Here is a 110,791-nt window from a genome sequence, read left to right as displayed (position 1 = left end):
TGGATTTCCTGATCGCCGCGCAGCCGCATGAGCAGCTGCCGCCGCATCACGACAAGCTGGTGGCGAACGTGTTGGCGCAGTCCGAGGCGCTGATGCTGGGCAAGACCAAGGACGAGGTGGTGGCGGAACTCAGCGCGCAGGGCCTCGACAAGGCGCGGATCAAGGAACTGACCCCGCACAAGATGTTCCCGGGCAACCGGCCGTCGAACACGCTGATGTACCCCAAGTTGACGCCGGAGCGGCTCGGCAGCCTGATCGCGCTCTACGAGCACAAGGTGTTCGTGCAGGGCACCATCTGGGGCGTCAACTCCTACGACCAGTGGGGCGTCGAGCTGGGCAAGCAGCTCGCCAAGGCGCTGCTGCCCAAGGTGCAGGGCGCGGAGAAGGCAACGGCCCATGACAGCTCCACGCGGGGCCTCGTTGACGCGTACTTGAAGCTGAAATGAGTGAAGCCATTGGACCGAGACTTCGGTTGTGGTCGACGTGGCCCGAAGAGCTCATGCTCGTCGAACTCGGTGACGCAGCGCCGATGGTGCTGACAGGGGGAAGGGATGGCAGAGGAACTGAGGTATACCAACCCGCCGCAGCGGGTCTACAAGTCTGCGCCGGTAGCGCTCGAGTTGGGTCAGCTCGCGGCTGCGCTGGCAGAACTGGGGCTCGGTGTGCCCGTCACGGTGACCGAACTGCCGGGCGGTGGAGCGCGCTCGTTCCGCGTTGACCGCGTCGGCGACGAGCCGCTGGTCCTGAAGGTCTACAACGACTCGTTACCGTACTCGACCGAGAAGGAAACCTACGCCGGAGCCCTGTTGGGCCTCCTCGACGTGCCTCGGACGCGTTTTCTCGCTGCCGACGAAAGTCGCGCGCTGCTGCCGTTCCGCTTCACCATCGCCAACTATCTACCCGGCGAGCGCGTTGCGCTGTTCCGGGATGCGCCTGATGTCGTCGACGTATACCGGCAGATGGGCGCGATGCTGCGAAAGCTCCATAGCGTCTCGGTGCCCAGCTACGGCGACTTTGGCGAGGGTGGCCTGGTTAATGCCGTTTCGACCAACACCGCGTACGTGGACCGGTTCTTCGCCTACGGCTTCGACCGATTCCGCCACTATGGCGGCGACGAAGTGCTGGCGCAGCGGCTGGAGGCGATCGTCGCGGCGCATGCCGAGGTGATCGCGCACAGCCGGGGCGCCGTGTTTGCGCATGACGACTTCCACCCCAACAATGTGCTGGCCGAGCGGGATGCCGAAGGGCGGCTGCAACTCACCGGGCTGCTCGACTTCGGCAATGCCCGGGCGTCGGACCCGATCTGCGACCTGGCCAAGGCGCTGTTTTGCAGCGAGCATCAGGCAGCCGGCAGTGCTGCGCCGATCCGCGAAGGCTACGGTCCGATCGACCACCCCGATCCGGATTTGGCGATCTGGATCTACTTGCTGCTGCACCGAGTGGTCATGTGGTGGTGGTTGCGCCACGTCGACGTCATCCATGCCGGCGAACACCATCCCCTGATGGACGATCTAGCGAGAATGGCGGAAGAGGGCGGGGCACGGTGACGATCACGACTGAAGCCGAACTCGAAAAGCTCAAGACCATCGGCCGCATCTGTGCGGTAGCGCGTGATGCGATGGCGGCGGCACTGGCGCCGGGGATCACCACGCAGGAGCTGGACGATATCGGCCGGCGCATTCTCGATGCTGCCGGGGCGCGTTCGGCGCCCGAGATCACCTATGACTTTCCCGGCGCCACCTGTATTTCGGTGAACGAGGAGATCGCCCACGGCATCCCGGGGGCGCGCGTCATCCAGGCGGGCGATCTGGTGAATATCGACGTGTCGGCGGAGCTCGACGGCGTGTTCGCCGATACCGGTGCGTCGTTCCTCGTGCCGGAGGCAGATCCACGTCTCGTGACGCTCTGCCGAGACGGAAAGCGGGCGATGTGGGAGGGCATCCGTGCGGTGAAGACCGGGGCGCCGTTGAACGGCATCGGCCTCGCCATCGGCGCCTTCGCCAAGAAGCACCGCTACACCTTGATCGAGAATCTCGCGAGCCACGGTGTCGGCGACAGCCTGCATGACGAGCCCGGCGAGATCGCGACCTGGCCCGACAAGTCCGATCGCCGGGTGATCACCGAGGGGCTGGTATTCACGGTGGAGCCGTTCCTGTCGCTGGGCGGCCGCATGGCCGAACAACGCGACGAGGACGATGAATGGACGCTGGTGGCCGATCCGCCGGCCCCTTGCGTGCAGTACGAGCACACCATCGTCGCGACGCGGCGTGGCGCGATTGTGGTGACCGCGGCATAAGTGCGGCGCTGCGCTGAATGGTTTCTGAAGGGGTGGTTCCAAACGCGTTCAAAATCAGTGCGCTAGGGTGAATTCAACGCTGCAGATGCAGCACTGACCCAAACCAAGGACTACCGAAATGACCGTTCTCAACACCCTTCGGCAAACCGGCCGCGCCGCGGTTCTTGCCGTCGTCCTCGCCGGCACCGCCCTGAGTGCGGTCCCCGTCCAGGCAGCCCCCAACATGGGTGGCTTCTCGCTCGACGTGAAGCCGCAGGGCGGCGACCAGAAGCAGCTGCAGCAGTTCAAGAAGAAGAACTTCGGCCCGAACGATTTCTTCAACTGGTGCCTGACCGACAAGCAGATCCGCAAAGGCCTCAAGGCCTACGGCTTCTTCGATGTCGAGATCGTCGATTACCTGAGCAAGAACCGCGTCCGCGTCCAGGCCGGCTATGACGACTGGTACTACTCGATGCGCATCAACCGCTGCTCGGGGATGGTCGACCGGATCAAAAAGCTCTACCCGGTCGATGACGAAGACGACTGGGGCGATGACGACGACTGGTACCCGTCGCCGTACTGATCGAGTTCAGGGCAGGGGCCGGAAACGGCCCCTGTTCTTTTGCGGCCGTACGCTTGCGGAAGGGATGCTTTGGGGGCACCGGCTCTCCCCACCTCCGGTGTCATCCCAGCGAAAGCTGGGAGCCAACCATCCTCCAGCATGGGCAGAGAAATGGGCCCAGCTTTCGCTGGGGTGACACCGATCCCCCGCGGGCTCAGAGATCGATGCGGCGGAACAGCCACCACGGCATTTCGCGCACGAGGTGCATGATCAGCCGCCAGCGGCGCGGGGCGTATTGCACCGGTCCGCCGTGATCGGCGGCCCGCCGCACCAGCCGCGCTACCTCTTCGGCCGAAGCCAGCCGGCGGCCCGGTGGGCTGTTTGCTGTCATCGCCGTGGCCGTAGGCCCCGGCTTCACTACCACGGCGCGCGGACCTTTGCCGGCGAAGCGGTGGGCGATGCCTTCGACCAGCGTCTCGATGCCGGCTTTGGTCGAGGCGTAGATGAAGTTCTTGCGCCGGCCGCGGTCGCCGGCAACAGAGCCGAGCACCACCAGCGAGCCGTGGCCCTGGGCTTCCAGCAGGTTGGCGGCGGCGAGCGACCACAGCGCAGTCGACGTGTAGTTGGTGGTCATCATCGCAGCGGCGGTTCCGAGGTCAGTTGCAGCGACAGACTGCTCCGGCATGATCGCGTAGGCGATGTGCAGATGGTCGACGCCGCCGAGGCGGGCGGCGAGCAGCGGCAGTTCGGTTGCCGGATCGGTTGCGACCAGATCGAGCAGGGTGGTCTCACAGCGGCTGGCGCCGAGCTTTCGCAACTCGTCGGCCAGGGCCTCGAGTCGGGCGGCATGGCGGCCGACCAGCAGCAGCGCCGCGCCTTCAGTGGCGTAGAGCCGCGCGGTAGCTTCGGCGATACCCGAATTGGCACCGAGGAGCAGCACGTGCAGCGGCCCGGCGCCCGGGCTTTTCGATTCGAGTTGGGCCATGTTCCATGGCTTAGCAGCCATAATGAAACATGGCGTTACGGCGACCTCAGTCACAATTGGAACCGCGAGGTGACGCCGCGGATGGAACAGAGGCTCGTCTGCCGTTTCGTTGGCCAAGGCGGGAAACCGGAAAAACCGCAATGTTCCCCGTGCCCATCGCGTCCGGTTGACACGCGGCGCCACCAACAAATCAACGCGTGCGCCGGGTACCGGTTGCGGGGATGGCTGCAAATTTAGCGACCGTGTTTCCGCCCCATTGCGGTCCCGTCACGGACACACTGAACCCCTAGCGTTTGCAGGTATCCGCAGCAGATCGGGGGGCAATCCGATGACTGCCTTGACCATCCGTCCACCCTCGCTGGACGACGATATCGTCAGCGCCTTCGAGCGCGAGAAGAGCCAGTTCATGGCGCGTAACCGGGAGCGGTGCAGCCACCTGCTGGTCCGGTTCGGGCCCGACGCGGCCGACGAGAACTTCGCCATTTCGGCGGCGTTCACGCTCGACGAGGCGCGCAACTGGCATCAGGTGGAAGTCGCGGTGCCGTTCAAGGAACTGCGCCGCGAGGATGGGCCGGACCGTGGGCTCATCTCAGCCTTTGGCGAACTCGATGAGGGAATCAGCGCGGCGCGCATCGCCCGGCTGTTTGCCCCGCTTTCGATAGCCCAGCGCATGGCGGGCGGGCGTCGCGACTAGAGCATTCGATCTGTCGCGCTTTCGAACGGGAAGGGCCAGCAGCTCTTTCTGAAGGCGCATAGCTGCAACCGATGGTGGCCGTTGCCGCGGCCGGGGAGCATCAATGAAAACCTGCTGGTTCATCGTCATCGAGAGCATGGGCTCGTGGTGGGTCGACTGCGAGGGCAAGGCCTATGGGCCGTTCGAAAGCCGAGACGAGGCTCAAAGCCAGGCGCGGCGTATCGCCATCACCTATGGCGATGAAGGCCGCCGCTCCGAGGTGTTCGCCCCCACCGACCAGGGATCGCATCGGCTGATCTGGAAGGGCCCGGTACCGACGGCTTCCTGAAAGCGCTCTAGTGCTGATCGTTGTAGGGTTCCTTGACGGTGCCGACGCGGCGCGCCAGTGCCGAGAATGACAGGGCGCCGTCATCCGAGACGGTGGCATTGGCCATGCGCAGCAGGCGTGCCGGAAAGGCAAGGGCATCGCGTTCCGCCGGACGGAGGTTCTCGATCGAGCGATGGTCGTTGATGGCGGTCTGCTCGGCGGCCCGCATGGCGTCGTCGACATCCTGCCGAGACACCAGGCCCTTGGCGATCATCGTCTCGTGCATGGCGGCGATTGCGAGGTAGAGGCCCTCAAGCTGCAGGTTGGCGCTATTCATCACACGCGTCCTTTTCTCACACGGAAGAGGCGGGCCGTAGCCCGCCTCCATGCTGCGCTCATCGTCAGCGGATGAACAGCAGGATGATGATGATCAGCCAGATGGGCACGCCCAGCAGCCAGAGCCCAAGTCCTCTCAGCATTAGCCTTCTCCTCTAGCGTGCGCGCCGGAACACGGTGCGGAACACCGTGCCGTTGTCGCGATGGTTGCCACCCATCTGAGCCGCCCAGTAAGCGCCGGCCGCACTGACCAGCAGGGACGCTGCAGTCAGGAAGGCGGCAAGCACGGCGGTCTTGCGGGCGGTTTCAGCAGCTGCGGCCGCGTCGGCCTTAGCCTTGTCGACAGCCGCCAGCACCTCGGTCACGCGGGCATTGGCTTCGTCCGCGCTGAGGCCGGTGTTGGTGGCGACGAGCTGGGCCAGATAGGCCTTGTCGGGATCGCTCACGCCATCGCCGAGCGCACCCTCAGCCAGGATCCGGCCGGTTTCGGCGCGCACCGCGGTGGTATCGGCCACCGGTGCCGTCGTCGCAGTGGGCGAGGGGCGAAACAACTGATCGACGAAATAGACATTCGGATCGATCGCGCTGCCGGCATCGTCGGCGACGGTCGCCGCGGCGTTGGTGATGGTCGAGGCTGCGGCGCCGACCGCGTTCGCCGCGGCACCGATGCCGCCGACGGCGATCAAACCGCCGATCACCAAGGCGCCAGCCCAGACGAGCAGTCCGTGTGCACCGTCGCGCACGTCTGCTTCATCTTCGGTAGCGTCATGATGGCGGCGGCGCATCCGACCGGTGACATAGGCGCCCGCCATGAAGCTCGAGACTTCCACCCACAGCAGCCAGATCCCGGCCGCAATGGCGATCCAGATTACCGGAACATCCGGGCCGGCGTGGAAGTTGACGAAGCTCAGTCCGATCGCAGAGCCGAAGCTCAGCAGGACCAGCGAGATCGCTGAGGCGATCACAATACCGGCGATGATCGCCGGCCAGTCGACATAGGAACTGTTGTCCGTCGCGGCCGGGGTTGAGGCAACGACGACGTCTACTTCGGAGGGAATGGTCATGGTGTGGTCCTTACCTCAGGCCGAAGAAGGACAGGACGGCGAGGATTACGACCACCAGGCCGACGAGGTAGATGATCCCGTTCATTTTTCTTGTTCTCCTATGACGCGGTTCGTCACAGAAAAGTGCGGAAACCAACGATTGGTTGCCTTGATCGGCAAATAATCCTAGCGGGCGTCGGTGTTGCGGCCGTCCGTTTCTTCCTCGTTTTCAACGCGCTCGGCGATCATCTTGCGGAGTCTGTGGAGTCGTGTCCGGTGAGTTCCTCGGCGCCGATGAGCCGGTTATCGGCACGGCGCAGCGCCAGGATCAGATCGTCGAGCTTGGCCTGCACCGCCTCGCCGTCGCGATTTTGGGTATGCTGCACCACGAACACCATCAGAAAGGTGTGGTGGTGGCTGTGTTGATCACCAACTGCCAGGTCTCTGAGAACCCGAACAGCGGTCCACTCACCGCCCATAGCACGATCAGCCCGCACGCTGCGGCGAAGGTCGCCGGCTTGCCGGCGTCGAGTGACACGAGGTTGGAGAATTGGTGGAAGAAACCTGCGGCCATGATGACACCTGCTGTGCAAAGTGTCGGATTCAATCGCGCAAGCGGCGGCGGGTTCCCGGTGCGGCGCCTTCAGACAAGCAGCAGCCCTGAAACGGTGAAGCGCCCTAAAGCCAGAAGCCGAGCGCGGTGGCTACCGTCACCGCGGCGACGAGGAGCAGGAAAGCGGCGAGCCAGCTCAGCAAACCGGGGGCTCGTCGGGGTGAGGTCGTTGGTGACATCGGGGCAACCCACAATGGAGGAGATTGCGTGCTCAACGCCCGGTTGCAGCGTCCCAAATGTCGCCCGCGGGGCGGCGGCTCAACCGGTCTGAGGGGGAGACTAGACCCTTGTCGGGCAGGGCCATACTCACAAAGACACGTGTCGGCGAAAAAGGGGAGTTGGTACGCCCGGATGGATTCGAACCATCGACCATCCGATTAAAAGTCGGATGCTCTACCACTGAGCTACGGGCGCTCCTGCCGCTCACGCGGATCGGCGCGGAACATAGGCATTGTGCCCCTGCTGTCAATCGCTAACGGCGAATGGCCCTCAGTTGAGTAGCGGTACCGGCTGGCCGGCATAGCTCGTGGGCTCGCACGGGACGCCCGCACGGTCGAGCCGGGCACACAGTTCGATTGCCGAGGCGCGATCGACCATCGGGCCGGCAACGATGATCTTGCCGTCGGTGCCGTCCTGCTCGGCGAGCACCGGGGTGAGGCCCACCAGCATGGTGCCGACCTGCGCCAGCAGCTCCTGCCACTGCGCTTCGGCAGTATCGGCACGCACCGGGAAGCCGAGCGCGATGCCGGGGGCGGAACCATCGGGAATAGCCAGCGGCATGGTGTTGGCGGAGAGCGGCACGGCCTTGAGCTTCACTTCGTTGGAGCCTGGCAGCAGCGGGCGCTGCCGCACGGCGACCGTGCCGCCTTCGGTCTCGAAGGTCAGGGTCTTGCCTGAGGTGATCGAACCGGTAGTGGTGGTGTCGATGGCCGCGGCAGCGGTGCGGGCCTTGGTCTGCACCTCCTCGAGGATCTTGGGCACGCTGACCTCGAGGGCGCCGACACGCCTGGTCACGGCGCCGGCGGCTTCCTCGTTCATGGCGAAGCGCTGCAGCAGCTGGGTGTTCTCGCGCTGCATGCGCGTCGATTCCTCTTCGAGCGTCGCGACCTGGGTGCGCAACTGGTTGATGGTGGAGCCTTCGAGGCGCGAGGCATGGAGCGCGCCATAGACGCTGGGCGGGATCAGGCCCGAGAGGTTGGCGCCAAGAATGGCCACGGCCCAGATGCCGAGCGCCGTGATGCCCCACATCGTCACATCCGCCGGACGAAACTGGTCTGCTGCCTTCGCCAAAGGTCCTGTCTCCCGAGAGCCCTACGAATCAGGCCGATTTTCGAGTTTACCACTCCGTAACCGCGTTATCGGATTCCCAACAACTTGCTGCCATAAACACGGGGGAAACGATGACCCCTGACGAGGGCCTCCCATGACTGAATTGCTGTCGATCATCCTGGCCGCGGGCGAAGGCACCCGCATGCGCTCGGCCACGCCGAAAGTGCTGCATCAGGTGGGCGGGTTGCCGCTGGTCGGGCACGTGGTGCGGACGGTCGCGGCCAGCTCTTCGGCTATCTCGGTGGTGATCGGGCCGGGGCACGACGCGGTCCAGGCAATGGTCGCGGGGCTGGCCCCGGCGGCAACATTCTCGACGCAGGCCGACCGCAGGGGCACTGCCCACGCAGTGAAACAGGCCGAAGCCGCCTACAGCAGCGCCAAGGGGAACGTGATCGTGCTTTATGCCGACACGCCGCTCGTGTCGGCGGAAACGTTGGCGGGCATCACCACGCGGCTCGATGGTGGCGCCGACATCGTGGTGGTGGGCTTCCGGCCCGAGGATACCACCGGTTACGGCCGGTTGATCACTGACAACGGACAGTTGCTGGCAATCCGCGAGCACAAGGATGCGACCGAGACCGAGCGGGCGATCGGGCTGTGCAACTCCGGTATCATGGGGTTTCGCGCCGACACGCTGCGTTCGGTGATCGACCGGATCGGCAACGCCAATGCCAAGGGCGAATTCTACCTCACCGACGCGGTGGAACTGGCGAGCGGCGACGGACGACGGATCGAGGTGGTAGAGGCCGATGCGAACGAGGTGATCGGAGTCGACGACCGGCGGAAGCTGTCGCAGGCCGAGGCACAGTTCCAGGAGCTGCGTCGCGACGACTTCATGCGCGCCGGGGTGACGTTGAAAGACCCGTCGACGGTGTATTTCTCCTATGACACCGAGATCGGCCGCGACGTGACGATCTTCCCCAACGTGGTGTTCGGGCCCGGGGTGAAGATCGCCGATGGGGTCGAGATCCGGGCGTTCTGCGATATCGAGGATGTGACGATCGGCGAGGGCTCCAGCATCGGGCCGTTCGCCCGCATCCGCGGCGGCGCCGAGTTGGGCAAGGACGTACACCTGGGCAACTTCGTCGAGGTGAAGAAGTCGGTGATCCATGATGGCGTGAAGGCCGGGCACCTGAGCTACCTCGGCGACAGCGAAGTGGGCGCCAGGACCAACATCGGGGCAGGGACCATCACCTGCAACTACGATGGCGTGAACAAATCCAAGACCACCATCGGCGCGAATGCTTTCATCGGCTCGAACTCGTCGCTGGTGGCGCCGGTGACTATCGGCGACGGGGCGTATATCGCTTCGGGCAGCGTTGTCACCAAGGACGTCGAAGCGGATGCGCTGGCCATTGGCCGCGCCCGGCAGGAGAACAAGCTCGGTTACGCGCCCAAGCTGAAGGCGCGGGCCGAAGCCATCAAACGCGCCAGATCTGGCAAGTAGGGGACCCACACCATGTGCGGTATCGTCGGGATTATCGGGACTGAACCGGTCGCGCCTCGGCTGGTCGATGCGCTGAAGCGGCTGGAGTATCGCGGCTATGACAGCGCCGGGGTCGCGACGCTGGAGGGTGGGCAGATCGGCCGCCGCCGCGCCGAGGGCAAGCTGGGTAATCTTGCCGCCAAGCTGAGCTTCGAGCCGCTCAGCGGCAATATCGGCATTGGTCACACCCGCTGGGCGACGCATGGCGCGCCGACCGAGGGCAACGCCCACCCACATGCCACCGACAAGGTGGCGGTGGTCCATAACGGCATCATCGAGAATTTCCGCGAGCTGCTCGCCGACCTCGCCAAGGACGGCTACCTGCCCAGGACGCAGACCGATACGGAATCGGTGGCGCTGTGGGTGACCCGCGAGATCGATCGCGGGCTCGACCCCGAGATGGCGGTGGCGCGGACGTTGAAAGAGCTGCGCGGTGCTTTCGCGCTGGCCTTCATGTTCAAGGGCGAGGATGCCTTGCTGATCGCCGCCCGCTCCGGCGCGCCGCTGGCTATCGGCTATGGCGCCGCCGAGATGTATCTGGGCTCCGACGCTATGGCGCTGGCGCCGTTCACTTCGCGCCTGAGCTACCTGCTCGATGGCGACTGGGCGGTGCTGACCAAGAACGGCGTCACCATCCGCGACGGCTCCGACGCCATCGTGCAGCGTGAGATGCTGGTGTCGGCCGCCTCGGCGCTGCTGGTCGACAAGGGCAACCACCGCCATTTCATGGCCAAGGAAATCTACGAGCAGCCAGAGACGGTATCGCACACGCTCAGCCACTATGTGGATATGAGCAGCGACCGGGTGGCGCTGCGCGAGGCGCTGCCGTTCGATTTCGCCACGCTCAAGCGGCTGACCATCTCAGCCTGCGGCACCGCGTCCTATGCCGGCATCGTCGCTAAATACTGGTTCGAACGCTATGCGCGGCTGCCGGTGGATGTCGATGTCGCCTCGGAGTTCCGCTATCGCGAGCCACCGCTGGAGCAGGGCGGCCTCAGCCTCTTCATCTCGCAATCCGGTGAGACCGCCGACACCCTCGCGGCCCTGCGCTATTGCGCCGGGCAGGGCCAGCATATCGCCTCGCTGCTGAACTCGCCGGAATCGACGATGGCGCGCGAGAGCCAGGTGGTGTTCCCGACGCTGTGCGGGCCGGAAATCGGCGTCGCCTCGACCAAGGCGTTCACCGCGCAGCTGACCGCACTGGCGAGCCTTGCCGTCGCGGCGGGCGTCGCCCGCGGCACGATCTCGGCGGCGCAGGAAGCCGAGCTGGTGCACAGCCTCACGACGCTGCCGACCGCCATCTCCGCGGCGCTGGCGCTCGAGGGGCAGGTCGAGGATATCGCCAAGCGGTTGAGCAAGGCCAAGGACGTGCTCTATCTCGGTCGCGGCCAGATGTACCCGATCGCCATGGAAGGCGCGCTGAAACTCAAGGAACTGAGCTACATCCACGCCGAGGCCTATCCGGCCGGCGAGCTGAAGCACGGGCCGATCGCGCTGGTGGACGAGCTGATGCCGGTGATCGTGGTGGCCCCGTCGGATGAGCTGATGAGCAAGACCCTCTCCAACATGCAGGAAGTGGCGGCGCGCGGCGGCAAGATCATCCTGATCACCGACGAGGTGGGCAAGGAGGCGGTGGGCGAAGGGGTGGCGGAAGTGCTGGTGCTGCCCAAGGTCGCGAGCTTCGTGGCGCCGATCCTCGCGACCATCCCGGTGCAGCTCTTGGCCTATCACACCGCCTCGTTCATGGGCACCGACGTCGACCAGCCGCGCAACCTCGCCAAGAGCGTGACGGTCGAGTAGCTCGTGCTCTCGGCCAGCCTGCCGGATGAACTGACGACCGCGATCCGCGAGCGCTATGAGCCAGCCGGACTGGTGCTGACCGAACGGCCGCGGCGCGAGGCGGAAAGCGCTGACTACGGCGCCTGCCGGTTCGGCCTCGACGGCCACCAGGTGGCGTTCCGCGTGGCGCGGACCACTCCGACCAAGATCGGGCAATTCGTCACCATCTGGAAGCGCGAGGCTCCCGACGCGGAGATCGCGCCGCTCGATGCCGCCGACGGCGTCGATCTGGTGATCGTCAGCGTCGCCGATGCCGGACATCGCGGCCAATTCGTCTTCGATCGTCAGGCGCTGATCGAGCACGGCGTGTTTTCGGTGGATGGCAAGGGTGGCAAACGCGCTCTGCGGGTCTACCCGCCCTGGAGCAAACCCATTGCCAAAGACGCTATGCGCACGCAGCAATGGCAGCTGCGGTACTTCTTGCCGTTCGATGCGCGCGATTGCAGCGCGGAGCTACGACGGCTGATGGCGGTGACCAAGTGAACAAGCCCTTCTTCGAGCAGGAACCGGAGCTCAACGTCCTCGGTGAGAAGCTGGTGCTGTGTTCGATGCACCCGCTGACCGGGTTCTTTCGCAACGGCAACTGCATCACCGGCCCGCTCGACGAGGGCCGGCACACGGTGTGCGCCGAGATGACCGATGCGTTCCTGGCGTTCTCGAAATCACGTGGCAACGACCTTTCGACCCCGATGCCGGAATATGCGTTCCCGGGCCTCAAGGCGGGCGACCGCTGGTGCCTCGTGGCGCTGCGCTGGGTTGAGGCGCTGGAGGCCGGCATGGCGCCGCGCGTGGTGCTTAGGGCGACGCACCAGTCGGTGCTGAACTATGTCGAGATCGACGTGCTCAGGAAGTACGCGGTGGAGTGAGGGCTGCGCGGGGACCCGGCGCGGGGTAGTACGGTTACCATTGGTGGCCCCCCAAACTCGGCGTCACCCCAGCGAAAGCTGGGGCCCATTTCTCGTTCTCGGCCAGCGCCAGAGGATGGTTGGGTCTCAGCTTTCGCTGGGATGACAGCCGGTGGGTGGGCAAGATGCTCTGGCTAACTTCCAACCGCCGACTGCCTAGTCCTCGATCAGCCGCTTCCCCAGACTCAGAGAGTCATGTCGCTCGTAACCTTGCGCGTCGTAGAACCTCAGCACGCCGTCGTTTTCACCGCGCACCAGCAGGTTGATCTTCGGGCAGCCCATCGCCGTGAGGCGGTGTTCGAGTTCGGCCAGCAGCGCAGCGCCATAGCCTTTGCCGGCGTGCTCCTCGGCAGCCGCGAGGTAGTAGACCGAGCCGCGGTGGCCGTCGTAGCCGCCCATGCGGTGGCGATGACCTCGCCGTCGCGCTCGCCAACGAGGAACAGTTCGGGCTGCACCGCGAGCTTGCGCTCGATGTCCTTCAGCGGATCGTTCCATGGCCGGGTCAGGCCACGGGCTTGCCAGAGGGCAACGACCGCGTCGGTGTCGCGGCGTTCGAAGGGGCGGATATGCATGGAGGTCAGCCGGCTCGGAGCAGGGGAATGGCGAGGTCTTTGCGGAACAGATAGAGCAGCGTGCGCAGGGCGTCGCCGTCACGTCCGGTCAGGCCGGGGTTACGGGTTAGTGCGTCCTTGGCGTCCTCATGCGCCCACTCAAGCAGGTGCCGGTGCACATCGGGGACGGCGAGATGGTAGCCGGGCATGCCGGATTGCCGGGTGCCGAGCACATCGCCCTGGCCGCGCAGTTCCAGGTCCTTCTCGGCGATGACGAAGCCATCCTCGGTGCCCTTGATGGTCTCGAGCCGGGCCTTGGCGGTTTCGCTCAGCGGTTCCTTGTAAAGCAGCAGGCAGGCGGAGCGCTGGCTGCCGCGACCGACGCGACCGCGGAGCTGGTGGAGCTGCGCCAGGCCGAAACGCTCGGCATGCTCGATGATCATGATGGTGGCGTTGGGCACGTCGACGCCGACCTCGATGACGGTGGTGGCGACCAGAATCTTGGCCTCGTTGCGCTGGAAGCGCTCCATCGCCTCGGCCTTGGCGGCAGCGCTCATGCGGCCATGGATCAGGACCACTTGCTCACCGAACACCTTCTTCAGCTCGGCGAACCGATCTTCGGCGGCAACCACTTCGAGATGCTCGCTTTCCTCGACCAGCGGGCAGACCCAGAAGGCCTGCGCCCCCTCGGCGATGCGGCTCTCCAGGCGCTGGATGACGCGGGCGTATTCGCCGATGGAGAGCACGGCGGTATCGATCGGCTGTCGACCGCGCGGCTTTTCGCGCAGGATGCTGACCGCCATGTCGCCGAAATGGGTGAGCACCAGGGTGCGCGGGATCGGCGTGGCCGTCATCACCAGCAGGTCGGCATGCAGGCCTTTCTCGCTGAGCGCCAGGCGCTGGTGGACGCCGAAGCGGTGCTGCTCGTCGACCACGGTGAGGCCGAGATTGTGAAAGTCGACGCCGGTCTGGAACAGTGCGTGGGTCCCGACGACGATATCGGTCGAGCCGTCGGCGATGCCTGACAGCACGGCGCGGCGCTCGGCGGCAGTCATCTTGCCGGTGAGCAGCACAATGCCGAGGCCGACCTGGTCGCAGAGCGGTTTCAGCGTCTTGTAGTGCTGGCTGGCGAGGATTTCGGTCGGCGTCATCAGCGCCGACTGCGCGCCGCTCTCGGCCATCGCCGCCATCGCCATCAGCGCGACGACGGTCTTGCCGGCGCCGACATCGCCCTGCAGCAGGCGCGACATGCGCTCGGGTGCAGCGAGGTCGCGGCGGATATCCTCGACGGCGAGCCGCTGGCCCTCGGTGAGAGTGTAGGGCAGGGCGGCCTCGACCCTGGCGGAGATCTCGCCGGTGAAGCTGCGGGCAATGCCGCGCGGGGCGATGAGCTGCGAGCGGACGATCAGCAGGGCGAGCTGGCCGGCCAGATACTCGTCATAGGCGAGCCGCATGCGGTTCTTCGACCAGAGCTGCGCCTCGTCAGGGGTTTCGGGGGCGTGCGAGGCCTGCATCGCGGCGCGAAAGCTGGGCCAGCCGAACTCGGCGATGCGCTCGGCCGGCATCCATTCCGGCAGGTCGGGCAGCGTCTCCAGCACCTGCCGGGTGAGCTTGATCAGGGCGCGGGAGCTGAGGCCGTGAGTGAGCGGATAGACCGGCTCGACCAGCGGCATATCCTCGAACTTGTCGGCTTCGACGACATAGTCCGGATGGGTAATCTGCTTTTCGCCCTGGAAGAAACCGATGGTGCCGGAGACGTAACGCGTCTCGCCGACCGGCAGGAGCTTCTCCACCCAGCCGCCCTGGGCGCGGAAATACACCAACTGGATCTCGCCGGTTTCGTCGTGCGCGAACACCCGATGCGGGATATGCGGCCGGCCGCGCGGCGGCGACTGGTGGCGGTCGATGTGGAGCTTCAGCGTCGCGATGTTGTTGTGCACGGCGTTGGCGATGCCATCCATGCGGCGGCGGTCGACGATGCCGGTGGGCATGTGCATCAAGAGGTCGAGCGCGATGGCTTCCTGCCCCTCGGGCGCGCCGAAGAAGCGGGTCAGCAGGGCGCTGAGCTGCGGCCCCACCCCCTTGATGGAGTGGAGCGAGCGAAACAGCGGATCGAGGGCAGGCGGACGGGACATGCAACTGGGGTCGGAGAAATTTGCCGATGAGTTGTGGCAAAATCGGCTGCCGATTGCCACCGGCTTGCAGGTGTCCGTTGCGGCGGAGACACCACGTGGCCGCGACGGGCATGCTTGCTGACCACGTGACACGGGGGCGATATCCGCGTAAACACGCCATCCACATTCCCCGAGACCTCCCGATCATGGCCCTTCAAAAAGACGCCGGTGAAGATTCTGCTATGCGGTTGCGCCGGTTGCGCTATCGCGCCTGGCACCGCGGCACCAAGGAGATGGACCTGCTGCTCGGGCCCTATGCGGATGCGCGGCTGGAGGTCATGGACGGGGGGGAACTCGATCGCTTCGAGACGCTGCTCGAGGAGCTGGATACGGACCTCCTCGCCTGGCTGATGGGGCAGGAGCCGGCGCCCGCCGACGCCGACCACGACCTGCTCGCCGACCTGCTCAGATTCCGGACTGCCAAATGACCGACCAGCGCGCCGATCGCACTCTTTCGAACGTCCCCGATGGCATGCAGCCGGTGGTGCTGGCGCGCCTCATCGAGGAGCGGCTGAAGGCGGCGCCGGATGCAGCGGTGAGCGCGGTGTTCGTGGCGCGCGATGGTCGGCGCCTGCAGCGCATGGTGGAAATCCTCGAGCAGTTGATGCCGGGACACCAGTTGCTGACCCTGCCGGCCTGGGACTGCCTGCCCTATGATCGGGTATCGCCTAACGGCGTGACCATCGCGGCGCGGATGACGACGCTCTCGAGCCTCGCCAGCGGCGCGGCCAAGGGGGCCATCGTCCTCACCACGGTCAATGCGCTGGTGCAGAAGCTACCGCCGCGCGAGGTGGTCGCCGGGATGAGCTTTGCCGCAGCGGCAGGGCAGGTGGTGGATAGCGAGAAGCTCATCGCCTGGGCGGCCGGCAATGGCTACCTGCGTGTGCCGACGGTGCGCGAGACCGGCGAATATGCCGTCCGCGGCGGGCTGGTCGACCTCTATCCGGCGGGCGTCGAATCGCCGCTGCGCTTCGATTTCTTCGGCAAGCAGCTGGAGACGATCCGCACCTTCGATCCGGACAGCCAGCGTACCACCGGCAATCTGAAGCGCATCGCGCTGGCGCCGATGAGCGAGGTGCTGCTGAGCGAGGAGGCGATCCGCCGCTTCCGGGCGCGCTACACCACGATGTTCGGCGGCAATACCGTCGACGATCCGCTCTATGCGGCGGTAAGCGCCGGCCAGCGCTATCCGGGTGTCGAGCACTGGACGCCGTTCTTCTACGACGAGCTGGACCACCTCGCTGCCTACACCGAGGATGCGCCGTTCGTCTTCGACGACCAGGCACGGGAAGCTTTCGCCGACCGGCAGACGCAGATCTCGGACTATTACCAAGCGCGCGAGGATGCGCGGCACGAGAAGCAGTCGCAGGGCGCGGCGCCCTACAAGCCGGTGCCGCCGGCGCAGCTCTACGAGATGGAGCGCGCGCCCTACACGCTGGCGCCGGACAAGGGCGTGGTGCAGCTGTCGCCGTTCGCGACGCCCGACACCAGGAAGGTCGACGATGCCGGCGGGCGCGTAGCGCCGAGCTTTGCCGCCGAGCGGCAGGCGCAGGACGTCAACCTGTTCGAGGCGGTGGTCAAACTGTTCCGCGCCGAGCGCAAGAAAGCGCGCAAGACCATCATCGCCTGCTGGTCGGAAGGCTCGCGCGATCGCATGGCGCAGGTGCTGGCCGACCACGGGTTGGCGCATCCGCGCCTCGCCGAGAACTGGCGCGATGCCGAGACAACCTCGCCGGAAACCACCGCGCTGGTGGTGCTGGGGCTCGAGACCGGGTTCCAGACCGACGACATGCTGGTGCTGAGCGAGCAGGACATTCTCGGCGAGCGGCTACTGCGCCCGCAGAAGCGGCGCAAGGCCTCCGACGCGCTGACCGAGGCTGCCGGCCTCGCGGCGGGCGACCTCGTCGTGCATGTCGACCACGGTATTGGCCGGTTCCTGGGCCTCAAGACCATCGAGGTACAGGGCGCGCCGCACGATTGCGTCGAGATCGAATATGCCGGCAACACCAAGCTCTACCTGCCGGTCGAGAATATCGAACTGTTGTCGCGCTACGGCGCCGACGCGATCATCGAGCTCGACAAGCTGGGCGGCGTCGCCTGGCAGGCCAAGAAGAGCAAGCTGAAGAAGCGCATCCGCGACATGGCGGAGCAGCTGATCAAGATCGCGGCGCTGCGGCAGCTGTCGACGGTGCCGCCGATGGATGTGCAGCCGGGGCTCTACGAGGAGTTCGCGGCGCGCTTCCCCTATGACGAGACCGAAGACCAGCTGGTCGCCATCAACGCGGTGTTCGAGGATCTGGCGTCGGGCCGGGTGATGGACCGGCTGGTGTGCGGCGATGTCGGCTTCGGCAAGACCGAGGTGGCGCTGCGCGCGGCGTTCGCCGTGGCGATGTCGGGGCGGCAGGTGGCGGTGGTGGTGCCGACGACACTGTTGTCGCGCCAGCACTTCAAGACCTTCAGCGAGCGCTTCTCCGGCCTGCCGCTGCGCATCCGGCAGGCCTCGCGGCTGGTGTCGTCGACCGAACTCAAGGCGACCAGAGAAGAGCTGGAAAAGGGCACCGTCGATATCGTCGTCGGCACGCATGCGCTGCTGGCGAAATCCATCCAGTTCAAGGACCTGGGCCTGCTGATCATCGACGAGGAGCAGCATTTCGGCGTTGCTCACAAGGAGCGGCTGAAGGAGCTGAAGGGCAACGTCCACGTGCTGACGCTGACCGCAACGCCGATTCCACGCACGCTGCAACTGGCGCTGACCGGGGTGCGTGACCTGTCGCTCCTCGCGACACCGCCGATCGATCGTCTCGCCATCCGCACATTCGTCTCGCCATTCGATCCGCTCAGCGTGCGCGAGGCGCTGCTGCGCGAAAAGTACCGCGGTGGCCAGGCGTTCTACGTGGTGCCCAAGATCAAGGACCAGCCTGACATCGCCGAGTTCCTGCGCCAGCAGGTGCCGGAGGTGAGCTATGTCGTCGCCAATGGCCAGATGCCGCCGAGCGAGCTCGACGACATCATGAACAATTTCTACGATGGCAAGTTCGACGTGCTGGTCGCCACCACGATCGTCGAATCCGGGCTCGATATCCCCAATGCCAATACGCTGGTTGTGCACCGGGCCGACAATTTCGGCCTCGCGCAGCTCTATCAGATCCGCGGCCGCATCGGGCGGGCCAAGCAGCGCGCCTATGCACTGTTCACCATTCCGCCTGACCGCAAGCTCAATGACACCGCCGAGCGGCGACTGACGGTGCTGCAGTCGCTCGAAACGCTGGGGGCAGGGTTCCAGCTGGCGAGCCATGACCTCGATATCCGCGGCGCCGGTAACCTGCTCGGCGACGAGCAGTCGGGCCACATCCGCGAAGTCGGGTTCGAGCTCTACCAGGCGATGCTGGAAGAGGCGGTGGCGGCGCTGCGCGACGGCGACGCCGACTACGAGGAACGCAACGAGTGGAGCCCGACGATCTCGCTGGGCATGCCGGTGATGATCCCCGAATATTATGTGCCCGACCTGCAACTGAGGATGCAGCTCTACCGCCGCCTCGGCGACCTCTCGGATGCGCGCGAGATCGATGCGGCAGGGGCCGAGCTGATCGATCGCTTCGGGCCGCTGCCGGAAGAGGTGGAGGCGCTGCTCAAGGTGATCCTGGTGAAGGCGCTTTGCCGCACCGCCAATGTCGAGAAGGTCGATGCCGGCCCCAAGGGCGCAGTCGTTACGCTGCGGAACAAGACGTTCCCCAACCCTGCCGGGCTAGTGCGGATGGTCTCCGATCCGCAGATGCAGGTGCGGATCAAACCTGATCAGAAACTCGTGTTCAGCCGTGACTGGCCGACGGCCGAGGCGCGACTGAAGGGGACCGCCGCGATACTGTCGAGAATGGCCCGTCTGGCGGCGGAATCGAGCGCTGCGGCAACACTCGCAGGTTAAAGCTTTCGGAAGTCATCTCGGTCATGTTATTGCCGCGTTTCGTGCCTTGAAGAGCGCACGAAGAAGGGTGGCCGGGAGAGTCACCGATGGTAGGACACCACAAGGAAATTCAATGACCCTCAAAAAGCTCGTCGTTGCTGGTTTCGCGGTTGCCGCGCTGATGATGCCCTCGTTCGGGGCGCTCGCGCAGGACGCCACCACGCCGGCAGCCCCCGCCGAGGGTGGGGCAGCACCGGCGGCGCCTGCTGCCGACGCTGCTGCTGCGCCTGCGGCAGCTGCCAATCCCGCTCAGAACTGGCTCAAGGTCTGCGACCCCATCGATGGCGGCAAGCAGGCCTGCATCATGCGCCAGGTCGTCGTCGCCAACGGCCAGTTCCTCGGCTCGTTCCTGTTGCGTGACGATCCGGGCCAGGAGAGCCGCCTGCTCGCCGTCGCCGCGGTGCCGCTTGGGGTGCTGCTGCCGTTCGGCCTCACCTGGCAGATCGACGGCGGCAAGCCGATCCGCGTGCCGTTCATGCTGTGCGACCCGCAGAGCTGCGCCACCCAGCTGGTGATCAACGAGGCTTACGTGAACAGCCTCAAGAAGGGCGGCGTGCTGAAGCTCACCGCCAAGAACCGCCAGAACAAAGATCTGGTGATCGACATCACGCTGGCCGGCTTCACCTCGGTCTATGATGGCGCCGCCGCGATGACCTTCGACGAGTTCAACAAGCAGTCGACCGCTCCGTCGGCGCTGGAAAAGCAGCTGCAGGATCGCGCCGAAGAGCTGCGCAAGCAGCTCGGTACCGAGGGCGCCGCGCCGCCGGCCACGCCGGCTGCCCCGCAGTAAGCGGATCAAAAGAGTGAGAATCGAAAGGGCGCCTCCGGGCGCCCTTTTGTTTAGGTTGCACCGTTGAGGTTCCGACCTCGGCCTCCCCACCGGCGTCATCCCCGCGCAGGCGGGGACCCAATGGGATCTCAGAGGTTCAGCGGGTGCCGCAGCATCCCACTAGGTTCCCGCTTGCGCGGGAATGACGTCGGTGCAGAGCAGCAGCGCTGTGTCTTGTGAACTCACCCCTGGCCCATGCCGAGCCCGAAGGCCCGCTTGCGCAGTGGTGGCAGCAGGCGCAGGGCCCAGAGGCCGCCGGCGCGCAGCGCCTGGGCCGGCAGGAAGTCGCTGAGCAGCGAACGGAACAGCGCGTCGACCATGCCGCCGGTGCGCTCGAGATCGTCGGCGCGGCGCTGGGCGTAGTCGATGCTCACGGCATTGGCCCAGCCGGCGGCGCTTCGGTCGGCGGCAGCGAGCGACGCGGCGAGATCGGCGACGTCGCGCAGCCCCAGGTTGAGGCCTTGCGCGCCGATCGGCGGAAAGGCGTGCGCGGCCTCGCCGGCGAGCACGATGCCATCCATGCCGGCGCGCTCGACGGTGAGGGTCGAGAGCAGGAACATGTGCGCCGGGGTCAGCAGCTGGATATCGCCGAACAGGCGCTGCGACTTCGCGAGGAAAGCGGTGCGGAGGCCATCCTGGCCGGTGGCCTGGGCGGCTTTCAGCACCTCGCGGTCGTCGATCCAGACGAGGTTGGCGCGCGATCCGCCCGCGGGAACCAGGGTGAACGGACCCTGCTCGTAGTGCAATTCGACCGAGGCGCCGCCGAGCGGACGGCCGAGCTCCAGGTCGCAGACCAGCGCCGACTGGGTGAAGCCGTGTTCGCGAGCACGGAAATCGGTGGCAACGCGGACCAAGGACTTCTTGCCGTCCGAGCCGACGACCAGTGGCGCCTCGACGACGCTGCCATCGGCGAGCGTCAGCACCCAGCCGGCGGTGCCGCGCTCGATCGAGGCGAGCGCCAGTTCACGGGTCTCGAGGTTGTCGAGCGAGGCGCGGGCCGCTTCGAAAGCTTCGAGCAGCTTGATGTTGGGAAAGTTCCAGCCGAACGCTTCGAGGCCGGCATCCTTGCTGTCGAACAGCGTCTCGGGCGCACGCAGCAGCCGATCGGTGGCGTCGATGATGCGGATCTGGGTCAGCGGGTGGCCGAGCGCTGCAGGGTCGCCGATCAGGCCGGCTGCGCGCAGGTAGTCGACGCTCGGGCCCATCAGTGCCGAGGTACGCCGGTCGGGCGGGCCTTTGGGCGCAAGGTGCAGGGTGCGAAGACCGGCGCGGGCGACGGCAACCGCCGCCGCCACGCCGGCAAGGCCCCCACCCACGACGACCGCTTCGAGCGCGCCGCTCATCGGGCCAGCGCCAGCCGCTTGTCGCGGCCGCTCGGAATGACCAGCGCGCCGGCGTAGGAGCCGGCGAACATGGCGAGGAGGAAGATCAGCAGATTGTCGGGCCAGAAAGCGATCAGCGAGATCGCCGGGCCCGGGCAGATGCCCGACATGCCCCAGCCGATGCCGAACAGTGCGGCGCCGCCGACCAGCGGCGCATCGATGTGGTGGAATTCCGGCTCATGGAACTGGGCGTCGAACAGCGGCGCCTGGCGGGCGCGGCTGATGCGGACAGCGATGAACATCACGGCGATGGCGGCGACGATGACGAAGGCGAGGCTCGGATCCCAGCCGCCGGTGGGGATGGCGGTGAAATCGAGGAAGCGCAGCACCTTCAGTGGATCGACCATCTGCGAGATGTAGAGACCGGCGCCGAACAACAGGCCGCTGACGGCAGCAGTGGCGAGATAGGGGAGGCGAAGGTTCATGTCAGACGATCCCGGTGACGGCGACAGTGAGGATGGCGACCGAAAAGAACACCCCGACCGCAACGAACGAGCGCCGGGAGAGTCGGGCGATGCCGCAGACGCCATGGCCTGAGGTGCAGCCATTGCCGATCTTGGTGCCGAAACCGATCAACAGCCCCGAAATGGCGACCCAGAGCGGGGCAGGGACGTTCCAGCCCGGCGGAGGTGATGCCAGCTGTGCCGGTGCTCCGCCAGGGCCGCCGACGCCGAGGCCGGGGATCAGCCACGCGGCCACGAGGGCCCCGAGCACCAGCGCCACGAGAAATATCAGCCGCCACACCACGGTGCGTGCCGGCGGCAGCAACTGCCCGAAGATTCCCGAGATGCCGGCGATGCGGCCGTTGCCGAGCCAGAGCAGTGCCGAGGCGAGCCCGATGAGCACTCCGCCAATCAGGGCGGGGATGGGAGAGAACGCGTCCATGGGGGAACCTTCGAGTGGAGCCGAGCCATTACAATAGCAGCGGCAGCATTGACGGGCCAGCTTCGGCACGATGCGATCGTGCCACCGGCCGGGGGCGCGATGAAAAACCGCACCCTGTGCGGAGCCTCCTGCGCACTCTTCCAACAATCGCGCCGCGGCCCTAAGTATGTCGCCACCTGATCAACCTGACCGGAGCTGTCGATGCTGGAACTCCTCTACGATCCCAACGTGTGGGCTGCCTTCCTGACCCTCACAGCGATGGAGATCGTGCTCGGCATCGACAACATCGTCTTCATCTCGGTGCTGGTGTCGCGTCTGCCCAAGGAGCAGGCAGATCGCGCCCGCAAGCTCGGCCTGGCGCTGGCGCTGGTCTTCCGCATCCTCCTGCTGCTGGTGATCTCCTGGATCATCAGCCTTACGCAGCCGGCCTTCGACATCATGGGCTTTGCCCCCTCGTGGAAGGATTTGATCCTGATCGCCGGTGGCGCCTTCCTCGTCTACAAGGCGACGCACGAGATGCATGCCGAGATCGAGGAGCCGCACGAAGAGGAAGACAACCTCAAGAAGCAGGCCTCGATGGCGTTCGCTGCGATCATCAGCCAGATCATCGTCATCGACCTGGTGTTCTCGATCGACTCGATCGTCACCGCCGTGGGGATGGCAGACCAGGTCGAGGTGATGATTGCCGCGGTGATCGTCGCCGTGGGCGTGATGTTCATCGCATCGGGTCCAGTGGCCGACTTCGTCGCCAAGCACCCGACCACCAAGATGCTGGCGCTGGCCTTCCTCCTGCTGATCGGCACCTCGCTCGTGGCCGACGGCCTCGGCTTCCATATCCCCAAGGGTTACATCTACTCGGCCATGGGCTTCTCGGTGCTGGTCGAGGCGATCAATATCATCGCCAAGGAGCGCAAGTTGCGCGCCCGGGCGGCCTCGGGGCGTCCGGTGTCTGCCGTGGGGCACGCCCCGGTAGCGGCTGCCTCGACAGCGCCAGCCAAGCCAAAGACCAAGTCGACTTCGACGGCGCGGGCTCAGGCCAAGCCGAAATCGGCGCCGCGGAAGTAGGCTCTCGTCCGGCCCCAGCGCCCCCTCTCCCTTTGGGAGAGGGGGGCGGGGTGAGTGGCCTTATGCAAGCGCCGAAGCTGAAGAAGGCCCGCTCACCCGGCCCTGCGGGCCGTCCTTTCCCCAAGGGAGAGGTTGAAGCTGGTGACCCGCGCCCTGAAATGCAAAAGCCCGCGGTTTCCGCGGGCTTTCTCTATTCCGAACATGACGGGCGCGATCAGCTCTGGCCGGCGCGCAGGCCTGCGGCGATCTCGCGGTTGATGTTGATCAGCACGGTGAGCTTGTTGGCCGAGGGCTCGGCCTGGATGGTCATCGTCTGCTTCATCACGAACAGGCCGAGATTGGCGATGTTCTCGCGCAGCGCCTTGGGCAGCTGGCTTTCTTCGCCGGTCACCGAGCCGAGGAACACCGTCCACAGTTTGCGGTTGAACATCAGGGCGGCGGTCAGTTCGTGACGCTCGTTGTCCCAGTCGTCTCGGACCCGCTGCATCTGGCCGGCCGCTCGAGAGAGGAGGTTGGCCTCGAGAAGACGAGGATTGACCGTCTGCCTGCCTACCTGCTGGTAGGCGAGCGCCGCACTATTCTGCATTGCCGAGGAGTTCCTGTTCGTACTGAATCAGCTTTTTCGCAGCCTTGAGTGCTTTGTACAGGGAGCCGGTTAATATCTCGTTATTGATTTCGTCAACAATGCGGATTGTTGATGGCGCTGCTGTGATGATGTCATTGACCAGCTGAAAGTAGTCTTGGGTAAGTCGTTCGACGTTCTCGTGAATGTACATGAGCTGTACAGCCAAGTAGATGCGCTTGGCCGGACTGGTCGCGGTTTCGAAGGTAAGGATGTCCTTCTCGCGTAGGATTGGCGCCTTGCCGTCAATGAACAGCCGGGTCCGCTGATCCGAGTTCGTAATGACACAGTTGCCGACGATCAGGCGTTCGCCCGGCTTCAACTCGACCTTTAGCGACATGTCGGTGGTTCAACCCCGTGATTCCGTGGTGCAGCATACTGCATGCGCCGCGTCACCAAAACGCTACCGGCGCACGGCGAATGCGGGGGCTCCGAGCCCGAACAGGACGATCAGAGTGAGAAGGGCGTCGGGAGACGATCAGAACAGCCGCAGCACCGCCTGGTCGGCCTGCGAGGCCATCGACAGTGCGGTCGAACTCAGCTGCTGGCGCGTCTGCAGGGCGAGGAGGTTGGCCGCTTCCTGGTTGGTGTCGGCGAGGGTGAGGTTCGCCGCGCCGGTCTCGAGCGTGTTGATCATCGACTTGGTGAAGTCGTTGCGGTTCTCGACGATCGACAGGTTCGAGCCGAAGGCCGAGGCCTGCGATCGAAGTTTTCCGAGCGCGTCGCTGAGTTTGCCGAGGCGCGCGTCGAGCGAGGCGTCATTGTCGAAGTCGGCGAAGATGGCCGAGGTAATGTCCAGCGTGGTGTTGTTGATCGAGGTCGGGCCGCCATCGGCATCCTTGGCCTGAATGTCGATGGTCGAGGTGCCGGTTTCGTTGAACGTGAGCTTCAGCTTGTCGCCGCGCAACAGGTTGATGCCGTTGAACGAGGCATCGTCAGCGAGCTTGTCGAGCTGGTCGCGCAGCTCGTTGAACTGTTTGACAAGGTTCTTGCGCACCTCGTTGCCGCCGATATCCGCGGTGCCCGTGGTGCCGTCGATCTCTCCGTCCGTGCCAACGCCATGGACCGTCAGCTCTTCGGTCGAGAGGTTCTCGATCCGGAGCTTGCCGTTGTCGTTGGAGGCGCGGACCTTGTCCTTGAGGGCGGAGTTGCTGTTGATCGACTGCAACAGTTGATCGACCGAGTAGGTTCCGGCCGTCGCGCCGGCAGTCACCCCGGGCGAGGCCCCGAATACCGAGACGGCGTCCGGACCACCCACGCTGATGTTGTTCGAGCCATCCGCCGCACCGGCCAGGTCGATCCGGTTGCCGGACCCACCGACGGTCACTCCCGCCACCCCTTGAGCGGTCAGCTGCGCCTGAATGTAGTTGCGCGCATCGGTGACGGTGCCGGCGTTGGCACTCGTAAGGTTGATTGTGGCCGTGTCTGTGCCGTTGGAGATGGTGACCTGTTTGGATGCGCCATCTGTGCCGGGGGTGCCGGGAGTAGGTGCCGCGCCCAGAAAGTCCGCGTACACATACGCCACATCGATCGACACCCCCGAGCTTGATCCGGTTGTCGCTGACGTAAAGCGAATGGAAGTGCCGTCGTGGCTTGCTGTGAGAAGGCTATCCTGTCCGGTGCGCTGCAGCGTGTAGTTGATGGCGGCAGTGAACTCCCCGATGCTGTTCACGACGCCGTCGTTGTTCCCCACTGCGGCGATATCTGTGTCGGCTACCTCAAGTTGTATCGCTGCACCGTCGACGGTCAGATCGAAGATGGGGTTCCACCCTCCCGTGTGATCCATGCCACCGTCTTGGGTCGTGTCAAAGACGAACTCGGCATATCCCGCCGTGGCCACGGGAGCCTGATAGTCAGCGCTTGCCACAACTGCTGCCGGGACTGCGCCGGAGCTCCCCAGCGACACGCCGACGGCGCTCGATCCGACTGCTCCGCCCGTGAACTCCAGCAAACCTGTGGCTCCGGCGTCGACCGTGAAGCTCTGGGTCTTGAACGACTTGTCCTGCCGCGCCTGGCGCAGCGTCGACTGCATCGACTCGACCGTCCTGGTGATCGAGCTCAAACCGTTATCGGCCGCCTCGATGGTCTTGATGCCGTTCGACATCGAATCGAGCAGGTTCGACATATCGCCGGCGCGGCTGTTGAGCGACGCTGCAGTGAAGAAATTGGTGGGGTTGTCGAGCGCCGAGTTGACCTTGAGGCCGGTGGCGAGGCGCTCCTGGGTCTTGGCCATCGAGGCCGCGGTCGACTGGAGCGAAAGCAGGTTCGAGCGAACCGCCTTGGAGAGGTTTACATCAGCCACGTTACAAACCTTCTGGTCTGTCTAAAATGCCCGCGTCCTGGGGCCCGGCCCGTCAATGCTGTATCTATCGGGCCATAATCGAAAACAGCCGGTTAATCGGCGTACCAAAACAGTCTAGCGCAAAGAAAAAGGCGGGCCGGAGCCCGCCTTCGTCTTGTCTTGCGACTGGCGTCTTAGAACAGACGCAGCACGGCCTGGTCGGACTGCGAGGCCATCGACAGCGCCGTCGAAGACAGCTGCTGGCGGGTCTGCAGGGCAAGCAGGTTTGCTGCTTCCTCGTTGGTATCGGCAAGCGTGAGGTTCGCCGCACCGGTCTCGAGGGTGTTGATCATGTTCTTGGTGAAGTCCTGGCGGTTCTGCACGATCGACAGGTTCGAGCCGAAGGCCGAAGACTGCGAACGCAGGGTCCCCAGGGCGTCGCCGAGCTTGCCCAGCTTGGCGTCGATCGACGCGTCGCTGTCGAGGTCCTTGTCGGCAACCGAGGTGATGCCAAGCGTGGTGTTGTTGATCGAGGTCGCGTCGCCATCGGAATCCTTAGCCTGGATGTCGATGGTCGAAGTGCCCGTCTCGTTGAACGTCAGCTTGAGCTTGTCGCCGCGGAGCAGGTTGATGCCGTTGAAAGAGGCGTCATCAGCCAGCTTGTCGAGCTGGTCACGCAGTTCGTTGAACTGCTTGGCCAGGTTCTTGCGGACCTCGTTGCCACCGATGGCGGTCTCGGCGGTCGAACCGTCGATCTCACCGTCCGAAGCCACACCGGTCACGGTCAGCTCTTCGGTCGAGAGGTTCTCGATGCGGAGCTTGCCGTTGTCGTTGGAAGCGCGGACCTTGTCCTTCAGCGAGGTGTTGCCGTTGATCTCGGAAACCAGAGCGTCAACAGTCTTCACTGCACCGGCGGCCACGGCAGCGGCACCCGTGTTGGATGCAGCAGCGATGCCCGAGGTGTTGCTGAGGGTGTCGGCGCCACCACCGTTGACCGCGCCAACGGCGGAGATCGCGACGGACGAACCGGCACCGGTGGTGTTCGAGGTGAAGGTGAGGGCAGCGCCCGAGCCGCCCACGGTGACACCGGTCACGCCGGCATCGGTGAGAGCCTGGGTCACGGCGGTACGCAGTTCGGCACCGTCGTCGATGGTCGTGCCGGCGATGCCGGCATCGGTCAGTGTCTGTGCATCGATCGTCACCGCAGTGGCGGCGCCACCGTCGACGGCAATCGAGAAGTTCAACTGGTCGCCGGCGTTGTCGAAGGTCAGCGTGGTGCCGAAGTTCGAGCTGACGGTACCGGCAGTGGCGGCAGAGCCGGCGCCGGTGGTGTTGAGGTTGACGCTGACCGGCGTGGTGCCGACGGCGCCGCCCTCGAACGACAGCGTCTTCACCGCGGTGGTGCCGACGGCTGCGGTATCAACTGCGAACGAACCGGTCTTGAACGACTTGTCCTGGCGCGCCTGGCGGAGCGTGGACTGCATCGACTCGACGGTCTTGGTGATCGACGAAAGGCCGTTGTCCGCAGCTTCAATGGTCTTGATGCCGTTGGACATGGAGTCGAGCAGGCTCGCCATATCCGAAGCACGAGAGTTGAGCGAAGCGGCAGTGAAGAAGTTAGTCGGGTTGTCGAGAGCCGAGTTCACCTTCAGACCAGTGGCGAGACGCTCCTGCGTCTTGGCCATGGACGAAGCGGTGGACTGGAGGCTCAGCAGGTTCGAGCGAACTGCCTTTGACAGATTTACATCAGCCATTTTGGAGGCCCTTTCTGGGTCCGTACTCAGTTACTAACCGTCTCTCCTGAGACGCGGCTGGATCATCGGTCGGGACCGGCAAAAGAAGTCTTAAGTTCGATCGGTGAATTGAAGTTTGGCGTAGGCATTCGAGGCAAAGTTAATGAGCAGTTTGCTCAATGCTTCGAAGTGGTACGCAAAGCCGCTTAGGCAAAGAAAAGGCGGGCCGAAGCCCGCCTTTGGTATTCCCTGGGGTGCGTCGCCTTAGAACAGGCGGAGCACGGCCTGGTCGGCCTGCGAGGCCATCGACAGGGCTGTCGAGCTGAGCTGCTGGCGGGTCTGCAGGGCCAGCAGGTTCGCCGCTTCCTCGTTGGTATCGGCCAAGGTCAGGTTCGCTGCGCCGGTTTCCAGCGTGTTGATCATGTTCTTGGTGAAGTCGGTGCGGTTCTGCACGATCGACAGGTTCGAGCCGAAGGACGAGGCCTGCGAGCGGAGCTTGCCGAGGGCGGTACCGAGGATTTCCAGCTTCGCATCGAGCTTGGAGTCGAGGTCGAAGTCGGAGTTGACGACGTGATCAATGCCCAAGGTGGTGTTGTTGATGGCGATCGGATCGCCATTCTCGTTCTTGGCCTGGATATCGATGGTCGAGGTGCCGGTCTCGTTGAACGTCAGCTTGAGCTTGTCGCCGCGGAGCAGGTTGATGCCGTTGAAAGAGGCATCGTCGGCGAACTTGTCGAGCTGGTCGCGCAGTTCGTTGAACTGGGTGACGAGGTTCTTGCGAACGGTGTTGCCGCCAATGTCACCGGTGCCAGTGGTGCCGTCAATCTCGCCGTCCGAGCCAACGCCGGTCACGGTCAGCTCTTCGGTCGAGAGGTTCTCGATGCGGAGCTTGCCGTTGTCGTTGGAGGCGCGGATCTTGTCCTTCAGCGAGGTGTTGGTGTTGATCTCCTGAACGAGGGCATCAACGGTCTTGACCGCACCTGCGGCCACGGCAGCGGCACCGGTATTCGATGCGGCAGCGATGCCGGAGGTGTTGGTGAGAGTGTCGGCGCCACCGCCGTTGACCGCACCCACGGCGGAGATGGCAATGGACGAGCCAGCGCCGGTGGTGTTCGACGTGAAGGTGAGGGCAGCGCCCGAGCCGCCCACGGTGACGCCGGTCACGCCGGCGTCGGTGAGGGCCTGGGTCACCGCGGCACGCAATTCGGCGCCATCGTCGATGGTCGTGCCGGCGATGCCGGCGTCGGTCAGCGTCTGGGCGTCGATCGTCACGGCGGTAGCGGCGCCACCGTCGACGGCGATCGAGAAATTCAACTGATCGCCGGCATTGTCGAAGGTCAGCGTTGTGCCGAAGTTCGAGGTGACGGTACCGGCAGTGGCGGCAGAGCCTGCGCCGGTGGTGTTGAGGTTGATGCTCACCGGCGTGGTGCCGATGGCGCCGTCCTCGAACGACAGCGTCTTCACCGAGGCTGTGCCGATGGCGGTGGCGTCGAGCGCATAGGACATCGTCTTGAACGACTTGTCCTGCCGCGCCTGACGCAGGGCCGACTGCATCGACTCGACGGTCTTGGTGATGGAGCTGACGCCGTTATCGGCGGCCTCGATGGTCTTGATGCCGTTCGACATCGAGTCCAGCAGGTTTGCCATGTCGGACGCACGACTATTCAGCGACGCGGCAGTGAAGAAGTTGGTCGGGTTGTCGAGCGCAGTGTTCACCTTGAGACCGGTGGCGAGACGCTCCTGCGTCTTGGCCATCGAGGCTGCAGTGGACTGAAGGCTCAGCAGGTTCGAGCGAACCGCCTTTGACAGGTTAACTTCCGGCATGGGTGGAATCCCTTCTGGCTAAATCGATAATCTCGTCCTGAGATTGATGCTGATCGTAGCCTCGGCCGGCTTAAGAATGGTTAACAGGATGCTGCCAGACGCAGTTAATTTTGTGTTCCATGACGTACCGCCGTCGACCATAAAGCCTTGCCAAAGCTCATGAATGTGCCTTTCCGGCAGTTCTTGCCGAGCGACTGACCCATGGTGTCGGGTTAGGGAATCAGACCGCAGCAGCGCAGAATCGTGAGAGGTCAGACGAGCCGGTCGTGCAGCGCGAGCGAGCCCTGCGCCGGCAGGTCGGCGCTCCCCAGCCTGAGGATGATCTCGCGATCGCTTGTGGGCTTGGGCGGCAGTTGCCCGGAGAGGAGGGCGGCGGCAAAGGCCGAGCCTGGCGGAGGCGGCGGTGCGGGCAGCGGCGGCAGTAACTGAGCGGCGCTGTTCTGCGGGGGCGCCGGCGGCGGAGTGTCCAGCTGGTCAGAACCGGTCCGGGAATCCCCAAGCAGCGTGCGTGACCGATAGTCCGCGACGGCTCCGAGTCCCGTGTTTATCGGTTCGGGCGCTATTCTGGCGCTCATGACCGGCATTCCCAATTGCCAATAAGCTGGCGAGCATGCAGCTCCGGGCTTTCACCCCGCTTTCGCGGTTCGAGGCAATTTGCCGAAAACTGTAGTGATCTAGAGCGCGCGGTTGATCGACACGCCGCTGGCGGCCTGCGGCGGCTGGCCGGCAATTTCGCCATTGGCGCCGTAGGTCCTGGGACGGGCCTTGGCGCTTATCGCCTTGGCCACGTCGGTGAGGAGCTCCTCGGTGACCGAGCGCGCCGTGGCGATGACCCGGAGGTTCTCAGCCATCTGCGTTGCGAGCCGATCATGACCGCCGAGCAAGGCGTCGACCAGCGCCGGAGCCTCGGCGCGCAGCCGCGACGACTGGCGCTGCACCGAGCGGGCAAAGCCCATATAGTCCTGGGCGAGGCGGGTCTTTTCGGCGGTCAGCTGGCCGGCATCCTTGGCGCGGCCGGCGCGGAGCAGGGTGGTCTCCTGGTTCAGCACCACGACCAGGTTTTCGAGCGTTTCCATGGCGAGGCCGCAGAGTTCGGCGGCGGGAAGAGAGTCGAGGGCCGAGAGGCGTTCGGCAGCAGCATTCATCATTTCAGCGCTCCGCTGGTTCTTGGCGTTGTTGTGTTCTTGGGGATGGAGTTCTGCGCGGCTTCCTGCGCCGCGATGAGATCAGGCAGCAACGCATCGGCGAGGCCGACGCCGCCCGAGCGGGCCAGCACATCGGCCATCTGCTCGGCCTGCATGCCGCGCCAGGTTTCTTCGGCAAAGCCGCCGCCCATGGCGCTTTCGTCGGTCTTGAGCGAGGCGAACATTTCCTTCATCAAGGTGTTGAGGAAAACACCCTCAAGGTCCTTTGCCTGCTCGCGAAGATATCCAACCTGGGCAGGCGACAGCGTCGTCGCCTTGTTCTGGCTAGTGAAGCCAAGACCGGAGGCGGAGCTCAGCATCACAGCACCTCGATTTCGGCTTGCAGAGCGCCGGAGGCTTTTACCGCCTGGAGGATGGCGATGAGGTCGCGCGGGCTGATGCCCAGCGCATTGAGGCCATCGACCAGTTCCTGCAGGCTCACCGATTCCGGCACCACCGCGAGGTTGGTTTCGGTGGTGTTCACCGAGAGGTCGGTGCGTGGCTCCACCGCAGTCTGGCCGAGGCTCAGCGGGTTCGGCTGCACCACGGTGGGGCTCTCGGCGATGGTGACCGTCAGGTTCGACTGGGCGACCGCGACGGTCGAGACCCGCACATCCTTGCCCATGACAATGATGCCGGAGTTCTCGTCGATGACGATCTTGGCGGGCAGATCCGTCTCGATCACCAGTTGCTCGATATCGGTCAAGAGGTCGACGATGTTGCCGTTGAAATTGCGCGGCAGGTTGAGCCGGATGGTCGCCGGATCCTCGGGCGTGGCGCAGGGCACGCCGATGAAATCGTTGATCGCCAGCGCGATGCGTCGCGAGGTGGTGAGGTCGGGGTTGCGCAGTGCCAGCCGCAACGTGCGCTGGGCGCCGAGCACGAAGCCGATCTCGCGCTCGATCAGGCCACCGGAAGAAATACGGCCGGTGGTGGGGACGCCCGACACCACCGAGGCGGCGTCGCCTTCGGCCGAGAAACCGTTGATGGTCACCGAGCCCTGGGCGATAGCGTAGACCTCGCCGTCGGCGCCGAGCAGCGGGGTGACCAGCAAGGTGCCGCCTTGCAGGCTCTTGGCATCGCCCAGCGAGGCGACATTGACGTCGAGCCGCGAGCCCTGGGTGGAGAAGGCCGGCAGGTTTGCCGTCACCATCACCGCCGCGACGTTGCCGGTTCGCATGTTCTCGCCGCGGGTATTGACGCCCAGCCGCTCGAGCATGGCCTGCAGGCTCTGCTTGGTGAAGGGTGAGTTGTTGAGCCCGTCGCCGGTGCCGTTGAGGCCGACCACGAGGCCGTAGCCGACCAACTGGTTGTCGCGGACGCCCTCGATATTGACGACGTCCTTGATGCGGGCGGCGGCAGCGTAGGTCGCGCTCGGCTGCGGCAGCAGCAGCAAGGCGGTCATAAGACCAAGCAGTGCGCGCTTGAGGTTGAATTTGGCCATCTGGCAGTCCCCGGAGTGCGGCACATCCCCATGCGCCGCGATTGCCAGTGGTGTTGCGAGAACCGTGCCAGTTTCGCCAAGGCATTGAAAATACAGGAGATTGGTGCTCGGCTGGCGGGGCGCGGAGAGTGCCGGACGGCAAGTCCTGCCGGGTGCATTAACGTTTGCTTAACTGCTGGCGGCAGATTTTGCCGAGTAGTCGTCAAGGCGGGTGAGTCCAGTGCGGATCGAGAACAATGCGCGGGTAGGCAATGTGGCAGGGCGCTCAGTCGCCGGTCACAGCTCGTCCGGCGTGGCGTTCGAGATCGGTCAGGGGCCGCAGGCGCAGCAGGCGCGGCCGACCGCCACGATCGCCGCCTCCACTTCGCTGGATGCGCTGCTGGCGCTGCAGGCGGTCGAAGATCCACTGCTCAAGCGCAAGAAGGTGGTGCGCCGCGGCAACCAGCTCATCGACGCGCTCGAGGGGCTGCGCGGCGACCTGCTGGTCGGCCGGATGGCCGAGGGACGCCTCAACCAGCTCATGGCTGTATTGAGCCAGGCGCGGGAGCAGAGCGACCCCCGATTGGACGCATTACTCGACGATATCGAGCTGCGCGCCAGGGTCGAACTGGCCAAGCGCGGACTGTACCCCGCCTGACACACTCGGCGCCTCTCCACTCACGGATTAATCACCAAGCTTTTGAAAGCTTGCGAAGCATGCCCTTGCGCCACTATAAGGCCCGCCATTAGGGGCGTTTTGGAATCGAGTCAGAATGTCGACTGAAGTTCTTGAATACCGACCTACTCAGGACGAACCGTTTATGAACCCGCGGCAGCGGGAGTACTTCCGGCAGAAGCTGGAGCGGTGGAAGAGCGAGATCCTCGCAGAAAGCCGCGAAACGCTCGAGAACCTGCAGGAAGAAAGCCAGAACCATCCGGACATGGCCGACCGCGCCTCCTCGGAAAGCGATCGGGCACTTGAGTTGCGCACCCGTGATCGGCAGCGCAAGCTGATCTCGAAGATCGACGCGGCGCTCAAGCGGATCGAGGACGGCACCTACGGCTATTGCGAAGAAACCGGCGACCCGATCGGGATCGCCCGGCTCGACGCCCGGCCGATCGCTACGCTCTCCCTGGAAGCCCAGGAAATGCATGAGCGGCGCGAGAAGGTGTACCGCGACGAATGACAACGAGGCCCGCAGCGATGCGGGCCTTGTTGTTTGTGGTGCACCCGGTTCAGTTCGTAGGCGCGACACCGGAGACGTGGCCTTTTCGCCATGTGCCGGGCGGAAGGCCGACGACCTTCTTGAAGGCGCGGTTGAAAGCGGCCTCGGAGTCGTAGCCGACCTGTGCGCCGGCCTGGGCGACGCTGACACCCGGACTTTCAAGCAGCCGTGCGGCCAGTTGCATACGCCAGCGGGCCAGATATTGCATGGGCGGATCGCCGGCATAGTGGCTGAAGCGGTTGGCGAAGACCGTCCGCGACAGTCCGACGGCGCGAGCCAGCCCTTCCAGGGTCCACTCGGCTGCAGGTTGGCCATGGATCAGGCGCAGCGCCTGACCGATATGGGGATCCTTCAGGCCCGACAACCAACCGCGGGCATCCTGGGGCAGGCCTTCGACATACTCCCGGATAACCTGAACGAACATCAATTCGGCGAGTTTCGCCAGCACGGTCTCGCCACCTGGCCGCCCCCTGTCTGTTTCTGAAACCGCGTGGTGGACCAAGCCCGCCAGCCAGCTCTGGCTGGCCGTGCCGCGGCCGTGCAGCACCTGAGGCAGCGACTTGATGAAGGGGTTGTACGGCCGGACATCGCAACCGAGATAGCCGCAGACGAACCGGCATGAGCCGGTGCCGGAACCTTCGTTGACCACATAGGGCAATTGGCGGTCGATCGGGTGGTGGTAGGCCGCGAGATCCGGCTTCGCCCGCATGCCAATGGCAGAGCACAGGGCGTGGGCGTCATCCATTGGGAAAGCGACGATGTCGCCGGCTTCGAGCCGGAGCGGCTCGGTGGAACCGTCGGTCATCTCCACCCAGCATGAACCCTCGATCAACGTGTGGAAGAAGAACACGTATTGCGAGTTCGGCATCACCTTGCTGGCGATCACCGAGGCACGCGGCGCTTCAGCGACCCAGGGCTCGCGGAAAGTGCTGTCAAAGAATATCGCGCCCGTCAACCGTACGGCGGTAAGCACGTCTGAAAGAACGTCCATTCGCAGGCACTCCGCGCGGCAGAAATTTCCGCGACACGGGTCAAAATGCCGTTTCGATATGCCTCGACTATCACCGATACGACTGTCAGAGGCAAGGACAGGTAGACTGACGGACTTTGGTCTGCCGGTCAGGACGTCTGAGCAACGAAACAGGACGATCGGATATTCGTGCCGGCGGAGAGGGTGGGTAGCTTTTGCCGGCTGATCTATTTCAGGGAGGACAGCATGCACGACGAAACCGTCAACACGTTCGCCGGCAACCTTCGGGGAACACTGATCCGTGCCACCGACACGGGCTATGAGGGCGCTCGCAAGCTCTACAACGGGATGATCGATCGGCGGCCGATGCTGATCGCGCAGTGCGTCGACGCCGGCGATGTCATCACTGCAGTGAACTTCGGCCGCGAGCAGGGGCTCGCCATCGCGGTCCGCGGCGGCGGCCATAACGGGCCGGGCTTTGCCAGCGTCGACAATGGCCTTGTCATCGATCTGCAGATGATGAAGGGGGTGAGGGTCGATCCCAAGGCGCAGACAGTGCGGGTGGGTCCGGGGTGCACCACGGGTGATGTCGATCACGCCACGCACGCCTTTGGGCAGGCGGTTCCATTCGGCATCATCTCCACCACCGGCGTCGGCGGGCTCACGCTGTCGGGCGGGCACGGCTACCTGAGCCGGCAATACGGGCTCGCCATCGACAGCCTGATCGAGGCCGATGTGGTGCTTGCGGACGGCAGCTTTGTCACCGCCAGCGAGACCGAGAACAGTGACCTGATGTGGGCCTTGCGCGGTGGCGGCGGCAATTTCGGGGTGGTGACGAGCTTCCTGTTCCGAACCCATCCGGCGAAGATGCTGTATGGCGGCCCAATCATCTTCGAGCTCAGCGACGCCGAGACGGTGATGCGGTGGTACCGGGCGTTCCAGGAGGGGGCGCCGCAGGATTTCTACATCTGGCTCGGGCTGCAGTCGGTGCCGCCGGGCGACCCGTTCCCGAGGGAACACTGGGGCAAGAAGATGTGCGTCCTGCTGGTCGCGCATAATGGCGAGAATGCCGAGGCGGCGGTAAATCGTATACGCGCCGAGCTTCCGGCGCCGATCATCGACTGGGCGGGCCCGATTGCCTATCCGGCGCTACAGAGCATGTTCGATGCGCTCTACCCGACGGGCCTGCAGTGGTACTGGAAGGGAGATTTCGTCGAGACGCTGTCGGACGAGGCGATTGCGGAACACCTGAAGCATGCCGCCAAAGTGCCGACCCCGATCTCGGCGATGCACCTCTATCCGATCGACGGCGCGGTGCATGATCGGGCCAGCGGCGACACCGCGTGGAACTGCCGCAACGCGCGCTGGTCAATGGTCATCGTCGGCGTCGATTCGGATTCGGCGAAGGCGCCGGCGCTGAAAGAGTGGGCCAACGGCTACTGGAACGCGGTCCACCCCTACGACCTCAGCGGCGCCTATCCGAACTTCATGATGGAGGAGGGTGAGGCGCGCGTTCGGGCGACCTATGGCGACAACTACCCCCGCCTTGCCGGCCTCAAAGCCAAGTACGACCCGAGCAACCTGTTCCACGTCAACCAGAACATCCAGCCGTCGGCTTAGGCCGACCATCCTAACTTCGTGATGACGCTACAGCCGGAGCGTCATCGCGACCCGAGCCGCGATCAGCCGGGTGAAAAATCGCAGCGGCACGCCCCTGAAGCTCGGCAGGTCCGCCGGCACGGCGACGTCGGTGGGCACGAACCTGGTCTGGATGCGCATCTCCAGCGGCGGCGCCGGTGGCACGATGCGGTCGCAATAAACCGGGGTCCAGTGCAGGATCGGATCGAGCCGCACCAGCATGGCCGAGTTGCAGCAGCTGGCGACCATGCGGTGAGTGGTCGAGTCCGGCTTCAGAGTATGACCCTCGAGCAGTTCGGCGCCCTTGGTGCAATCCAGTCGGTCGTTGCGATAGAGCGCATAGGGCGTACCATGGCCGGCATCCAGAATCGTCGGTGCGCGAGGCAGGGCCTCGATCATGCGGGAGCCGGCCTGACAGTCGTCGCAGTGGCAGACGACACTGATCACCGGCGCTCCGGTCAGCTCGAGCTCGACATTGCCGCAGGCACAGCGTGCCACGTACCGCGTCGTCATCGTTGCGGACTGCCATAGGCCGCGAGGAACACCCGCACGCCCGCCTCGGCGTTGCGGCGCAGTTCGGTTTGCGACGGGATAGCGTCGTCACCGAGCAGCATGGCCCGGTTCAGCGGGGCCGACATGATCAGCCAGTTGAAGTGCTCTGCAGCGATTGCCAGGTCGTCGATATCAAGTAGGCCGCGCCTGGCCAGATCTTCGAACACGGCGGCCAGCATCTTCATGGCGCGCGCCGGTCCGCGCTCGTAGAGCACCCGGGCGAGTTCGGGGAAGCGCGTCACTTCGCCGATCACCAGACGCCGTAACTGCATGATGCGCGGCGTCAGCACGACCGTCAGCTGCCGCAGCGCATATTCGACGAGGTAGTCGGAAAGGTCCTCGTCCTGGCCGAGCTTCGCCACGTCGTTATGCACGGTGTCGCCGGCGCCGGTAGTCATACCGCCGACAATCTCGACGAACAGCGCCTCCTTCGAAGAAAAGTGCTTGTAGACAGTCTGCTTGGACACGGCGGAGAGGGCGGCGATCTCATCCATGTTGGTGCCGAGATAGCCGCTTTTCAGGAACACCTCGGTGGCGGCGTCGAGGATGGCTCGGCGCTTGCGGGCAGAACGGCCATCGCCTTCCCCATCCGCGTGTTCGTTCACTTCCGAGCCCATCGACCTGCCACTTTCCAAAACCTCACAGCCCTGATTGACAGCACAGTACTGGACAGTCTAGTTTCTGACAACAGCCAAGAACTGGACGGTCCAGTTCCATATGGGTCGTCGACGGCAGTAGCCGTCACACGAGAAGCAGGGAGAGCTTGAATGTCGAACCGAAGCTTCGTGCTGGCTGCCACGGTGGTTGGGGCGCTTGCCCTGCCGATCCCCGGCACGCTGGCAGAAACCGCAACGCAATCGCCTGAAAATCACACCGCAGGAGACGTTTCGATGACCAATGCCACCAGATCGGCCACCCTCAAGGTTCCTGGTGCGACGCTCTATTACGAGGTGCAGGGCAGTGGCCCGACGCTGCTGATCATTCCCGGCGGTCCGCAGGATGCGGGCGTGTTCGCCGAGCTGTCGCAGCGCCTCGCCGACCGCTACACCGTGGTCGCCTACGATCCGCGCGGCAACTCGCGGTCAGTGTTTGACGGCGAGATCAAGCCGCTGCTGATGGACCAGCAGGCGGATGACGCCGCGGCGCTGATCGAGGCGCTGGGCAACGGCCCGGCCTACGTGTTCGGCACCAGCGGCGGCGCGCAGATCGGGCTCAATCTCGCGGCACGGTACCCAAAGCTGGTTCAGGCGCTGGTGGCGCATGAGCCGCCGTCGATGATGCTGATGGACGATCCGAGCGAGGCAGTCGCAGCCGACAAGGCGCTCTACGACACCTACGTCAAGGACGGTGTCGACGCGGCGATGGGGATGTTCTTCTCGATGAACGGGCTCGATGGCGGCGGCGACGCCGCCGAAGCCCCACCGGAATTCGAGATGCCGCCGGAAGAGGCCGAGACCTTTGCCCGGGTCAGCGGCAATTTCGAGTACTGGCTGGCCCATGGCATGCTGCCGCTGTCGCTCTATACGCCGGATGTGGCGACACTGAAGGCTGGCGGCCCGAACATCGTCGTCGCCATCGGCGAGGCGTCGGCCGGCCAGCCGATCGAGGCAATGAGCCTGGCGCTGACCAACAAGCTCGGCATCGCGCCGACGAAGTTCCCTGGCGACCACATGGGCTTTGGACCCCAGGTCGCCGAGTTTGCGGAAGCGCTGCACAGCTCGTTCGCCAACTGACCGGAGGGCGTTAGCATGCATATCCAGTTCGCCGAACTGCCGGTGTTCGACCAGGACCGGGCCATCGCCTTCTATGTCGACAATCTCGGCTGCGAGGTTGCCGCCGACGCCCCGATGGGCGAAGACGGTTGGCGCTGGGTCGAGGTCAGGTTCCCCGGCGCCCGCACCGCGCTGCACTTCCTCCGCCGCCCGGACGACAAGCCAGCGGCCGAGCCGGTGCTGGTGCTGGTCGAGGCCGACGTGGCGGGAGCGATCGAACGGCTCCGCGCCAAGGGCGTCGAGATCATCACCGAGCCCGGCGAGGCGCCGTGGCAGCCGGGCCGGGTGGTGGCGGAGTTCCGCGACAGCGAGGGCAACCGGATGGTGATCGGCAGCTACTGAATCTGGAGGTCCCGGCGTGAGTCGGGACCTCCGGTTTTCAGTCAGCGGAAAGTGCGGAACGACGAGATGTTGCCGTCCAGCCACCAGGGCAGGGTGGCGACATCGCGGTTGAAGTCCTCGCAGCGGCGGAAGTTGCGATCCTCGCAGACCTCAACCGTCATTGAGCCGCTGATGCTGATTGAGGCGATGCGGTTGTTCCAGGAGCCGAGATCCCGGTTGCTGTCGCCGACGCCGACGCAGAAGCTGCGGCCACGGAAACGGATGTCGTCGTAAAAGCAGGCCCGCCGCCGGACGTTCGAGTCGCCGCCGCCACTGCCGGTCCGTGACAGGAAGTTCTGCGACACCCAACCGCTCGGGCCGCCGTGGTTGACCCAGCACCAGCCGCCGTTGCAATTGCTGATGCGCACGCTCTGGCCGGCGCGCAGCACGTCGGCAACAGCATAACTGGTGCCCGGACCACGACGGACGTTGACGTTGGAGGTCGCCACGGCGTTGCCCACGCCACTGCCGCCCCCGGGGTTGTCGGGAACGATGACAAACGTCTCCTGCGCCAGTACCTGGGGCACTGCTCCCAGGCCAGCAGCCAGCATCGCCGCAATGAGTAGTGCTCTTATCATAACGATCTCCTCAACCCGGCTGGGAAACAGACGCGCGTACTGTGCGGTTTCGTACAGAACGCGAGAAGTGTTGGCCGCCCGTTACGCAAGTACTACCGTTCAAAGCGGCGAATTGATGCGCATAGCGCGCTGTTCAGTTCAAAATCGTTGAACCGGTCGCGTAAATAGTTGCATCTTATTTGATGCCACATGGCCATCCGGCGCAAGCGGAAGCTTAGGCAATAGCTGCGATGGCTGCTGGTGTTCGTTGAACGCGGAGAGCCGACATGGCCCGCAAGAAGCCGCTTGGCCGGCCAAAGGCGAGGAGGCGGCGTTGAGCGCCGCGCCGCGGCCGATCCGCGAACCCTCCTATTTCGACGCGGTGGCGCCCCTCGTGGTGCTGGCGGTGCTGATCGCCGGCGCGGTGATGCTGTTCGGGCTCAAGGCAACAGATGGGCCGCTGCAGGTGGCGATCATCCTCGCCGCGATGTTCACCTCCTTCATCGTGTTGAAGAACGGGCATAGCTGGGAGGAGGTGGCCGAGGCGGGGCGCAAGGGGGTTTCGTCGGTGGTCGGCGCGATCTTCATCCTGTTCGCGGTGGGGGCTTTGATCGGCACCTGGAACATGGCGGGGACCATTCCGACGCTGGTCTATTACGGCATCCAGGTGATCAATCCAGACTGGTTCTACCTCGCGTCGCTGCTGGTGTGCGCCGCGATCGCCATGGGGATCGGGAGTTCGTGGACCACAGCTGGTACGATCGGGGTCGGGCTGGTGGGGCTCTCGCTGCTTGCCGGGGTGTCGCCGGCGATCACGGCGGGGGCGGTGATCTCTGGCGCCTATGTCGGCGAAAAGCTGTCGCCCTTGTCCGAGACCGCCATCCTCGCCGCGCAACTGACCGGCACGACCATCTATGCGCATTTGCGGGCGCAGGTCTGGAGCTCATTGCCGGCGCTGCTCGTTGCCGCCATCGGTTTTTCTATCCTCGGGTGGGCCGACAACTCGAGCGGCGCCGGCGACAGCGTGATCGCTTCGGAGCTTTCGGCGCTGTCGAAGCTGTTCAACATCACGCCGCTGACGCTGCTGCCGCTGGTGCTGCTGATCGTGCTGTCGATCTTCAAGGTGCCACCATCGCTCGCCATCATCGGTTCGGCGCTGTCCGCCGCGCTGCTGGCGCCGTTCCTCCAGTCCGAGGCGGTGCTGCGTTTCGTCAACGACCCCGGCCTCGTGCCGGCCGCCGCCTATCTCAAGGCCGGCTGGCAGGCGATGGGCACCGGGTTCGAGGCGAACTCGGGCATCGAGGTGGTCGACAGCCTGCTGTCGCGCGGCGGCATGGCGAGCATGCTGCTCACCATCTGGCTGATCCTCGGGGCGCTGGTCTATGGCACGCTGCTCGACGAGTTCGGGCTGCTGCTGAAACTGGTGACACCGGTGCTGATGCGGGCCCGCAGCACCGGCTCACTGATCGCAACCGTGGTCGGCACGGCGTTCGGGCTCAATATCGTGGCTGGGGACCAGTACGTGGCGGTGGTGCTGCCGGCGCGCATCTTCCGCGCCGAGTTCAACAAGCGCGGGCTGGCCGCGACCAACCTGTCACGGGCGGTGGCGGATGGCGGCAGCGTCACCTCGCCGCTGATCCCGTGGAACTCCTGCGGCGCCTATATGGCGGCAGTGCTGGGTGTGCCAACACTGGTCTACCTGCCGTTCTGCCTGTTCAACATCGCCAGCCCGCTGGTGACCCTGCTGCTCGGCTTCAGTGGGGTCAGGATCGAGCGGGTGGAGCCGCTGGCGGAAGAGGCGGATTCAGTCTCGCCCTAGAGTGTTCCACCGATGGACGCCCCACCTCCGATGTCATCCCAGCGAAAGCTGGGGACCCATTTCTCAGCCCGCGCAGGTGGTGAGTTGGGTCCCAGCTTTCGCTGGGATGACAGCCGGTGGGTGAGGCGACCATCGAGCCTAACCGCGGCGCGGCTGCAGCCAAATGGCGCAATATCCTAGGCCGCTGCCTCGCGGTTGTCGTCCAGCGCGCCGACCATGTACTGCACCAGTTCGGACGCGTTGGTCTCGCCGGTCCGCTTCTCGGTGACCTTGCGCCCGCGATGCATCACCACGATGCGGTCGGCGACGGCGAAGACGTCGGGCATGGTGTGGGTGATGAGGATCACCGGCACGCCCTGGTCGCGCAGCCGGCGAATCAGCTCCAGCACCTTCTGCTGCTCGGGAACGCCGAGATTGTTGGTCGGCTCGTCCATGATCATCAGCCGCGCCTTCCAGTAGATGGCGCGGGCGATGGCGACGGCCTGCCGCTGGCCGCCCGAGAGGCTCTCGATCGGCTGAGTGAGGCTGGGGAACTGGATGTCGAGTGTCGCGAGGCTCTGCTCGGATTCGGCCAGCATCAGCTTGTCGTTGAGCGTGTTGATCAGCCCACCGAAGTAGCGGTGCTTCACCTCGCGCCCGAGGAAGATGTTGGCGGGCACGTCGAGATTATTGGCCAGCGCCAGATCCTGGTAGATCGTCTCGATGCCGGCGCTGCGCGCGTCGATCGGCTTAGGGAAGCTCACCGGCTTGCCCTCGAAGCGGATTTCGCCCTCATCGGGCAGGTGGACGCCGGAGACGCACTTGATCAGCGTCGATTTGCCGGCGCCATTGTCGCCGAGCAGCGCCACGACCTCGCCGGGGTTGATGTCGAGGCTGACATCGTTGACCGCGGTGAGGCCGCCAAAGCGCTTCACCAGGTTGCGGATCGACAGCACCGGTTCGCTCATGATCCCCTCCCGCGGCGGCCGAGGATCAGGTCGCGCGACTGGTCGATCAGCACGGCGACGATCACCACCGCCCCGACGACGATGAATTGCCAGAACGCCTGGACGTTCATCATCACCAGCCCGGTGGTCAGCACGGCGATGATGAGGGCGCCGATCACCGTGCCGATGATCGAGCCGGCGCCGCCGAACAGGCTGACGCCGCCGATGATCACCGCGGCGATGGAGCTGAGGAGCAGCGGATCGCCGATCACCGCCGAGCCGGCGGTGAAGCGCAGCGTCGAGAGAAATCCGGCGATCCCGGCGGTCGCCGAGCTCAGCATGTAGAGCTTGACGATGTGGCGATCGACCGGGATGCCGGTGCGCAGCGCCGCCTGCATGTTGCCGCCGATGGCATAGGTGTGCCGGCCGAATTGGGTGCGGTTGAGGATGAACATGCAGATGATCACCACGATCGCGGTGATGACCACCGGCCAGGTGAAGATGCGGTCCATCTGACGCAGCATGGCGCCGGTCACATCAGGGCGGAAGAGGGCGTAGAAGCCACCGCCCTCGCCATTGACGACGTAAAACAGCGATTCATTGCCATAGTCGCGGATGTCGGCGGGGAGGCCGATCACCGTGGTGTTTTCGGAGAACAGCAGCGCCATGCCGCGCACGATGAAGGACGAGCCGAGCGTCACGATGAAGGCCGGCACCTTGAGCTTGGCGATGATCAGGCCATTGACGAGGCCGACTCCGGCCGAGGCGCCCACTGCCGCGAGGAAGCCCAGGGTTGCGGCGAGGAACAGTGGTGCCCCGGCGTTGAACGAGGCGCGGATGGCGTGGGCCGAGACCACCGAGGCCAGGCTCATCACCCAGCCGACGCTGAGGTCGATGCCCGCGGAGATGATGACAAAGGTCTGCCCCAGCCCGAGCAGCAATACCGGGGTGATGGCGACGAGGATGTTCATCGCGTTGCGCAGGGTCAGGAAGGTGGCGCCCCCGGCGAGTGGCACGGCGATGATGAAGAAGACGATCATCAGCCCCAGAAAGGCCCAGGCCCAGAGCCGGCTGGCCATCAGGATGAAACGCTTGTCGGGCGCGAGCCGCGGCCCCGCTGGAACTGCCTTGCTGTCGGTCACGGGCGCCCCGGTGGTGGAATTACTGAGACAGCCGGGGCATCAGCCCCGGCCGAGTTCGGAACGTGGGCTAGTTGCCGACCTTGTAAATGAAGCGCGAGAAGTTCGGATCGCCCACATTGTCCTTGTCGATGATCGCGAAGCCGGTTTCGACGCGGCGCGGCAGGCTGGTGACGCCGGCGGCATCGGCGACGGCGAACTGCACTGCCATGTAGCCCATGTCGAACGGCTTCTGCGCCAAGACCAGCGACACCACGCCCTTGCCCATCAGTTCGATGGCTTCGGCGGTAGCGTCATAGGCCACCACCTGTACATGCCCACCGAGGCCGGCATTGACCACCGCGTTACCGGCGCCACCGGCGCTGAACACGTTGGTGCCGAACACGCCGGCGAGGTCGGGGTTCTGCTCGATCACGGCAGCGGTCTGCTGCGCGGCCTTGTTCTGGTCGTCGAGGTTGTAGTCGGGGCCGAGCACCTTGATGTCGGGGAACTCGTTCTTCATCACCTCGGCAAAGCCCTGCTCGCGGCCTTCGACCGAAGAGACGTTGGGGTTGGTGGAGTTGATGTAGACGGTGCCCTTGCCGCCGATCGCCTTGGCGAGGCCGCGGGCCGAGATGCGGCCGCCCTCGACGTTATCCGAGCCGATATAGCTGATCGGGAACTTGACCGGGCCGTTGGCGTAATCGCCATCGCCGAGGAAAGTGTCGACGGTGATCACCTTGATGCCGGCATCGAGCGCTGCCTGCAGCGGCGCCACCATCTGATCCTTATCGGTGGGCGCAGTGATGATGTAGTTGAGGTCGCCGCGCGCCACCATCGCATCGAGGATCGGCGTCTGCGCCTCCACGCCCCAGGTCGGCGGCACCTGGGTCACCACCTCGACGCCGAGATCCTTGGCCGCGGCTTCGACGCCCAGTTGCATGACCTGGTAGAACGGATCGACCACGCCCGGCAGGAAGCCGATCTTGATGTCGGCGGCGGAAACGGTCGCAGTAGAGAGTAATAGCGTGCCCAGCAGGGCAGCAGTCATCGTCGACGCTTTGCGCATCGAAACCTCCCCTCATTGTTGTGGTCCGGCGGCTCCATTGAACTCCTCCGCCAGATCAACAACGATAGGCCTGTGCGCTCACATTTGTAAACTGGGCGGATATATTCAAACCGCGCTAGGGCAACACGATTTCGCGCTCGATGCCGATCGCCGCGAGGAAGTCGCGGTCGTGGCTGACCACCAGCAAGGCGCCGTCATAGGCGCCGAGTCCAGCCTCCACTGCCTCGATGGCGTGGATGTCGAGATGGTTGGTCGGCTCATCGAGGATCAGCAGTTCCGGTGGCCGGCCGCTGCCTATGGTGCAGGCGAGCCCGGCGCGCAGCGTCTCGCCGCCGCTCAGTTGGCCGACCGGCTTCAGCGCGGCGTCGGCGCGGAACATGAAGCGGGCGAGGGCGGAGCGAGCGGTGGTCTCGCCGTCCTCGGGATTGAGCCGAAGGTAGTTCTCGCGGATGGTCTGGCGTGGATCGAGCAGGCTCACCTCCTGGTCCAGCAGGGCATGCCGGCGGGCGATGCGGACGGCGCCGCTCAGCGGGGCAAGAGCGCCGGTGATCAACCGGAGAAGGGTGGTCTTGCCCGAGCCATTCGGGCCAGTGATCGCCACCCGTTCCGGGCCGGTAATGGCAAGGCTCAGGTTCCTGATCACCGGCTGTTCGGGGATCGGGCCGCCGGTCAGTCGATCGAGTTGCAGCACCGTGGTGCCGTTGGCGAGGCCGCTCGGCTCCAGCTTCACCGCCATCGGCTGCAGCACCTCGATCTCCGCCTTGGCGGCGGCGAGCGCGGTGCTGGCCGTGGCGCGGCGCCGTTCACTGAGCTTCATCTGCTCGCCGCTGGTGTTTTCCGCGTTCATCTTCATGCCGCCCAGCATGATGCGCGGGATATCGCCCTTGGCGGCCTTGCGGGCCCCGGCGCCGTCCTTCTTGGCCTTCCGCTCGCGCATCAGTTGCGTCTTGCGGTCGAGTTCGCCCAGCGTGCGCTCTGCAGTTGCCAGCCCCTGTTCGGCGGCGGCGAGTTCGATGGCCTTGCGCTCCTGGTAGAGATCCCAGTTGCCGCCATAGGTGCGGGCGCCAATCGTGGTCAGCTCGACGATGGCATCCATCTCACGCAGCAGGGCGCGATCATGGCTTACCACGATGGCGCCGCCGCGCCAGCGCTTCAGCAACTCGGTCACGGCGGCGCGGCCGTCGCGATCGAGATTGTTGGTGGGCTCGTCGAGCAGCAGCATGTCGGGCTGCTCGATCAAGAGCGCCGCCAGCGACAGCCGGGTCCTTTGGCCGCCGCTCAGCGTGGCGGTGGGGCGATCGAGGGCGAGCGACGGCAGGCCGACATCGGCGAGGGCCGTCTCGATCTTTGCCGGCAACAGCCAGTCGGCTTGTTCGGCATCCTCGAGGGAGCCGGTGCCAGTCTCGAGTCGGTCGAGCCGTGCCAACTGCTCGGTGCAGCCCAGCGCATCGGCGACGCTCGCATCGGAGCGCTGCACCGTCTGCCGCAGCACGCCGAGCGTGCCGGAAACGACGATCTCGCCGCTGGCGGGCGTGAGTTCGCCGAGCAGCAGTTTGAGCAGCGTGGTCTTGCCGGTGCCGTTACGGCCGATCAGGCCGGTGCGAACCGGGCCGAAGGAAAGATCGAGATCTGAGAAGAGGGTGACGCCATCAGGCGTCTTGTAGCTCACCGCTTTGAGCGAAATAGAACCGGGCATGATTGGACTCCGGGTGACGGATCAGGGTGGTTTGATCGGTCATGCGGATATCCATGGGGACCTGCCGGTTGGTGCTGCGGATGGGCGGAAAATAGGGAGGTTCGCCCAGATGTCAACCTCAGGGCGGGTGAAAGGGGACGAGATCTACCGAGCTCCCACCGGCGTCATTCCCGCGAAAGCGGGAACCTCTGTTTTCTTGCCTGCCGCAGCATCGCAAACGGAGATCCCCGCTTTCGCGGGGATGACACCGAGTAAAAGGCGACGACATGGACGTTACGTCCCTCTCACGGCGGATCGATCGTCCGGTTGGCGGCAATCGCCGCGAACCAGTTGGGCGGACGCTCGATCATCCGGCGCACCACCGGGCGCTCCGGGCCCTGGTGCAGGTTGCGAAGTTTCTCGCCGATCACCTCGTCGGCATGGGTCAGGCGCTGGTTGTGCCGGGCGTATTCGGTCCAGGTCGGGCTCTTGTAGCTTTCGACCCAGACATCGGTCTCCGAGAGGTCGCGGCGAAGCACCCATTCGCGGGCGCCATCGCGCATCCGCACCCGCTTGCGCTCGGCCATGACGCGCAGGAACTCGCGCACATCCTGCGGGCGGATCTTGTACTCGATGCTGATGACGATCGGCCCGGAACGCGGCTCGATCGGCAGCGAGATCTGCGGCTCCTGCCACCGGTTAGCCGGGTCGAGATCGAGCATGACGCGGGGCGGGATCGACAGCACCAGCCCGACCGCCGCGCCGATGACGAGGGCAATGGCCGAGGCGATCAGGGCGTTGCCGACGCCGAACTGCTCACCGGCGACGCCCCAGAGCCAGCTGCCGGCGGCGAGGCCGGCAAAGGTCGCCGTCTGGTAGAGCGACAGCGAGCGGCCGACCACCCAGCGCGGGGTTGAGAGCTGCACCGTGACGTTGAACAGCGTCAGCGCCAGCACCCAGCAGGCGCCGCCAAGCAGCAGGGCAAGTCCGGTCAGCCACGGCGACGGGCTGAGCCCAGTGACGGCGGCGCAGATGGCGAAGCCGACAAATGCCAGGCGAACGATGGCCTCGCTGGAGAACTGCTCGGCGAGCCGGGCGCTGATCAGAGCCCCGCCGACCGCGCCGAGGCCGAAGGCGCCGAGCAGCAGACCGTAGACCAGCGGTCCGCCCCCGGGGATCTGGCTTGCTACCACCGGCAGCAGCGCCAGCACCGAACTGGCGCTGAGGCCGAAGATGAAGCTTCGCACCAGCACTTTGCCGAGCTGCGGCGACAGCGCCATGTAGCGAATGCCGGCGAACATCGCCGCGCCCACTGCCTCGCGCGGCAGGCCGGCGGGAGCAGGGGCCGGCTTCCAGCGCAGCAGCACGAACAGCAACCCGAGATAGCTCACGAGGTTGACCGCGAAGGCTGCGGCAGCGCCGGCAACGGCGACGATGATGCCGCCCACCGCCGGCCCCAGGCTGCGCGACAGGTTGAAGCCGATGGAGTTAAGCGCCACCGCCGAGCCGACGCTGGAGCGCGGCACCAGATCGCCCACCGAGGCCTGCCAGGACGGGTTGTTGAGCGCCGTGCCGCAGCCGATGAGGAAGGTGAAGGTCAGCAGCAGCCACGGGGTGACCAGCCCGAGCAGCGCGCTGAGGGTCAGCAGCGCCGACACCGCCAGCATGAAGAACTGCGCCACCAGCATCACCCGGCGGCGCGGAAAGTTGTCGGCAATGGCCCCGCCGAGCAGCGAGAACAGCATGATCGGCAACGAGGTGGAGGCCTGGACCAGCGCCACCAGGTCGACCGAGTTGGTCAGCGCCGTCATCATCCACGCCGCACCGACGCCCTGGATCAAGGCGCCGAAGCTCGAGACGAGGTTGGCAACCCAGATGTTGCGGAAGGTCGTGTGCTGCAGCGGCTGCAGGACCGATGGTCGATCCTTGGCCATGGTCACCCCCCGATCAGCTCAGGTAGCGGTGCGTCAGGTGCTCCTGGAAGTGGCGCGAGTTGAGTTTCTCGCCGGTGGCGCGCTGCAGCAACTCGGGCGTGGAGTATTTGCTCGCCTGGCTCCAGATCTTCTCGCGCCGCCAGTCGTTGATGCCGACGAAGCGGCCGTTGCGCATGTCCTCGCGGGCGTTCGGCTGATCGCGCTCGATGGCGCTCCACAGCTGCGCCGCGATGATGGCGCCGAGGGTGTAGCTCGGGAAATAGCCGATGGCGCCCGACGGCCAATGGACATCCTGCATCGGGCCATCTTTCATGTTGTCGATGGTCGAGAGCCCCAGATACTCGCGCATCTTGGCGTCCCAGGCCTCGGGTACATCCTTGGGCGCCAGCTTGCCGCTGATCAGATCCTGCTCGATCTCGAAGCGAAGGATGACGTGCAGCGGGTAGGTGGCTTCGTCGGCATCGACACGGATCAGGCCGCGTTCGATGAAGTGGACGTGGGCCAGCACATCTTCCAGGTCCCAGCCGGCAATGGCCTCGGCGCCGAGCTTTTCGCGCACATGCGGGATGGCCCACTCCCAGAACTCCGGCGAACGGGCGATCTGCTTTTCGACGAACAGGCTCTGGCTTTCGTGCATGGCCATGCCGCGCGCCCGGCCAACCGGCCAGTGCGTCCACTCCTTGGGCAGGCCCTGCTCATAGAGGCCGTGGCCAGTCTCGTGCAGGATGCCCATCAGCGAGGTGAGGAACTCGCCCTCGGTGTAGCGGGTGGTCATGCGGATATCGGTCGGCACGCCACCGCAGAACGGGTGGTGCGAGACGTCGAGCCGGCCGTGTTCGAAATCGAAGCCGACCGCCTCCATCATTACGAGGCCCAGCGCCTTCTGCTTGTCGATGGCGAATGGCGCGTTCAGCGGCTTCAGCGGGCGCTTTGCAAGCTTTTCTTCCTGGTGCGCCAGGGCCGCCGGAACGAAATCCTTGAGGAAGGTCTTGAGCTCGTTGAGCACTGGCGCCACCTCGGCGACGCGGTTGCCGGGGTCGTACTGCTCCATCAGCGCGTCATAGGGCGAAAGGCCCAGCACGTCGGCGCGCAGCTGCGCCTCTTCGCGTGCGGTGGCGACGAGGCCCTCGAAGGCCGGCAGGAAACCGGCCCAGTCGCCGGTGGGCCTGAGTTCACGCCACAGCTGCTCGGCGCGGATGCGGGCGTTGACCTGCTTGCGGACGAAATCGGCCGAGAGGCAGGTCATATTGGTATGGACGCGGCGGAACTCGCGAATGGCGAGGCCCTGCATCTCGTCGAGCGGCTCGGCTTCGGCGTCGCCGAGCCAGTCGCCGACTTCCGGCGCGGTGGCCATCTCGTGGTACATGCCGGCCAGTGTCGCCATGGTTTCGGCGCGCTTTTCGCCGCCGCCCACCGGCATCATCACCGCCTCGTCGACGCCCAGCATAGACTGCGCGTGCTCGATGGCCTCGAGCTTGCGGCTCAGCGCATCGAGTTTGGAGAAGGCGGAATTGGGAGAAGGCATCAGGGACTCCAACAAGCGAGTGGCGAATAGTGAGTAGCGAATAGGGCGGGACGGCGAAACCCCATTCGCTACTCGCCATTCCCCATTGGCTAACGAATGGGGAAAGGGCGCAGCCGGGGAGACTGCGCCCTCTGGGGCGGGTTCTGTTCTGGAACCGGCCGAGGCTGACGGCACCAATGGGGGATTGTGCCGTCAGCGATGGGGGGAGCCTGGCGGAAGCGCCACTGGCGCATCCGCCAGGGGGTTAGAAGGGGAGGATCGCGTCGGCGATCTGCTGGCCGTAGCGGGGTTGCTGGACCTGGGTGATCTGCCCGCGGCCGCCGTAGGAGATGCGGGCTTCGGCGATCTTGGACGAGGGGATGGTGTTGTCGGCGTGGATGTCCTCGGGGCGCACGATGCCGGCGACGATCAGCTCGCGCACTTCGAAGTTGACGCGCACTTCCTGCCGGCCCTCGATCACCAGGTTGCCGTTGGGCAGCACCTGCACCACGACGGCTGCGACCTGGGTGGCAAGGCTCTCCTTGCGGTTCACCGAGCCCGAGCCGCCATCGGCCATATCGCCCGAAGTGGTGATCTTGCCCGAGGCCTGCACGTCGGCCAGCGGCACCTTGCCGCCGAAGATCGAGCCGAGCACGCCGCCGACGCTGCCTTCCGACGACGAGGTGCGCTCGCGATCGGTGGAGTTCGAGATCTTGGCGCTGTCGTCGATGGTGACCATCACGGTCAGGATGTCGCCGATCTTGTGGGCGCGCTGATCCTTGAAGAAGCCGCGGGCTTCGTTCGAGAACAGCGAGTTGGGCTGATACGAGGCGACCACCGGCTCCGGCATCGGCATCTGCACCGGGCGATAGCCGGCCTGGGCAGTGGGATCGGAGATGGCGGTCAGGCGCGGCTGCTGGCCGACCGAGGCCAATTGATCCATGGTCGAGCACCCGGCGAGGAGGGCGGTGAGCGCGAGGGCGGCGAAGAGTTTCATCGGGTTCATTTTCATTGTCCTTTCGCCCATCACAGCCCGGCGACCTGAAGCTTGGCGGCGGCGGTGGTGATCTCCACCGCGCCATTGGCGGTCGCGACGCCGGTTAGGATCTTGCGCGTTACGCTGTTCATCACCTGTACCGGCTGGCCCGAGGCGGCGTCGCCGAGCGACTGGCCGATCACGGTGAGGGTCATCGGGCCGGTGCGGAGCAGCACGGTGACCTCGGTATTGCGGCGCACGGCCAGAGGCTCGGTCACATCGGCAGCCTTCAGCATGACGCCGGCGCGCGAGTTGCGACGCAATTGCTTGCCGACGAGATCGTCGAAGTTCTCGACGCCCGACTGGTCGGCGAAGGCGAGCGGGACGCGTTTCATCTCGATATCGGCAGGGGTCAGCACGGCGCCGGCCTTCAGCGAGGCGGCGAGGTGCGGCACCTCCACCAGCAGGTCGATGCTGCCGGCGACGTCAACCGGCAGTTCCATGCCGGCGACCTGGAAGCGGGCGGAAAAGCTCGCCGAGCCGGGCTGGTAACGCAGCGCCAGCAGCGTCACCGGGGTCTCGACCGCCTCGGCATTGTAGCTGAGCCCCGGATTGTCGAAGCGGGTATGAAGCTCGGCGCCTTGCGGGAGCAGGCCGCGGACGGCGAGATCGGCAGAGATGAGCCCGGAGAGCACGGTCGTGTCGACCACCGTCGCTCGGCGTTCGACGCGGACGCTGAGCAGGCCATCCTGGGCGTAGTCGGAGAGCCCGGCCTTGGCGGCGGCGGCGCGCACGGCCTCAAGGCTGACGATGCCGGTGGTGCCGGGCTCGGGCGCGCGGAACAGGGCGCGCTCGGCGAGGAGGCCGGCGTCCTCGAACATGTCTCCGACAGTGATGACCGGATGGTTGACCGATACCTCGGCCTTGAGCACCGGCGCCGCCAGTGCGGTGGAGCCGGTGAAGGCCAGGAACAGGGCAGGGAGGATGAACTTGTGCATCTAGTTTCTCCCGATCAGCGCAACTGGCTGGCCGACTGCATCATCTCATCGGCGCCGGAGATGACGCGGGCGTTCATCTCGTAGGCGCGCTGAGCGGCGATCAGGTCGGCGATTTCGGTGACGGAGTTGACGTTGCTGGCTTCGAGATATTCCTGCAGCAGGTCGCCCATGCCGTCCTGGTTCGGCGTGCCGACCTGCGCCGGGCCGCTCGAGGCGGTTTCTACGAACAGGTTGTTGCCGGCCGAGGCCAGGCCAGCCTTGTTGACGAACCGCGCCAGTTGCAGCTGGCCGACCGTAGTCGGGGTGGTGTCGTTGTCGAGGAACACTTCGACCGTGCCGTCAGGGCTGATCGACACCGAGTTGGCGTTACCGGGAATGGTGATGCCGGGCTGGATCTCGTAGCCGTCGACATTCACCAGTTGTCCCTCGGGACTGCGCTCGAACGAGCCGTCGCGAGTATAGCCGGTGCGGCCGTCGGGCATCTGCACCACGAAGAAGCCTTCGCCGCGGATCGCGACGTCGAGTTCCTTCTCGGTCGGGGCGACGCTGCCCTGGCTCATGACGCGCGGCGTCGCGGCGGTGCGCACACCGGAGCCGACCTCGATGCCAACCGGGGCCATGGTGCCCGTCTCGGAGGTGGTGCTGCCCGCCTGGCGCTGGACCTGGTAGAGCAGATCCTGGAACTCCGCACGCGCCCGCTTGTAGCCGGTGGTGCGCATGTTGGCGATGTTGTTGGAAATGACTTCGACGTTGCGTTCCTGGGCGGCCATGCCGGTCGAAGCGATGTAGAGGGCTTTCATCTTGTCTGCTCCGATCAGCCGTTGAGGTTGCCGAGTTTCTGGATCGCCGTGCGGCGCTGGTCGTCCTGCTTGGAGATCAGCGAGGCGACGCTCTCGTAGGCGCGCTGGACGCGGATCATCTCGGTCATCTCGCCGACGCCGTTGACGTTGGATTTCTCGATCGAGCCCTGTAGCACCCGGGTTTCTGTTGCCTCGATCGGGTTGGTGCCGACCCACAGGTTGCTGCCCTCGCGGGAGGTCGACTGCGGGTCGGCGAACTCGACAATGCGGAGGCGCCCCTTCTGGCCGGCGCTGGAGGAGACTGAACCGTCCTCACCGATCATGATGTCGGTCTCGCCGGCGGCGAACTGGATCGGCCCGCCATTGCCGAGTACCGGGTTACCGTTGATGTCGACGAGGGTGCCGGTGGTGTCGATGGCGAGTGAGCCGGACCGGGTGTAGCGCTCGCCGGCGGCGGTCTCGACGGCGAGGAAGCCGTCGCCCTGCAGCACCACATCCAACGGGTTGCCGGTCTCTACCAGTGCGCCACCGGACATATCGTGAATGGTGGTCCAGTCGTCGGTGTAGCTGAGGGACTGGTCCAGGGTCGGGAAGTCGCGATCCCGGGCAACCGGCATCAGGTATTCCTCGAACAGCAGCTGTTCGGATTTGAATCCCGTCGTGTTGATGTTGGCGATGTTGTTCGCCACCACATCCATCTGCCGCTGCAAGGCGATCTGCCGCGACAATCCGATGAGCTGCGCATTTTCCATGGCGCCGAAGTCCCCGTTACGTCCCCGAACCGTCCGACCTCCCCAGGCCGTCAGGCTCGGCATTAACAGTGCAGCAACCATGCCAAGTCGCGATTCATAGCAAAATCAATTAGTTAGGCAGGAGGAGAGCCCGGCATGACGTGCCGCATGGCAGGGCGCATGGCAAAATCTGCCCGGCAATTTGTGCCGGGTTGATGCAGTTCGTAACTAATCGTTAACCCTCGGGCGATTAGCTCGATCCTGACTGGAATCGTCCGGTGGGGCAGGGGTTTGGGGCATGGCGGCTGAAGCCGATATCGAGGGTGGCGAGGTCGCCGCACCCGCGAAGAAGAAGCTGCCCATCATGCTGATCGCCATGGTCGTGGCGGTGGTCGTGCTGCTTGGCGGTGGCGCCGCGGCCTACTTCCTGTTCTTCTCCGCGCCCAAAACGGACGAGGCGCATTTCGCGGCAGTGCCCGAAACCTTCATCTTCAACCTGCCGACCATGACGGTGAACCTACGCGGCGATGGCGAGCGCGAGCAGTTCATGAAGCTCACCGTGGCGCTCGAAGTCGCCAATGAAGAGGTGATGACCGAGATCCAGCCACGCATGGCCAAGGTGGTCGATGCGTTCCAGGTCTATCTGCGCGAGCTGCGCAAGAGCGACCTCGAGGGCTCTGCCGGTATCTACCGCCTCAAGGAAGAGCTGCGCCGCCGCGTCAACATCGCGATCTTCCCGGCGCAGGTGGATTCGATCCTGTTCAAGGAAATCCTGGTGCAGTGATGGCGGGTCCCGGCGAACAGGACAAACTCAGCGACGAATGGGGACTGGATCCGGCCACGAGCGGCGCATCCGTGCCAGGCAAGGCGGCCGAGGACGACATGGGCGCCGAGTGGGCCGCCATGCTCGAGGCCGACAGCGTTGAAGCCGGCGCCGCCGACCGGGTGCTGAACCAGGACGAAATCGACAGCCTTCTCGGCTTTGATCCCAATGCCGGCGGCGGTGCCGAGCTGACCGGGGTGCAGGCGCTGATCAACTCGGCGCTGGTCTCCTACGAGCGCCTGCCGATGCTCGAAATCGTCTTCGACCGGCTGGTCCGGCTGGCGACGACCTCGCTGCGCAACTTCACCTCCGACAATGTCGAAGTGGCGCTGGACTCGATCTCCTCGGTGCGCTTCGGCGACTATCTCAATTCCATTCCGCTGCCGGCCATCTTGTCGGTGATCAAGGCGGAGGAATGGGAGAACTATGGGCTGCTGACCGTCGACTCCTCGCTGATCTACTCGATGATCGACGTGCTGCTCGGCGGTCGCCGCGTCGGCGGGCAGATCCGGGTCGAGGGGCGGCCCTACACCACCATCGAGATGGCGCTGGCGCGGCGGATGATCGAGGTGATCCTTGAGGATACGCATCGCGCCTTCGAGCCGGTGACCGAGGTCAACTTCCGGGTCGAGCGGCTGGAGACCAACCCGCGCTTCGCCGCGATCTCGCGCCCGGCCAATGCAGCGATCCTGATCGAACTCAGGATCGAGATGGATGATCGCGGCGGCAAGATCGAGATTTTGCTGCCCTACGCGACGATCGAGCCGATCCGCGAGCAGCTGCTGCAGATGTATATGGGCGAGAAGTTCGGCCGCGACCCGATCTGGGAAGGCCACCTCGCCACCGAAATCTTCGCTGCGGATGTCGAGGTCGACGCGATCCTGCATGAGATGGATCTGCCGCTCAGCCGGGTGCTGTCGATGCAGCCGGGCGACACGGTGATGTTCGACCGGACGCCGAGCGACCCGATCGGGCTGAGGTGCGGCAATGTCGATCTCACCGAAGCGATCATGGGACATATCGGCAGTCACGTGTCGGTGCGCGTCTCGCGCCCGCTGAACGCGCCGAAGGTAACGATGGCGGCCTTCGAAGCCATCGATGAAAACAAGCAGGAGGGCCGCTGATGTTCGGTTTGCCGTTGGGAATCGTGATCGAAACGCTGGTTACGATTTTGCTTGCCACAACAATCGGCTATTGCGTGGTCCTCAACCAGCGTCTGAAGCGGCTGCATGCCGATCGCGGCGAGCTGAAGCAGATGGTGGCCGACCTGGTGCAGGCCACCGGCCTCGCCAATGCGGCGATCCAGGAGTTGAAGCACACGGCACAGGAAGCCGAAACGGTGCTCGAGACGCGGCTGGGTGAAGCCGAACGCTTCGGCGTCGAGCTCGCCAATCACGTCAATGCCGGCCAGCAGATCATGGACCGGCTGGCGCGGATCACCAGCGCGGCGCGCGGCACGCAGCCGTTCGACGATCGGCTGGACGAGCCCAACAAGGTGCAGTCGGCGCTGCAGCAACTCTCCATGCGTCCGCGTATCCGGGGTAACGCCGCCTGATGAAAACGCCGCGCCTGCTCCCGGTCGTCATAGCCGCCGCTACCGCGCTCCTGCTCTTCAAGGGCATCGGGCTGGTGACGACCGGCGGCTATGTGCTGACGGGCGCGGGCAGCGCGGTGGCAGCCGGCGGTGGTGGCGATCACGCAGGGGCGGCCGCGGCTGGTGGGGCCGGGGTCGACCCGACCATGGCGCTGCCGCCCGATACGACGATGGCCGATACCAGCCCGACGCTGAGCGATGGTGCTCCGGTACTGCCGCTGGAACCGGAGGGGGTGGCCGAGGCGGGTGGGCATGGCGCGGAGCCGGCGGCGGAACCGCCCGGCGAAGCAGCGCCGGCTGAAGAGCATGCGCCTGCACCCATCGAGGTGGCGTGCGCCCCCCAAGCAGCCGCGGAGCCGGCGGCCGGGCATGGTGAGGCGCCTGCTGCAACTAATGTGGCCCCGCTGGTCGATTGTCCGCCCTCGGTCAACGAGCATGGCGATGCCCTGCCGATGGAGCTGAACAGCGCGGGCGTCTTGGCGCCGATGGAGGGCGAGGGCGGCAGCGAGAGCGAGCTGCTCGGTCGCCTCGGCGAGCGCCGCGACTCGCTCGATGCGCGCGAGAAGGAACTCGAGATGCGCATGGCCCTGGTCGAGGCGGCGGAGAAGCGGCTCGACGAGCGGACCGCAACACTGAAGGCCATCGAGGCCAAGATCAACGCGCTGGTCGACGAGAAGAAGGCAGCCGAGAACGAGCAGTTCGCCTCGATCGTCGCCATGTACGAGACGATGAAGGCCAAGGAAGCGGCGACCATCTTCAACCAGCTCGACATGCCGGTGCTGATGCGGGTGGCGCGGGCCATGAACCCGCGCAAGATGGCGCCGGTGCTGGCCCGGATGGACCCGATGAAGGCCAAATCGCTGACTGCGGGGCTGGCCACCGAGCAGCCTGAGCCGTCTCTCGACACGCCAGTCGAGGACCTCGCCAGCCTGCCGCAGATCGTCGGCCAGTAGCCTCTCGTATCCCACATTTCCGTGGCGTTTCTGCAGGTGCCGGTTAGGCCCCCGTTAAGCCCGTCTGCCTATGCTCGCCGCACCAGAAGAGTGTAGGGCGGGCAGAAGCCGGCATGACATCGCGGGTCGCATATCGGCGAGGGACGTTCGCGTTCCCGTGGCGCTTGGTTGCTTTGGCGTTGCTCTTCGCCTGCAGCGTCATGCCCAGCCTCGCTTCGGCACAGGAAAAAGCGCAGATATTTGCCACGCCCGAGAACGGGTTCGGACGGCTGATCATTGCCTTTCCCGAGCGGATGAATCTCCCCAAATACAAGGTGAAGTACGAGAACGGCGTGCTCGCCATTGAGTTCGAGCAGCCGATCTCGATCCTGCTCCCCGATATCTCACTCGCCATGCCGGACTACGCCACCATTGCGCGCGTCGATCCGGACCAGCGCGGCATCCGCATCGGGCTCCGCACCACCTTCAATATCAACCGCATGGATGCGGGCGAGAAACTCTATATCGACTTGCTGCCGACCAGTTGGGTCGGCCTGCCGCCGGCACTTCCCGCCGAGGTGGTGAAGGCGCTCGCCGATCGCTCCGAGAAGCTGGCGAAGATCGCCGAGCAGAAGCGCAAGGAAGAAGAGGCAAAGGTCCTGCAGCCGGTGGCCACGGTGCGGGTCGGCCGCAACCCGACGTTTCTGCGCATCCAGTTCGACTGGAATGTGGACGCCAAGGCCAAGTTCGCGCTGAAGGGGAGCAAGGGAACGCTGGCCTTCGACTGGCCAGTGCCGATCGATCTCTATGCGCTGAAGGCGGATCTGCCGCCCGAGTTCAAGAGCGCCAGCAACGCCGTCAGCCCAGCCGGATCGGCGGTCGATTTCACCGTAGCCGAAGGCGTGGTGCCGCGCTTTTACGAGCTGTCGCCGCGGCAGTTCGTGGTCGATGTCGATATTGCGCCGGAAGAGGGCCTGAAGGCCGCGCTGGTAGCCGAGGAAAAGGCCAAGCAGGCACGGCTCGACCTCGAGGTCGCCGCAGCCGAGCAGGAGCAGCGCCGCGCTGCCCGTCTTGGGCTCGAAACCGGGCATGATGACACCTCCGAGCTCTACCCAACGACACGGGGCGTGGTGACGCCAACCGTGACCACGGTCGGCAAGACCGTGCGCATCGCCTTCCCGTTCGATGCCGATACGCCGGCGGCGGTGTTCCGGCGTGGCGATACCGTCTGGATGGTGTTCGACACGCCGCAGTCGGTGGTGGCTCCGCCGCCGTCCGATGCGCTGGCCAGCATCGCCAGCAATTTCGAGATGGTGGCAGCCGGAGAGACCAAGGTGCTTCGCATGGACCTGTCGGCCGACAGGCTGGCGACACTGGGGTCGGAGGGCAGGGCCTGGGTGCTGTCGCTCGGCGATGCGCTGCTCAGCGCCACCGAGCCAATGACGCTGGACCGCGAGCGCGACGAGGACGGCCGGTTCGAGATGACCGCCGATATCGAGCGGCCGGGCAAGGTGCATGTGCTGCGCGACCCGGTGGTTGGCGACAGCCTCAGGGTGGTGACGGTGATGCCGCCGGCGCGCGGCCTGACTCGGAGCCTGCAGTTCGTCGATTTCGATGCGCTCCGCTCAGCCCATGGCCTCGTGATCAAGCCGCGCAACGACAGCCTCGATGTCGAGGTGGAGAACAAGGTCGCAGTCATTTCCACGACGAACGGCCTGACGCTTTCGACGCTCGAAACGTCGCGAAAACTCGATGCCGGCAACTCGCCGGAGTTTCGCCAGAGCTATCTCGATCTGGGCGTGTGGCGCGAGGATAACCCCGCGACGTTCACGGCGCGCAAGGAAGAGACGATGGCGCGGGCGGCAGCGGCGGAGGGGCAGTTGCGCGACGTGGCGCGGCTCGACCTGGCGCAGCTCTATGTCGCCAACGACCTTTCCTATGAGGCGATCGGTGTGCTCGGCATCCTCGACGAGGAGCTGAAGGGCGAGGACCTGCGCAAGAAGACCCGGCTGGTTCGCGCCATTGCCGATACGCTGGCCGGGCGCTGGCGCGATGCGCTGATGACGCTCAACGGCGGGACCTTCCCCGAGGAAAGCGACGCGCTGATGTGGCGGACCATCGCCCGTACCGACAGCGGCGATTTCCGCGGCGCGCGGCTCGATGCAATCGCCGCCGAGGGGATCGTCGGGACGTATCCGATCTGGATCCAGACCAGGTTCCTGTTTGCGGCGCTGCGCGCGGCGGTCGAAACCAACGATGCCCAGATGGCATTGCGGCTGCTCGGCGAGGTGGATTTCCCCAAGCTCGATCCGGAACAGACCAGCTTCTTCCAGCTGATGCAGGGGCGGGTCGCCGAACTCGAGGGACACGACCAGGATGCGGTCGACACCTATGGGCAGGTGATCGCCTATGACTTCCGCCCGACCCGGGCCGAGGCGGTGTATCGCACGCTGCTGCTGCTGAGAAAGGCGGGCAAGGTCGACCTCGCCAAGGCCACTGAAACGCTGTCGGCCGAGTCGCTGATGTGGCGCGGCACCGCGCTCGAAGCCGATATGCAGAAGCTGCTGGCCGAGCTCTATTTCGCCAATCACGACTATCGCGACGGGTTCGATGCGGTGAAACAGGCTGCCGCCAGCTTCCCCGAGAGCGAATCCACGGATGCGCTGCTGGGCGAGGCGCAGCAGACCTTCGAGGATCTTTACCTCAACGGCGCGGCCGATAACCTGAGCGACCTCGATGCGCTGGCCCTCTACTACGATTTCCGCCAGCTCACTCCGCCGGGAACGCGCGGCGACGAGATGATCCGCAACCTGGCGCGCCGGCTGGTGAAGGTCGACCTCCTGACCCAGGCGGCCGACCTGCTCGAATACCAGATCGACAGCCGGCTCACGGGCGTGGCGCAGTCGCAGGTGGCAGCCGACCTGGCGCTGATCCGCATCGCCGACCGCAACCCCGAGGGGGCGCTGCGGGCGCTCAACCGTACCCGGCTGGCTGATTTGCCGCCGCAGCTCGAGCGGCAGCGGCGCATCCTCGAGTCGCGGGCGCTGATCGATGCCGGCCGGCAGGAACTGGCGCTCGACCTGATCTCCAAGCTGACCGGCAAGGATGCCGACATTCTCAGGGTCGACGGCTACTGGAAGTCGAAGAACTACGCCATGGCGTCGGAGCTGCTCGAAATCCTGAACCCGCCGACTGAAGGCAAGCTGTCGCAACCGGCCCGCATGAGCGTGGTCAAGGCGGCGGTCGGGTTCGTGCTGGCAGGCGATGAGCTCGGGCTATCGCGCATCCGCTCGAAATTCTCCGAGCAGATGGCGAACTCGGCTGAATGGCCGCTGTTCGAATACGTGACCCGCGACATCGCCCCGCAATCGGTGGAGTTCCGCAAGGTGGCGCGCGAAGTCGCCAGCGCCGACTCGCTCGATGCGTTCCTCGCGTCCTATCGCGAACTCTATGGCAGCGCCGAGATGGTGCCGGACAAGTCGGTGCCGGGGGCGGCGTAACGACGACGTGCGGGTTTTCCCGGTCACTTTAGGCTCTAAGGTCACCCACCCACAGTGTCACCCCGGCGCAGGCCGGGGCCCATTCTGAGGGCTTTCGGTAGATCACTCGCGCCCCGACACCTCATTCAGGCTTCTTGTTGCTGGTCCGGCAGGCTGCTTATCCATCTCAGTTCACCACCGCATCTCAGGATGGGCCCCGGCCTGCGCCGGGGTGACACCGTGTTTGGGGAGGGGCTGGTGACCAGGCCAGCATCTGGGGCGTTGTCGCCGCCTAGGTACTCACAAAACTCCTGATCAGCGAACCGGCGACCAAGTGCCAGCCGTCGACCAAGACGAAGAAGATCAGCTTGAACGGCAGCGAGATCACCACCGGTGGCAGCATCATCATGCCCATCGACATCAGCACCGACGCCACCACCATGTCGATGATGACGAAGGGCAGGAACAGCAGGAAGCCGATTTCGAAGGCGCGTCTGAGTTCCGAGATCATGAAGGCCGGGATCAGCACCTGCAGCGGGATCGCCGTGCGATCGGCGGGGGCCGGGGTCGACGACATGTCGAAGAACAGCTGCAGGTCGGCGGGCCGGACATTGGCCGCCATGAAGTCATGCACCGGCGCCGAGGCCCGGGTGAACGCTTCCTCGACCTGGATCTGGCCGGCAACCAGCGGCGCGATGCCGTTGTCGTAGCTTTGCTGCAGGGTTGGGCCCATGACGAAGAGGGTGAGGAACAGCGCGAGGCTGACCATCACCGAGTTGGGCGGCGCGGTCTGGAGGCCAATGGCGGTGCGCAGCAGCGACAGCACCACGACGATGCGGGTGAAGCTCGTCACCATGACGAGGATCGATGGCGCCAACGACAGCAGGGTGATCAGGCCGACGAGCTGGACCGCCCGTTCGGTAATCGTCGCGTCGTTGCCGAAGTCGATAGAAATGTCCTGGCCAAAGGCGAGGCCCGGCAGGATCAGCGCGGCCAGAAAGGCCAGTAGTGTAAGGACCCGCCGGAGGGCAGGCGGGTTAGCGGGTGTCCGCCTTGGGTTCGTCCCCGAGATTGCGTTGAGCGCCAAGCGCAGCCCGCCCGTTGTCCTTGCCTGCGGGCGTTGTAGCTGAGTCGGCTTTGCCACGGCCGGAGTTATCCCCAGTCATCGCCGGCATCGGGATAATGGCGGGCTCCATGGTGCTCACCGGGCGCAACAGGCCGGTGTGACGGAGCGAGGTGGATTTGCGCGCGCCGGGCCGAACGAACTCGCGCAGCCGCTCGATCTCGGACGTGCTGAGCGTCGGGTTGGCGGGCGGCGGCACGTCCTGTTCGACGCTGCGGCGCGTCGGCATCGGCGGGCGTTCCACCGGAATGCCGGTCTCGACGATCACGTCCTGCGGGCCGCCGGTGAGGATCAGGTGTTCGACATTGTCGCGCCGAACGATCAGCAGCTGGCGCTTGGCGTCGACCTGCATATGGTCGATGACGCTGAGCCGCCGGTTGCGGCCGCGGCCGACGACCGTGCTGCCACGGGTCAGCAGTTTCAGCGCCCACAGGCCGAGGACGATCAGCACCAGGACGATGCCCAATGCGAGCACCGAGGTGACGATGGTTCCGGCCGACTCGCCCAGCAAACTCGTGATGAACTGCATCGCCGCGCACTCCCTGACGCTCGGGGTGGCCATCCGAACGCAAATCAGTGGAACTTATTGCCGAGTAATGCGCCCAGATTATGCAAAATGCGAGACAACTCGGCGTGCGGAGCCGCGTGGTTAATGTCTCGTTAACGCTTGCTAGGCAGGATTTGCCCAGTTCCTCAGGGGATTCTGGACCCGCCGCACCATGAAATTAGGACTGCTCGACGCCATCGGCGAGAAGATGCGCTGGCACCAGACGCGCCAGACCTTGCTCGCGGAAAATGTCGCCAATGCCGATACGCCCGGCTACCGCGGTCGTGACCTCAAGGCTTACGGCTTCGAGGAGCACATGAAGAGCCTGTCGACGGCCAAGATCGCGACGGTGACGACGCAGCCGGGGCACATCGCGATTTCCGGCACCGATGCCGATGGGTTCGGGGCGCGCACGATGAACAGCTTCGAGATCACCCCGGAGGGCAACGGCGTCACGCTCGAGGACGAGATGATGAAGGTTGCCGGCAACCAGATGGACTACCAGGCGATCACGACGCTCTACACCCGCTCGGTCAAGCTGATCAAAACCGCCCTCGGCAAACAGGCATAAGCGATGAACGACTTTCTTTCGTCCTTGAAGATCGCGGCGACGGGCCTGCATGCCCAGTCGGCCCGCATGCGGGTGATCGCCGAGAACCTCGCCAACGCGGACTCCGCCGGCAAGACGCCGGGGGAGGATCCGTACCGGCGCAAGATCCCGACCTTCAAGGCGGTGATGGACAACGAACTGGGCGCCACCAAGGTGGAGATCGGGCGCATCGCCTACGACCAGTCCGACTTCACCTCGCGCTTCGAGCCCGGCCACCCGGCCGCCGACGCCACGGGCTATGTCCGGTACCCCAACGTCAACTCGCTGATCGAGACGATGGATATGCGCGAGGCGCAGCGCAGTTACGAGGCCAACCTCAACGTCGTCACCGTCACCCGGCAGATGCTGGGATCCACCCTCGACATCCTGCGCGGCTGACGCGCCGGTCCCCTTAATCGTCGCGGGATCGAACCGGAAAAGTCTCGCAAGCTTTCCCGATCCCGCTCCAGCCGGAACTGATCATGGCCCTTCCAATCAACGCCGCCACGGCGGCCTATTCGAATGCCGCCAAGCTCCTGGGGCAGGCGCAGAAGCCGCAGCTCAACCAGGTCGCCGATCTCGGCGGCGGGCAGGATTTTGCCAAAATGCTCGGCCAGGCCGTGCAGGGGGTGGTCGACAGCGGCAAGGTGGCCGACACCAAGGCGATGGACATGGTCAACGGACGCGGCGACATGGTCGACGTGGTAACTGCCATCAGCCAGACCGAGCTTGCCATGGACACCATGGTGACGGTCCGCGACCGGGTGATCTCGGCCTATGAGGAAATCATGCGGATGCCGATCTGACGGTTCGCGACTCGCGATATCGTGCAGCAGGCAGGGCCGCTCATGAACCACTCTCACCCACCCATCGATGTCATCCCAGCGAAAGCTGGCACCCATGTCTCCGCCGGCGCAAGCGGCGGAATGGATCCCCGCTTTCGAGGGGATGACACCGAGTGGGAGGTGGGTGCCGGCGGACCAGCGGCCTTCGGGAACGCCACAGCATGACCGGCGCCGCGGTTCTCGATCTTGCCCGTGAGGGCATCTGGGTGATGATCCTCGTTGCGGCGCCGATGATGATCGTCGGGCTGGTGGTCGGCGTGGTCATCGCGCTGTTCCAGGCGCTGACGCAGATCCAGGAAATGACGCTGGTGTTCGTGCCGAAGATCCTCGCGATCTTCGTTACCATGCTGCTGTCGCTGCCGTTCATGGGTGCCATCCTGGGCGGCTACATGACCAAGCTCGCCGACATGATCATGTCCGGCGGCTGACCATGATCTCGCTCAACTGGCTGCCCGAGACCGCCTATTTCTATGTGCTGATCTTTGCCCGCGTCGGCGCCATGCTGATGCTGATCCCGGCGCTGGGCGAAACCGCCATCCCGGCGCGGATGCGGCTGAGTTTCGCGCTGGTCTTCGCGGCGGTGCTTTATCCGATCGTCTCGCCGCAACTGCCGGCGCTGCCGACCAACCTGCCCGAGATGGTGGTGGTGGTGTTGCACGAGGTGATCGTCGGGCTGATCCTGGGCGCCATCGCCCGGCTGGCGGTTTCCGGCACGCAGGCCGCCGGCGCGATCATCGCCTCATCATCCGGCCTCTCGGTGGCGCAGGCGACCGACCCGACCAATGGCGGCGTGCAGGGCGCGCTGATCGGCGCGTTCCTGAGCTTTCTCGGCATCACGCTGATCTTTGCGACAGATCTCCACCACGTGGCGCTGTCGGCAATCCATGACAGCTACATGATCTTCACGCCCAAGGAACCGCTGATGTTCGGCGACGCGGCGCAGACGGTGGTGGATACCGTTGCCGGCGCCTTCGTCATCGGCGTGCAGATGTCGGCGCCGTTCATCGTGTTCGGACTGGTGTTCAACCTGGGCATGGGCATTCTCAGCCGGCTGATGCCGCAATTGCAGGTGTTCTTCATCGCCATGCCGGCGACGGTCGGCGTCGGGCTGATCCTGATGGCGCTGCTGCTGGCCATGATGATGGGCCTCTACCTGATGCATTTCGAGGGCGTGCTCGCCATGCTGCGCGGCGTTCGCTAATGCGCGTCGCGATCTCCAGGAGTCGCTCCGTGCGCCTTAGCCCCTTGTTTTTGCGCATGTCTTTGTCCCGAAACCGGTGTCCACTTTCGGGAGACATGCTGTAAATGAGCGACGAGGCCCCGGAACAGTCATCAAAAACCGAAGACCCTTCGGAAAAGAAGCTGCGCGACGCCCATGAGAAGGGCGACGTGGTCAAGAGCCAGGAGGTCAACACCTGGTTCATCCTGTCGGGCTCGGCGCTGGTGTTCGCCATGATGGCCGGACCGACCAGCGCCAGCCTCGTCGAACAGCTCAAGGTGCTGCTAGGCAATGCGGAGAAGTTCGAGGTCGGCAGCCAGGCGTTGACTGCCTTCTGGAGCAACCTCGCGGGCTCGATCCTGATGGTGGCGATCCTGCCGTCGATCGTCCTGGCTGCGTTCGGCATTGCCGCGAACCTCGTGCAGCACCGGCCGCTGCTGTCGCTCGACCCGATCAAGCCGAAATTCTCCAAGATCAACCCGATCGAGGGGGCCAAGCGGTTGTTCTCGACCGAGGCGCTGGTCAACTTCGTCAAGGGGCTGATCAAGCTGGCCGTGGTCTCGGCGGTGCTGTGGTTCGTGCTGGCGCCCAAGATCGACAGCCTCGAGATGATGATCCAGCTCGAGCCGGCGATGATCGCTGCCGAGTTCATGGATTTGAGCCTCAACATCTTCGGGGCTGTGCTGGCGGTAGTCACCATCGTCGCCATCGCCGATTACGTCTACCAGCGCAGCCGCTGGTGGAACCGGCTGAAGATGACGGTCCAGGAAACCCGCGACGAGTACAAGCAGCAGGAAGGCGACCCCAAGGTCAAAGGCCGCATCCGGCAGGTGCGCATGGAGCGCAGCCGCAGGCGCATGATGGCGGCGGTGCCCGAGGCGACGGTGGTGATCACCAACCCGACCCACTTCGCCGTGGCGCTGAAATACGATCGCGACATGGCGGCGCCGCAATGCGTCGCCAAGGGCGCCGACGCCATCGCGTTCCGGATCCGCGAGCTCGCCAAAGCGAACAACGTGCCGATCGTCGAGAACCCGCCGCTGGCGCGGGCGCTCTATGCCAGCGTCGATATCGACCAGACCATCCCGACCGAGCACTTCAAGGCCGTGGCCGAAGTCATCGGCTTCGTGATGCGGTTGAAGCAGAAGCGCGGGTGGACGGCGGGGTAGGGGGAGCGTTGGCGGGTGCAACGCCTCCCAAAACCCCCTCTCTGGCGAAAACTAAGGACTTAGCTGCGCTAAGCCCAAGTTTTCGCTTTCTCCCCCACCAAGGGGGAGAGTCCCGACTGATGCTCCGGCGCAAGTAGAGACCACCGATCATCTCCCCCCTTGCGGGGGAGAAAGCGATTTCTTGGGCTTAGCTTCTTGGCTAAGCCTTAGAAATCGCAAGAGAGGGGATTTTGGAGGGCACGGTGGTTCCTAAACCCCCTCACAAATCCGCCCCACGCGACGGGGATAACGCCATTGCGGCTACCCAACCGACTTATGCCTTTGCTAGACCTTGAGAAGGCCGATTCGGCGTGACTTTTCCCCGGGGCACCCCCAGCGCATGGCACCTCTGCCGCTCGACGAGGATAACTATCCCAACCCGCTGCTGAACCGTGGGCGCAGCAGCGCCGGGCTCTGGCGGGTGGTGGCGCTGGCGGCCTTCTTCATTGCGGGCGCCGTGCTGCTGGCGACGCTGGGCGATCGCATCCCGGCCGACCTGATCCTGGTGTTCCTCGGGCTGCTCGCCGTGGTCGGTGTGTTCTGCCTGTTCGCCGTGGCGGCGGGACTGTTCCGCTTTTCGGCCAGCGAGGACACCCAGACGCTGAGCCGCGCCGTGGTCGACAGCCTGCCGTTCGGGGCGCTGGTCACCGACCGTGAAGGCAAGATCAGCTACGTCAACGCGCATTACGGCGAGTTCCCCGGCGGGGTGACCGACGGGGTGCCGGTCTCGGTGCCGCGGCTGTTCGCCGGCGAGCCCGAGGCCTCCGAAGCGGTGTATCGGCTGGCGCGCGCGGCGCGCGACGGGCGGCCGGCGATCGAGGATATCCGCATCATCGGCGGGCTCGGCGGTTCGGTGGGCGGTTCGACCAAGCCGTTCTGGTATCGGGTCGGCGTGCGTGCGTTGCCCACCATCGACGAAGGCGGCAAGCCCCTGGTGCTGTGGACGGTCGAGGACATCACCCGCGACCGCGAGCGGCAGGACAACGCCTTCCTCGAGCTGCAGCGCGCCATCGACTATCTCGACCACGCGCCAGCGGGTTTCTTTTCCGCCGATGCGCAGGGCAGGGTGCAGTACCTCAACTCGACCCTCGCGGACTGGCTCGGCTACGATCTCGCCGAGTTCGAATCCACCGCCATCCGGCTCAGCGATATCGTGCGCGGCGACGGCGCGAGCCTGTTGATGCGCGGCCGCTCGGACGGCGAGATCCGCACCGAGATCATCGATATCGACCTCGTCCGCCGCAACGGCACCAGCTTCCCGGTGCGCCTGATGCATCGCGCCGCCCGCCTCGCCGATGGCGAGCTCGGCGAGACCCGCACCCTGGTGCTCGATCGCCGGCAGGGCGCCGACAAGGAAGAGGCGCTGCGCGCCTCGGAAGTCCGCTTCTCGCGTTTCTTCAACGACACGCCATTCGCCATCGCCACGCTCGACAAAGCGGGCCGTATCATCCGCACCAACGCGCCGTTCAGCCGGATCTTCGACTGGGCCGGCGGCGAGCAGTCGATCGACATGCAGCCGATGGCTGACCTGATCGCCGAGGGCAACCGCGAGGCTTTCGCCAAGGCGATCGACGCGGCGCTGGCCAGCCGCTCGGAGATCGAGCCGGTGGACGCGACGCTGACCCGCGGCAGCGACCATGCAGTGCGCCTCTATGTCTCCAGCTCCGAGGAAGCCGAGGGCGCGGCGGAGCGGATCAACGTCTATGCGCTCGATATGAGCGAACAGCGCAAACTGGAGGCGCAGTTCGCCCAGGGCCAGAAGATGCAGGCCGTAGGCCAACTGGCCGGCGGCGTGGCGCATGACTTCAACAACGTGCTGACCGCCATTATCGGCTTTGCCGACCTGCTGCTGCTCAAGCACAAGCCGGGCGACCCGAGCTTTGCCGACCTGATGTCGATCAAGAACAGCGCCAACCGCGCGGCCGGCCTCACCCGGCAGCTGCTGGCCTTCTCGCGCCGGCAGACGCTCAGGCCACAGGTACTGGAGGTGCCGGGGCATCTCGATGATCTCACGGTGCTGCTGAAGCGGCTGATCGGCGAGCAGATCACCCTCGGCGTTGAGCATTCGGCCGCCGTGTGGCCGGTGAAGGCCGACCTGGTGCAGCTCGAACAGGTGGTGGTGAACCTCGTCGTCAACGCGCGCGACGCCATGCCGAATGGCGGCACCATTACGCTGAGGACCCGCAACGTCACCGAGCAGGAGTCGCAGGGCTATACCTATCGCGGCATGCCGCCGGCCGATTACGTGCTGATCGAGGTCGAGGACACCGGCACCGGCATGCCGCCGGAAATCCTCGAGAAGATCTTCGAGCCGTTCTTTTCGACGAAGGAACTCGGCAAGGGCACCGGCCTCGGCCTTTCGACCGTCTACGGCATCGTCAAGCAGTCGGCCGGTTACATCTACACCGACTCCGTGGTCGGGCAGGGCACCACCTTCCGCATCTTCCTGCCGCGCTACGTGCCGGTCGAGGGCGAAACGCCGGTCAAGCAGGTTGCTGCGCCGGTCAAGGATCTCACCGGGCACGAGCGCATCCTGCTGGTCGAGGACGAGGACAGCGTGCGGGCGTTCTCCGCTCGGGCGTTGCGCACCACCGGCTACGAGGTGTTCGAGGCCGATAGCGGCCACGAGGCGCTCGATGTGCTTGAGGAGCTCGACTACAAGATCGACCTGATGATCTCGGACGTGGTGATGCCCGAGATGGACGGCCCGACGCTCCTGACCAAGGTGCGCGAGCACATGCCCGATCTAAAGGTGATCTTCGTTTCCGGCTATGCTGAAGAGAACGTCCGGCAGGACATTGCCGACAACCAGAGCGTCGATTTCCTGCCCAAGCCCTATTCGCTCGACCAGATCAACTCCAAGGTGAAGGATGTGCTGGGCAAGATCGAACAGGGCTCGGAGTAGCAGGCGGTAGCGTTTCGGCCGCATCGGGCCTATATGGCTCGAATGGATACCAGCCTTCCCAAGATCGACCAGTTCCTCGCCGCGCTCGACAGCGCCGTCGCCGATGGCAGCTTCGTGCGCCTGGCGTTGCGCCTGCCGTTCGGCGCCGACGAGACGCTGAAGAGCGTCGACGTCAAACCCGCGACCATCCGCGAGCAGTTGAAGCTCAGCTTCACCTTTCACCACCAGACCCGCGACCTGGTGCAGAACCATCCTCCAGCAGGGGCGATCGGCCAGCTCAGGCGGCTGATGGAGAAGGATTTTCGGCAGGCCTTTCTGTTCACCGGCCGGTTCGATCTGCAGTTCGACAGCCAGGGCAAGGCGCCGCGGCTGAAGCAGAGCGAGCCGACCAGCAAGGCGCCAGCCTCGCTGTCGCACGATCGCACCAAGGCCCGCCCGATCCCGGCGGCCGGCAAAGCTTGGCTCACCGAGCTCGGCGTCACCGGCGCCGATGGGCAGGTGCTGAAGGCGGCCGGTGACAAGTTCCGGCAGATCAACCGCTATGTCGAAATCCTCGGGCCGCTGCTGAAGGCGATCCCCGAGGGCAAGCTGAACCGGGTCGTCGATATGGGCGCCGGCAAGGGCTATCTCACCTTTGCCGTGGCCGACTATCTGAAGCAGACGCTTGGGCGTTCCGCCGAGGTGGTCGGCGTCGAATTCCGCGACGATCTCGTGAGCTTCTGCAACGACACTGCCCGCGCCACGGGTATCGGCAACCTGAGCTTCGAGCAGGGGACGATCGAGAATTTCGACTCCGCCGGTGCCGACGTGCTGATCGCGCTCCACGCCTGCGACACCGCTACCGACGACGCCATTGCCAAGGGGATTGCCGCCGGCTCCGAGCTGATCGTCGTGGCGCCCTGCTGCCACAAGCAGATCCGCCGCGAGATCGAGACCTCGAACCATGGCAACGCGCTGGATTTCCTGATGAAGCACGGCATCTTCGTCGAGCGGCAGGCCGAGATGGTCACCGACGCGATGCGGGCCATGATCCTCGAGCATTTCGGCTATTCGACCAAGGTGTTCGAGTTCATTTCGGACGTGCATACGCCCAAGAACGTGCTGATCGTCGCAACCAAGACCAAGCGCGGCAAGGATGCCTCGCAACTGAAGAAGCTGGCGGAAGCCAAGGAGTTCTTCGGCATCCGCCGGCACTATCTCGAGGATGCGGTCGGGCTTTGAGCACCTGATGAGGCCGGATCGTCGGGGAGCAGAGGCGGTCCTCCGTCGCAGTTGCTCTCCTGCTCGGCGGTAACTGCCTTGAACCAGGCATCCTCGGGAGCGGAGAAGATCACCGAGACCACCAGACAGCCGACCGCGTTCCGCTTGAGCGGCCCGAACCCAGATGATGTGACTCCGAACAGCGCGGCAGGCTCGCGCGCCTCGTGAGTGCCCTTGGTCAGCAAGGCGCTTCGCTGCTCCAGGAAAGCGTATGTCAGGCGCGCCGCTTCTTCTCGAGTCAGCGGCGTCCTCCAGTCGAGTGGCGCGATGTTGCAGCTGCGGAGGGTACCGTTGCCTGTATCCATTTCGCTCTCACGGATAACGAAGCGGCCACCATTCATGGCCCGCCACTCCATTGTGCGATCCGGCCGCTCGGTATTCGTTGGGTCCTTCTCGGCAACACTGGGAACCAGGCCGAAGGTGTTGAGAGGCTGCCGGTCTTCTATTGCGACCCGGCAGCGCTCCCACAACTCGAACCATGACGGCACGAGCGCTGCTTGCGCTTTCCCTCGGGCATCGAGCATTATCGACCAGACCGCTGCCGAAACGACAACGAAAGCGGCCAGCGTCAAGAAGCCCTGCCGCCAAGTCGGCAGCAAACGAGCAAACCTCATCACCGTCTTGCTAAATCCCCCAATACCGATCTCTTAAGCTGGCGAGGGGCTGGCGACAACCTCTCCCCGGAGCTAGCTGCCCTGCCCCTTCTTCCCTGAGGGAAGAAGGTGGCGCGAAGCGCCGGTTGAGGGGTGAAGCGGTGCAAATCGCGCTTGCTGAGAAGCTGAACCCCTCACCCTAGTTCCGCTACGGACCTTCGGTCCGAGCTACACTACCCTCTCCCCTCAGGGGAGAGGGGCGGCTGTGGCGAGCATCAGCCCAGGTGCTGCCCCAGGGCCTCATCGAGCCGACGGTGACCGGTCCAGTGCACGGCGCTCCAACCGCTTTGCCGCGCTGCTTCGACATTGGCCAGCGTATCGTCGACCAACACGATGTCCTCGGGCGTGGCACCTGCAATGGCCGCGGCGCGGTCGAAGAATTCCGCGGACGGCTTCCGGTGGCCCAGCGCCGCCGAATAGATAATGCCGTCGACATGGGCGCCGAGGCCGACCTGCTGCATCAGATAGTCGGCCCGCATGTGCTCCTGGTTGGTGGCGAGGAATACCGGCACGCCACGCTCTCGATAGCGTTTCACCGCCGAAAGCACGGCCTGGTCGACGCGCGAGTCGTTCTCGAACCAATAGGCAATCAACCGTTCGGCCGAGACCCTGGGCGCGATTTCGGCCAGTACCGGCGCCAACCTTTCGGTCAGCCCTTCACGTCCGGTGACGATCGCTTCCCAGAATGGGGTGAAGAAGGTCTCCCGCAGCCGGTCCGGCGACAGGCCGAGGTCCGCTTCCAGTTCAGCGAACAGGTGTCTGCCGTCCGTTGGGCGGCCGCTGACGAGGACGCCATCGACGTCCATCATCAGCACCTTGCGTGGCATCAGGCCGTGCGTCCGTTCGGCAGCGGCGTGCCGGCTTCAACGAGCTTCCGGTCGGCGAGGGCGTCCCACAACGCGTCGGGAATATTGACGTTCCACCAGTCGAGGATGCCGTTGAGCTCGGCCGGCGACTTGGGGCCGGGGAGGATGTTGCAGATCGCCTTGTGCGCCAGCGGGAACTGCAGGGCGGCGGCGCCGAGCGGCACGCCGAATTCCTTGCACAGTACCTCGAGATCGGAGACGCGCTTGATGATGTGCTCGGGCGCCTTGGCGTAGTTCCAGGTGCCGGTGCCCATCAAAGCTCCGCCGTTGAACGGGCCGCCGCAGACCACCGAGGCGCCGCGTTCGAGACAGGTGGTGAGGAACGGGCTGAGCGAAGTCTGTTCGAGCAGGGTGTAACGGCCGGCGAGCAGGAACACGTCCCAGTCGCCGAGCGCGAAGGCATCCATCAGCACTTCCCACTCGTTGACGCCGAGACCGATGGCCGAGACCTTGCCGGTGGCCTTCAGTTCCTTCAGCGCCTTGTAGCCGCCATCCTCGGCAAGCTGCTTCCAGTAGATCGGGTTCTGCTCGGCGCTGTGGGTGGCGAGGCCGATATCGTGGACATAGAGGATATCGACCTTGCTCAGCCCGAGCCGGGCGAGGCTCGCCTCGTAGGAGCGCATCACGCCCCAGTAGCTGTAATCGTAGACCTGCTCGAACGGCAGCGGCTTGATCCAGTTATGCGGATAGTCGCGCTCAGCTTCCGATTGCACCGGCCGGAGCAGGCGGCCGACCTTGGTGGAGACGGCGACGCCCTCGGTGCGGAAGCGCAGGCCGTCGCCCATCAGGTGCTCGGAGCGGCCATAGCCATATTGCGGGGCGGTGTCGAAGTAGCGGATGCCCGCATCGAGGGCGGCGCCGACGGTAGCGCGGGCCTGTTCGTCGGGGACCTCGGTGAAGATGCCGGCGAGGGTCGCGCCGCCGAGCCCGAGCTCGGTCAATTCGAGGCTGGTCCGGCCAACCTGGCGCTGCTTGAAACTGGTGGCGCTCATCTCTGCTGCAAACTCCCTGGGCCCAACGGCGGCGGACACTGACATGTCAGTTGCACGGGGTAAACCAGCCAAAGGGTTTAGGGCAAGTCCCAACCAGCGAGGTAACGTCGCCACATTCACCGGCGTCATTCCGCGCAGGCGGGAACCCAGTGGGATGCCGCAGCGCCAGGAGGTGGTCGAGAGATCGCACTGGGTCCCCGCCTGCGCGGGGATGATGCCGGTGGGTGGGCGTGGCCCCTTCGATCCTTTGTGGATCTAATCCTCCCGAAACGCGTGGCTGAGCTGCGCTGCCAGCGGCCCCAGCAGATAGGACAGCACGGTGCGGTCCGCCGTGCGGAGAAAAGCCTCGGCCGGCATGCCGGCGGTGACGTGCTGGCCGTGGGGCAGGCGGGCGAGCTCGGCTTCGCTCAGCTTCATGCGGATCGAGAAATAGGCGACGCCGGTGGCCGGATCGCGCGACAGGTCGGGCGAGATGGAATCGACTGATGCCGCCAGTTCGGGCGTGGTTCGCGCATCGAGCCCGGTGAGCCGCACCGAAGCAGCCTGGCCGACGGTCAGCTTGTCGACATCGAGCGGCGAGACGCGTGCCTCGAGCGCCAGCCGGTCGGTATGCGGGACGACCTGCATCAGTGTCTCGCCGGCCGCGATCACACCGCCGATGGTGCGGACGATCGACTCGTGCACGATGCCGGCCTGGGGAGCGCGGATTTCGAGTCTTGCCAGCCGGTCCTCGGCGGCGATCTTCTGTTGCAGCAGCTCGGCGATCTGCAGCCCGACATCGCGCAGGTCTTCCAGCACGCCGGCGCGGAAGGTCGCGGTATTCTCGGCGATCTTGGCCCGGCTGCCGGCAATGGCGGTGCGGGCTGAGGCGATCTCGGCCGTGAGGTTGCCGGCCTCGCCCTCGAGCCGCGCCAGCTCGCGTTTGGAAGCGTTGAGCCGGCTGGCTTCCATCAGGCCATCGCGGAACAGCGCCTCGGCATCGACGACCTCGCCGGCGAGGATTTCGGTCTGCCGGCGCACTGCCGCCTGCTGTGACTGGAGCCCGGCGATCTGTTCGCCGAGCTGGCCGATCTGCTCCTCCAGTTGGGTGGCGAGGCCGGCCTGCGCGTCGGCGCGGCTCTGGCGCAGCCGCTCCTGCGCGGCGAGCAGGCCGTCGAGGGTCGCGCGGTCCGGCCAGTCATCGAGACTGGCGGGAAGCGTCAGCCTATCGTTACCGATGCTCTCGGCAGTGAGCCGGGCCTCGAGGGCGAACGCGGCGCTCAGCTGCGAGACGATGACGGCGAGATTGGCGGATACCGTGGTGCTGTCGAGATGCACCAGCAACTGGCCGGCCTCGACGGCATCGCCGTCCTTCACCAAGATGGCGCTGACCACGCCGCCTTCCGGGTGCTGCACGCGCTTGCTGCCTTCGAGCGGCACGACGGTGCCCTGCGCCACTACAGCGCCGGCAATTTCGGTCGTGCCTGCCCAGCCGCCGAGGAGGCCAATGAACAGTGCCATGGCGCCGAGCCCGGCAATGGCATGGCGCCTGAGGCTCCGGAGTGGATCAGCCATTGACCCGCACCCCTTCGATGCGTGGGGCAGGGGTCGTGACCTGCCGCAGTACCTCCTCCTTGGCGCCGAAGGCGCTCTGGCGTCCGTTCACCAGATAGATCAGCTTGTCGCATACCGCGATGGCGCTGGGCCGGTGGGCGATGACGATTACCACGGCGCCGCGCGCCTTGGCGGCGGTGAGCGCCGTGGTCAGCGCGTTGTCGCCGGCGAAATCGAGATTGGCGTTCGGCTCGTCGAGCACGAGGAGGAACGGATCGCCGTAGAGCGCGCGCGCCAGCCCGATGCGCTGTCGTTGCCCGGCTGAAAGTGCTGCGCCGCGGGAGCCGATACGGGTGTCATAGCCATCGGACAGGCCGGTGATCAGCTCGTGCACGCCGGCCAGCCGGGCTGCCTTCAAGACGCTTTCGCTGTCGGCATCGGGACGAAACCGGGCGATGTTCTCGGCGACGGTGCCGTCGAACAAGCCGACGCTTTGCGGCAGGTAGCCGATGCGGCGGCCGAGCTGCATCGGATCGAAATGCGTGAGCTCGGAGCCATCGAGGCGCACTTCGCCCTGCAGCACCGGCCAGATGCCGCAGAGCCCGCGCGCCAGCGAGGTCTTGCCCGAGCCGGATAGGCCGAGCACGCCCATGGCTTCGCCGGCCGCCAGGGTGAAGCTGATGCCGGCCACCAGCGGCGGTTTCTGCACGTCCGGCCCGCAGGCAAAGTGCCGGACCTCGAGGGTGAATTGCGGATCGGGCAGGCTCAGCCGGTTGCCCGCCGGTGGTTGCGCCGCCAGCAGCGCTTCGGTGCGACGCAGGGACTGCCGGGCCGCCGACAGCCCGCGCCATTGTGCCACGACCTGTTCGACCGGCGCTAGCGCCCGCGAGGTGACGATCGAGGCGGCGATCATCAGCCCGGCCGAGAGTTCTCCGCGGATCACCAGGTAGGCGCCCAGCGCCAGCACTGCCGACTGCAGCAGGAAGCGGAACGATTTGGTTACCGATGAATAAAGCGCGCCGACATCGGAGGCGCGGTTCTGCACCTCGGCCAGCGCTTCGGAGCGGGCACGCCAGCGGCTAGTCACATCATCGAGCATGCCCATGGCGAAGACCGGCTCGGCATTGGCGCGGGCATCCTCACTCAGGGATTGGCGATGCGCCATGGCGGCAGCCGCTTCGGCGGTGGGGCGGCTCGATAGCCGCTCGTTGATCACCAGCAGTGTCGTCGCCACCAGTGCGCCGCCGGTTGCCAGCCAGCCGAGCGCCGGGTGGAACAGGAAGACGACGCCCAGATAGACCGGCAGCCAGGGCAGATCGAACAGCGCCAGCGGTCCCGGTCCACCGACATAGTTTCGGATGGAATCGAGATCGCGCACCGCGTCGGGCCGCGCCAGGCCGAGCGGCAGCAACCCGGTGCGGAGCGATGCGCGGAACACGTCGGGCGCAATCGAGGCTTCCAAGGCTCCGGCGAAGCGGAAGGCCATGCGCGAGCGCAAGAGGTCGAGCAAAGCGAGAAAGGCATAGGTACCGGCGACCAGCGCGAACAGCGCCACCAGCGTCGGCACCGAGCGGCTGGCTAGTACCCGGTCATAGACCTGCAGCATGAATAGCGGGCCGGTCAGCACGAGCAGGTTAGTGGCGAGGCTCAGCAGGCCAAGCGCCAGCAGCGGGAAGCCGGTGCGCCTCATCAGGGCGCGGACGACGCTTTCGCGCCGGGCGCCGTTCGACATGTCACTACCCCGTCGCTGCCCGATCGGGCGACTGCGGCGGAGTCTCGTTTCCGCAGCTGACTGCATGAACCGGCTGCTCCAGATAGGAGCTATGCTCAAGAGGCATGGCGCCGGTTCGCTCGACAAGAAAAAACCCCGGAACACCAGGGTTCCGGGGTTCAGGTTATGCGGGGTTGGTGCCGCATATTTCAGCAACAGGTATTTGGGTGCCCCCGTGCCGAATTGAGAGGCAGGTCAGACGATCCAGTCGGACGATGCCAATAGGGATTCGAGCGTCGCACCGTTGAGCCCCATGACGAGCGGGTCGCCATGGGCGTCGGCAACGCGGATCTCGACGTGATAGCCGCTGCCATCGACATCGATGCCGAGCGTATCGAAGGTGTCGCCACCGCTTGCCGCCGCCTCGCGGAACGCCGCGAGGAACGCTTCCGGCGAGGCGAAACCGGTGAGCCCGGCGTCGAGCCGGTCGCCGGAGCGAAGCGAAAAGTCCTCGACGGTGTCGCGGCCGGCCGAGAACACAAAGGTGTCGCTGCCCGAGCCGCCGTTCAGCAGGTCGTCGCCGCTGCCGCCGAACAGCCGGTCGTTACCGGCCTGGCCGTAGAGGTCGTCGCTGCCGTCGCCACCCGACAGATAGTCATTGCCGCCGCGGGCGAAGAAGCGGTCGTCGCCGCCGAAGCCGAACAGCTCGTTGTCGGCGTCATTGCCGGTGAAGCTGTTATTCGAAGCGTTGCCGAAGCCGTTGACGGCACGATCGCCCGTCAGCTCCAGCGCTTCGTTCTCGTCGCCCAGCACGTAGCTGGTCGAGGCAACGATGCGATCATAGCCGCCGCCCGACAGCACCACGTCGTGCACCGAGCCGACGACGATCCGATCGGCGTCGTCGGAGCCGAAATAGGTGGTCGGCAAGTCGGTGAGGGTCGACGCCGCTACCGTGCCGTCGGCGAAGCGGAAGGCCTCGACGCCGCCGACGATGTCGTAGCCGCCGCCGGCCTTGTGCACGACGAAGCGGCCCGAGAGGTCGCGGGTCAAGGTGTAGTCGTCACGATCGCCAGCATAGGCCAGCACGTCGGTGCCGACCCCGCCATCGATGACGTCGTTACCTTTGGAGGCGAACAGCAGGTCGTCGCCCTTCTCGGCATAGAGGCGGTCGCTGCCGTTGCCGCCGACGAGGATATCGGCGCCGGCGCGGGCGTAGAACTCGACGCCGCTGTCGTTGGCCACCAGCAACTCGCTCTTGTTGGTGCCCTTGACGACGTCGAAGGTGACGCTGTTGGCGTGCGGGTTGGTGGGGGCGCCGTAGCTGGTGCCCTCGTCGTTCACGAACAGCGTCGGCGACAGATAGGTGGCTTCGAGTTCAGTGCGTTCCGAGCTCAGCACGGTGACGATGTTGTCGTGGTCGTCGCCGCCGTGGAAGTTGATATCGCGGTTGGTCTCGCGCACCTGAATGGTGTTGTTGGCTTCGCTGGTCCAGCTGGCGAACAGCACGGCGTGGCGGGTATCGAAGGCCTCGAGCCCGACCAGTTGGCTGTCGTAGAGCGCCTTGAGCTGGAAGGCGTAGCCGTTGCCGCCATCGCCCTTGTTCACCGCGCCATCGACCGAGAGGTTCGAGGCCTCGAGGAAGATCGACTGGGCGAAGGTGAAGCCGTTGGACGGCGCGTTATCGATGGCGATGTCGAACAGCTTTACGTGGCTGGTGCCCGAGAGCGAAATGACGTTGGAGCGGTCAAACCCCTCCGAGACATTGGTGAAGCTGCCCGGATCCTGTTCGGCGAGGCCGGATTGGACGCTGAAGCCGCCGAGCTTGACGTTCTCGGCCACCTCGATCTTCTGCACCGAGGCGATGGTGGAGAAATCGAAGGCCAGCCCATTGGTCAGCCGCACGGTGTTGCCGCTGACCGAGGCCACCTCGACCATCGAAGTGCGCAACGGCTTATCCTCGCGCCACTCGGTATCGCCGATCGAGTCGAGATATTCCGGGGTGTTCTCAAGCTCGATCCACAGGTGGTCGCCTGCCGCGAGGCCCGACGCATCGGCCAGGTGCAGGTACATCGAGCCTTCTGCCGCCGGCTCATCCAGCGCGAAATCGCCCGAGTAGCTTGGCACATCGATGACGCCGCCGACCTGGAAGGCACCGCCGGCGCGGGCATTGCCGGTGAGCTCTATGGTGGTGGCGCCCGAGCCGGTGCCCATCACCGTAATGTCGTCGCGGTTGATGACGACGGTCTCATTGAACTCGAACGTGCCGGCGCCCATCAGGATGGTTTCGCCCGCCGGGGCCGAGTCGATAATGGCCTGCAGCTCGGCCGCAGAGGTCGAGGCGGATACGGTGATCATTGGGAGTACCTTTCGCTATAGGTGGAGGTGGTCGCGAATGCCTCCCTTTGCACCGCGGCTACAGTGTTCCCTGACGAGCGCTAATCCCGGCTGAGGCCGATCGATCGGATTTGCACCAAATTGCCAAGAGAACGCCCACACCTCGCCTGCCAATCTGGGCGAGGAGGGGGCCAGAATGTGCACGCTGGGGAAAAGGCCAGAAAAGCAAAGAGCCGGGCACTTGGCCCGGCTCCTGAAATCTCAACGATGACCAGCCCTTAGAGCTGGCGGATGGTTACCGGACGGTCTTCGTTCCAGGCCACGGCATTGCGCAGCGGCAGGCCGAACTGGCTTTCCTCGATCTCGAACACGTCGCCGGGCTCGGTCTTGATGCCGTCGGCAAAGCTCAACGTGGCGGTCCCGAACATGTGCACATGGATATCGCCCGGCTGGCGGAACAGGTCGTACTTGAAGTGGTGGTGCTCGAGGTTGGCGATGGTGTGGCTCATATTGTCCTCACCCGAGAGGAACGGCTTTTCCCACAGCACCTTGCCGGCGCGGAGGATCCGCGACATGCCCGAGACGTTGCGCGGCAACTCGCCGACCCGCAGCTCCGGCCCGAACGAGCAGAAGCGGAGCTTGGAATGGGCGAGGAACAGGTAGTTCACCCGTTCGGTCACGTGGTCGGAGAACTCGTTGCCGAGCGCGAAGCCGAGGCGGAACGGCGTGCCATCCTTGCCGATATAGTAGATGCCGGCGATCTCCGGCTCCTCGCCAGCGTCCTTGGCGAAGGCGGGCGAGGGGATCGGCTGGCCCGGCGCGGTGACGGTGTAGCCGTTGCCCTTGTAGAACCATTCGGGCTGCACGCCGATCTCGCCCGGCGCGGGCTTGCCGCCTTCGAGACCCATGCGGAACATCTTCATCGAATCCGTCAGCGGCGCTTCGGCCTGCTGCTGGTTCGACTTGTGCATGGCGTCGCGGGTGGAAGCCGAACCCAGGTGGGTAAGGCCGGTGCCGGTGACATAGAGGTGCGACGGATCGGGATGATCGACCGGCGCGAGCAGCCGGCCTTCGTTCGCCAGCGCCTCGCGGTCTAGCTTGGCGCCGAGGCCTTTCTCGATCAGCACGGCGCGCAGCGACAGGCCGCGCTCGGTGGCTTCGGCGGCGAGCGCATAGACGCTCTGGGCTCCGGTGACCACGCTGGTGACGCCGCCTTCGGTGGCGCCGACGGCGCGCGCGCCCTTGTCGTCCTGGAACTGGATGAGATGCATGAAGCCCATTCCCTCGATTTTCGTTGCCGCCCTATAGCGCGGCGCCGCGGCGATTGCATTCGGATTTTGGATGTAGATCGCCATTGCTGGTGCCAACGGTCTGCAGCGTTCGAATCGCAAGGCGCCGGTGCGTAAGGAACAGCGAATTTACCCCCTTGACGATTTGGAAACGAAATGAGAACAGAATGAGTACATTCGATGGACATCTTATCGGTTTGCGCGGCGCGGACCGAAGTGGAATAAGGGAGACCGGTGATGGCTGCTGTTGCGCCTCTGCGAGTTATTGAGGGATCGATGGATAAGGACAAGGCGCTGGCAGCAGCGCTGAGCCAGATCGAGCGGAATTTCGGCAAGGGCACGGTGATGCGCTTCGGCGAGGGCGCCATTGCCCAGGTCGAGGCGATTTCCACCGGCTCGCTCGGACTGGATATCGCACTGGGCATTGGCGGTTTGCCGCGTGGCCGTATCGTGGAAGTGTTCGGGCCGGAAAGCTCGGGCAAGACCACGCTGGCGCTGCATGTGGTGGCCGAGGCGCAGAAGAACGGGGGCATCGCCGCCTTTGTCGACGCCGAGCATGCGCTCGATCCGATCTACGCCAGGAAGCTCGGCGTGAAGGTCGATGAACTGCTGATCTCACAGCCCGATACCGGCGAGCAGGCGCTCGAGATCGCCGACACGCTGGTGCGCTCCGGCGCGGTCGACGTGCTGGTGGTCGACTCGGTGGCGGCGCTGACGCCGAAGGCCGAACTCGAAGGCGAGATGGGCGATTCGATGCCGGGCCTGCAGGCCCGCCTGATGAGCCAGGCGATGCGCAAGCTCACCGGCTCGATTTCGAAGTCGAAGGCCATGGTGATCTTCATCAACCAGATCCGCATGAAGATCGGCGTGATGTACGGCTCGCCCGAAACCACGACCGGCGGTAACGCGCTGAAGTTCTACTCCTCGGTCCGCCTCGATATCCGCCGCATCGGCGCGATCAAGGAGCGTGAGGAAGTCATCGGCAACCAGACCCGCGTCAAGGTGGTCAAGAACAAGCTGGCGCCGCCGTTCCGCCAGGTCGAGTTCGACATCATGTATGGCGAGGGCATCTCCAAGACCGGCGAACTGCTCGACCTCGGCGTGAAGTCGGGCCTGGTCGAGAAGTCCGGCGCCTGGTTCTCCTACGACAGCCAGCGGCTGGGGCAGGGGCGTGAAAACTCCCGCCAGTTCCTCAAGGACAATCCTGCGATCGCCGACGAGATCGAAAAAGGCGTGCGCGAAAGCTCCGGCATCCTCGGCGAAGCGCTGCTGGCCGGGCCGGAAGGCGATGAGGGCGACGGGGAGCCGTGATCGGACCCGCCGTGAAGTGAACAGAAGGGCGCCCAGGTGGCGCCCTTTCGTTTGGGCGGTGCTGGGTGTCTGCTCTCAAGATGTGCCATCATACCGGCGTCATCCCCCGCGCAGACGGGGACCCAGTGGGATCTCTCAACGTCAGCTGTTGCTGAAGCATCCCACTGGGTTCCCGCCTGCGCGGGAATGACATCGGTGGGGTGAGCGAGATCAAGCCGCATCCTCAGGTCCAATCTGCCGCCTCTCGCCACCCTGTGCTGGACACAACCGCAAGCCCCGCGATAGAAGGCCTTTCCTGTTGTTCTTGGCGGGGCTCATGGCCTCGCCATTTGTCTGTAAGAGACCCGTCATGACGAGCGTGAACGATATCCGGTCGAGCTTTCTGAGCTACTTCGCGAGGAATGGTCACGAAGAAGTCGCATCGAGCCCGCTGGTGCCGCGGAACGATCCGACGCTGATGTTCACCAATGCCGGCATGGTGCAGTTCAAGAACGTCTTCACCGGCGTCGAGAAGCGCGACTACGTGCGGGCGACCACTTCGCAGAAATGCGTGCGCGCCGGCGGCAAGCACAACGACCTCGACAATGTCGGGTTCACCGCGCGCCACCACACCTTCTTCGAGATGCTCGGCAATTTCTCGTTCGGCGACTACTTCAAGGAGCACGCGATCGAGCTTGCCTGGAACCTGCTCACCAAGGAGTGGGGGCTGCCCAAGGAGAAGCTGACCGCGACGATCTACGAAGACGACGACGAGGCGATGGCGCTGTGGAAGAAGATCGCCGGCCTGCCCGAGGATCGCATCGTCCGGCTCGGCGCCAAGTCGAACTTCTGGCAGATGGGCGATACGGGACCGTGCGGCCCATGCTCGGAAATCTTCTACGACCACGGCGACAAGTACTGGGGCGGCCCTCCGGGCTCGCCCGAGGAAGACGGCGACCGCTTCGTCGAGATCTGGAACCTGGTGTTCATGCAATTCGAGCAGTTCGCGGACGGCTCGCGCACCAGCCTCCCAAAACCCTCGGTCGACACCGGCTCGGGCCTCGAGCGCGTCGCGGCGGTGATGCAGGGCACCAACAACAATTACGAGATCGACCTGTTCAAGTCGCTGGTCTCGTCGACCATGCACGCCACCAACTTCAACGGTGACCCGACGACGCCGAGCCTGCGCGTGATCTCCGATCACGTGCGCGCCATGAGCTTCCTTATTGCCGAAGGTGTACTGCCCTCGAACGAAGGCCGTGGCTATGTGCTGCGCCGCATCATGCGTCGCGCCATGCGCCACGCGACCCTGCTCGGCGCCACCGATCCGGTGATTCACAGGATCGTGCCGACGCTGGTCAGGGAAATGGGCCAGGCCTATCCGGAGCTGGTGCGTGGCGAGCAGATGATCGAGGAGACGGTTCGCCTCGAGGAGCAGCGCTTCCTCAAGACGCTGAGCCGTGGGCTCGTCATCCTCGATGAAGCCACCGCCGATCTTAAGCAAGGCGACATGCTGGAGGGCGTCACCGCCTTCAAGCTCTACGACACCTACGGTTTCCCGCTCGACCTGACCCAGGATGCGCTGCGCACCCGCGGCATCAATGTCGACCTCTCGGGCTTCGAGGACGCGATGGCGCGCCAGCGCGCCGAGGCCCGCAAGAGCTGGGCTGGTTCGGGCGAGGCAAGCGAGGACAAGGTCTGGTTCGCTGTCGCCGACCAGGTCGGCCCGACCGAGTTCCTCGGCTATGAGACCGAGACCGCCGAAGGCGCGGTTACCGCGCTGGTCAAGGGCGGGGCGATCGTCGACGAGCTGAAGGCGGGCGACGAAGGCTATGTCGTGCTCAACCAGACGCCGTTCTATGGCGAAAGCGGCGGTCAGGTCGGCGACACCGGTTCGCTCACCGGCGAAGGCATCGCGGCGACCGTGACGGATACGGTCAAGAACAACGGCGTCTTCGGCCACAAGGTGAAGGTCACCGACGGCGTCATCAAGGTCGGTTCACCCCTGGCCCTGATCGTCGATCACGACCGGCGCTCGGCTATCCGTGCCAACCACTCGGCGACCCACTTGCTGCACGAGGCACTCCGCCTGGTGTTGGGCGATCACGTAGCGCAGAAGGGGTCGATGGTGTCGGCCGATCGCCTGCGCTTCGACTTCGTCCACACCAAGCCGATCACCCCGCAGGAACTGGCTGAGGTCGAGGAGATCGCCAACGATATCGTCCTGCAGAACTCTCCAGTCGAGACGCGCCTTATGGGCATCGAGGAAGCCAAAGAGTCGGGCGCCCGTGCGCTGTTCGGCGAGAAATACGGCGATGAAGTGCGCGTCGTCTCGATGGGCGATCCGACTGGTAACGCGGTCGGCTGGTCGGTCGAGCTCTGCGGCGGCACGCATGTGCGCCGCACCGGCGATATCGGGTTGATCACGGTGCTCGGGGATTCCGGCGTCGCCGCCGGCGTACGCCGCATCGAGGCGCTGACCGCCAAGGGCGCGCGCCAGCATGCGCGCACCAACGCCAATCTCGTTGCCGGCGTCGCCGATGCGCTGCATGTGGGGCCGCACGAGGTGTTCACCCGCATCGAAGCGTTGCAGGAGAGCCTCAAGAAGGCCGAGCGGGCACTCAGCGACGCCAACAAGAAGCTGGCGCTCGGCGGCGGCGGCTCGGCGCCGGCCTCGGCCGACGAGACGGTCAACGGCGTTACCTATGTCGGCCGCGCGGTCGAAGGCATTTCGGCCAAAGACGTCAAGGGCCTGGTCGATACCGAGAAGAAGCGGATCGGTTCGGGTGTGGTTACGGTTGTGCTGAAGGGCGACGACGGTCGCGGCACTGTCGCCGTCGGCGTCACCGAGGACCTGACCAGCAAGTATTCGGCCGGCGAGCTGATCAAGCTCGCGACTGCGGCTTTGGGCGGGCAGGGCGGCGGCGGCCGTCCCGACATGGCGCAGGGCGGCGGTCCGGATGGCGCCAAGGGTGCCGATGCGATCGCCGCGGTGCGCGGCGGGCTGTAGGTCGGCACAACTAACGTCCGGCGTGAGCCGACCCCCACCCCTGTCCCTTCCCCGCAAGGGGAGGGAGACCCTCGCACTGACATCGCGGCTGTCGTCTCCCTCCCCTTGCGGGGAGGGATCAAGGGTGGGGGGCAGCGCAGCTGCGCGGGCTGGCAAGTCTGTGCGCTTACCGACAACTACACCGGATCCGGTCCCGGCCCCTTGAAATCGTCCGGTGAGGGATTGTCTCGCCGGGCGCGATACTCGGCCCAGCGGCCGGCGATGCGGGCGCGGGCGCCATCGGCGAAGATGTTGGCGAGCCCGGCGGCGACGATGATGCCGAGCCCGGCAAGGCTGATGGCATCGGGCACTTCGCTGAAGAACAGCGCCCCGAACAGCAGCGCCCAGATGATCTGGCTGTACTGCATCGGCGCCACCCGGCTTGCCGGGGCCAGCGCAACGCCCTTGAGCTGCAGCAGGTAGCCGATACCGCCCAGCACGCCGCAGACCACCAGGCCGCCCAACAGAATGGGGTTCGGCCAGCTGAAGCCGACGATGAAGGCGCCGACCAGGTTGGCGACGAACGTGAACAGGCCGGGCAGGGCGAACAGCGTCACCCGGCGCTCGGCGCCTGAGATCAGGCGGATAGTGGTGAGCGACACGGCAGCGGCGAGCGCGCAGATGAAGGCAGCGATGTGCCCGAGCTCGATCTCGCGAAAGCCGGGCCGCACCACCAGCAGCACGCCGAGGAAGCTGATGACCACCAACGCCCAGCGATCGAGCGACACCTCTTCCTTGAGCACGACGACCGAAAGGATGGTCGCCAGCACCGGGATGAGGAAGACCAGGCAGTAGGCCTCGGCCAGTGGGATGGTGACGAAGGCGTAGGTGATCAGCACCGCGCTCAGGGTTCGGCAGAGCGCGACGAGGATCATCAGCGCCGGGCGGTTAAGCTTGAAGGTGTCGCGCCAGCGCTCCTCGCGCGGCTTGGAGAACAAAGCCGGCAGGAACGAGAAGATGGTGGTGAACAGGCCAATTTCGAAGACGCTGAGCGAGCCGCCCAGTGCCTTGACCAGCGCGTCGCCGGTCGAGAACGACGCCATGGCGCCCAGCGCGCAGAGCACGCCGAGCGACACAGGTGAGAGGGAGCGCAGCATCTACTTGCCCGGCGCCACTTGCGCCTCATCGTCGGCTTCGCCGCGTCGTGGCAGCTTGGCGTCGTCGCCCAGCGGCGGGCTGACCTCGGAAACGGCACTGGCCGGACCAAACACCGACAGGCGCGAAAAGATGCGGATGCGCGTCTCGTCGGACATCACGTTGAGGATGCCGCAAATGGCAACGACCACGAGCCCGCAATAGGCGACGGTGTCCGGATACTCGGCATAGAATATTGCGCCGAAGACGATGGCCCAGGCGATCTGGCTGTACTGGGCCGGCGCGATCATGCTTATCGGTGCGGTGCGGGTCGCCGTGATGAACAGGATGTTGCCGGTGCCGCCCAGCGCCCCGATCAGTATCAGGAAGGCGAATTCCTGCAGCGTCGGCCAATGGAACCCGGCAATGACCATCAGGATCGAGTTGATCACCACGACGTAGCCCAGTGGCAGGCCCAGCAGGCTGACGCGCTTTTCGACCGGAGCGACCTTGCGCAGCGTAGTGGTGGCGATGCCGCCCATCACCGCGGCGCCGACGGCCATCAGATGGCCCAGCTGCAGTTCGCGGAAGCCGGGCCGAACGACGAGCAGCACGCCGCAGAAGCTGGCGCCGAGGAACAGCCAGCGCTGCCAGGTCACGGTTTCGCCGAGGAAGCTACGCGACAGCGCCACCACGAAGATCGGCGCCAGGAAGGCGATGGAGTATGCTTCGGCCAGCGGAATATGGGTGAAGGCGTAGATGATGCAGAGGTTGCCGATCACCCCCGCGATGCTGCGCAAGTGCACGAGATAGGGGTGGCGCATGCGGTGCAGGTGCCGCCAGTGCTCGCCCTTGGGCTTGGTGAAGATCGCGGGAATGAAGGAGAACAGCGCCGTCCAGAAGGCAATTTCGAAGACGGAGAGGCTGGTGCCGAACCCTTTGATGATGGCGTCGCAGCAGGAATAGAGGAGGTAGGCAAAAAGCGCGAAAGCGACGCCGGAGGGCATCTTCTGGGTATCCAAGAGGGGAGGGACGGCAACTGGTATGTTAGTCCTATACGATGGGCCGGCTGCACCGTCGATGGGCGGGAATGCCACAGAGCCTAATTATTTCGTCTCTACTTGAAGCGTTCACGCGCGAGCGGACCGATGGTCTCGATTTTGTTGGTCCAGATGTAGCCGGCAAAGTTGTCGGGCACCTGAGCCAGCAGTTCGGGCGTATCAATGCCGGCGGTGCCGGGATCGCCGGAGCTGTAGGGGCCGAGCAGGATCACTTCGGACCCGGCCTGCCGCAGGCGCTCGATGAAGAGGTTCGGCCAACCCCAGACGAATGGCGCGATGTTGATCGGCAGCATGACCTTGGTGTTGCGGCAGGCGTCGGGGATGAAACCGGTCCAGCCAAGCCCCTCGTATTGCAGCAGGCAATCGATCAGCCCCTTGCGCGACCAGACATTGAGATTGCCGATCAGCTCGGCGGCGCGATAAGTCGGGGGATCGCCACCATAGGCGCCCCAGACGGCCTGCCGCCACTGTGGGTGCGATGACAGCAACGTGGCCAGCATGTCGCCCTCGCGGGTCTCGTTGCTCTTGAAGTTGACGAGGAAGTGCTGGTCGGGAAAGGCGGTGAACACCTCCTTGAGTTCGGGCATCAGTCCGACGCCCTTGCCGCGGAACGGATAGCTGGCGCCGCCATCGGCGGTGTAGCCGTAGCCGATATCGAGCAGCTTCAGCGATGCCATGTCGTGGCTGCGGGTCTCGCCGGTGCCTTCGGTGCGGCAATCGACCGTCCAGTCGTGCAGCACGGCGAACTGGCCATCGGTGGTCGGATGGACGTCGAGCTCGACGATATCGGCGCCGGCAGCGAAGGCCGCGTGCATCGAGGGGATGGTGTTCTCGAGATAATCGTGGGTCGGCTGATTGATCCGCTCGGCAGTGCAGGTGTCGTTGTCGAGATCGGCGCGATCGAAGGTCTGGTGCACGCCGCGATGAGCGATCAGCTCGAGCTTTCCTTGCGGTGGCGCCACGCGCCAGGATGCATTCCAGACGTAGACCGCGGCGACAATGACCGCGAGGCCGAGCAGAATCTTCTTGAACATCAACACCCCTCGATAGGCTGACGCTCGGGTGGGTTCATGGCCCAAGTATGTCCGGATGACCTCAGCCGCAGTTGAGTTTGGAGCCCTGGAAGTCCACCTCGCACTGGATGCGGCGGAGGGTCGCCAGGTCGTCGTCGGTGGGGGCTTCGCCATTCGGCTTGACCACGATCGCCTCGACCACGGCGCTGCTGTCGCCATCGAGGATGCCGAACCAGACGAAGGTCGCGGCCGTATCGACGAAGGCACCCTCGCGTACGAAGCCGGTGTCGCTGGTGACGTCGTTGGTGTAGGCACGGCCCAGGGCGCCCTGCGCCAGGGCGCTGTCATAGAGCTGGCGCCCGCCGACCCGCTCGAAAACGAAGACATCGCCCAGGTGCGAGACGCGCGAGCTGGGCGTGCTGGCGTCGACGACGAGATCACTTGGCATGGTCGGCAGCAGTGGCGGCAGCGCGGTGTTGAAGCGGTTGGCGTCGATGTCGGCTTCGCCGGGCAGGTCGAGGCCGTCGATGTTGGCATCGAGCGGCAAAAAGAAGCTGTTGAGCGGTCCCTTGGCGAAGATGCGCTTCAAGGGATCACGTCCGACCCCGGCAGTGGACCAGCCATGCTGGCGATTGAAGAAACTGGTGCTCGCCGCGTTGAGGCCGTCGAGACCGGGAGTGAAATAGAGCGCGATCTCGTAGTCGCCATCCGTCGCCATGGAGGCATCGGTGGCCGAGCAGCTGCCGATATCGAGCAGGCGCTCGCCCAGCTTGTAGCCCGAGATCGGTCCGGCGAACTCGGTCTTGCCGATGGCCGGCGTGTAGTCGGATTCGAAGCGCCACTGCATGTCGTAGGGGTCGGCGCGCTCATCGATGGCGAGGAGGCGCAGGCACGCCTCGCGGATTGCGGAGGGCAGGTCGGTGATCCAGCCCGAGGATGGCGTGGGCGGCAGGGTGACCCGGGCCAGATAGAGGTCTTCCGCGGTCACCAGGTCGTAGGTCTCCTCAGGGCCCATGCCGACCATCCTGAAGATCACCTCGGGATCGACGTTCCACTTCACCAGCTCCTTGACCATCAGGGCGAGCGAGTCCCGCGTCTGGCCCTGCATGGCCATGGCGCCGCGCTCGTTCAGGGCATTGGTGAAGGACTGTTCGTCGGCATAGGGCGCGTGGAAGCCGACGACGGACCCCGGCTCGACCATCCGGTCGACATAGGTGCCGACCCCCTCCTGGCTGGACCAGGCCGAGCCGCCAAGGAAGGCGAAGGCACAGGCGGAGTAGCAACTGCTGCCGCGCTCGACGACGGTGGCGATATGGTTGGCGCGGAGGAAATCGGCGAGCGCCAACCCCTCGTAGTAGCTGCCGCCCGGGCCATTCAGGGTCAGTACCGCCGTGGCGCCGCCATCGGGGCCGATACAGGACAAGCGGCACTTCACGAAGGTGTCGTACATGCCCTGAAGCGTTGCGACGTCGCCGTCGGCCGTGTCGCCGTCATAGTGCAGATGCGGCACCGGGTGCGTGGCGGAATACTGCATGGAGACGATGGAAATAGTTGCGGCCGCTGCGCCGGATGGCAGGGCAACGGCGATCGACAGCAGAGCGATCGCGAAAGCGAGAAGACGCATGCGGAAAATCCCCCGAGAACTGTAATTCTAGGAGGTTTGACGCTCGCCCTTCAAGCATCCTTGGGTGGCTCGGCGACGGAGACCTGCTAGACGGCGCGGACCCGGTTGTTGCGGGGGCCGTGCTCGAGCTCGACCAGGCCAAGGACTTCGAGTACCGGCGTCACGTAGTTGGCGAAGCGCCCGCGAAATCCCTTTCGGATGCCATACCAACCGCCTACTGGATTGTCGGGAGAGCGGGCCCAGGCTTCGACGGTGCCGGGCTTGGCTTCCTTCTGCTCATCGGCATTGCCGAGTTCCATCCAGTCGCCGTGCTGTTTCAGCATCTGGTGCAGGTCTTCGATAGCCCTGAGGTGGTAGCGCAACTCGGTACCGCCGGCGACGCAGACCAGGGCCGGCGGCGACGCATCGGGAGCGCGGTAAAGCGAAATGTCACTGCTGCCCGGTGGGGTCTTGAGCAACCACGGATCGTCCTTGGTACCGGCGGCCATCGCTCACTCCTTGTCGCGTCGGGCCAATATAGACCGGGCAGGTGACGGAGGCACTAGCGGAGGCGGCCGAGCAGCCTTCGCAACCTGTCCAGTTTTGCCCGGCTGCGGGCGGCGATGAACTGCCAGGCGTAGAATGGGCCGAGACCCGCGCGGCGTGCGTGGCGCCACCAGCGAGTGCTGCCAGGCAGACCCGGGTGCCGCCATGGCTTGAGATAGGCGAAATGGATGATGCGTGGGTCGCGTCGCTGCGCGGCCACAGCGGGGCGGAGCGCCGGGATCACGTCGTCCCATGCGCCGCCCGGCAGGGCCTCGGGGAACACGTTCCAGCGTGGATCGAGCAGAGTGATGTCGCCTCTGAACGCGGCGTTGGTTGCGCACTGGTCGGCGAAGAGGAGTTCGTCGCGCAGGCGGTGCAGCGTGTCGGCCATCCGGGAGGCGTAGCCGATCCGGCGGAGCTGACCTAGATCGAGAAGGGCAACGCCGGCCTGGACATAGGTCGAGATGGCTTCGTCGGTATCGAACCCCAGAACGCGGTGCAGGTACCCCCGGGTGTCGTCACGGAGACGCTGTCGATCGGGGTGGGAGGTCAGGGCCCGGTCGATGAACCGGATATCGACGACGGCCCCGATCGGCTTGCCATTGAGCGGCGTGTGGAAGAGGTCGGCCAGGTCCGCTTCGACGATCAGATCGCAATCGAGGTAGATGGCGCGGTCAAGCTGCGGAAGGGCCTCCGGCACGACCAAGCGGAAGAGTGTCGAGGGCGGCAGGCCGCCGATCGTACCGAAGTGGGCGTAGGGGTTGGGGAGGCGGTGCAGGACGATCTCGACCTGCGGATGCCGCCAGCGTTCTACTTGCCGGACAAACCGACTGTCCGGGCCATCGTAGAAGACGTGAAAAACCACGCGGCTGGTTGGTGAGGCGCTGGCCGCGATCGAGGTAGCAACGACGAGGACGAGCGGGAGGTAACCCGCATCGAGTGCGGTGCAGACGGCGATGGAATCGCCGCCTGCACCCGCGTTGGACATCAAGCAGCCATGGCCTTCTTGAGGTTGGCGTCGATGGCGTCGAGGAAGCCGAGGGTCGACAGCCACTTCTGGTCCGGGCCCACGAGCAGGGCGAGATCCTTGGTCATCTGGCCGGCCTCGACGGTGTCGATGCAGACCTGCTCGAGCGTCTCGGCGAACTTCGCCAGCTCGGCATTGCCGTCGAGCTTGGCGCGGTGCTGCAGGCCACGCGTCCAGGCGAAGATCGAGGCGATGGAGTTGGTCGAAGTCTCCTTGCCCTGCTGGTGCTGGCGATAGTGGCGGGTGACGGTACCGTGCGCGGCTTCCGCCTCGACGATCTTGCCATCGGGGGTCATCAGCACCGAGGTCATCAGGCCGAGCGAGCCAAAACCCTGGGCCACGATGTCGGACTGCACGTCGCCATCATAGTTCTTGCAGGCCCAGACATAGCCGCCGGACCACTTCAGCGCCGAGGCCACCATGTCGTCGATCAGGCGATGCTCGTACCAGATCTTCAGTTCCTCGAACTTCGCCTTGTAGTCGCGGTCGAAGATCTCCTGGAAGATATCCTTGAACCGACCGTCATAGGCCTTGAGGATGGTGTTCTTGGTCGACAGGTAGCACGGGACCTTGCGGTTGATGGCGTAGTTGAACGAGGCGTGCGCGAAGTCGGCGATGGAGTCGTCGAGGTTGTACATGCCCATGGCGACACCGGCGGACGGGGCGTCGAACACGTCGTATTCCTGCACGGTGCCGTCATCGCCGACGAACTTCATCGTCAGCTTGCCCTTGCCTGGGAACCTGAAATCGGTAGCGCGATACTGGTCGCCGAAGGCGTGGCGGCCGACGATGATCGGCTGGGTCCAGCCGGGCACCAGGCGCGGCACGTTCGACATGATGATCGGCTCGCGGAAGATCACGCCGCCCAGGATGTTGCGGATGGTGCCGTTGGGCGACTTCCACATCTTCTTGAGCTTGAACTCTTCGACGCGCTGCTCGTCGGGGGTGATGGTGGCGCACTTGATGCCGACGCCGTGCTTCTTGATGGCGTTGGCGGCGTCGACCGTCACCTGGTCGTTGGTGGCGTCGCGGTTCTGCACCGAGAGGTCGTAATACTCGATATCGAGATCGAGATAGGGAAGGATCAGCTTGTCCTTGATCGCCTGCCAGATGATGCGGGTCATCTCATCGCCGTCGAGATCGACGACAGGGTTGGCAACTTTGATCTTGGCCATGCGTAAGCTCCTCAGCGGCGCGGAAAATCTGATGCCGGGCTAATAGCATGAAATCGGCCGAGCGAAAGCGCCCGACTCGCCGATCCACTCTTGAGCGCCTCACCGTTTCACTGAGACGGCGAAACGCTCAATGTCATTGGCTTTGCCGCGCTTTCGAACCAGAATAGTCTGCAGCTTTTCCTGAAAGCGCTCCAGCGAACGCCGCCCTCACTTGACACCGTGTAACTACACACTATTTGTCGGCGCATGGATGATTTCAGCCGGTGCATGGTTTCGAATACGCGCATGGCGGCGCGGGCGATTACGCGGCGCTATGATGCCTATACGCGGCCGTTCGGCATCACCTCGACGCAGTACTCTGTGCTGGGGCTGATCGTGGCCTCCGGCGAGCGGAACGTCAGCGAGCTGGCCGAACAGCGCGGCTTCGAGCGGACGACGCTGACGCGCAACCTCGATCGGCTGGAGAAGATGGGGCTGATCGCGTCGCGCCCGGCCGAGCATGGCAATGGCCGGATCTGTTCGCTCACCCCGAGGGGACGCGACCTGGTCAACGAGTTGCTGCCGCTGTGGCGCAAGGCGCAGGCGGAGATCCGCGCCGAGCTCGGCGCCGACGGCTTTGAAGATACCCTGATGAAACTGCAGCGGCTCGCCACCATCTGAAGCGATGCGGCAGCCTGCTGACCTCGAGCCGACCCGTGTAACTACACATAAGGAAGATTTCCGATGGCAACTCAGTCCGATCCGATCGTCGTTACCGGCATGGGCGTGGTCAGCCCGCTGGGCACCGGGGTCGCAACCGTGTGGTCGCGGCTCATCGCCGGCAAGAGCGGCATCGTCCGGAACACGCGCTTCGACGTGACCGACTACACGGCCAAGGTGGCCGGCCTGGTGCCGACGACCGAAACGGACCCTGAGGGTTTCGATCCGCTGGTGGCGATCGATCCGAAGGACATCAAGAAGATGGACCTGTTCATCCAGTATGGGCTGGTCGCCGCGCAGGAGGCGATCACCCAATCGGGCTGGACGCCTCAGACCGAAGACGAGAAGGCGCGTACCGCCACCGTGATCGGTACCGGCGTCGGCGGCTCGCCGGTAATGGCGCATGCGGTGGAGACGATCATCGAGAAGGGGCCGCGGCGGCTGTCGCCGTTCACCGTGCCGAGTTTCCTCGCCAACCTCGCGGCCGGCTGGATCTCCATCCGCTATGGCTTCAAGGGGCCGATCGGCGCGCCGGTAACGGCATGCGCGGCGTCGGGCCAGGCGATCGGGGACGGCATGCGGCTGATCCTCACCGGTGAAGCGGATGTGGCGGTCGTCGGCGGGGCCGAAGGCTCGGTCGATCCGATTTCGGTCGGCGGTTTCGGCGCGGCGCGGGCGCTGGCGACCGCGTTCAACGACGATCCCGAGGGCGCCTCGCGGCCGTTCGACCGCAAGCGCGACGGGTTCGTGCTGGCGGAGGGCGCGGCAGTACTGGTGATCGAGCGGCTGAGCCACGCCAGGGCGCGTGGCGCGACGCCGCTCGCGATCCTTTCCGGTTACGGGACGTCGGCCGATGCCTATCACTTGACGGCAGGCGAGCCGAGCGGCGCCGGGGCGCAGGCGGCGATGCGCGGCGCGTTGCGGATGGCCGGCCTGTCGCCGGGTGAGATCGACTACATCAACGCCCATTCCACCTCGACGCAGGTGGGCGACGCGGCGGAGCTGGCCGGGATCGGCGCGGTGTTCGCCAATCGCGGCAAGGACCTCGCGATCTCCTCGACCAAGTCGGCGACCGGGCACCTGATGGGCGCAGCGGGTGCAATCGAGGCGCTGTTCTCGATTCTCGCGATCCGCAACGGCATCGTGCCGCCGACGCGCAACCTCGAGGATCCGGATGTGGGCGAGCAATTCAACCTGGTGCCGAAGGTGGCGCAGGAAAAGACCGTGCGGCATGCCCTGTCGAACGCCTTCGGCTTCGGCGGGGTGAACGCCACGCTGGTGTTCTCGGCGATCTAGCTTTCACTTGGCCGTTGGGGTGGGGCGCCATTTTCACCACCCACTCGATGTCATCCCTGCGAAAGCAGGGACCCAAGTCGCAGCCCGTGCCGCCGAATAGTTGGGTCCCCTGCTTTCGCAGGGATGACACCCGGTGGGGAGGTTATGCCGTGCCTTGCTGCCCCTTCTTGTTTCGAAGCTAGGGAGCAGTCGGGCAATTTGCTGCCAGCTATTTCGGTGGCATGGCGGCGACCCAGCGTTCGGCGGTTTCCACCCAGTCGCGCAGGTCGTCGTCTTCCTCGATGGCTTCGGCATCGACCCAGATGAAGCCGCGCATGGCCTTGTCGCCGTGGATCATCTGGGTGGCGCCGGGGCGGGCGAGGGCAGCGTCGTTATTGTCCCTGCCGACGCTGAGCAGGATGCGTCCGTCCTTCTTGCAGCCGACCAGGATATGGCCATTGAGCAGGAAGGTGAGCCCGCCGAACATGGTCTTTTCGGTGATGCGCGGGTCGCCGTCGAGGATGTCGCGAATGCGTTCGGCGAGATGCGTCATGGTGGTAGAGGCGGAGTTCATTTCGGGGCAGGGGCCTATTTTGGGGGAAGGGTTTTGGCGAAGCTGAGGGCGTAGGCAATCCAGCGGCTCAGCGCGGCGTCGTCCGCCGTGCCGCTGGCCTCGACCGCGATGAAGCCGGTCATCGGGCGGGCGCCCATGTGCATCTGGTAGGCGCCGGGCATGGCGAGCGCCTCGGCTTGCTTTCCGGGATCGATGCGGACCAGCAGCTCGCCCTTGGCGGTGGTGCCGATGGCCATGTTGCCCCGGAGCATGAAGCCGAGGCCGCCGAACATCTTCTTTTCGACGAGACCGGCGGGCAGCAGCGGCCGAAGGCGATCTCCCATGGTGTCGGAGGCGCTGCTCATCGGGGTGTCTCCGGATCGCGGTAGGTGTCGTGTTGCGGAATGCCATCGGGCAGGGCGTCCCACTCGTGATGGCTGCGGGCGAAGATCAGCTGGTTGGGTGCGAACCAGCCGGCGTCGGAGCCGAACAGGCCGACCGGCAGCATCAGGAGGTCGGGGGCGCGGCTCGACTGGGCGTAAAGCGGCGTGCCGCAGCTGGGGCAGAACCAGCGGGTCAGCGTGGCGCCGGAATGGGCCGGCCGGGCGAAGCTGGCGGTGCGGCCGGTGATGGTGACGTCGGCCGGGCGGGCCAGCGCAACCGTCGAATGCCCGGTGCCGGTGGCGCGCTGGCAATCCTCGCACGAGCACATGAACATCGAGCGGATGCGGCCCTGCAGCGACAGCGTAACGTCTCCGCAGGCGCAACTGGCGCGGAGCTCGAGTTCGGGTTTGGCATTGGCAGTCATGCCCACATGCTGACACCGAGGGTTTGCCATCCGCAAGGCGTCTCCTTGATCGCCGATGGCGCTGGCTTTAGACGAACGTCATGGTCTACGCGCCTCACTATCCAATCGAAACCGAGCGGCTCCGGCTGCGGCCGTTTAGCCGCGGCGATGTCGACGCGGTGTTCGCGTATCGGCAGCGCCAGGATGTGGCGCAGTACCTGTTCGACGGACCGATGAGCCACGAGAGCGTCACCGAGGTGGTGCAGCAGCGGATCGGCCAATACGAGCTCGATGGCGAGGGAGACAAAATCTTCCTCGCGGTCGAGCTCAAGGACCCGCAGCGGGTCATCGGCGAGGTGTCGCTGATCCTGCGCGACAGGCCGGCGCGGCAGGCCGAAATCGGTTACATCTTCCACCCCGAGTTCCACGGGCAGGGCTATGCCACCGAGGCGGCGCATATGCTGCTGCAGATGGGATTCGAGGGGGCCGGGATGCATAGGATCTACGCGCGCTGCGACACCCGCAACGCCGGATCATGGAAAGTGATGGAGCGGCTGGGCATGCGGCGGGAAGCGCATTTCCGCGAGCATGCACTGTTCAAGGGCGCCTGGGACGAGGAGTTCATCTACGCGCTCCTCGAAGGCGAATGGCGCGATCGCGTCGGGCGCTAAGTGCCGCCAACGACTTGGCTATTCCGCGCCGATGAACTGATTTGGCAAGATATTTCAACGACTAAGGCGGAACCGCCATCAACCCGTCGCGTTGCTGGACTAAGCAGCACCACGAGGGGAAGGAGCGGAGATGGCGATGCCTGATTTTCCGATTGAGACTGAGAGGCTTACGCTCAGGAACTTCCAGAAGTCCGACCTGGACGCCGTGATGGCGTACCATGCCTTGCCCGAGGTGCAGCGGTACCTCGACTGGAAAGCCCGCGACCGGGTGGAGGTGAAAGCCGCCCTCGACGCGATGTGCGCACAGCACCGATTGACCCGGCCGGGCGACGCGCTGACCCTGGCGGTGGTGCGCAAGGCCGACGACATGCTGATCGGGCAGATTTCCCTGCGCTGGACCGATGCAACGGCCGGGCAGGCCGAGCTGCGCTTCATTCTCAGCCCGGCGCAACGGCGGCAAGGCTATGCGCGGGAATCAGTTCGCGCCATGCTGGATCTCGGCTTCAACGATTTGGGGTTGCACCGGATTTATGCCCGATGCTCGGGGCGGAACCAGCCTTCGGCCAAGCTGCTCAAGGATATCGGGATGCGGCTCGAGGCGCATTTCCGCGAGCATGCCCTGTTCCAGGGTGAATGGGACGAGGAGCTGCATTTCGCCATTCTCGATCGCGAATGGTTGCGCGGCAGCAAGGTGAAGGAACTGAGCCACCACATGGTGGCCTGATCTCACGCGCGCGTCACGGTAAGGCCATGGTGGTGCAGCGTCGACTTGGCAAAACCGCATGGCTGGCATGCAATCGAGCTGACGCGAGTCAGGTCGCGTGGTCTACTCGCTCGTGCTGAGGCATCGCGTTTCGGCAGAATGCTGATTGAGGGGTCAGGCGTTCGGCGCGATGTCGCGAATGGACGCACGCATAGAGGGACCCCATGGACTTGACGCCCGCGGCCGGGGGCAGCCGCATCCCCCGTTTTCTATCGTTTCACGCCCGCGACGTACTGATCGTCGCTACCCTCATCTTCCTTGCCGCCATCGCCGGTAGCCTGTCGCGGCCGGTCGGGTTCCTGGCGGCGTTCTGGCCGGCCAACGCGGTGCTCGCCGGTGTGCTGGTGCGCTCACGGCGGCTGCGCACGTTGCCGGTGATCCTCGGGGCTGCAGCCGGTTACCTGGCTGCGGCGATGGTGGTGGGCGACAACCTTCGCCTCGCCCTGATGCTGACCGGCGGCAACCTGGTGGGCGTGCTTGCCTTCATGCTGCTGTTCGGCGCACTCGAGCCGGAGGATCAGGCGCTGTCGCGGCCGCAGGGCGTGATCTCCCTGTTGCTGATGGCTTGCGCCGCGTCGGCCGCGGCGGGGGTAGTCGGGGGCGTCGCGCTGAGCGAAATCACCAGCCTCAGCTATTTCGAGGCGTGGGCCGGCTGGTTCGCGGCGGAACTGGTGAACTACCTGGCATTCCTGCCGGTGCTGCTGACGGTGCCGCCACCTTCGAAGTGGCTGCCGCTGCCCAGGCTGCGGGCTGGTCGAGTGGGGCCACTGCTGCTGCCGGTTGTGGCATTGGCCGCGGCGATCGGGTTGTCGCTGCTGGTGGCGCATCCGGTAGCCATCGTGTTTCCGGTTCCGGCGCTGATCTGGTGCGCGCTGACGCTGCCGCTGGCCGCCACGGCGGTACTAGTGATGATTTACTCCGGGCTGGGGATGATCGGCATCAAGCTGGGGCTGTTCCACCTCGGGCTCGGCGCCGACGTGACGGGCGACGCGATCACCGCGGTGCATATGGGCGTCGCACTGGTCGCGCTGGGGCCGATGGTGATCGCCAGCGTCAATGCCGAGCGCCGTCGGCGAATCGAGCAACTGGAGCGGATGGCGCGCCACGACTCGCTGACCGATGCGCTGACCCGCAGCACTTTCATGGAGGCGGGGGCCGGGTTGCTGGCGCAACTGCTTAAAGAGCAGGCGGCGGTTGCTGTGCTGGTGCTCGATGCCGACCATTTCAAGCAGATCAACGACGTGCACGGTCACCCCTCGGGCGATCGGGTGCTGGTGGCAGTGGCAGCAGCGATCCGCACGGCCATTCGGCAGGGCGACCTGTTCGGCCGGATTGGCGGTGAGGAGTTTGCGCTGGTGCTGCCGCGGATGACGCGGCGCGAGGCGCAGGCGGTGGCGGAGCGGATGCGCAAGGCCGTCGCCAATCTGGCGGTGGTGCTGGAGAGCGGCAGCCTGCAGCGGATCACCGTCAGTATCGGCGTGGCATTCGATGGTGCAAGCCGAGCCGGGCTCTCTGAAATGGTTTCGCTCGCCGACCGCGCGATGTATGAGGCCAAGCGGGCAGGGCGCGACCAGGTGCTGGTCTCAGACCTCGATGGATCGGAACGCCCGCCGATGCACTGAAAGGATATCAGGGCCGATGGCCGGAACCGACAAATCGCAGGAGTTCACGTTCCGCCCGAGCCCGGCGATCATCCTGTGCGAACCGCAACTTGGCGAGAATATCGGTACGGCGGCGCGGGCGATGGCGAATTTCGGGCTGTGGGACCTCAGGATCGTCAACCCGCGTGACCCGTGGCCGAACGAGCGGGCCATCGCTGCGGCATCGCGCGCCGACCACGTGATCGACAAGGTGCGGGTGTTCGCGACGGTCGAAGAGGCGATTGCCGATCTGCAACTGGTGTTCGCCACCACCGCCCGCCGACGCGATATGCAAAAGCCGGTCTATGGCCCCGAGGAAGGGGCGCAGCGGATGATTTCGCACATCGCCGCCGGCGAGAAGGCCGGTCTGCTGTTCGGGCGGGAGAAATGGGGCCTCTATAACGAGGAAGTGGCGCTGGCCGATGCGATCGTCACCTTTCCGGTGGAGGCGGCGTTTGCGTCGCTCAACATCGCGCAGGCGGTGCTGCTGATGGCGTATGAGTGGCGCCAGCAGGCAGACAAGGGGGAGGTGCTGCCGTTCAGCGGCGGGCTCGATCCGACCGCGCCGCGCGAGGAACTGATCGGGCTGTTCCTCCACCTCGAGGAGACGCTCGATCGCACCGGCTTCTTCAAGACCGAGGACAAGCGGCCGACCATGGTGGATAACCTGCGCGCCGCATTCTCCCGGGCGCAGCTCTCGACCCAGGAAATCCGCACGTTGCGCGGGGTGATCTCTTCGATCGACCGGGCACACCTGAGGCAGGGGCGCAAGGCCCGGGAAGCGGAGGCCGCGAAGGCGGGGAAGTCCGAGGACTAACCGCCGCGCGGTCGGGCAGCGCCCAAAGTATGCTTTGACGCCCTGTCGATGGGCGTGGCATCACGCATCACCATGTCTTCTCCCACCTCCGCCGAGCCCTCCAAGCTCGCTTTCAGCTACCGGAACTTCCGTTTCTTCTGGCTGACCACGTTGCTGGTCAGCTTCGCGGTGCAGATCATGTCGGTGTCGATCGCCTGGCAGATCTACGATGTCACCGGCGAGGCGTTCCTGCTCGGGCTGGTGGGGCTGTCGCTGTTCCTACCGGCGCTGGTGCTGATCCTCGTCACCGGGCTCACGGCCGACCGCTTCAACCGTCGCATGATCATGGCGATCTGCCTCGGGGTGGAACTGCTCTGCGCACTGGGCTTCCTCGCCTTCGTCAACGCACAGGCGCATGAGGTGTGGCCGATCTTCGGTATTCTGGTCGTGCTCGGCACGGCGCGGGCGTTCTGGAGTCCCGCCGCGCAGTCGCTGGCGCCCAACCTCGTGCCGCCGGAAGCGCTGGCCAACGCCATTACCACCAACATGTCGGCCTGGCAGTTCGCCTCGATCGCGGGACCCGCGGTGGGTGGGTTGCTCTACGGTATCGCCCCGTCAGTGGCCTTCGGCACCGGCGCGGTGCTGCTGGTGATCGCCATGGGTTCGGTGCTGATGATCTCGAAGCCGCAGCACCGGGAGTCGCACCAGGCGACCAGCCTCGAGACCATGCTGGCGGGCTTTCGCTACATCTTTTCGAACAAGGTGGTGCTGGGGGCGATCTCGCTCGACATGTTCGCCGTGCTGATGGGCGGCGCCGTGGCGCTGCTGCCGATCTATGCCAAGGACATTCTCCATGCCGGCCCGCAGGAGCTCGGCTTCCTGCGCGCGGCGCCGGGTATCGGCGCCATCGCCATGGCGCTGTTCCTGACCCGGTTCCCGATCCGCGACCATGCGGGAAGGCTCCTGTTCCTGTTCGTGGGGTTGTTTGGAGCCTTCACCGTGCTGTTCGGCTTTTCCACTACAGTGTGGATCTCGGTGCCGGCGCTGGCGCTGGTGGGGGCCTCCGACATGGTGAGCGTCACTATCCGCGAGACCATCATGCAGCTGTGGACCCCCGAAGAGGTGCGCGGCCGGGTTAACGCGGTGAACTCGGTGTTCATCGGCGCATCCAATGAGCTGGGCGAATTCCGCGCCGGCACGGTGGCGCATCTCATCGGTCCGGTGCCGGCGGTGGTGATCGGTGGCTTTGGCTCGATCGCCATCGCGGTGCTGTGGAGCCGGCTGTTCCCGGGGCTGAGGAACCAGCGCACGCTCGACCGGAAAATGGTGTAGCCCGCTACGGGGTTACGAGTTGAAATAATCTGAGTCCAGAACTTAAAGCGCTGAACAAGTGAGCATGGGCTAATTCTGCCTTGCTGGCTGGTGCGTCCGGCCGCATGCAAGGGAGGAAAGGATGCCTCAACACACGGACAACTACGAACTCAAGTGCCCGGAAAAGCTGGGCAGCAGACCACCCAAGAACAACCAGCCGAACATGACGGCGACCGACGTGCATATCAACCAGACCGACGCGAGCGTCGAGGTGCTCGGGATCGGCGGGATTGATCCCAACAGCCCGGTCAGTCCGTATGGTGTCGGTATCGACGCCAACGGCGTGATCGACATCACCGGGATCAACGTGAAGCCGGGTGACACGATCGTCGTGCGGCTCAAGCACAAGAAGAGCAATGCCAGGCTGCCGCTGGTCTACCATTGGACCTATCCGGTGGCAGGCGGTGGCAACGGCGAAGACCAGACGTTGGCGATGCTCGACGAGGAGGGGCCGGCCACTGGCGTAGCGAGCGCCGAGCTGCAGCCGCTGCTCGAAGCCCTGCTCGAGGCGATCGGGCCACTCGAAGGCAGGGCGCGCCGCAAGGAACGCTGAGGCCTTACCTGGTCGTGCTGTCGAAACGGAAGAGTCTGCGACTTTTCCTGAAAGCACTTTGGCCGAAGCGCCGCCGGCGTGCCCGAATAGCCCGCGGCGCTTGACTCCTGCGGTTTCCGCCTCTATCACGCGCCCACTTGTCGAGCCCTCGGGCTCCTCGAGCGCACCCGGGATTCCCTGAATTCAGAGAATCTGTCGGTCCGTTCCGCAAGGACGGGCAGAGGAGGGCGCAATCACTTTCGACGATCTATGAAAGGATTCCGATGTCGAAGCGCGATTCAGTTAAGCACAAGATCGACCGCCGTCTTGGCGAAAACCTGTGGGGCCGTCCGAAGTCCCCGCTCAATAACCGTGCCTATGGCCCCGGCCAGCACGGCCAGCGCCGCAAGGGCAAGACCTCCGACTACGGTCTGCAGCTGCGCGCCAAGCAGAAGCTCAAGGGCTATTACGGTTCGATCACCGAGAAGGCCTTCAAGAAGCTCTACACCGAAGCTTCGCGCGTCAAGGGCGACACCGGCGAGCGCCTGATCGGCCTGCTCGAGAGCCGTCTCGACGCCATTGTCTACCGCGCCAAGTTCGTGCCGACCGTGTTCGCGGCCCGTCAGTTCGTGTCGCACGGCCACATCCTGGTCAACGGCAAGCGCGTCAACATCCCGTCCTACCAGGTCAAGGTCGGCGACAAGGTTGAGGTGCGCGAGCGCTCCAAGCAGCTCGGCATCGTGCTCGAAGCCAACCAGCTCGCCGAGCGCGACGTTCCCGAGTACGTGGAAGTCGATCACGGTAAGCAGACCGCCGTCTACGTTCGCGTTCCGGCGCTGTCGGATGTGCCGTACCCGGTCCAGATGGAACCGAACCTGGTCGTCGAATTCTACTCGCGCTAATCGCGCGGAAGACCACCGGAATTGGAAAGGGCCGCCCCGATGGGGCGGCCCTTTTGTTCTGCGCCTATTCCTGGGGCACGGCCGGCGTTTCTGCCGGCGGGATGGTGCCTGATTGGAGGAAGCGGGGATCATCGTAGTCGTTGGCGTAGATCTTGGTCGCCAGCGGGATCTGGTTCTCGAAACCGCGCAGGCGCTGATGGATCGAGATCAGGTTGATGATCGTCGTCCAGGAGTTCACCAGGAAGCGGAACGAGTCTGACACCTGACCGAATGCCTGCAGAACCTGTTGGAAGATACCGAAGGTGATCGCGCCAGTGACGACCGAGGGCCCCATCGCCAGATAGGGAAAGAAGGTCGACCCCTGCAGGTAGGCGTAACGCGCGACGTTGAAGTAGGTGTAGTGCAGGTAGATGCGGAAGTAGTTCCGCTGCACGTTCCTGAAGAGGTCGCGGATGGTCGGCGGCTGGGCACGCTCGGCGTGTTCCTCGCCGAACACCAGCTCCTTGCGGTAGGCGGCCTCGACACGCTGGTTCTGGAACTGCAGACCGGGCAGCTTGATGCCAACCACGGCCAGCAGCGTGGTCCCGAAGATGGCGGAGATCAACGCGACCCACACCAGGCTGCCGTCAACTTTGCCGATCCAGGGCAACTCGGTGATCTGCTGCGACAGGCCCCAGAGAAGCGGCAGGAACACCAGCAGCGTCATCACCGAGTCGATCAGACTTAGACCGAGGTTTTCGACGATGCTGGAGAAGTTCTGGGTGTCTTCCTGTACACGCTGGGAGGCGCCTTCGATCTCGCGGATATGTTGCCAGTTCGCCATGTAGTAGAAGTTCATCGCCCGGCGCCAACGGAAGACATAGTGCGCGTCGAAGAACAGGTTCAGCACCTGGGCAGTGATCGCTGGCACGAGAACGACCACCACGGTGGCGATTTGCGCGAGGTAAGCATCCAGGGACACGGTGTTGGGCGCGCTGATGGCGGTCTGGATCAGGTTGTAGAAGCTGCCGTACCAGTCGTTCAGCCAGGCGTTGATCTGCACGTTGAAGAAGACGAACTCGATGATAGTCACCGAGCCGACGACGCTCCACCAGAACCACCGACGGTTGCCTCCCACGAAGTACCAGGGGATGCAGAACAGGTAGCCCGTCATCAGGACGTATTGGTAGAGCCAGACCTTGTCGGAGGAGAAGAATGGCTCGGGTACGGCTTCGGTCGGCTTGATGCCGAACCATGGGCCCAGGCTGATGGCGCTTTGGAGCGCTGGGCCGACCGTGAACCATGCTACCATCGCCAGCGCGACCCAGATGACCGCGGCGGGAAAGAAGACTCTGGGATTAGGAAAAAAAGAGCGGAACAAGGGAGACTCCTCGGGGTTCCGTGAGGTCGGCGTCATCTAACTGACTAAATCCGCGACCGGCAACAAATCCGGTGGAACCTTGCCGCGAGTTAAAATCGCCGCAAGCTTCCGGTAAGGCGCGGGGTTTGCTACAGCAGCGCCATGAACGAAATCGTCAGCCCAGCGCAGTTCCAGACGGATGCCGAGGATCTCTCCGGCGCGCATCCGCTATTTCAGGGCGCGCCGCGCAGCGTCGAGTTCAACAAGCTGCGAAAACGGCTCGTCCGCAACATGCGCGAGGCGATCGAGAAGTTCGGCATGGCGCGGGCCGGCGAGAAGTGGCTGGTGGCCATTTCGGGCGGCAAGGATAGCTACGGCATGCTGGCGCTGCTGCTCGATCTCAAATGGCGCGGGCTGCTGCCGGTGGAACTGATCGCCTGCAACCTCGACCAGGGGCAGCCGAATTTTCCCAAGCACATCCTGCCGGAGTGGCTCGAACAGCACGGCATCGCGCACCGGATCGAGTATCGGGACACCTATTCGGTGGTGACCAGCACGTTGCCGCAGGGCGCGACCTATTGTTCCCTCTGCTCGCGGCTCAGGCGCGGCAACCTCTATCGCATCGCGCGCGAGGAGGGGTGTTCGGCGCTGGTGCTGGGGCATCACCGTGAGGACAGCCTCGAAACGTTCTTCATGAACCTGTTCCATGGCGGCAAGCTCGCCGCCATGCCACCGCGGCTGATGAACGACGACGGCGACGTCGAGGTGCTGCGCCCGATGATCTACTGCGCCGAGCCCGACCTCGAGAAGTTCGCCGAGCACATGGCGTTCCCGATCATCCCTTGCGACCTCTGCGGCTCGCAGGAGGGGCTCGAGCGCAACGCCATGAAGGCGATGCTCAACGACATCGAAAAGCGGATGCCGGGGCGCAAGGACATCATGATCCGGGCGCTCGGCAACGTGCGACCGAGCCACCTGCTCGATCCGAAGCTGTTCGATTTCCTGGGGTTGCAGGCGGCAGCCGGCAAGGGAGACTGACCGACAGCTGTCACCTTTCCGGGATACCGATCGCGTCGCACTGTGCTAGTTCCGCTCCGTGCCGTTTGTTCCTGAACTGTGAGTGACCATGTCCAGCTTCGATATCGACCGCCTTGCCGTCATCCTGCGCGATGCGGCCAAGGCAGAGATCCTGCCGCGCTTTCGGCACCTCGACGCCGGCATGGTCCGGCAGAAGACCGATGCGATCGATCTCGTCACCGAAGCGGACGAGCAGGCGGAGCGGCGAATCAAGGCCGCGGTGGAGGCAACCTGGCCCGAGGCGCTGTTCGTCGGCGAGGAGGCGGTGGCGGCCAATCCGACGCTGCTGGATGAACTGGACCGCGCCGAGTTTGCGATCGTCGTCGATCCGGTCGACGGTACGGCCAACTTCGCGGCAGGGCTGCCGCTGTTCGCGACGATGGCCGCAGTGGTGAGGAACGGCGAGACCATCGCCGGGATCATCTACGATCCGATGGGCGACGACTGGGTGCTGGCGGAGCGGGGCGGCGGCGCCTGGCAGCGGCGGCCGGACGGCACACAATGGCGGCTAGAAGTGGCGACGGCACCGGGCCTCGCGGACCTCGTCGGGCACGTGTCGATTACCTTCCTGCCGACCGAGAGCAAGCCCAAGGTGCTGGCCAACCTCGCCAAGATCAAGGTGGCGGCCAACTACCGCGTCGCTGGGCACGACTACCGGACGTTCGCGACCGGCTTCTCGCACTTCGTGATGTTCAACAAGCTGATGCCGTGGGATCACCTTGCCGGAACGCTGATCTCCGAGGAGGCGGGTGGCTACGCTGCCCGGTTCGATGGTTCGACTTACCTGCCAAGCCACCGGGGCGGTGGGCTACTAATTGCGAGTGATCGCGATACCTGGAATTTACTGCGCTCAGAGGTGTTTACGCTATAGTGGCAGTCTGAATCGGCGAGGGGAGACGCGGTTTGGATCAGCTGAACTACTGGGCGATCGCCGATCGCGAAGTCGAAATCCAGAATCCGATCACCGACCGGAAGCTGCGGCTGCTCGACGATTACTGCTCCATCCGTGATGGGATGAGCGTGCTCGACATGGGCTGCGGCAAGGCCTGGCTGATGCGCCAATGGGCGGAGAAGTTCGCCATCCAGGGTGTCGGGATCGACATCAACGCGCGCTTTCTCGAAGCGGCGCGTCGGAAGTCGCCGGCCCGCGGCCAGCTGACCTTCCACAATGCGGCGGTGAAGGGCTTCAACGTGGAGGCTGCTTCCTACGACGTGGTGCTTTGCCTTGGCGCGGCGGCCTCGCTCGGCGATGTGCCGGCGGCGCTCGAATGGATGGCCGCGGCCGCGAAGCCAGGCGGATCGCTGGTGCTCGGCACGACAGTCCTCAGGCATCCACCGGCGGTGCCGAAGGGCGATATCCTGCCGCCCGATACGGTCAGCATGATCGGCGTGATGGAGCGTCACGGCGCGGAGGTTTCGGCGACGATCAGTGCCTCGGACGCCGACTATGAGCGCTACCAGAGCCACCAGCGCCACGCGACCCTGCTGTGGGCGCGCGAGAACCCGAACCACCGCGATCACGCCGAGGTGCTGCAGAAGAGCCGCGACGACTGGATGCACTACCAGCGGATCATCCGGCCGATGCTCGGCTGGACGATCTTCGTAGGCCGCAAGAACGGCTGAGCTTCGGCGTTGGATACCTTTCGCCGTTCAGTTGAAACGGTGAAAGGAAGCGCTCTAATGCGTGCTGCCGGCGTCCGTTTCGTATTGCGGGCTGACGCCGAAGAGCTTGCCCTTCTCGGCGATCAGGATGCTGACCAGCACCAGTGAGCCCATCGTGGCGTAACCCAGCGCGTTGGGCACCAGCGTGCCATCGAAGTGCTGGCCGATGTAGGTGCCGATCAAGGCGCCGCCGACGGTCTGGATAAAACCGAACACCGAAGCCGCCGTGCCGGCAACCGCGCCGAGTGGTTCCATCGACAGCGAGTTCATGTTCGACGCGGCCCAGCCGAAGAAGAACTGGATCACCATCAGCAGGCCGAAGAACACCGCGAACGGCACCGGGCCCATCAGCGCCACCGCCACAAGAAAAATGGCGGCGCACAGGTAGACCAGCGCGGCGGTATGGCTCAGGCGTCGCATGCCGAAGCGCCGCACGACGCGCGAGTTGATGAACTGGGCGACGGCGATGGTGCCGGCCATGGCGGCGAAGGCTACCGGGAAGTAGGGCCCCAGGCCATAGATCTCGACGAAGATCTGCTGGCTCGCCGAGATGAAGCCGAACATCGCGCCGAACAGGAAGGTGCCGGCGAGGCCGTAGAACAAGGCCACCCGGTTGGTGACGACGATACGGAAGCCGTCGACGATCGAGCTGAAGCTGAGGGGGCGCCGGTATTCCGGGTGCATGGTCTCGGGCAGGCGGAAGAAGGCCCAGAGACTGATCGCGGTGGCGAGACCGCCCATAAACAGGAAGATGTACTGCCATGGGCCGGCCAGCAGGATCACCTGTCCAATGCCGGGAGCGAGGATCGGGATGGCCATGAACACCATGAAGGTCAGCGACATGATCTCGGCCATCTCGCGGCCGGAGAATTTGTCGCGCACCACGGCGGTGGCGATGACCCGGGTGCCGGCGGCGCCCATGCCCTGGACGAAGCGCAACGCCAGCAGCGCCCCGAATGTGGGGGCGAAGGTCGCGGCGAAGGCGCAGACCAGGTAGATGCCGAGACCGACCAGCAGCGGACCTCGTCTGCCGAAGCGATCGGTGAGTGGGCCGAAGGCGAGCTGAGCAATGCCGAAGCCGAGCATGTAGACGCCGACCACGAACTGCCGCTCGTTCTCGTGGCTGATGCCGAATGCTTCGCCCATATAGGGCAGGGCCGGCAGCATGACGTCGATGGCCAGCGCGTTGAGCGCCATCAGCCCTGCAACAAGGATAATGAATTCGACGCGGGACAGGTCCCGCGTGGTCGACGATGTATCGGACATTGTTTGCTCAGAAATGGCCGGGGAGGGCCGGAAAAGGCCGGGAAGATGCGCGCATCCCCGGCCTTTGGCAACCCGCGGCTGATCAATACTTGCGAGAGGCCCAGGCTATTGTGCGGGCTTCAGCTGGAAGGATTTGGCGCTGAGCTCGCGGATCGGCAGGTGGATGGCTGCCGAGGCGAGCCCGAGGAGGATCCCGAGGTACCAGACGAGGCTGTAGGAGCCCGTGTGATCATAGACGAAACCACCGAGCCACACGCCGACGAACGAGCCGAGCTGGTGGCTGAAGAAGGCGACGCCATAGAGCATGCCCATGTAGCGGGCGCCGAAGAACAGTGTCACCAGGCCCGCCGTCAGCGGCACCGTCGAGAGCCAGAGCAGGCCCATCGCGGCGGCGAAGATGTAGGCGCTGACCTCTGTGACCGGGAACAGAACGAACAGGCCGATGGCCACGGCGCGGCTGAAATAGATCGAGGCGAGCAGCAGCTGCTTGGGCAGGCGACCGCCGAGATAGCCGGCGAGCAGCGAGCCGACGATATTGAACAGCCCGATCACCGCGATGGCCCAGCTGCCGACTTCGGGCGCGAGGCCGCATTGCACCAGGTAGGCCGGCATGTGCACGTTGACGAAGGCGAGGTGGAAGCCGCAGACGAAGAAGCCGATGACCAGCAGGCGGTAGGAGCCGAAGCCCCAGGCGCGGCTCAACGCTTGCATGAACTTGAGATCGGCCTGGCCGGCGGTGCGCTCGGTGCGGCCACGCAGCGCCAGGGTGAGCGGAATAACCAGTGCCAGGATGGCGGCGGCGTAAATCAGCGCGCTCTGCCAGCCGAAATTGCTGATGAAGGCCTGCCCGATCGGCGCGAAGGCGAACTGGCCGAACGACGATGCCGCGGTGGCGACGCCGAAGACGAGGCTGCGTTTCTCCTGCGGCACGCTGCGACCAAAGGCGATCATCACGATCGAGAAAGACGAGGTGGCGATGCCCACGCCGGTGATGACGCCCGCCGTGAGGTTGAGCATCGAGCCGGTGGGCGAGACCACCATCAGGAGCAGGCCCAGCGCGTAGACGAGGAGACCCCCGACGATCACCTTGGCGGTACCATAGCGATCGGCGAGGCCGCCGGCGAAAGGCTGAGCGATGCCCCAGGCGAGGTTCTGGATGGCCATGGCCATGCCCCAGGCTTCACGCGTCAGGCCGAGGTCCGACGTCATGGGCAGGGTCAGGAGGCCGAAGCTGGTCCGGATGCCGTTGGTCACCGCTGCAATGATGCAGCCGCAGATGATCAGCGCGATGAGCGGCGTCGCCACGGAGCGAGAGGCGGTGATCGAGGACATGGCGGGGACTCGGAGGACGGAGGTTGAGACTGTGTACCTACACTGCGGACCGCCCGTGCCGGAAACGCATTTCGGTTATGCCAGCCATCACGTTGCGTGATCGTGGCCTCATGCCGCAGTTGCCTGGCGATCGGGGAGGACTATATCCCGTGGCAGCAACGGAGCCTCGCCTCGTGATCCGCCACATCGTCTTTTTCACCGCCAAGCCTGCCAACCTCGACGCCGTGGTCGAGGGGCTCAATCTGCTAGGCCAGATCCCGCACTCGCTGCATTTCGAGGTGACGCGAAACAGCAAGGTCGATCAGTTCGGCAATGATGTGGACGTGGTGGTCTATGCCGAGTTCGCCGACGAAGCGGCGCTGGCGGCCTATAAGGCGCACCCGATCTACGCCGAGGCCACACGTCGCGTGCGCCCGCTGCGGGAACTGCGGCTCGCTGCCGATGTTCCGGCGCGAGAGGCGAACGTAGCGCTGCGCCGATCGGCCTGAGCGCAAGGCCGTTTCTTTCCCGCCATCGGAAAGCCGCTCGGGCGGAAAGATTTTCCAGCATTCGGCTTGCCCGGAAACAGAGCGCGCATCAGCTTGGCCCGCGATCGGGAGGGCAATGATGGACGTCAAGGAAACCGAGGCGATGGTTGTGCTTAGCGCCAGCCGGAGGCTCACCATCGCAGAGATCAAGCGGGTCAGTTCGGAGATCACTGGGCAGATCGATGCCGAGATCGCCCGCGGGAATCTCGAGGTCGCCGGGCCATGGGTGTTCGTGGCGCGGCATCTCCCCAGGGACAGCAAGACCGAGTTCGAGCTTCGCTTCTGCCGACCGGTGCGGAACGCCGATGGCTACGATGGGCCATTTGCCGTTGAGTGCCTCGAGCCGATCATGGTGGCCAGCGCGATGCATCAGGGCTCGATGCGGACATTGTTCACTGAGGGTTATGCGCCGCTGATACGCGACATCGAGCTGTCTCGGCACGCCTTTTCGGGCGAGAGCCGCGAGATTTATCATCAATGGGCCGGGCAAGGCGCGAAGTACCACCGCATCGAAATCCAGTTTGGGCTGGCCTACTGAGCGGCGCCGGGCTACCTGCGGTGCTGCAATCTCTGCGCAGTCGGGAGGATCACAGATGACAGCAGCTATCGCCGAGCGCCGGCGGGCCAATGCCGGTACCTGTGTGAGCGGCTTCGCCGCTCTTTCGACTGACCGCAGCGCCTCGCGCGCTGCATTTGCAGGACACTGCTATTATGCAACTCCTCGACGAGACCGCCTATGAGGCCGTCCGCCCGCTTCTGACTGAGACCATCTCCCTCCACGCCACGGCGGCCGCCATCCTCGCGGGCGCGCTGGAAGGCAAAGTTTGGGCCAACGATCCTGTCCGACCGTCCGTAACGCTGATCTCGGATGGCGAGGCCAGCTACCTCGCTGGCGATCCGGTCCAGCTGACAGAGCCCGAAGCGCTGCGGGTGCTGATCCCGGCGTGGACCTATTTCTTTCCCGAGGCCAACTGGGTCTCCCAGCTGTCCAATATCTGGGACAACCCTTTTGCGCGCCCACACCCACGGCTCAGGTTCGAACTGGAGCGAGCCGAGCCCGATGGGGGGCTGCCGGCTGGGTTCGAGCTGGTGCCGATCAACCGCAACAGCGTGGCCGGCTATCCTGCGCTGTATGAGTTTGCAGAGGGCGAAGGCGGTGGTTGGCGGTCCTTCGAGGACTTCCTCGACATCGGCGTCGGCTACGTCGTGCTGCGTGACGGGGGTGTTGTGAGCCACAGCCTCGCCGACTGCGTGGTCGGCAACCGGGCCGAACTGGGCGTCGAGACGCAGGACGGCTACCGTCGGCTGGGGCTGGGACGCGCCGCGGCGGCGGCGGCGGTCAACGAGTGCCTGCGGCGTGGGATCGTGGATGTCGGTTGGCATTGCCACGCCTCGAACGCCGGCTCGATCCGCCTCGCCGAAGCCACCGGATTCCGGCTGCAAGGCCAGTATTTCGGCTATTCCAGCAATCTGCCGGCGGAGAATGTCGGCGATCTCAGCGAGGCGCAGTGCCGGGATTGGGCGGCGCACCTTGAGCTGGCCGCAGAAAGCGTGCTCTGGCACGGCTTCCACGCCGGGGGCGCATGGGCGCTGGCCGGGGAGCCGGAGCGGGCGCTCGGCTGCCTTGATCGGATGGTGAGCGCCGGCTGGCGAGGCAGGGCAGACTGGCTGGAGCAGCATTGGGCCTATGCCGCGATCCGCGACAGTGCCGAGTTCAAGGCTATCGTCGCCCGGCAGCGCGGCTAATCGGACACGCAAAGGCCGCGCCCGATGAGCGCGGCCTTTGCGTCGTGTCGTGCGGATGGTGTCAGGCGGTCTGCTTTACCGCGATACCCTTGTCGGCGAGGTGCGACTGCAGTTCGCCGGCCTGGAACATCTCGGTGACGATATCGGCGCCGCCGATGAACTCGCCCTTGATGTAGAGCTGCGGAATGGTCGGCCAGTTGGCGTAGGCCTTGATGCCCTCGCGCAGGTCCTGGTTCTCCAGCACGTTGGCGCTCTGATAGTCGACACCGAGGTACCCGAGAATCTGCACCACGCGGCCGGAGAAGCCGCACATCGGGAAATCGGGCGTGCCCTTCATGTATAGGAACACGTCGTTGTTCTTCACCTGCTCGTCGATCAGTGCGTTGATGTCGCTCATATGCATGCCTTTCGGCCGGGGAGGATGCCGGCTCCGTTCTGCTGTTAAATAGTCCTGCAATGCGGCGCTGTCGAGGTGCTCATCGTCATTTGACGATGCTTAGGCGACTAGAGCTGCTTCCGCAGCCGAACGCTGGGCAGCATCAGCCCACCGCGGCTGCGGTGTGTGGTGCGCTCGACCTCCCGGTAGCCGTGCCGCTCGTAGAAGGCTTGCGACGAGAGCGCCGAATGAACCTTGACGAGCGTCGTGCCGGTGTTGCGCATGCGGCCCTCGGCTTGACCGAGCAGGGCGCTGCCGATGCCGCGTCCCTGGAAGGCAGGGTCGATATAGAGCCCGATCACCTCATCGGGTCCGTGGTCGCAGAAGGCGACGATGCGGTCGTCCACCACGGCAACATCGAAGTGGCCATTGGCGGGCGTCACATATTGTTCGGGCTGCAGCCCGAAGGCCCAGCTCCGGCGCTCCTCTAGCGAGTAGTACGTGTCCGGTGTAGCCATGATGGCGCGCCGGTGCAGTTGCTGCATGGCACCGCCGTCGCCGGCGCGCATCGGCCGGACCATCCAGGTCACACCAACCTCGCGGCGATCCAGGGGTGTTCGGTGACGTCCTCAAGGTCGTCGTATTGTACCGCCTCCCAGCCATGGGCGCGTGCGGCCTTCACCACCTCCTCGCGATCGTCGAAGAACAGCGGCGGCTCGGTCTGCGGCCGGAGCCGGTTGCTCACCCAGTCGAAATAGGGCTTGGCCGGCTTGGTGTGGCCGATGCGCGCCGAATGGAACATG

The 110,791-nt window shown here is 65.2% G+C and carries 109 protein-coding genes and 1 tRNA gene (2 of these 110 cut by a window edge); 50 read left to right on the top strand and 60 right to left on the bottom strand.

The features are described 5' to 3' along the window. From pgi to AC1ROK_RS13910, 4 genes are all read left to right on the top strand, one after another. On the top strand, positions 1 to 446 hold the final stretch of the coding sequence (gene pgi / locus AC1ROK_RS13925; protein WP_492847819.1) for a glucose-6-phosphate isomerase. It extends 1,189 nt beyond the left edge of the window; 446 of the gene's 1,635 nt are visible here — the last part of the coding sequence; its start codon lies off the left edge, out of view; it ends in the stop codon at positions 444 to 446. A gap of 105 nt (positions 447 to 551) precedes the next feature. Beyond that, the gene (locus AC1ROK_RS13920; RefSeq protein WP_492847817.1) at positions 552 to 1,547 is read left to right on the top strand and encodes an aminoglycoside phosphotransferase family protein; all 996 of its coding nucleotides are present in this window, start codon (positions 552 to 554) and stop codon (positions 1,545 to 1,547) included. Continuing rightward, positions 1,544 to 2,296 carry a type I methionyl aminopeptidase gene (gene map, locus AC1ROK_RS13915; protein WP_492847815.1) on the top strand — a complete coding sequence of 251 codons (753 nt, stop codon included), beginning with the start codon at positions 1,544 to 1,546 and terminating at the stop codon, positions 2,294 to 2,296. The genes AC1ROK_RS13920 and map overlap by 4 nt, the downstream gene beginning before the upstream one ends. A gap of 118 nt (positions 2,297 to 2,414) precedes the next feature. After that, the gene (locus tag AC1ROK_RS13910) at positions 2,415 to 2,858 is read left to right on the top strand and encodes a hypothetical protein (protein ID WP_492847813.1); all 444 of its coding nucleotides are present in this window, start codon (positions 2,415 to 2,417) and stop codon (positions 2,856 to 2,858) included. 193 nt (positions 2,859 to 3,051) lie between these two features. Here the strand turns inward: AC1ROK_RS13910 and AC1ROK_RS13905 are convergent, their stop codons facing one another. Further along, positions 3,052 to 3,822, bottom strand: a complete 771-nt coding sequence (locus AC1ROK_RS13905; RefSeq protein WP_492847811.1) for an SDR family NAD(P)-dependent oxidoreductase — start codon at positions 3,820 to 3,822, stop codon at positions 3,052 to 3,054. A gap of 328 nt (positions 3,823 to 4,150) precedes the next feature. Between AC1ROK_RS13905 and AC1ROK_RS13900 the strand changes: the two genes are divergently transcribed. Both AC1ROK_RS13900 and AC1ROK_RS13895 read left to right on the top strand, forming a co-directional pair. After that, positions 4,151 to 4,516: a hypothetical protein gene (locus tag AC1ROK_RS13900; RefSeq protein ID WP_492847809.1), complete on the top strand. Its 366-nt coding sequence runs from the start codon at positions 4,151 to 4,153 to the stop codon at positions 4,514 to 4,516. Positions 4,517 to 4,619: 103 nt separating this feature from the next. Further along, positions 4,620 to 4,844, top strand: a complete 225-nt coding sequence (locus tag AC1ROK_RS13895; RefSeq protein WP_492847807.1) for a hypothetical protein — start codon at positions 4,620 to 4,622, stop codon at positions 4,842 to 4,844. A gap of 7 nt (positions 4,845 to 4,851) precedes the next feature. On the opposite strand, the gene AC1ROK_RS13890 is transcribed toward AC1ROK_RS13895, so the two are convergent. The 6 genes from AC1ROK_RS13890 to AC1ROK_RS13865 form a co-directional block, all read right to left on the bottom strand. Continuing rightward, positions 4,852 to 5,160, bottom strand: a complete 309-nt coding sequence (locus tag AC1ROK_RS13890; RefSeq protein ID WP_492847805.1) for a hypothetical protein — start codon at positions 5,158 to 5,160, stop codon at positions 4,852 to 4,854. 154 nt (positions 5,161 to 5,314) lie between these two features. After that, entirely contained in the window at positions 5,315 to 6,223 is a 909-nt protein-coding gene (locus AC1ROK_RS13885) for a hypothetical protein (RefSeq protein WP_492847803.1), read from the bottom strand. 224 nt (positions 6,224 to 6,447) lie between these two features. Next, positions 6,448 to 6,588 (bottom strand): low affinity iron permease family protein, encoded by a 141-nt coding sequence (locus AC1ROK_RS13880; protein WP_492847801.1) that lies wholly within the window; start codon positions 6,586 to 6,588, stop codon positions 6,448 to 6,450. A gap of 11 nt (positions 6,589 to 6,599) precedes the next feature. Next, positions 6,600 to 6,776, bottom strand: a complete 177-nt coding sequence (locus tag AC1ROK_RS13875) for a low affinity iron permease family protein (RefSeq protein ID WP_492847799.1) — start codon at positions 6,774 to 6,776, stop codon at positions 6,600 to 6,602. A 378-nt stretch (positions 6,777 to 7,154) separates the two neighbouring features. Continuing rightward, positions 7,155 to 7,229, bottom strand: a tRNA-Lys gene (locus AC1ROK_RS13870). 75 nt (positions 7,230 to 7,304) lie between these two features. Next, positions 7,305 to 8,105 carry a hypothetical protein gene (locus AC1ROK_RS13865; RefSeq protein WP_492847797.1) on the bottom strand — a complete coding sequence of 267 codons (801 nt, stop codon included), beginning with the start codon at positions 8,103 to 8,105 and terminating at the stop codon, positions 7,305 to 7,307. Positions 8,106 to 8,238: 133 nt separating this feature from the next. On the opposite strand from AC1ROK_RS13865, the gene glmU reads away from it, so the two are divergent. The 4 genes from glmU to AC1ROK_RS13845 are packed head-to-tail and all read left to right on the top strand — an operon-like array spanning position 8,239 to position 12,335. Next, positions 8,239 to 9,591: a bifunctional UDP-N-acetylglucosamine diphosphorylase/glucosamine-1-phosphate N-acetyltransferase GlmU gene (gene glmU / locus AC1ROK_RS13860; protein ID WP_492847795.1), complete on the top strand. Its 1,353-nt coding sequence runs from the start codon at positions 8,239 to 8,241 to the stop codon at positions 9,589 to 9,591. A 12-nt stretch (positions 9,592 to 9,603) separates the two neighbouring features. Beyond that, positions 9,604 to 11,430 (top strand): glutamine--fructose-6-phosphate transaminase (isomerizing), encoded by a 1,827-nt coding sequence (gene glmS / locus AC1ROK_RS13855; RefSeq protein ID WP_492847793.1) that lies wholly within the window; start codon positions 9,604 to 9,606, stop codon positions 11,428 to 11,430. Between the two features lie 3 nt (positions 11,431 to 11,433). Continuing rightward, the gene (locus tag AC1ROK_RS13850; RefSeq protein ID WP_492847791.1) at positions 11,434 to 11,952 is read left to right on the top strand and encodes a MepB family protein; all 519 of its coding nucleotides are present in this window, start codon (positions 11,434 to 11,436) and stop codon (positions 11,950 to 11,952) included. Beyond that, a complete protein-coding gene (locus AC1ROK_RS13845; protein WP_492847789.1) occupies positions 11,949 to 12,335 on the top strand; it encodes a DUF2237 family protein in 387 nt (128 codons plus the stop codon). The genes AC1ROK_RS13850 and AC1ROK_RS13845 overlap by 4 nt, the downstream gene beginning before the upstream one ends. Before the next feature lie 195 nt (positions 12,336 to 12,530). On the opposite strand, the gene AC1ROK_RS13840 is transcribed toward AC1ROK_RS13845, so the two are convergent. Beyond that, on the bottom strand, positions 12,531 to 12,773 hold the full coding sequence (locus tag AC1ROK_RS13840; protein WP_492847787.1) for a GNAT family N-acetyltransferase: 243 nt from the start codon (positions 12,771 to 12,773) through the stop codon (positions 12,531 to 12,533). Positions 12,774 to 12,951: 178 nt separating this feature from the next. After that, on the bottom strand, positions 12,952 to 15,060 hold the full coding sequence (gene recG, locus AC1ROK_RS13835) for an ATP-dependent DNA helicase RecG (RefSeq protein WP_492847785.1): 2,109 nt from the start codon (positions 15,058 to 15,060) through the stop codon (positions 12,952 to 12,954). A 95-nt stretch (positions 15,061 to 15,155) separates the two neighbouring features. Here recG and AC1ROK_RS13830 point away from each other — a divergent pair, with 95 nt between their 5' ends. The 3 genes from AC1ROK_RS13830 (at position 15,156) to AC1ROK_RS13820 (ending at position 19,850) form a co-directional block, all read left to right on the top strand. After that, complete coding sequence (locus AC1ROK_RS13830; RefSeq protein WP_492847783.1) at positions 15,156 to 15,527, top strand: FAD assembly factor SdhE; 372 nt, start codon at positions 15,156 to 15,158, stop codon at positions 15,525 to 15,527. Then, entirely contained in the window at positions 15,524 to 19,021 is a 3,498-nt protein-coding gene (mfd, locus tag AC1ROK_RS13825) for a transcription-repair coupling factor (RefSeq protein WP_492847781.1), read from the top strand. Before AC1ROK_RS13830 ends, mfd begins: the two co-directional genes overlap by 4 nt. Positions 19,022 to 19,133: 112 nt before the next feature. Beyond that, positions 19,134 to 19,850, top strand: coding sequence for an invasion associated locus B family protein (locus AC1ROK_RS13820; RefSeq protein WP_492847780.1), 717 nt, complete (start codon positions 19,134 to 19,136; stop codon positions 19,848 to 19,850). A 221-nt stretch (positions 19,851 to 20,071) separates the two neighbouring features. Here the strand turns inward: AC1ROK_RS13820 and AC1ROK_RS13815 are convergent, their stop codons facing one another. Genes AC1ROK_RS13815 through AC1ROK_RS13805 form a run of 3 tightly spaced genes read right to left on the bottom strand, consistent with a single transcriptional unit; the run spans position 20,072 to position 22,156 of the window. After that, the gene (locus tag AC1ROK_RS13815; RefSeq protein ID WP_492847778.1) at positions 20,072 to 21,232 is read right to left on the bottom strand and encodes an FAD-dependent monooxygenase; all 1,161 of its coding nucleotides are present in this window, start codon (positions 21,230 to 21,232) and stop codon (positions 20,072 to 20,074) included. Continuing rightward, positions 21,229 to 21,696 (bottom strand): DUF6691 family protein, encoded by a 468-nt coding sequence (locus AC1ROK_RS13810; RefSeq protein WP_492847776.1) that lies wholly within the window; start codon positions 21,694 to 21,696, stop codon positions 21,229 to 21,231. Before AC1ROK_RS13810 ends, AC1ROK_RS13815 begins: the two co-directional genes overlap by 4 nt. Position 21,697: 1 nt before the next feature. Next, positions 21,698 to 22,156: a YeeE/YedE family protein gene (locus tag AC1ROK_RS13805; protein ID WP_492847774.1), complete on the bottom strand. Its 459-nt coding sequence runs from the start codon at positions 22,154 to 22,156 to the stop codon at positions 21,698 to 21,700. A 201-nt stretch (positions 22,157 to 22,357) separates the two neighbouring features. On the opposite strand from AC1ROK_RS13805, the gene AC1ROK_RS13800 reads away from it, so the two are divergent. After that, entirely contained in the window at positions 22,358 to 23,221 is an 864-nt protein-coding gene (locus AC1ROK_RS13800; RefSeq protein ID WP_492847772.1) for a TerC family protein, read from the top strand. A 214-nt stretch (positions 23,222 to 23,435) separates the two neighbouring features. Here AC1ROK_RS13800 and flaF read toward each other — a convergent pair whose 3' ends face one another. From flaF to AC1ROK_RS13755, 9 genes are all read right to left on the bottom strand, one after another. Then, entirely contained in the window at positions 23,436 to 23,807 is a 372-nt protein-coding gene (gene flaF / locus AC1ROK_RS13795; RefSeq protein WP_492847771.1) for a flagellar biosynthesis regulator FlaF, read from the bottom strand. Beyond that, positions 23,797 to 24,183, bottom strand: coding sequence for a flagellar biosynthesis repressor FlbT (flbT, locus tag AC1ROK_RS13790; RefSeq protein ID WP_069908332.1), 387 nt, complete (start codon positions 24,181 to 24,183; stop codon positions 23,797 to 23,799). The genes flaF and flbT overlap by 11 nt, the downstream gene beginning before the upstream one ends. A 138-nt stretch (positions 24,184 to 24,321) precedes the next feature. Continuing rightward, positions 24,322 to 26,145, bottom strand: coding sequence for a flagellin N-terminal helical domain-containing protein (locus tag AC1ROK_RS13785; protein ID WP_492847769.1), 1,824 nt, complete (start codon positions 26,143 to 26,145; stop codon positions 24,322 to 24,324). Between the two features lie 173 nt (positions 26,146 to 26,318). Beyond that, the gene (locus AC1ROK_RS13780; protein WP_492847767.1) at positions 26,319 to 27,878 is read right to left on the bottom strand and encodes a flagellin N-terminal helical domain-containing protein; all 1,560 of its coding nucleotides are present in this window, start codon (positions 27,876 to 27,878) and stop codon (positions 26,319 to 26,321) included. A gap of 243 nt (positions 27,879 to 28,121) precedes the next feature. Next, positions 28,122 to 29,681, bottom strand: coding sequence for a flagellin N-terminal helical domain-containing protein (locus AC1ROK_RS13775; protein WP_492847765.1), 1,560 nt, complete (start codon positions 29,679 to 29,681; stop codon positions 28,122 to 28,124). A 251-nt stretch (positions 29,682 to 29,932) separates the two neighbouring features. Next, on the bottom strand, positions 29,933 to 30,256 hold the full coding sequence (locus AC1ROK_RS13770; protein WP_492847763.1) for a hypothetical protein: 324 nt from the start codon (positions 30,254 to 30,256) through the stop codon (positions 29,933 to 29,935). A gap of 99 nt (positions 30,257 to 30,355) precedes the next feature. Continuing rightward, entirely contained in the window at positions 30,356 to 30,829 is a 474-nt protein-coding gene (locus tag AC1ROK_RS13765) for a hypothetical protein (protein ID WP_492847761.1), read from the bottom strand. After that, positions 30,826 to 31,185 carry a rod-binding protein gene (locus AC1ROK_RS13760; protein WP_492847759.1) on the bottom strand — a complete coding sequence of 120 codons (360 nt, stop codon included), beginning with the start codon at positions 31,183 to 31,185 and terminating at the stop codon, positions 30,826 to 30,828. The genes AC1ROK_RS13765 and AC1ROK_RS13760 overlap by 4 nt, the downstream gene beginning before the upstream one ends. Beyond that, positions 31,185 to 32,309 (bottom strand): flagellar basal body P-ring protein FlgI, encoded by a 1,125-nt coding sequence (locus AC1ROK_RS13755; RefSeq protein WP_492847757.1) that lies wholly within the window; start codon positions 32,307 to 32,309, stop codon positions 31,185 to 31,187. The genes AC1ROK_RS13760 and AC1ROK_RS13755 overlap by 1 nt, the downstream gene beginning before the upstream one ends. Before the next feature lie 220 nt (positions 32,310 to 32,529). Between AC1ROK_RS13755 and AC1ROK_RS13750 the strand changes: the two genes are divergently transcribed. Then, the gene (locus AC1ROK_RS13750; RefSeq protein ID WP_492847755.1) at positions 32,530 to 32,946 is read left to right on the top strand and encodes a flagellar assembly protein FliX; all 417 of its coding nucleotides are present in this window, start codon (positions 32,530 to 32,532) and stop codon (positions 32,944 to 32,946) included. Between the two features lie 115 nt (positions 32,947 to 33,061). Next, complete coding sequence (dksA, locus tag AC1ROK_RS13745; RefSeq protein WP_492847753.1) at positions 33,062 to 33,475, top strand: RNA polymerase-binding protein DksA; 414 nt, start codon at positions 33,062 to 33,064, stop codon at positions 33,473 to 33,475. Between the two features lie 49 nt (positions 33,476 to 33,524). Here the strand turns inward: dksA and AC1ROK_RS13740 are convergent, their stop codons facing one another. After that, a complete protein-coding gene (locus AC1ROK_RS13740; RefSeq protein ID WP_492847751.1) occupies positions 33,525 to 34,505 on the bottom strand; it encodes an AraC family transcriptional regulator in 981 nt (326 codons plus the stop codon). Positions 34,506 to 34,730: 225 nt separating this feature from the next. On the opposite strand from AC1ROK_RS13740, the gene AC1ROK_RS13735 reads away from it, so the two are divergent. Beyond that, a complete protein-coding gene (locus AC1ROK_RS13735) occupies positions 34,731 to 36,104 on the top strand; it encodes an FAD-binding oxidoreductase (RefSeq protein WP_492847749.1) in 1,374 nt (457 codons plus the stop codon). A gap of 27 nt (positions 36,105 to 36,131) precedes the next feature. Here the strand turns inward: AC1ROK_RS13735 and AC1ROK_RS13730 are convergent, their stop codons facing one another. Continuing rightward, positions 36,132 to 36,635, bottom strand: a complete 504-nt coding sequence (locus AC1ROK_RS13730; protein WP_492847747.1) for a GFA family protein — start codon at positions 36,633 to 36,635, stop codon at positions 36,132 to 36,134. After that, positions 36,632 to 37,279: a TetR/AcrR family transcriptional regulator gene (locus AC1ROK_RS13725; RefSeq protein ID WP_492847745.1), complete on the bottom strand. Its 648-nt coding sequence runs from the start codon at positions 37,277 to 37,279 to the stop codon at positions 36,632 to 36,634. The genes AC1ROK_RS13730 and AC1ROK_RS13725 overlap by 4 nt, the downstream gene beginning before the upstream one ends. 162 nt (positions 37,280 to 37,441) lie before the next feature. Here AC1ROK_RS13725 and AC1ROK_RS13720 point away from each other — a divergent pair, with 162 nt between their 5' ends. Continuing rightward, positions 37,442 to 38,407 carry an alpha/beta fold hydrolase gene (locus AC1ROK_RS13720; protein WP_492847743.1) on the top strand — a complete coding sequence of 322 codons (966 nt, stop codon included), beginning with the start codon at positions 37,442 to 37,444 and terminating at the stop codon, positions 38,405 to 38,407. A 15-nt stretch (positions 38,408 to 38,422) separates the two neighbouring features. After that, entirely contained in the window at positions 38,423 to 38,788 is a 366-nt protein-coding gene (locus AC1ROK_RS13715; protein ID WP_492847741.1) for a VOC family protein, read from the top strand. 41 nt (positions 38,789 to 38,829) lie between these two features. Here AC1ROK_RS13715 and AC1ROK_RS13710 read toward each other — a convergent pair whose 3' ends face one another. Then, positions 38,830 to 39,405, bottom strand: a complete 576-nt coding sequence (locus AC1ROK_RS13710; RefSeq protein ID WP_492847739.1) for an SH3 domain-containing protein — start codon at positions 39,403 to 39,405, stop codon at positions 38,830 to 38,832. Positions 39,406 to 39,718: 313 nt separating this feature from the next. Here AC1ROK_RS13710 and AC1ROK_RS13705 point away from each other — a divergent pair, with 313 nt between their 5' ends. Next, a complete protein-coding gene (locus tag AC1ROK_RS13705) occupies positions 39,719 to 41,203 on the top strand; it encodes a Na+/H+ antiporter NhaC family protein (protein ID WP_492847737.1) in 1,485 nt (494 codons plus the stop codon). Positions 41,204 to 41,379: 176 nt separating this feature from the next. On the opposite strand, the gene AC1ROK_RS13700 is transcribed toward AC1ROK_RS13705, so the two are convergent. The 10 genes from AC1ROK_RS13700 to flgF all read right to left on the bottom strand — a co-directional run bounded on the left by AC1ROK_RS13700 (position 41,380) and on the right by flgF (position 52,955). Beyond that, positions 41,380 to 42,150 carry an ATP-binding cassette domain-containing protein gene (locus tag AC1ROK_RS13700; RefSeq protein WP_492847735.1) on the bottom strand — a complete coding sequence of 257 codons (771 nt, stop codon included), beginning with the start codon at positions 42,148 to 42,150 and terminating at the stop codon, positions 41,380 to 41,382. Then, positions 42,147 to 43,271 carry an ABC transporter permease gene (locus tag AC1ROK_RS13695; protein WP_492847733.1) on the bottom strand — a complete coding sequence of 375 codons (1,125 nt, stop codon included), beginning with the start codon at positions 43,269 to 43,271 and terminating at the stop codon, positions 42,147 to 42,149. Before AC1ROK_RS13695 ends, AC1ROK_RS13700 begins: the two co-directional genes overlap by 4 nt. 67 nt (positions 43,272 to 43,338) lie before the next feature. Next, positions 43,339 to 44,316, bottom strand: a complete 978-nt coding sequence (locus AC1ROK_RS13690; protein WP_492847731.1) for an ABC transporter substrate-binding protein — start codon at positions 44,314 to 44,316, stop codon at positions 43,339 to 43,341. 115 nt (positions 44,317 to 44,431) lie between these two features. After that, positions 44,432 to 46,012 carry an ABC-F family ATP-binding cassette domain-containing protein gene (locus tag AC1ROK_RS13685; protein WP_492847729.1) on the bottom strand — a complete coding sequence of 527 codons (1,581 nt, stop codon included), beginning with the start codon at positions 46,010 to 46,012 and terminating at the stop codon, positions 44,432 to 44,434. Positions 46,013 to 46,296: 284 nt separating this feature from the next. Further along, on the bottom strand, positions 46,297 to 47,925 hold the full coding sequence (locus AC1ROK_RS13680) for an MFS transporter (protein ID WP_492847727.1): 1,629 nt from the start codon (positions 47,923 to 47,925) through the stop codon (positions 46,297 to 46,299). A 13-nt stretch (positions 47,926 to 47,938) separates the two neighbouring features. Next, positions 47,939 to 49,450 (bottom strand): carboxypeptidase M32, encoded by a 1,512-nt coding sequence (locus tag AC1ROK_RS13675; protein ID WP_492847725.1) that lies wholly within the window; start codon positions 49,448 to 49,450, stop codon positions 47,939 to 47,941. Positions 49,451 to 49,694: 244 nt separating this feature from the next. Next, entirely contained in the window at positions 49,695 to 50,435 is a 741-nt protein-coding gene (flgH, locus tag AC1ROK_RS13670) for a flagellar basal body L-ring protein FlgH (protein WP_492847723.1), read from the bottom strand. A 20-nt stretch (positions 50,436 to 50,455) separates the two neighbouring features. Beyond that, a complete protein-coding gene (gene flgA / locus AC1ROK_RS13665; RefSeq protein WP_492847721.1) occupies positions 50,456 to 51,403 on the bottom strand; it encodes a flagellar basal body P-ring formation chaperone FlgA in 948 nt (315 codons plus the stop codon). A 14-nt stretch (positions 51,404 to 51,417) separates the two neighbouring features. Continuing rightward, the gene (gene flgG, locus AC1ROK_RS13660; protein ID WP_492847719.1) at positions 51,418 to 52,203 is read right to left on the bottom strand and encodes a flagellar basal-body rod protein FlgG; all 786 of its coding nucleotides are present in this window, start codon (positions 52,201 to 52,203) and stop codon (positions 51,418 to 51,420) included. A gap of 14 nt (positions 52,204 to 52,217) precedes the next feature. Further along, entirely contained in the window at positions 52,218 to 52,955 is a 738-nt protein-coding gene (gene flgF / locus AC1ROK_RS13655; RefSeq protein ID WP_492847717.1) for a flagellar basal-body rod protein FlgF, read from the bottom strand. A 277-nt stretch (positions 52,956 to 53,232) separates the two neighbouring features. Here flgF and AC1ROK_RS13650 point away from each other — a divergent pair, with 277 nt between their 5' ends. The 5 genes from AC1ROK_RS13650 to AC1ROK_RS13630 all read left to right on the top strand — a co-directional run bounded on the left by AC1ROK_RS13650 (position 53,233) and on the right by AC1ROK_RS13630 (position 59,783). Further along, on the top strand, positions 53,233 to 53,718 hold the full coding sequence (locus tag AC1ROK_RS13650) for a flagellar basal body-associated FliL family protein (RefSeq protein WP_492847715.1): 486 nt from the start codon (positions 53,233 to 53,235) through the stop codon (positions 53,716 to 53,718). Then, entirely contained in the window at positions 53,718 to 54,881 is a 1,164-nt protein-coding gene (gene fliM / locus AC1ROK_RS13645) for a flagellar motor switch protein FliM (RefSeq protein WP_492847713.1), read from the top strand. Before AC1ROK_RS13650 ends, fliM begins: the two co-directional genes overlap by 1 nt. Next, positions 54,881 to 55,312, top strand: a complete 432-nt coding sequence (locus AC1ROK_RS13640; RefSeq protein ID WP_492847711.1) for a DUF6468 domain-containing protein — start codon at positions 54,881 to 54,883, stop codon at positions 55,310 to 55,312. Before fliM ends, AC1ROK_RS13640 begins: the two co-directional genes overlap by 1 nt. Further along, positions 55,312 to 56,304 (top strand): MotE family protein, encoded by a 993-nt coding sequence (locus tag AC1ROK_RS13635; protein ID WP_492847709.1) that lies wholly within the window; start codon positions 55,312 to 55,314, stop codon positions 56,302 to 56,304. Before AC1ROK_RS13640 ends, AC1ROK_RS13635 begins: the two co-directional genes overlap by 1 nt. 200 nt (positions 56,305 to 56,504) lie before the next feature. Beyond that, positions 56,505 to 59,783: a hypothetical protein gene (locus AC1ROK_RS13630; RefSeq protein ID WP_492847707.1), complete on the top strand. Its 3,279-nt coding sequence runs from the start codon at positions 56,505 to 56,507 to the stop codon at positions 59,781 to 59,783. A 271-nt stretch (positions 59,784 to 60,054) separates the two neighbouring features. On the opposite strand, the gene fliP is transcribed toward AC1ROK_RS13630, so the two are convergent. Together fliP and AC1ROK_RS13620 are read right to left on the bottom strand one after the other, a co-directional pair. Continuing rightward, the gene (gene fliP / locus AC1ROK_RS13625; protein WP_492847705.1) at positions 60,055 to 60,849 is read right to left on the bottom strand and encodes a flagellar type III secretion system pore protein FliP; all 795 of its coding nucleotides are present in this window, start codon (positions 60,847 to 60,849) and stop codon (positions 60,055 to 60,057) included. After that, entirely contained in the window at positions 60,800 to 61,414 is a 615-nt protein-coding gene (locus AC1ROK_RS13620; RefSeq protein WP_492847704.1) for a hypothetical protein, read from the bottom strand. Before AC1ROK_RS13620 ends, fliP begins: the two co-directional genes overlap by 50 nt. Before the next feature lie 190 nt (positions 61,415 to 61,604). Here AC1ROK_RS13620 and flgB point away from each other — a divergent pair, with 190 nt between their 5' ends. From flgB to AC1ROK_RS13580, 8 genes are all read left to right on the top strand, one after another. Continuing rightward, positions 61,605 to 62,003: a flagellar basal body rod protein FlgB gene (gene flgB, locus AC1ROK_RS13615; RefSeq protein ID WP_492847702.1), complete on the top strand. Its 399-nt coding sequence runs from the start codon at positions 61,605 to 61,607 to the stop codon at positions 62,001 to 62,003. A 3-nt stretch (positions 62,004 to 62,006) separates the two neighbouring features. Beyond that, positions 62,007 to 62,420 carry a flagellar basal body rod protein FlgC gene (gene flgC / locus AC1ROK_RS13610; protein WP_055882301.1) on the top strand — a complete coding sequence of 138 codons (414 nt, stop codon included), beginning with the start codon at positions 62,007 to 62,009 and terminating at the stop codon, positions 62,418 to 62,420. A gap of 83 nt (positions 62,421 to 62,503) precedes the next feature. After that, positions 62,504 to 62,827, top strand: coding sequence for a flagellar hook-basal body complex protein FliE (fliE, locus tag AC1ROK_RS13605; RefSeq protein WP_492847700.1), 324 nt, complete (start codon positions 62,504 to 62,506; stop codon positions 62,825 to 62,827). Between the two features lie 200 nt (positions 62,828 to 63,027). Beyond that, positions 63,028 to 63,294 carry a flagellar biosynthesis protein FliQ gene (gene fliQ, locus AC1ROK_RS13600; protein ID WP_055882293.1) on the top strand — a complete coding sequence of 89 codons (267 nt, stop codon included), beginning with the start codon at positions 63,028 to 63,030 and terminating at the stop codon, positions 63,292 to 63,294. A gap of 2 nt (positions 63,295 to 63,296) precedes the next feature. Next, positions 63,297 to 64,067 carry a flagellar biosynthetic protein FliR gene (gene fliR, locus AC1ROK_RS13595; protein WP_492847698.1) on the top strand — a complete coding sequence of 257 codons (771 nt, stop codon included), beginning with the start codon at positions 63,297 to 63,299 and terminating at the stop codon, positions 64,065 to 64,067. Between the two features lie 104 nt (positions 64,068 to 64,171). After that, positions 64,172 to 65,254: a flagellar biosynthesis protein FlhB gene (flhB, locus tag AC1ROK_RS13590; protein WP_492847696.1), complete on the top strand. Its 1,083-nt coding sequence runs from the start codon at positions 64,172 to 64,174 to the stop codon at positions 65,252 to 65,254. Positions 65,255 to 65,633: 379 nt separating this feature from the next. Beyond that, a complete protein-coding gene (gene cckA, locus AC1ROK_RS13585) occupies positions 65,634 to 68,198 on the top strand; it encodes a cell cycle histidine kinase CckA (protein ID WP_492847694.1) in 2,565 nt (854 codons plus the stop codon). 42 nt (positions 68,199 to 68,240) lie between these two features. Further along, positions 68,241 to 69,419 (top strand): class I SAM-dependent methyltransferase, encoded by a 1,179-nt coding sequence (locus AC1ROK_RS13580; RefSeq protein ID WP_492847692.1) that lies wholly within the window; start codon positions 68,241 to 68,243, stop codon positions 69,417 to 69,419. Here AC1ROK_RS13580 and AC1ROK_RS13575 read toward each other — a convergent pair. The 7 genes from AC1ROK_RS13575 to araD1 all read right to left on the bottom strand — a co-directional run bounded on the left by AC1ROK_RS13575 (position 69,392) and on the right by araD1 (position 78,818). After that, positions 69,392 to 70,030, bottom strand: a complete 639-nt coding sequence (locus tag AC1ROK_RS13575) for a hypothetical protein (protein ID WP_492847690.1) — start codon at positions 70,028 to 70,030, stop codon at positions 69,392 to 69,394. The two genes, AC1ROK_RS13580 and AC1ROK_RS13575, sit on opposite strands and share 28 nt — an antisense overlap. Before the next feature lie 296 nt (positions 70,031 to 70,326). Continuing rightward, on the bottom strand, positions 70,327 to 70,938 hold the full coding sequence (locus tag AC1ROK_RS13570) for an HAD-IA family hydrolase (protein ID WP_492847688.1): 612 nt from the start codon (positions 70,936 to 70,938) through the stop codon (positions 70,327 to 70,329). Next, positions 70,938 to 71,969 (bottom strand): aldo/keto reductase, encoded by a 1,032-nt coding sequence (locus AC1ROK_RS13565; RefSeq protein WP_492847686.1) that lies wholly within the window; start codon positions 71,967 to 71,969, stop codon positions 70,938 to 70,940. The genes AC1ROK_RS13570 and AC1ROK_RS13565 overlap by 1 nt, the downstream gene beginning before the upstream one ends. 255 nt (positions 71,970 to 72,224) lie before the next feature. Continuing rightward, positions 72,225 to 73,523 carry an HlyD family type I secretion periplasmic adaptor subunit gene (locus AC1ROK_RS13560; protein ID WP_492847684.1) on the bottom strand — a complete coding sequence of 433 codons (1,299 nt, stop codon included), beginning with the start codon at positions 73,521 to 73,523 and terminating at the stop codon, positions 72,225 to 72,227. Continuing rightward, positions 73,516 to 75,234, bottom strand: a complete 1,719-nt coding sequence (locus AC1ROK_RS13555) for a type I secretion system permease/ATPase (RefSeq protein WP_492847683.1) — start codon at positions 75,232 to 75,234, stop codon at positions 73,516 to 73,518. The genes AC1ROK_RS13560 and AC1ROK_RS13555 overlap by 8 nt, the downstream gene beginning before the upstream one ends. Before the next feature lie 234 nt (positions 75,235 to 75,468). Then, the gene (locus AC1ROK_RS13550; protein ID WP_492847681.1) at positions 75,469 to 77,568 is read right to left on the bottom strand and encodes a calcium-binding protein; all 2,100 of its coding nucleotides are present in this window, start codon (positions 77,566 to 77,568) and stop codon (positions 75,469 to 75,471) included. Positions 77,569 to 77,825: 257 nt separating this feature from the next. Continuing rightward, a complete protein-coding gene (araD1, locus tag AC1ROK_RS13545; protein ID WP_492847679.1) occupies positions 77,826 to 78,818 on the bottom strand; it encodes an AraD1 family protein in 993 nt (330 codons plus the stop codon). A 255-nt stretch (positions 78,819 to 79,073) separates the two neighbouring features. Here araD1 and recA point away from each other — a divergent pair, with 255 nt between their 5' ends. Together recA and alaS are read left to right on the top strand one after the other, a co-directional pair. Beyond that, entirely contained in the window at positions 79,074 to 80,147 is a 1,074-nt protein-coding gene (gene recA / locus AC1ROK_RS13540; RefSeq protein ID WP_492847677.1) for a recombinase RecA, read from the top strand. Positions 80,148 to 80,496: 349 nt separating this feature from the next. Further along, positions 80,497 to 83,136, top strand: coding sequence for an alanine--tRNA ligase (gene alaS, locus AC1ROK_RS13535; protein WP_492847675.1), 2,640 nt, complete (start codon positions 80,497 to 80,499; stop codon positions 83,134 to 83,136). A 176-nt stretch (positions 83,137 to 83,312) separates the two neighbouring features. Here alaS and AC1ROK_RS13530 read toward each other — a convergent pair whose 3' ends face one another. The 7 genes from AC1ROK_RS13530 to AC1ROK_RS13500 all read right to left on the bottom strand — a co-directional run bounded on the left by AC1ROK_RS13530 (position 83,313) and on the right by AC1ROK_RS13500 (position 90,674). Then, complete coding sequence (locus tag AC1ROK_RS13530) at positions 83,313 to 84,272, bottom strand: DMT family transporter (RefSeq protein WP_492847673.1); 960 nt, start codon at positions 84,270 to 84,272, stop codon at positions 83,313 to 83,315. Continuing rightward, the gene (locus AC1ROK_RS13525; RefSeq protein ID WP_492847671.1) at positions 84,273 to 85,256 is read right to left on the bottom strand and encodes a DMT family transporter; all 984 of its coding nucleotides are present in this window, start codon (positions 85,254 to 85,256) and stop codon (positions 84,273 to 84,275) included. 110 nt (positions 85,257 to 85,366) lie between these two features. After that, the gene (locus tag AC1ROK_RS13520; protein WP_492847669.1) at positions 85,367 to 86,344 is read right to left on the bottom strand and encodes a glycerophosphodiester phosphodiesterase family protein; all 978 of its coding nucleotides are present in this window, start codon (positions 86,342 to 86,344) and stop codon (positions 85,367 to 85,369) included. Between the two features lie 61 nt (positions 86,345 to 86,405). Continuing rightward, entirely contained in the window at positions 86,406 to 87,947 is a 1,542-nt protein-coding gene (locus AC1ROK_RS13515; protein WP_492847667.1) for a COG3904 family protein, read from the bottom strand. An 86-nt stretch (positions 87,948 to 88,033) separates the two neighbouring features. Beyond that, positions 88,034 to 88,435 (bottom strand): DUF6855 family protein, encoded by a 402-nt coding sequence (locus AC1ROK_RS13510; protein WP_492847665.1) that lies wholly within the window; start codon positions 88,433 to 88,435, stop codon positions 88,034 to 88,036. A gap of 53 nt (positions 88,436 to 88,488) precedes the next feature. Then, the gene (locus AC1ROK_RS13505; RefSeq protein ID WP_492847662.1) at positions 88,489 to 89,460 is read right to left on the bottom strand and encodes a glycosyltransferase family 8 protein; all 972 of its coding nucleotides are present in this window, start codon (positions 89,458 to 89,460) and stop codon (positions 88,489 to 88,491) included. Next, positions 89,460 to 90,674, bottom strand: coding sequence for an NADP-dependent isocitrate dehydrogenase (locus AC1ROK_RS13500; protein WP_492847660.1), 1,215 nt, complete (start codon positions 90,672 to 90,674; stop codon positions 89,460 to 89,462). Before AC1ROK_RS13500 ends, AC1ROK_RS13505 begins: the two co-directional genes overlap by 1 nt. A gap of 267 nt (positions 90,675 to 90,941) precedes the next feature. Between AC1ROK_RS13500 and AC1ROK_RS13495 the strand changes: the two genes are divergently transcribed. Both AC1ROK_RS13495 and fabF read left to right on the top strand, forming a co-directional pair. Further along, the gene (locus AC1ROK_RS13495; protein WP_162247960.1) at positions 90,942 to 91,334 is read left to right on the top strand and encodes a MarR family winged helix-turn-helix transcriptional regulator; all 393 of its coding nucleotides are present in this window, start codon (positions 90,942 to 90,944) and stop codon (positions 91,332 to 91,334) included. Between the two features lie 63 nt (positions 91,335 to 91,397). Beyond that, on the top strand, positions 91,398 to 92,669 hold the full coding sequence (gene fabF / locus AC1ROK_RS13490) for a beta-ketoacyl-ACP synthase II (RefSeq protein ID WP_492847658.1): 1,272 nt from the start codon (positions 91,398 to 91,400) through the stop codon (positions 92,667 to 92,669). Between the two features lie 208 nt (positions 92,670 to 92,877). Here the strand turns inward: fabF and AC1ROK_RS13485 are convergent, their stop codons facing one another. The 3 genes from AC1ROK_RS13485 to AC1ROK_RS13475 are packed head-to-tail and all read right to left on the bottom strand — an operon-like array spanning position 92,878 to position 94,009. Continuing rightward, the gene (locus AC1ROK_RS13485; RefSeq protein WP_492847656.1) at positions 92,878 to 93,222 is read right to left on the bottom strand and encodes a TfoX/Sxy family protein; all 345 of its coding nucleotides are present in this window, start codon (positions 93,220 to 93,222) and stop codon (positions 92,878 to 92,880) included. Between the two features lie 14 nt (positions 93,223 to 93,236). After that, positions 93,237 to 93,566, bottom strand: coding sequence for a TfoX/Sxy family protein (locus AC1ROK_RS13480; protein ID WP_492847654.1), 330 nt, complete (start codon positions 93,564 to 93,566; stop codon positions 93,237 to 93,239). Further along, on the bottom strand, positions 93,563 to 94,009 hold the full coding sequence (locus AC1ROK_RS13475; RefSeq protein ID WP_492847652.1) for a GFA family protein: 447 nt from the start codon (positions 94,007 to 94,009) through the stop codon (positions 93,563 to 93,565). Before AC1ROK_RS13475 ends, AC1ROK_RS13480 begins: the two co-directional genes overlap by 4 nt. Before the next feature lie 80 nt (positions 94,010 to 94,089). On the opposite strand from AC1ROK_RS13475, the gene AC1ROK_RS13470 reads away from it, so the two are divergent. The 7 genes from AC1ROK_RS13470 (at position 94,090) to rpsD (ending at position 100,663) form a co-directional block, all read left to right on the top strand. After that, positions 94,090 to 94,659 (top strand): GNAT family N-acetyltransferase, encoded by a 570-nt coding sequence (locus AC1ROK_RS13470; protein ID WP_492847650.1) that lies wholly within the window; start codon positions 94,090 to 94,092, stop codon positions 94,657 to 94,659. A 136-nt stretch (positions 94,660 to 94,795) separates the two neighbouring features. Beyond that, entirely contained in the window at positions 94,796 to 95,383 is a 588-nt protein-coding gene (locus AC1ROK_RS13465; protein ID WP_492847648.1) for a GNAT family N-acetyltransferase, read from the top strand. A gap of 203 nt (positions 95,384 to 95,586) precedes the next feature. Then, positions 95,587 to 97,044: a GGDEF domain-containing protein gene (locus AC1ROK_RS13460; RefSeq protein ID WP_492847646.1), complete on the top strand. Its 1,458-nt coding sequence runs from the start codon at positions 95,587 to 95,589 to the stop codon at positions 97,042 to 97,044. Between the two features lie 16 nt (positions 97,045 to 97,060). Further along, positions 97,061 to 97,879 carry an RNA methyltransferase gene (locus AC1ROK_RS13455; protein ID WP_492847644.1) on the top strand — a complete coding sequence of 273 codons (819 nt, stop codon included), beginning with the start codon at positions 97,061 to 97,063 and terminating at the stop codon, positions 97,877 to 97,879. 72 nt (positions 97,880 to 97,951) lie between these two features. Further along, positions 97,952 to 99,190: an MFS transporter gene (locus tag AC1ROK_RS13450; protein ID WP_492847642.1), complete on the top strand. Its 1,239-nt coding sequence runs from the start codon at positions 97,952 to 97,954 to the stop codon at positions 99,188 to 99,190. Positions 99,191 to 99,311: 121 nt separating this feature from the next. Further along, positions 99,312 to 99,782 (top strand): hypothetical protein, encoded by a 471-nt coding sequence (locus tag AC1ROK_RS13445; RefSeq protein WP_492847640.1) that lies wholly within the window; start codon positions 99,312 to 99,314, stop codon positions 99,780 to 99,782. Between the two features lie 263 nt (positions 99,783 to 100,045). Continuing rightward, a complete protein-coding gene (gene rpsD, locus AC1ROK_RS13440) occupies positions 100,046 to 100,663 on the top strand; it encodes a 30S ribosomal protein S4 (protein ID WP_055882197.1) in 618 nt (205 codons plus the stop codon). 64 nt (positions 100,664 to 100,727) lie between these two features. On the opposite strand, the gene sbmA is transcribed toward rpsD, so the two are convergent. Next, entirely contained in the window at positions 100,728 to 102,023 is a 1,296-nt protein-coding gene (gene sbmA, locus AC1ROK_RS13435) for a peptide antibiotic transporter SbmA (protein ID WP_492847638.1), read from the bottom strand. A 141-nt stretch (positions 102,024 to 102,164) separates the two neighbouring features. Between sbmA and ttcA the strand changes: the two genes are divergently transcribed. The 3 genes from ttcA to AC1ROK_RS13420 all read left to right on the top strand — a co-directional run bounded on the left by ttcA (position 102,165) and on the right by AC1ROK_RS13420 (position 104,702). Beyond that, positions 102,165 to 103,040, top strand: a complete 876-nt coding sequence (gene ttcA / locus AC1ROK_RS13430) for a tRNA 2-thiocytidine(32) synthetase TtcA (RefSeq protein WP_492847636.1) — start codon at positions 102,165 to 102,167, stop codon at positions 103,038 to 103,040. A gap of 88 nt (positions 103,041 to 103,128) precedes the next feature. After that, entirely contained in the window at positions 103,129 to 103,950 is an 822-nt protein-coding gene (locus tag AC1ROK_RS13425; protein ID WP_492847634.1) for an inositol monophosphatase family protein, read from the top strand. A gap of 32 nt (positions 103,951 to 103,982) precedes the next feature. Further along, positions 103,983 to 104,702 carry a class I SAM-dependent methyltransferase gene (locus tag AC1ROK_RS13420; protein WP_492847632.1) on the top strand — a complete coding sequence of 240 codons (720 nt, stop codon included), beginning with the start codon at positions 103,983 to 103,985 and terminating at the stop codon, positions 104,700 to 104,702. A gap of 54 nt (positions 104,703 to 104,756) precedes the next feature. Here AC1ROK_RS13420 and AC1ROK_RS13415 read toward each other — a convergent pair whose 3' ends face one another. Next, entirely contained in the window at positions 104,757 to 106,007 is a 1,251-nt protein-coding gene (locus AC1ROK_RS13415) for a multidrug effflux MFS transporter (protein WP_492847630.1), read from the bottom strand. Positions 106,008 to 106,112: 105 nt separating this feature from the next. Further along, on the bottom strand, positions 106,113 to 107,339 hold the full coding sequence (locus AC1ROK_RS13410) for an MFS transporter (RefSeq protein ID WP_492847628.1): 1,227 nt from the start codon (positions 107,337 to 107,339) through the stop codon (positions 106,113 to 106,115). A 173-nt stretch (positions 107,340 to 107,512) separates the two neighbouring features. Here AC1ROK_RS13410 and AC1ROK_RS13405 point away from each other — a divergent pair, with 173 nt between their 5' ends. From AC1ROK_RS13405 to AC1ROK_RS13395, 3 genes are all read left to right on the top strand, one after another. Then, entirely contained in the window at positions 107,513 to 107,827 is a 315-nt protein-coding gene (locus AC1ROK_RS13405) for a Dabb family protein (RefSeq protein ID WP_492848371.1), read from the top strand. Between the two features lie 118 nt (positions 107,828 to 107,945). Further along, complete coding sequence (locus tag AC1ROK_RS13400) at positions 107,946 to 108,404, top strand: GyrI-like domain-containing protein (protein WP_492847626.1); 459 nt, start codon at positions 107,946 to 107,948, stop codon at positions 108,402 to 108,404. A gap of 173 nt (positions 108,405 to 108,577) precedes the next feature. Beyond that, positions 108,578 to 109,612, top strand: coding sequence for a GNAT family N-acetyltransferase (locus AC1ROK_RS13395; protein ID WP_492847624.1), 1,035 nt, complete (start codon positions 108,578 to 108,580; stop codon positions 109,610 to 109,612). 61 nt (positions 109,613 to 109,673) lie between these two features. On the opposite strand, the gene grxD is transcribed toward AC1ROK_RS13395, so the two are convergent. The 3 genes from grxD to AC1ROK_RS13380 form a co-directional block, all read right to left on the bottom strand. Then, complete coding sequence (gene grxD / locus AC1ROK_RS13390; RefSeq protein WP_492847622.1) at positions 109,674 to 110,009, bottom strand: Grx4 family monothiol glutaredoxin; 336 nt, start codon at positions 110,007 to 110,009, stop codon at positions 109,674 to 109,676. A 107-nt stretch (positions 110,010 to 110,116) separates the two neighbouring features. Then, positions 110,117 to 110,569, bottom strand: a complete 453-nt coding sequence (locus AC1ROK_RS13385) for a GNAT family N-acetyltransferase (RefSeq protein WP_492848369.1) — start codon at positions 110,567 to 110,569, stop codon at positions 110,117 to 110,119. Positions 110,570 to 110,574: 5 nt separating this feature from the next. After that, positions 110,575 to 110,791, bottom strand: the final stretch of a protein-coding gene (locus AC1ROK_RS13380) for an HAD-IA family hydrolase (protein ID WP_492847620.1). 413 nt of this gene lie beyond the right edge of the window; 217 of the gene's 630 nt are visible here — the last part of the coding sequence; the start codon falls outside the window, past its right edge; the stop codon is at positions 110,575 to 110,577.

Source organism: Devosia sp. GW821-FHT12F11, from assembly GCF_058806655.1.
Note: the sequence above shows the minus strand (reverse complement) of the source record. Positions and strands in the feature narration are given on the sequence as shown.

Excerpts from the sequence above, each read along its gene's own strand:
- flbT (WP_069908332.1), bottom strand. The coding sequence starts at position 24,183 with ATGTCGCTAAAGGTCGAGTTGAAGCCGGGCGAACGCCTGATCGTCGGC.
- AC1ROK_RS13715 (WP_492847741.1), top strand. The coding sequence starts at position 38,423 with ATGCATATCCAGTTCGCCGAACTGCCGGTGTTCGACCAGGACCGGGCC.
- AC1ROK_RS13395 (WP_492847624.1), top strand. The coding sequence starts at position 108,578 with ATGCAACTCCTCGACGAGACCGCCTATGAGGCCGTCCGCCCGCTTCTG.
- AC1ROK_RS13520 (WP_492847669.1), bottom strand. The coding sequence starts at position 86,344 with ATGTTCAAGAAGATTCTGCTCGGCCTCGCGGTCATTGTCGCCGCGGTC.
- glmS (WP_492847793.1), top strand. The coding sequence starts at position 9,604 with ATGTGCGGTATCGTCGGGATTATCGGGACTGAACCGGTCGCGCCTCGG.
- AC1ROK_RS13530 (WP_492847673.1), bottom strand. The coding sequence starts at position 84,272 with ATGCTGCGCTCCCTCTCACCTGTGTCGCTCGGCGTGCTCTGCGCGCTG.
- AC1ROK_RS13500 (WP_492847660.1), bottom strand. The coding sequence starts at position 90,674 with ATGGCCAAGATCAAAGTTGCCAACCCTGTCGTCGATCTCGACGGCGAT.
- AC1ROK_RS13635 (WP_492847709.1), top strand. The coding sequence starts at position 55,312 with ATGAAAACGCCGCGCCTGCTCCCGGTCGTCATAGCCGCCGCTACCGCG.
- AC1ROK_RS13630 (WP_492847707.1), top strand. The coding sequence starts at position 56,505 with ATGCCCAGCCTCGCTTCGGCACAGGAAAAAGCGCAGATATTTGCCACG.
- AC1ROK_RS13415 (WP_492847630.1), bottom strand. The coding sequence starts at position 106,007 with ATGTCCGATACATCGTCGACCACGCGGGACCTGTCCCGCGTCGAATTC.
- fliE (WP_492847700.1), top strand. The coding sequence starts at position 62,504 with ATGGCCCTTCCAATCAACGCCGCCACGGCGGCCTATTCGAATGCCGCC.
- recG (WP_492847785.1), bottom strand. The coding sequence starts at position 15,060 with ATGTCCCGTCCGCCTGCCCTCGATCCGCTGTTTCGCTCGCTCCACTCC.
- AC1ROK_RS13820 (WP_492847780.1), top strand. The coding sequence starts at position 19,134 with ATGACCCTCAAAAAGCTCGTCGTTGCTGGTTTCGCGGTTGCCGCGCTG.
- fliQ (WP_055882293.1), top strand. The coding sequence starts at position 63,028 with ATGACCGGCGCCGCGGTTCTCGATCTTGCCCGTGAGGGCATCTGGGTG.
- AC1ROK_RS13515 (WP_492847667.1), bottom strand. The coding sequence starts at position 87,947 with ATGCGTCTTCTCGCTTTCGCGATCGCTCTGCTGTCGATCGCCGTTGCC.
- AC1ROK_RS13765 (WP_492847761.1), bottom strand. The coding sequence starts at position 30,829 with ATGATGAATGCTGCTGCCGAACGCCTCTCGGCCCTCGACTCTCTTCCC.
- AC1ROK_RS13735 (WP_492847749.1), top strand. The coding sequence starts at position 34,731 with ATGCACGACGAAACCGTCAACACGTTCGCCGGCAACCTTCGGGGAACA.
- AC1ROK_RS13730 (WP_492847747.1), bottom strand. The coding sequence starts at position 36,635 with ATGACGACGCGGTACGTGGCACGCTGTGCCTGCGGCAATGTCGAGCTC.
- AC1ROK_RS13675 (WP_492847725.1), bottom strand. The coding sequence starts at position 49,450 with ATGCCTTCTCCCAATTCCGCCTTCTCCAAACTCGATGCGCTGAGCCGC.
- fabF (WP_492847658.1), top strand. The coding sequence starts at position 91,398 with ATGGCAACTCAGTCCGATCCGATCGTCGTTACCGGCATGGGCGTGGTC.
- AC1ROK_RS13385 (WP_492848369.1), bottom strand. The coding sequence starts at position 110,569 with ATGGTCCGGCCGATGCGCGCCGGCGACGGCGGTGCCATGCAGCAACTG.
- AC1ROK_RS13400 (WP_492847626.1), top strand. The coding sequence starts at position 107,946 with ATGGACGTCAAGGAAACCGAGGCGATGGTTGTGCTTAGCGCCAGCCGG.
- AC1ROK_RS13900 (WP_492847809.1), top strand. The coding sequence starts at position 4,151 with ATGACTGCCTTGACCATCCGTCCACCCTCGCTGGACGACGATATCGTC.
- AC1ROK_RS13505 (WP_492847662.1), bottom strand. The coding sequence starts at position 89,460 with ATGTCCAACGCGGGTGCAGGCGGCGATTCCATCGCCGTCTGCACCGCA.
- AC1ROK_RS13760 (WP_492847759.1), bottom strand. The coding sequence starts at position 31,185 with ATGCTGAGCTCCGCCTCCGGTCTTGGCTTCACTAGCCAGAACAAGGCG.
- AC1ROK_RS13485 (WP_492847656.1), bottom strand. The coding sequence starts at position 93,222 with ATGAACTCCGCCTCTACCACCATGACGCATCTCGCCGAACGCATTCGC.
- AC1ROK_RS13650 (WP_492847715.1), top strand. The coding sequence starts at position 53,233 with ATGGCGGCTGAAGCCGATATCGAGGGTGGCGAGGTCGCCGCACCCGCG.
- AC1ROK_RS13640 (WP_492847711.1), top strand. The coding sequence starts at position 54,881 with ATGTTCGGTTTGCCGTTGGGAATCGTGATCGAAACGCTGGTTACGATT.
- AC1ROK_RS13425 (WP_492847634.1), top strand. The coding sequence starts at position 103,129 with ATGTCCAGCTTCGATATCGACCGCCTTGCCGTCATCCTGCGCGATGCG.
- AC1ROK_RS13740 (WP_492847751.1), bottom strand. The coding sequence starts at position 34,505 with ATGGACGTTCTTTCAGACGTGCTTACCGCCGTACGGTTGACGGGCGCG.
- AC1ROK_RS13755 (WP_492847757.1), bottom strand. The coding sequence starts at position 32,309 with ATGGCCAAATTCAACCTCAAGCGCGCACTGCTTGGTCTTATGACCGCC.
- AC1ROK_RS13815 (WP_492847778.1), bottom strand. The coding sequence starts at position 21,232 with ATGAGCGGCGCGCTCGAAGCGGTCGTCGTGGGTGGGGGCCTTGCCGGC.
- flgH (WP_492847723.1), bottom strand. The coding sequence starts at position 50,435 with ATGAACCCGATGAAACTCTTCGCCGCCCTCGCGCTCACCGCCCTCCTC.
- AC1ROK_RS13895 (WP_492847807.1), top strand. The coding sequence starts at position 4,620 with ATGAAAACCTGCTGGTTCATCGTCATCGAGAGCATGGGCTCGTGGTGG.
- AC1ROK_RS13565 (WP_492847686.1), bottom strand. The coding sequence starts at position 71,969 with ATGAGCGCCACCAGTTTCAAGCAGCGCCAGGTTGGCCGGACCAGCCTC.
- AC1ROK_RS13560 (WP_492847684.1), bottom strand. The coding sequence starts at position 73,523 with ATGGCTGATCCACTCCGGAGCCTCAGGCGCCATGCCATTGCCGGGCTC.
- AC1ROK_RS13480 (WP_492847654.1), bottom strand. The coding sequence starts at position 93,566 with ATGAGCAGCGCCTCCGACACCATGGGAGATCGCCTTCGGCCGCTGCTG.
- AC1ROK_RS13690 (WP_492847731.1), bottom strand. The coding sequence starts at position 44,316 with ATGCGCAAAGCGTCGACGATGACTGCTGCCCTGCTGGGCACGCTATTA.
- AC1ROK_RS13890 (WP_492847805.1), bottom strand. The coding sequence starts at position 5,160 with ATGAATAGCGCCAACCTGCAGCTTGAGGGCCTCTACCTCGCAATCGCC.
- ttcA (WP_492847636.1), top strand. The coding sequence starts at position 102,165 with ATGAACGAAATCGTCAGCCCAGCGCAGTTCCAGACGGATGCCGAGGAT.
- flhB (WP_492847696.1), top strand. The coding sequence starts at position 64,172 with ATGAGCGACGAGGCCCCGGAACAGTCATCAAAAACCGAAGACCCTTCG.
- AC1ROK_RS13770 (WP_492847763.1), bottom strand. The coding sequence starts at position 30,256 with ATGAGCGCCAGAATAGCGCCCGAACCGATAAACACGGGACTCGGAGCC.
- AC1ROK_RS13550 (WP_492847681.1), bottom strand. The coding sequence starts at position 77,568 with ATGATCACCGTATCCGCCTCGACCTCTGCGGCCGAGCTGCAGGCCATT.
- glmU (WP_492847795.1), top strand. The coding sequence starts at position 8,239 with ATGACTGAATTGCTGTCGATCATCCTGGCCGCGGGCGAAGGCACCCGC.
- AC1ROK_RS13495 (WP_162247960.1), top strand. The coding sequence starts at position 90,942 with ATGGTTTCGAATACGCGCATGGCGGCGCGGGCGATTACGCGGCGCTAT.
- AC1ROK_RS13460 (WP_492847646.1), top strand. The coding sequence starts at position 95,587 with ATGGACTTGACGCCCGCGGCCGGGGGCAGCCGCATCCCCCGTTTTCTA.
- flgB (WP_492847702.1), top strand. The coding sequence starts at position 61,605 with ATGAAATTAGGACTGCTCGACGCCATCGGCGAGAAGATGCGCTGGCAC.
- AC1ROK_RS13475 (WP_492847652.1), bottom strand. The coding sequence starts at position 94,009 with ATGACTGCCAATGCCAAACCCGAACTCGAGCTCCGCGCCAGTTGCGCC.
- flaF (WP_492847771.1), bottom strand. The coding sequence starts at position 23,807 with ATGCAGAATAGTGCGGCGCTCGCCTACCAGCAGGTAGGCAGGCAGACG.
- AC1ROK_RS13775 (WP_492847765.1), bottom strand. The coding sequence starts at position 29,681 with ATGCCGGAAGTTAACCTGTCAAAGGCGGTTCGCTCGAACCTGCTGAGC.
- AC1ROK_RS13875 (WP_492847799.1), bottom strand. The coding sequence starts at position 6,776 with ATGGCCGCAGGTTTCTTCCACCAATTCTCCAACCTCGTGTCACTCGAC.
- AC1ROK_RS13885 (WP_492847803.1), bottom strand. The coding sequence starts at position 6,223 with ATGACCATTCCCTCCGAAGTAGACGTCGTCGTTGCCTCAACCCCGGCC.
- AC1ROK_RS13710 (WP_492847739.1), bottom strand. The coding sequence starts at position 39,405 with ATGATAAGAGCACTACTCATTGCGGCGATGCTGGCTGCTGGCCTGGGA.
- cckA (WP_492847694.1), top strand. The coding sequence starts at position 65,634 with ATGGCACCTCTGCCGCTCGACGAGGATAACTATCCCAACCCGCTGCTG.
- AC1ROK_RS13680 (WP_492847727.1), bottom strand. The coding sequence starts at position 47,925 with ATGGCCAAGGATCGACCATCGGTCCTGCAGCCGCTGCAGCACACGACC.
- dksA (WP_492847753.1), top strand. The coding sequence starts at position 33,062 with ATGTCGACTGAAGTTCTTGAATACCGACCTACTCAGGACGAACCGTTT.
- flgA (WP_492847721.1), bottom strand. The coding sequence starts at position 51,403 with ATGCACAAGTTCATCCTCCCTGCCCTGTTCCTGGCCTTCACCGGCTCC.
- AC1ROK_RS13685 (WP_492847729.1), bottom strand. The coding sequence starts at position 46,012 with ATGCCCGGTTCTATTTCGCTCAAAGCGGTGAGCTACAAGACGCCTGAT.
- AC1ROK_RS13450 (WP_492847642.1), top strand. The coding sequence starts at position 97,952 with ATGTCTTCTCCCACCTCCGCCGAGCCCTCCAAGCTCGCTTTCAGCTAC.
- flgG (WP_492847719.1), bottom strand. The coding sequence starts at position 52,203 with ATGAAAGCCCTCTACATCGCTTCGACCGGCATGGCCGCCCAGGAACGC.
- AC1ROK_RS13800 (WP_492847772.1), top strand. The coding sequence starts at position 22,358 with ATGCTGGAACTCCTCTACGATCCCAACGTGTGGGCTGCCTTCCTGACC.
- fliR (WP_492847698.1), top strand. The coding sequence starts at position 63,297 with ATGATCTCGCTCAACTGGCTGCCCGAGACCGCCTATTTCTATGTGCTG.
- grxD (WP_492847622.1), bottom strand. The coding sequence starts at position 110,009 with ATGAGCGACATCAACGCACTGATCGACGAGCAGGTGAAGAACAACGAC.
- araD1 (WP_492847679.1), bottom strand. The coding sequence starts at position 78,818 with ATGCATCTCATCCAGTTCCAGGACGACAAGGGCGCGCGCGCCGTCGGC.
- AC1ROK_RS13445 (WP_492847640.1), top strand. The coding sequence starts at position 99,312 with ATGCCTCAACACACGGACAACTACGAACTCAAGTGCCCGGAAAAGCTG.
- AC1ROK_RS13465 (WP_492847648.1), top strand. The coding sequence starts at position 94,796 with ATGCCTGATTTTCCGATTGAGACTGAGAGGCTTACGCTCAGGAACTTC.
- flgC (WP_055882301.1), top strand. The coding sequence starts at position 62,007 with ATGAACGACTTTCTTTCGTCCTTGAAGATCGCGGCGACGGGCCTGCAT.
- mfd (WP_492847781.1), top strand. The coding sequence starts at position 15,524 with ATGACCGACCAGCGCGCCGATCGCACTCTTTCGAACGTCCCCGATGGC.
- AC1ROK_RS13525 (WP_492847671.1), bottom strand. The coding sequence starts at position 85,256 with ATGCCCTCCGGCGTCGCTTTCGCGCTTTTTGCCTACCTCCTCTATTCC.
- AC1ROK_RS13700 (WP_492847735.1), bottom strand. The coding sequence starts at position 42,150 with ATGAGCGAACCGGTGCTGTCGATCCGCAACCTGGTGAAGCGCTTTGGC.
- fliM (WP_492847713.1), top strand. The coding sequence starts at position 53,718 with ATGGCGGGTCCCGGCGAACAGGACAAACTCAGCGACGAATGGGGACTG.
- AC1ROK_RS13840 (WP_492847787.1), bottom strand. The coding sequence starts at position 12,773 with ATGGGCGGCTACGACGGCCACCGCGGCTCGGTCTACTACCTCGCGGCT.
- flgF (WP_492847717.1), bottom strand. The coding sequence starts at position 52,955 with ATGGAAAATGCGCAGCTCATCGGATTGTCGCGGCAGATCGCCTTGCAG.
- recA (WP_492847677.1), top strand. The coding sequence starts at position 79,074 with ATGGCTGCTGTTGCGCCTCTGCGAGTTATTGAGGGATCGATGGATAAG.
- AC1ROK_RS13905 (WP_492847811.1), bottom strand. The coding sequence starts at position 3,822 with ATGGCCCAACTCGAATCGAAAAGCCCGGGCGCCGGGCCGCTGCACGTG.
- AC1ROK_RS13410 (WP_492847628.1), bottom strand. The coding sequence starts at position 107,339 with ATGTCCTCGATCACCGCCTCTCGCTCCGTGGCGACGCCGCTCATCGCG.
- AC1ROK_RS13580 (WP_492847692.1), top strand. The coding sequence starts at position 68,241 with ATGGATACCAGCCTTCCCAAGATCGACCAGTTCCTCGCCGCGCTCGAC.
- AC1ROK_RS13620 (WP_492847704.1), bottom strand. The coding sequence starts at position 61,414 with ATGCAGTTCATCACGAGTTTGCTGGGCGAGTCGGCCGGAACCATCGTC.
- AC1ROK_RS13720 (WP_492847743.1), top strand. The coding sequence starts at position 37,442 with ATGTCGAACCGAAGCTTCGTGCTGGCTGCCACGGTGGTTGGGGCGCTT.
- AC1ROK_RS13555 (WP_492847683.1), bottom strand. The coding sequence starts at position 75,234 with ATGTCGAACGGCGCCCGGCGCGAAAGCGTCGTCCGCGCCCTGATGAGG.
- AC1ROK_RS13910 (WP_492847813.1), top strand. The coding sequence starts at position 2,415 with ATGACCGTTCTCAACACCCTTCGGCAAACCGGCCGCGCCGCGGTTCTT.
- AC1ROK_RS13510 (WP_492847665.1), bottom strand. The coding sequence starts at position 88,435 with ATGGCCGCCGGTACCAAGGACGATCCGTGGTTGCTCAAGACCCCACCG.
- AC1ROK_RS13805 (WP_492847774.1), bottom strand. The coding sequence starts at position 22,156 with ATGGACGCGTTCTCTCCCATCCCCGCCCTGATTGGCGGAGTGCTCATC.
- AC1ROK_RS13920 (WP_492847817.1), top strand. The coding sequence starts at position 552 with ATGGCAGAGGAACTGAGGTATACCAACCCGCCGCAGCGGGTCTACAAG.
- AC1ROK_RS13780 (WP_492847767.1), bottom strand. The coding sequence starts at position 27,878 with ATGGCTGATGTAAATCTGTCAAAGGCAGTTCGCTCGAACCTGCTGAGC.
- rpsD (WP_055882197.1), top strand. The coding sequence starts at position 100,046 with ATGTCGAAGCGCGATTCAGTTAAGCACAAGATCGACCGCCGTCTTGGC.
- AC1ROK_RS13470 (WP_492847650.1), top strand. The coding sequence starts at position 94,090 with ATGGTCTACGCGCCTCACTATCCAATCGAAACCGAGCGGCTCCGGCTG.
- alaS (WP_492847675.1), top strand. The coding sequence starts at position 80,497 with ATGACGAGCGTGAACGATATCCGGTCGAGCTTTCTGAGCTACTTCGCG.
- AC1ROK_RS13810 (WP_492847776.1), bottom strand. The coding sequence starts at position 21,696 with ATGAACCTTCGCCTCCCCTATCTCGCCACTGCTGCCGTCAGCGGCCTG.
- AC1ROK_RS13455 (WP_492847644.1), top strand. The coding sequence starts at position 97,061 with ATGGCCGGAACCGACAAATCGCAGGAGTTCACGTTCCGCCCGAGCCCG.
- AC1ROK_RS13570 (WP_492847688.1), bottom strand. The coding sequence starts at position 70,938 with ATGCCACGCAAGGTGCTGATGATGGACGTCGATGGCGTCCTCGTCAGC.